This is a genomic window from Pasteurella oralis (assembly GCF_042681465.1).
GTDB lineage: Bacteria > Pseudomonadota > Gammaproteobacteria > Enterobacterales > Pasteurellaceae > Pasteurella > Pasteurella oralis.
The window spans coordinates 54,924-155,270 of sequence record NZ_JBHUFP010000025.1 but is presented as its reverse complement, the minus strand read 5'-3'; the positions used below and the strand labels follow the sequence as shown (position 1 = coordinate 155,270).

The following is a 100,347-nucleotide window of genomic DNA, read 5'->3' as shown; positions in this document are numbered from 1 at the left end:
ATTGCCTATGCAAAAGCAAAAAGTGACTGCCCAGAACAACAATTAATCGATGCAGAAGATAAATTAGCCGTGAATATTGGTTTAGAAATCTTAAAAATTGTACCAGGGCGCATTTCAACTGAAGTGGACGCACGCCTTTCTTATGATACCGACGCCACAATTGAAAAAGCGAAAAAATTAATCGCACTTTATAACGAAGCAGGGATTGCCAATGAGCGTATCCTGATCAAAATCGCCTCCACTTGGCAAGGTATCCGTGCAGCAGAAGCGCTTGAAAAACAAGGAATTAACTGTAACTTAACGCTGTTATTCTCTGAAGCTCAGGCACGTGCTTGTGCTGAAGCGGGAGTGTATTTAATTTCCCCTTTCGTGGGTCGTATTCTAGATTGGTATAAAGCGAACGGTGATAAAAAGGATTATGCGCCAGCGGAAGATCCGGGTGTGATTTCCGTGACGAAAATTTACAATTACTATAAACAACATGGTTATAACACTATTGTGATGGGTGCGAGTTTCCGTAATGTAGGTGAAATTACAGAGTTAGCAGGTTGCGACCGTTTAACTATTGCGCCAGCATTGTTAAAAGAATTACAAGAAAATACCAGTCCATTGGTGCGTAAATTAAGCTACACTGGTGAGGTGAAAGCCAAACCAATGCCATTAACTGAAGCGGAATTCTACTGGCAGCACAATAGTGATGCGATGGCAGTGGAAAAATTGGCTGATGGAATCCGTAAATTTGCTGCTGACCAAGAAAAATTAGAAGCCATGCTGTTAGCAAAATTTTAATTTAAGAGCGGTCTTTTTTGATTAAAACTGAGCTTGTTTAGCTCAGTTTTTTTATTGATGTGGAATACCATCGATTTTCTTCCTGATTTTGAAACTAATAGTTACATTTATTACTAAATTTTACTTAGTATAAATTTATTTCCTGTATACTCTTTTGATTAGAATACAATTATGCTGTTTACACAGTAATTTTTTACTCATCATGAGCCGAAAATGCGCGAAGAAACCCCATTATTATTGTTAAATCATCCTTTTGATCTTGAATTAGTCGCTGGGTTAACCCAAAGTGAAAAAGGTAATTATCTTGATTTTATTGTTGATCGTCCAAATGGTATGAATGGTTATATGTTGCAGTTGACGACTTTTGGTAAAGGTTATGCATTCGATGGCAAACAGCATCTTATCATGCAACCTGGTCAGTTATTGCTTTTTGCGCCTAATGCCATGCAGCATTATTATCGTTATAGTGAGAGCCAATATTGGCATTATAAATGGATTTATTTCTATCCACACCCTAAATGGGGAAAATGGTTAAATTGGGTAAATAGCGAGCAGAATATTGGTCGTATTATGATTAAAGAACATCGCTACTTGCAAGAAATTAGCCAAATCTTTAGTAAAATTGAGCAAGAATTAAAATACGGTAGCTCATTTAAGGAAGATATTGCAACAAGTTTACTAGAATACTTGTTGATTAAGTGTATTAGTGCAGAAAAAATTGCAATTGATCATGCTATGGATAGCCGTATTTTAAAAGTGTGTGATTTCATTTCTGAAGATCTTGCTAAAAATTTAAGTATTGATTTACTGGCTGAACGTGTTTACCTCTCTCCTTCTCGTCTATCTCATTTATTTAAACAATCATTGGGTATCAGTCTTGTACAGTGGCGAGAGCTGCAACGAGTTTCTGAAGCTAAAAAATTACTTTACTTTTCTGATATTCCGATTAGTACGCTTGCTAAATCCTTAGGATATGATGACCCTTTCTATTTCTCTAAAGTTTTTAAGAGACACACTAGATTATCGCCTTCACAATTTCGTGCAATGGAACGAGATAAAACGATCTGTGATCCAGATCGCAATCTGTAGGACGTAGCAGAATTTTCCAGCTTTTCAACAAAAAATTACATACCATTTGTGAGATATAAACTCTAGGATCATGCAACCTTTGGTTAGAGATGAGCGCATTAATACATCATTTCTAGCTGTATAAGCCAAGGTGATTAAACGCTAATTCTTTATGAGGAGCTCACTTATGAAAAAACTAGGATTTAACCGTTTATTGCTTTCTGGATTGCTTGCTTTTGCCTGTTATGGACAAGCGGTTGCTAATGATTTGGTCAATATTGTGAAAATTGATGGAATCCCGTGGTTTAACCGAATGGCAGAAGGGGTCGCAGAAGGAGGTAAAGATAGTGATATCAAGGCGATTCAAGTCGGACCATCAAATACTGATGCACCACAGCAAGTAAAAATGATCGAAGATTTAATTGCGAAAAAAGTACCTGCTATTTCAATTATTCCAAATGATGCAAGTGCGTTAGAACCTGTACTAAAAAAAGCGAAACAGAATGGAATGGTTGTATTAACTCATGAATCTATTGGTCAACCAAGTGCTGACTGGGATATTGAAACTATCGATAACCAACAATTTGCAGCTGATTTGGTAGAGGAAGTAGCAAAATCCCTTGGTGGTAAGGGTGGTTATGTGCTGTATGTGGGTAGCTTGACTGTACCACAACATAATTTATGGGCAGATTTATTTGTTAAATATCAGAAAGAACATTATCCAGATATGTTTGAAGTAACAAGCCGAGTGCCTGTTGCAGAAAACATTAATGATGCGAGACGTACGACTATCGATTTAGTTAAAGCTCATGCAGATTTAAAAGCAGTCGTTTCTCTTGGCTCACAAGGACCAATCGGAGCTGGGCTTGCGGTAAAAGAAAAACGTTTAAAAAATAAACTTAAAGTCTTTGGTTTGATGATTCCATCACAAGCAGCAGCTTTAGTGAAATCAGAACACATTACAATGGGGATTACTTATGATCCTGCTGATGCTGGCTATGTGCTTTCAACAGTAGCAGCGAAAGTACTGAAAGGTGAAAAAATCGAACAAGGTTTTGAAATTCCTAAAATTGGTAAAGCTAAAGTTGATCAAGATAAAAAATTACTTCAATTCCACAAAATTTTACGTGTGACAAAAGATAACGTAGATACGTTATATTAAAAAATCAGCCCCTTCTTTAGCAAATGGGATAGAGGGAGATTTAGCGGAAATAGGTAACAAAGAGAGTCCGATTAAATCGACTGTGGATTGACTGATTTTTGAGGATTATTTTCTTCGTCATTTAAGACTGTCAAATCTTCCTTAACTTGCTTAGCAACTAAAGAAGGCACTACTCAAAGCGGTCATATTTCCGCAAAATTTTGCAAATCGTCGCGTTCACGAGAGTCGATTAAATGTCACCCATCAAAAGGAGAGATTATGACATTTATTTCAATGAAAAATATCAGCAAGACCTTTCATGGCATCAAAGCATTAAATCAAGTCGAATTGTCGCTGAATTACGGCGAAGCACTCTGCCTTGCGGGGCAAAACGGTTGTGGAAAATCGACCTTGATTAAAATTTTATCAGGTGTATATCAACCTGATGCTAATGCTCAAATTCAAATTGGTGCAGAAACTTATACTAAACTCACACCTGAAGAATCTATCAACAGAGGGATTCAGGTGATTTACCAAGATTTAGCATTATTCCCAAATTTAACTGTTGCTGAGAATATTGCGATTAATACTTATCGTCAGTTTGGTTGGGTGAATCAGCAAAAACAACGTGAAATTGCGCAAAAAGCGATTGATAGTATCAATGCCGATATAAATTTAGATACGATATTAGAAAGTTTACCAATTGCTCAGCAGCAGTTGGTAGCAATTTGTCGTGCATTAGCACAAAATGCCAAATTATTGATTATGGATGAACCAACTGCATCACTTACAGCTAAAGAAGTGAATGACTTACTTGATGTTGTATTAAAACTGAAAAGTAAAGGAATTAGCATTATTTTTGTTAGTCATAAACTGAATGAAGTAATGAGCGTATCTGACAGCGTTTTAGTGCTAAAAGATGGCAATATGATTGGTAAATATCCAATTAAAGAAATGACTGAAAAACGGCTTGGTTTCTTGATGACTGGGCTTGAAATTGAGAATAAACGGTTAGAAGCAGTGGATTTTTCGCAGCAACCAACAGTGTTAGAAGTGAAGAATCTTTCTCTAAAAAATCAATATAATAACGTCAATTTTTCACTCAAGCAGGGAGAAATTATCGCATTAACAGGGTTGCTTGGGTCAGGTAGAACCGAGCTATGTTTAAGTCTATTTGGTATTACTCAACCTGACTCAGGTGAAATTTTAGTTGAAAATCAATCCGTGAGTTTTAAAACTAATCGTGATGCAATTGCACATAAAATTGCATATGTGTCAGAAGATCGTATGACGACAGGGTTGATTATGCAAGAGTCGATTCATCACAATATTATCTCAAGTATTTTCAGCAAAATTGCTAATAAATTTAATGTAATTGACCAACAAAAAGCCTATGGTTATAGCAATAAATTAATTGAATCATTAAAAATCAAAGTATCCGATTCTGATTTACCTGTGAATACCTTATCTGGCGGAAATGCTCAGCGAGTTTCTATTGCGAAATGGCTGGTAACAGATCCAAAGATTATTATTTTAGATTCGCCAACTATTGGGGTCGATATTGCCAATAAAGACGGTATTTTCCAAATTGTAAAATCCCTTTCTCAACAAGGTATTTCCGTGATTTTTGTTACCGATGAAATAGAAGAAGCATTTTATAACAGCCATCGAGTATTAATTATGAAAAAAGGCACCATTACGCATGAATTTATGCCAAATCAAACCACAGAAAAAGCGATTGAGGAGGTAATTTATGAAAACGCTCAATAATAAAATTTTATTTGCGACGATTTTAGTTTTATCTCTACTACTTTCATTTTTTACTAATGATTTTGCTACTATTGAAAATCTCTATGATGTAGTTAATAACTATACTATGTTGATGATTTTAGCCTGTGGGTTGTTTATTGTGCTCATTTCGGGAGGAATTGATATTTCTTTTCCTGCAATCACTATTATTTCGCAATATCTCATGATTTCGCTAATTTCAAAATATGATTTTGGTTTTTTAGGAGTATTCATTATTGCAAGTGCGGTCGGCATTTTACTCGGTTTTGTGAATGCGATTATCATTAATAAACTGAATGTACCTTCTATTATTATTACAATTTCTACTTTAAATATCTTTTATGGCGCACTGTTCTATTTAACCAAAGGGGTATGGTTATACGATTACCCAGAATGGTTTCAAGAAGAAATTATCTTCATTAAAGCTGTCACAGCAGATGATTTTGTGTATGGTTTATCTTTCCAAACGGTGATTGCAATTTTTGCTGTGGTTTTGACAGGGATTATTGTCAATAAGCTGAGTATTGGGCGCAAAATTTATGCTTTAGGTGGTAATCAAGATGCTACTTCACGAATTGGTTTTAATATCTTAAAACTGCATCTTTTTGCTTATGGTTATATGGGATTTATGGCTGGATTAGCTGGTGTAGTACAGGCTTATACTGTGCAATCTGTGGCTCCTAACTCGTTGCTTGGCTACGAATTAACTGTACTTGCTGCTGTAGTGTTGGGCGGAGCGAGTCTATCTGGTGGTAAAGGTACGCTAACAGGCACAATAATGGGTGTTGCATTATTAGCGATTATTCAAAATGGCTTGAATTTAATGAATGTATCATCTTACTGGCAAACTATTATTACGGGGATCATTATTATTGTCAGTATTAGTGCAACGGCATTAGGCCAGCGAAAAGGAGCGTAATTATGCGAATGGCAAAAGACAATTCAATTCAGTATTTAGGTATTCTATTTTTAGCCGCCATTATTATTTTTAGTGTGTTGATTCCTGACGTTTTCTGGTCAGTTGCAAATTTTCAATCAATGGCATCGCAAATTTCAGTATTAGGTATTCTTACATTAGCAATGGCTATTCCAATGATTACGGGTGGAATTAATTTATCAATTATTGCTAGTATGAATGCTTGTTCGCTCATAATTGCTTATTATGTCACTCAGCAAGATAGTAGCTTATATTTAATTCTTGGCTTAACTTTAAGTTTACTTTGCGCAGTTATGATTGGCTTATTTAATGGTGTATTGATTGCCTTTATTAAAGTGTCACCGATTTTAGCAACACTCGGTACAATGACGTTAATTAATGGTATCAATATTCTTTTAACCAATGGTTCGACGATTGCCAATTTCCCTGAATCGATTTTAAGTATTAACTCAATAGAAATTTTTTATATTCCATTGCCTGTATTACTATTTATTGTTTTAGCTGTAGTAGTTTGGTTTATTATGGAAAAAACAACTATCGGTAAATCAATCTATTTTATTGGTAATAATGAGAAAGCGACTTTGTATTCTGGGATTAATGTCAATAAATCAATTACTATTGTCTATGTCTTGTCTTCAATTTTATGTGTTTTTGCTGCAGTCATTATGATGTCAAAATTAAATTCTGCAAAAGCGTCTTATGGTGATTCCTATTTATTAATTTCAATTTTAGCTGCTGTATTAGGTGGCATTAACCCAGACGGTGGCAAAGGTAAAATTTTTGGTATTATTATTGCGTTAATTATTTTGCAAATGATTGAAAGCGGTCTAAATATGTTAGGAATTAGCAGCTATATTACAATGATTCTTTGGGGCGTGTTATTAGTTATGTTTATTTTCCTGCAAAAGAGCAAATTTCTTAAACCTTAATTGGGGGCAATTATGCAAAACGAAAAACAGCTCATTGATAATGGTCAAGTTGTTATTGGGATTGAACTTGGTTCAACTCGAGTGAAAGCCGTGTTAATTGATGAATATGGCATGATCTTGGCAACAGGTGGTGCTGATTGGGAAAATCGTCTTGTAGATTCGATTTGGACTTATCATCAAACTGAAATTTGGCAAAAACTACAAGATGCTTACCAAGATCTGCAAAAAACCGTAAAAGAAAAGTACCGCACTTCTGTTAGAACGGCTAAAGCCATAGGGATCAGTGGTATGATGCATGGTTATTTACCATTTGATAAAGCAGGTAATCAATTAGTCCCATTTAGAACGTGGAGAAATAATATTACATTACCAGCGTCAGAAACACTGACTAAATTATTTAATTACCCTATTCCTCAACGTTGGAGCATTGCGCATTTATATCAAGCAATGTTAAATAAAGAGGAACATCTGAATCAAATTAACTACCTTACGACGCTATCAGGTTATATCCATTGGCAATTAACTGGAGAGAAAGTATTGGGTATTGGTGATGCATCAGGCATGTTTCCTATAGATACTAATACTTTTAGTTATGACCGTACTATGCTGTCATTATTTGACCAGAATGTTGTTGAATTCGCGCTACCATGGAAGTTAGAGCATATCTTACCTAAAGTATTAGTTGCAGGTCAGAATGCAGGAAGGCTAACAAAAGAAGGGGCTTTATTACTTGATCCAACAGGTAATTTACAAGCAGGCATCCCGCTCTGCCCACCTGAAGGTGATGCTGGTACAGGAATGATCGCTACAAATTGTATTAAAGAAAAAACGGGTAATATTTCTGCAGGAACTTCTGCATTTGCCATGCTTGTGTTAGAAAAAGCACTTTCTCGAGCCTACTCTGAATTAGATATTGTGACCACACCTGCGGGTAAGTTAGTTGCTATGGCGCATGCAAATAATTGTACTTCCGATATTAATGCTTGGGTTAATTTATTAGGTGAAACCTTACAGGCATTTGGTATCAAAATTTGTACTGAAGAGTTATACCAAACATTATTTTTTGAAGCATTGAAAGGTGATCCAGACTGTGGAGGATTGCTTTCATATGGTTTCCATTCTGGGGAATACAATGTGGGTTTATCTGAAGGTTGCCCAATTTTTATTCACCCGACAAATGCGAAGTTTACTCTAGCAAATTTTATGCGAGTACATCTTTATACCGCTTTTGGTGCAATGAAGTTGGGAATGGATATCTTACGCGAGAAAGAGAAAGTTAATATTGATCATATTCTCGGTCATGGTGGTATTTTTAAAACTGAAAATGTCGCGCAAAAAATTCTGGCTTCTGCGCTTAATATTCCACTAGCCACCATGAATACGGCATCTAATGGTGGAGCATGGGGGATTGCATTGCTAGCGAATTTTTTACATAAAGGAAAGCAATACACATTAGAAGATTATTTGGAGCAAGATATTTTTAGCCAAACTAAAATGACTTTAGTTGAACCAGATGCTGTTATTGCAGAAGGTTATCAAACGTTTATACGCCATTACCAGAAAGGCATTCCTATTGTACAGACAGCACTTGATACAGGGATTACAAATTAAAATTGAGTTTAATGCGTCAATAAGGGTGATATTTTGGAGACTGCGTTTTAGAAGAACGCACGAACATGGATGTTCTCTTAATGAGCTTGTTTTATAACAGATAGACTCTATAGTACACGATACATTATTATTCATATAGTCAACAAAAGAGCGGTCGATTTTTCAGCTATTTTAATCTGATATTGAAATTGTGGTTATCATCCTCTTATTTATAAGCGCAAATGGATACTAGTGCTGCCTTAGGAAAATTATGAAAATATTGATTTTTCTTAATTTTCCTTCTTTATTTGAGCGAATTTATCATTTCACTGTTTTAAGCTTAAGAGTGCAAGTATTTAGCATAATTATTTATACACCATAATTAATGGCAAATAACTACAGACTGATATATTTACTAATTTTTATTTATTCTTCAAATAGTTGTAGAATATTAAGTGAGTAGAAATTGCCTTTCAAATAATCTTTTATTGATTCAATCACTAATGGGCTACGTTCGCATTGCCCTTCTTGTTGGATATAGTCATAAAATTCTGGCAAAGTTAACCAAAGACCACGAATAATGTCAGGATCTTGTGGTTTGATCTCTTGCCATTCATCTAGTTCAAGTGCAAAAGTAAAACGGATGAAATCTGTTTTAGTACGTGGAGCATGCCATTGATATATCTTAATCAAGTTTTGTATCTCAGCATTGATTCCTGTTTCTTCAAAAAGCTCACGTTTTGCTCCTTCTAATAAGGTTTCATTGCTCTCTAGATGACCAGCAGGTTGATTTAAGGTGAGTTTGCCATGTTCAAGTTCTTCTACAAATAAAAATTTGCCTTGACAATGTACGACACAAGCAAGAGTGACACTCGGTTTATACATATTAACTCCTTATTTTTATTGATACGTTATACAACAAGATTACTATTCTTTAACTCAAATTTAGCGTAGCCAGTAAAATTGAAAGTTAGATGAAGTAAAAAATCATTAGTAAAGGGATCGTATATAAGTAGAATTAGTAAGAAATTTGTTAGTAAGAAGTCACTTCGTTGATGTGCTACATACATAAATACTGGTAAGATAGAGAGTTTTCTTTTGTATTTATACTTAGGCGAAAACTCTCATTTTTATATCAAATTAGATATTATTTCATTCGAAAATTGGATTATTTTCTCATATCTAATAATTTATCTGCATTTTCTAATGTCACTTTTGTCCAAGGCACATCATAGCGTTTTGCTTTACCCTCTTGCCAATCCATTTGACCTTTATATTGCTGCCAAATATCAGACATTGGTGTATATTTTTCGCCAAGAACAGCTTTCATAGCAACATCAATTGAACCATGCATTTGACCACGAGCATCTTGTAAAATAGAGGTCATTTTTTGCTCTTTTACTGCATGAATTGCATCAGTAACACCATCAACACCTGCAATAGCAAAATTTTTCACATCTAGCCCTGCACCTTGAATTGCTTCAATAGCGCCTAATGCCATTTCGTCATTTTGCGCAATAACACCGTTAATTTTACCACGGTGTTTTTGTAACCAGTTTTCCATTAATGGCATAGCTTCTGCACGAGACCAGTTAGCGGTTTTACGCTCTAAAATTTTAATATTGCCTTCACCACATTCTGCGATTGCTTTTTCATTTCCTTGACCACGTTGAATTTCACCAGATCCCCCTTTTGGTCCTTCGATAATGACAACATTTCCTTTACAACCCATTTTTTCTAATACAGCTTTTGCTTCTAAGTAGCCGCCTTCGACATCGTCTGAGACAACTTCACTTGTCATTTTATCTGTATTTAAACGCGCATTAGTGACAATAACAGGAATATTAGCTTGATTTGCCATTGTAACAACATCAATGTTGGCTTCATAATCCATTGGGTTAATAATAATGGCATCAGTTTTCGTTTGAATTGCTGTTTCGGCCTGGTTATTTTGGACTAATGGATCATAACGCCCATCATAAATGGTTAATTTCGCCAGCCCTTGTTGAACAGCAGGATGCTCTTTAGCGGCCTTTTCCATTAATTGTACAAATTCCGCTTTCATTCCATACATCAAAATGGAGATTTTAACGGGTTGCTGTTCTTGCGCAGCGACACCCGAAGCAACCGCTAATGCCAATGTGGAGAGGAATAATTTTTTCATAAGGATACTCCTTTTTTGTTGGGTTTAGTTATTTAGAGTTTACTTTGTATAGATTGATAAAGTCTTTAGTATTACTATCGACGTTGTTTTCTTGATGGGTCAAGCATTACGGCGACGACAATTAAGATACCTTTAATAAGCTGTTGATAGTAGGATTGCACACCCAGTAGATCTAGACCGTTATTGAGTACACCAATAATTAAAATACCGAAGAATGTACCCATTAAAGTTCCTACTCCACCAATCATACTTGTACCACCGATAACAACGGCAGCAATTGCATCAAGTTCATAGGCTGTCCCTGCGTTAGTCTGCGCTGAACCTGTTCGTGCTGTTAAGACTAAACCTGCAATTGCGGCTAAGATGCCACATAGGGTATAAACTGTGACTTTAATTTTGAAAACATTAATTCCAGATGTTCTAGTACTTTTTTCATTCCCTCCTACCGCATAGACATAACGTCCAAATGGCATTTTGTTGAGAATAATCCAAGAAAAGATGAAAATGAGGAAGAAAATGACAACTGGCACAGGAATTGCATCAAAAAGATAGCCATTACCTAACCAACGAAAATTGCTATTCAGTTGTGAAACTGGGTTACCATCTGTTGAAAGTAAAGTTAAACCACGAGCAACAGAAAGCATTCCCATAGTAACGATGAAAGGTTGGAGATTATATTTTGAGATAATCGTACCATTAATAAATCCGCAAAGCGCCCCGATTCCAACTGCAATCAAAATAGGTAGCCATATTGCAGATGTGGTATCACCTATAGCAAGGCTACCTGTAGTAGCAAATCGTGCAGCAATAATGCCAGCTAATGCAAGTACTGCGCCGACAGAAAGATCGACCCCAGCTGTGATAATGACGAAAGTCATCCCTATTGCTAGAATACCATTGATAGACACTTGACGCAGAATGATCATGGCATTGTCTTTAGTCAGGAAATAATTATCTGTCCAGTAGCCTTGGGAAACGGCAATTTGTCCTGCAATTGCGATAATGATACAAAGTGCGATAAATGCAATAATAATGCCGTATTGGTTGAGTGATTTTAAATTATTTGTCATAGATTACTCCTTGTGCTTCCGTCCTACACCGCTAAATTCATCAATTTTTGTTGTGTTAATTCATGATGTTCTAAAACACCTGAAATTTTTCCATTTCTTAATACGATAACTCGGTCGCACATGTTGATAATTTCAGCCAATTCAGATGAAACCATGATGATTCCTTTACCAGTAGAAACAAAGTCAGACATAAAATGATAAATCTCTCGTTTAGCACCTACGTCAATTCCGCGAGTAGGTTCATCAAGTAGCATAATTTCAGGTTCTAGTAATGCCCAACGACCTAAAATCACTTTTTGTTGGTTGCCTCCACTTAAATTAATCACTTTTTGGTGCTGGTGTGGGGTTTTTACATTAAATTTTTGAATCATTTCTTCCACTCGTTTACGCCCTTGCTTTTCTTGGATAAAACCAAATTGACATATATCAGAATAAGAAGAAATATTGATATTTTCATTAATTGAGCGGCAGAGAATGAGTCCCGTATCACGACGATCCTCAGTACAGTATGCAATCCCCATATTGATAGCATTTTGTGGTGAATGTTTTGTTAATTTCTGTAATTTTAGTGATATTTGACCACTTGTTGGTTGTTGTAATCCAAAGATTAAATCAAGAATTTCACTGCGCCCCGAACCAACTAGACCATAAATACCGAGAATTTCACCTTTTCTTAATTGAAGATTGATATTTGTTAATTTATCTCTCCAATTTATGTTATTCATCGATAATAGGATTTCTTCTTCGGGCACATTATTTTTTATAAATTCCTTGCCTAGCTCAGTGCCTACAATGTGTTCAATTAATTTTTCCCTAGAAATTTCATTGATTGCACCTTCACAAATATAAGTACCATCACGAAAAACGGTATAAGTATCCGCAATTTGGAAAATTTCAGATAAACGGTGGCTGACATAGATAATTCCTTTGCCTTGTTCTGCCAATGTTTTGAGAGAAGAGAACAGTTTTCGTGCATCTTCTTCACCAATTGCTGAGGTTGGTTCATCCATGATTATAATGTTGGCATTGGCGTGAGAAAGTGCTTTAGCTATTTCGACTAATTGTTGTTCCGCAACACTTAAATCGCGAACTTTTTTGGTAGCGAGTATCGTGTTAAATCCCAAAGAGTCGAGGTGAGTCTGTGCTTGCTTATTCAGTGTTGGAAAATCAACAAAACCTAGTTTTTTCGGTTCACTGCCTAAATAGATGTTTTCTGCTACTGTAAGATCAGGAATTGAGCTTAATTCCTGTTGTACAATTGCGATACCCGCATCTAACGCTTGTCTCGGGTGAGTAAAATTTACTTTTTTTCCATTAACAAAGATTTCACCCGCATCATGTTGAATAAACCCCATCAGAATACTTAAAAAGGTTGATTTTCCTGCGCCATTACCCCCACAAAGTGCATGAATTGATCCTTTTTTGAGTAAGAATTCAACATTTTTTAGGGCTACAACTTCACCGAATGCTTTTTTGACGCCAGATACTTCAAGGAGATTTTCATCGCAAGAATGAATAGATGAAAAAGTCATACTTATTTCTCCAAATAGTATTTATTTAGTAATGAAAGATAATTGATATAAATTGTTTGATATTGTTTAACGTTTTCTGTTTTTGGTATTGTTAATGTTTGCTCATCAAGTGTGACAAATTGGTCACAAAGTTGAACAAGTTGAGTTTGTTTTTCATGTTCATTGAGCGATTTATTTTGGATTCCTATTACCCAAGCGGCTTGGATTGCAGCCCCTAGGGCAGCTGCTTCAGCATAACTTAAACAGATGATTGGACAATTCATTACATCTGCAACAATCTGGCGCCAGACCGCACTTTTCGCTCCTCCGCCAATCAAGCGAATTTGTGTTGGCGTTATGTTGGCTTGAGAGAATAAATCCAAACCATAGCGTAATGAAAAAGTTGCTCCTTCCAATACGGCTCTTATCAGATTATTTGGCGTGAAATTCGTTGCATCCAATCCTGCAATAATTGCTTTAGCATTTGGTAGATTTGGTACACGTTCTCCATTAAAGAAAGGAAGCACTGTTACCCCTTCAGCACCAATTGGTGCACTTTCAATTGCTTGGTTGAATTGAGTAAGATCTTGTTCAAACAGATTTTGTACAAGACTTGTTGCAGATGTGATATTCATCGTACAGATTAAAGGTAACCAACCATGAGTCGATGCACAGAAATTAGCAATCAATTCTGAAGCAGGAGAAATAGGTTGATTAGCAAAACCAAACAAGGTACCAGACGTTCCAAGGCTCATTGTGATGATTCCCTGTTGGACATTACCTGTACCTATTGCCCCCATCATGTTATCGCCACCGCCTGCTGCAACAAGAGTGGACGGAGATATACCTAGAATTTCAGCCACTTCAGACTGAACGGTTCCGATGATTTGATCATATTTCACCAGTTGCGGCAGTGCTTGACGTAAATGATCACTTGTATCAATAGTATTGATTGCACGTTCACTCCAACAGCATTTGCGTACATCGAATAACCCTGTGCCTGAAGCATCGCCATTTTCCATTACTTTCCGACCAGTTAGCCAGAAGTTCAGATAATCATGTGGGAGTAAAATACAATCTAATTTTTGCCAAGCTTCGGGGTGATATTTTTTTAGCCAAAGAATTTTAGAGGCGGTATAACCTGTGGAAATGACTAACCCTAATTCCGAAAGAGAAGCGGATTTTCTACCTAATTTCTCTAGAATCTCTTCATTTTCTAAGCTAGTTTCAGTATCACACCATAATTTTGCGGGTATTAGTACATCACCATGTTTATCTAATGCAACAAGTCCATGTTGCTGCCCTGAAACTGCAATGCCAGAGATCAATTTAGGATTGATTTGAGCATTTTGTGTTGCCTTGTGGAAAGCTGATATTAATGCATCGATCCACCATTGTGGTTCTTGTTCTCGCTTACCATTAGCCTCACTAATCAAATGATGTTTAGCTTGTCCTTCGCCAATAATTTTCTTTGATACAGTGTCAATTAAGATAACTTTAGTGCTTTGTGTACCACAATCAATACCCGCATAAATACTCATAGTACTACTCCATTTCAATAATAATTTTTACATCATTTGGATTACCAGCGGCAGCACGATCAAATGCCTCAATAGCATCTTTAAATTTATACACTTTAGAAATGAGTGGTTTTAAATTTAGTTTTCCTGAGGCAATTAAGCGGATAGTACGTGGGTACATGTTGACGTAGCGGAAGATAGTTTTAAACGTAATTTCTTTCGCTTGAGCGGATACAATATCGACTTTGGCTGGCTCAATTGGCATGCCAACTAATACGGCAGTTGAACCAGGTGCCATGTATTGTGTCATGTTAACAATGACAGGTTTTGCACCGCTGCATTCAAATAGAATGTCAACTCCCATACCATCAGTCATTTCATGAACTTTGGCGAGCAGATCCGTTGTTTTGCTATTAACAGCGTGAATTCCTTGGTATTGTCCTGCAATTTGTAATTTTGTATCTGCGATATCAGCAATGATCACTTCCGCGCAGCCACCAGCAAGCGCGGATAGTGCGGTGAGAATACCGATAGGACCTGAACCAATAACTAATGCGATATCACCAGGTTTAATTCCTGCTTTAGTGGCGGCTTGCATACCAATAGCTAGGGGCTCTACCATTGCGCCTTCGGCAAAGCTGAGATGATCTGGAATTTTAAAAGTAAAGGCTGCTGGGTGGATAACGCGCTCTTTTAAGCAACCATCAATAGGCGGCGTTGCCCAAAAACGTACTTCGGGATCAAGGTTATAAAAGCCAGAGCGAGATTGAATTGATGAAAGATTTGGGATACCAGGTTCCATACAGACGCGATCACCAACTTTCAAATGTGTTACGTTTTTGCCTACTTTTGTCACGATACCTGAAGCTTCATGACCTAGAATCATTGGTTTTTCAACAATAAATGGTCCAATACGTCCATGTTGGTAATAATGCACATCACTGCCACAGATACCGACAGTGTGGATCTTGATTTCCACATCGTTATCAGTGAGAACTGCGGTTTCTTCAACATCGCGGATGTATAGTTTACCTGAATCAAGAACTAACGATTGCATATAAATGCTCCTTTTTTATCATTAAAAAGATTTAATTAACATTTTTTGACAAGATATCATCTTTTTAAAAGAAAAAACGTGATTTACTTCACAACATCAATACTTCAGTTGTGTTAGGACAATAATTGCGCAAAAATTTATTTTCTTACCGCTAAAATATACTTAAAATTTAATAAGTTAAGAAAATATATCCTGCCCTTTAATTCTGTGATTAAGTAAGAGTAGAGATTAGAAAAGCGTTAGCGGTGTTTTTAAGAGAGGATAAAACAGATTGAGAGTGGTGCTTTTTTAAACAGTTAACTGAAATCAAATATTGAATTCAAATAATATTTATGACTGATGAATATTGTCGTATCCAATAAGGAATACGCCCTATTTCTTTCACTAATTTATATGCCTACTATTGAGGGTTGATTAGTAAAATGATGTAATAACTTTTACTTTTTGAAAGTATAGGCAATTAAGTAAAATAAATTAGTGACGTAATTAAACCTTAAAATAATTAGAGTATAGTATGGAAAATGTGCGTTTAAACAAGGTGACTTTAGAACATATCGCATTAGCAGCAGGTGTGAGTAAGATTACAGTATCTAGAGCGCTGTCTTTTTCAGATAAAGTGAAAGAAGACACTCGGGATAAAATTTTACAAATAGCAGAAGGATTAGGTTATTTCCCTTCTCGTATTCGCCAAAATACTATAAAGAAAAATTTAATTGGAATTATTAATCCAAATATGAGTAATCCTTTTTTTGGTGAGTTAGCTAAAATAATGACAAAAATATCATTAGATTTAAATCATGATATTTTAATGTTTGATTCTTATGAATCTCAAGAAATAGAAGAACATTCTGTTAGACGCTTAATTGAATATAATGCAAAAGCGATCATTTTGTCCGCTATTTCTACTGATAAAGATTATAAGCCAAGTTATATTGAACAATTAGAAAAACTTAATATTCCGGTAATTTTACTCGACAGGGAACTAGGCGAAGGGAGATATAGCGGTATTTATATAGATAATATAAATTGTGGAGAAGTTGCAGCAAATTATATTAATAAAAATCAATATGATGAGATTGTTGTTGTGGCAGGACCTAAAAATTCAAATGTTTCAATGGAACGGCTGAATGGCTTTTTAGGTTCAGTAAAACATAAGAATAAAGTAAATGTGATACATGCTGATTTTTTTATTGATGAAGCATATTTTGCCGTAAAGAAAATACTCGCTAATAATACAAAATATTACGGATTTGTTGGCTTGAATAATCAAATTTCTTTAGGCATATTAAAGGCTTGTTTAGAGCAACATTTAGTTTACAAACAACATTTTGATTTGTTTAGTATTGATCATTTACCTTATTCTGAAAATTATGGTTTTAATATCTCTTGTGTTAACCATAATTTATATGAAATGGCTTATCAGGCGATTAATATGGCAATTCGTGCAATTACCAAAGAGAATAGCAACTTATCGAAAATAATTGTGAGAAGTAATGTCGTTGAATATTAATAATGAATCGAGTAAATAAGTTAATAACATCATCAACTTAGGTGGATTTTGAGTTAAAGAAAAGGTAGATTTTTTTGTTTCTTATTTCAGTAATCTTGGTATTAATCATACAATACATTGGTTTTATCATGTACAAAATAAGCAAACTTAGTATTTTAAGCGCAGATGTTATACTGTTATTTTCTTAGTTTTAGTCGTTGATAAAGTGCGGTCAGTTCTTGTTCAGAAATAACACGATATTCACCCTGTGCTAAATGAGTTAAGTCAAATAGTGCGATTTGATAACGAATTAAACGTAAGGTTGGGAAACCAATATGTGCAGTCATTCGGCGTACTTGACGATTACGTCCTTCACAAATTTTGATTTCCAGCCAGCTAGTTGGACTATTTTTGCGTTCACGAATTGGGGGATGGCGCGCCCATAACCAATTTGGCTGCGAAACTAACTGCACTTTAGCAGGCTGGGTTTGACCATCATTGAGTGCTATGCCTTGGCGTAATTTGTCTAAATCTGTCTCTTGTGGAATACCTTCTACTTGTACCCAATAAGTTTTTTCTGTTTTGAATTTGGGGTCAGCAAGGCGATGCTGAATTTCCCCGTTATTAGTCAGCAAAACTAAGCCTTCACTGTCGCGATCTAAACGTCCCGCTGGGTAAATATGTTGGATGGGAATAAAGTTTTTTAATGTCGTACGTCCATTTCCATCACTAAATTGAGTTAGGACATCATAAGGTTTATTAAACAATACCACTTGTGTTTCAGCAAAACTGACCGCTTTTTTTTCACGTGGACGTACAATGTTTTTGTTTGCTCGAGGGGCTTTTTTTACGTTTACATGGAGAAGTGATGTGGTTTTGTGTTTTGAAGTATGATGTTGGCTTTTTGCTGTAAATTTTATTGGCATAGAAAAAAATGTATTTAAGTTTGAAAATGGGATCTAGATCGAAAAACGAAGAAATTTTTTAACAATTTTTTAATAAGTGCTTGCGAACTTTGTTTAGTTCCAATAGCTTTGTAAAGATAATCTCGTTCGATCGAGTGTTTATACTATCATAGGCAACAGAATAAGGAAGAAATGATATGCAATCAAAAGTCGTTATCCCACAAGGTGAAAAAATTCAACTTGATGCCAAAGGTGCATTAGTGGTGCCAAATCACCCAATTATTCCATTTATTGAAGGTGATGGGATTGGCGTTGATGTTACACCTGCAATGCAAACGGTCATTGATGCAGCTGTAGAAAAAGCCTATGGTGGTGATCGTAAAATTGCATGGATGGAAATCTATGCAGGTGGTAAAGCTAATGCGGTGTACGGGGAAAATACGTGGTTGCCTGATGAAACGATGGCATTTATTCGTGATTATCATGTCGCAATTAAAGGACCTTTAATGACACCAGTCGGTGGGGGGATTCGCTCATTAAATGTGGCAATGCGTCAAGGTTTAGATTTATATAATTGCTTACGTCCGATTCGTTATTATGAAGGGACACCAAGCCCAGTAAAACATCCAGAATTAGTCGATATGGTGATTTTCCGTGAAAATTCAGAAGATATTTACGCAGGTGTGGAATGGGTAGCGGGTTCGCCTGAGGCGAATAAAGTGATCGAATTTTTACAAAACGAAATGGGGGTGAAGAAAATTCGTTTTACAGAAGATTGTGGCATTGGAATCAAACCTGTTTCTAAACAAGGTACTCAACGTCTAGTGCGTGCTGCCTTACAATATGTGATTGATAATGACCGTGAGTCTTTAACGCTTGTACATAAAGGTAACATTATGAAATTTACTGAAGGGGCATTTAAAGAATGGGGTTATGAAGTCGCGAAAGAATTTGGTGCCGAATTGTTAGAGGGCGGTCCGTGGATGAAGCTCACTAATCCAAAAACAGGCAGAGAAATCATTATCAAAGACAGTATTGCAGATGCATTTTTACAAGAAATTCTACTTCACCCAACGGATTATGATGTTATCGCAACTTTAAACTTAAATGGTGATTATATTTCTGATGCTTTAGCTGCACAGGTCGGTGGAATTGGTATTTCTCCTGGTGCGAATATTGGTGCAGAGGCAGCAATTTTTGAAGCGACTCATGGTACGGCACCGAAAATTGCAGGACAGGATAAAGGCAATCCAGGCTCATTAATTTTAAGTGGTGAAATGATGTTACGTCATTTAGGCTGGATTGAAGCGGCAGATTTAGTTGTAAAAGCAGTATCAAAAACTATTGCGGATAAAACCGTCACTTTCGATTTTGCTGAAATGTTAGAGGGGGCAAAATTGCGCACAACTTCTGAATTTGCGCGAGATATTGTGGCGAATATGTAATCTATCTTTTGTGCAATACAAGCCCCATTATTCTATTGAGTAATGGGGTTTTGTTATCCATGTTTGTTAAAATTTAGCGTAATTTGTGGGAGAAAATGCGGTATTTTTTCTAATTTCGCGGTAAACTATCTACTTTGTTATTAACTGGCTGAGAATCTATGCGTTTATTTATTTTTTTATTAGTCGCTGTGTTATTGCTATTCCAATATGATTTCTGGTTTGGCAAAAATGGCTATGTGGATTACAAACAAACTGCACAGCAAATAGCCCAGCATAAACAAGAAAATGAGCAACTTTCACAGCGTAACCAAGTAATTGCGGCAGAAATTAAAGATTTAAAACAAGGCGTGGAAGCCATTGAAGAACGGGCGAGATTTCAGCACGACATGGTCAAATCTGATGAAATTTTTTATCATATTGTGAAAGAGCATAAATAATGAGCCAAGTTATCCCGCGTAAAATTGTTGCTGTTGTGCCCGCCGCTGGTGTTGGTAGTCGTATGCAAACGACAAAACCTAAGCAATATCTTGAAATTCAAGGTAAAACCATTTTAGAACATACGCTGTCCGTCTTATTAAGTTATCCACAGATTGAACTCGTCATTTTAGCTATTGCGCCGAATGATCCCTATATTTCTACGCTGTCTTTTTTAAATCACCCTAAAATTCAAGTGATTGAGGGGGGCGAAAATCGGGCAGATTCTGTACTAAATGGGTTACGCGCAGTTTCTTATCAGCAACAAAGTGCATCGCAACGTTCAGCAGATTTATGGGTTATGGTGCATGACGCTGCTCGTCCTTGTTTGACGCATCAAGACTTAGATAAGTTAATGCAAATTGAAGATCAACATGGCGCAATTTTAGCGATTCCAGCTACGGATACAATTAAGCGTGCATTGCCAAATCAACAAATTAAACAGACGGAAGATCGGAGTGAACTTTGGCTGGCGCAAACACCACAGTTCTTCCCATTAGATGTGTTAATGCAGGCATTAGAACAAGCATTTGTACAGGGTAAACAAGTGACAGATGAGGCTTCAGCAATGGAATTTGCTGGATATCGACCGCACTTAGTGGCAGGGCGTAGTGATAATATTAAGGTGACACGTCCCGAAGATTTAGCTTTAGCAGAATTTTATTTAACCAGAAAAGCACAGTAAGAGAAGATAAAATGAATATTCGAATTGGTCATGGCTTTGATGTTCACGCTTTTGGTGGTGAAGGTCCAATTATTATTGGCGGAGTGGCAGTACCTTATGAAAAAGGGTTGTTGGCTCATTCTGATGGTGATGTGGCATTGCATGCTTTAACCGATGCACTGCTTGGGGCGGTCGCATTAGGGGATATTGGTAAACTGTTCCCAGATACTGATATGCAATATAAAGGGGCAGATAGCCGTGGTCTATTGCGTGAGGCTTATCGCCAAGTGCAAGAACAAGGTTATCAAGTTGGTAACGTTGATGTCACGATTATTGCGCAAGCGCCTAAAATGCGTCCATATATTGATGCAATGCGTGCTGCTATTGCACAAGATTTGGCTTGTGATATTGAGCAAGTGAATGTCAAAGCAACAACGAGCGAAAAATTAGGCTTTACAGGACGTGGTGAGGGAATTGCTTGTGAAGCGGTGGCTTTAGTGATTAAAGCCTAATTTTTTAACCGTCTGGCGGTTAACCGCTGTTTTAATGATGAAATAAAAAGGTAAGGGCGAACAAGTAGGTTCGCCTTTACTTATACAACATGAATTAAGGAACACATGGAACTTGCTTATTTACAGCACCTGCAAGGAGAAATTGCAGAAAAACAGACCGCACTTTTGAAAGCAGAATGTGCTGATTTTATTGTAAAAGAACATTTGGGTTATGAAATGACAGGTGAGGGTGAATTTGTTGTAGTCAAAATACGTAAAACGGATTGCAATACCTTATTTGTTGGCGAGAAATTGGCACAATTTGTTGGCATTTCTGCTCGCTATATGGGGTATGCAGGCTTAAAAGATCGTAAAGCTGTTACCGAACAATGGTTTTGTTTACACATGCCCGGTCAACCAACACCAGATTTTAGCCAGTTTCAAGTAGAAGGTGTGGAAATTTTAGCTGTGACTCGTCACAACCGGAAGATTCGTACGGGCAGTCTTGATGGTAATTATTTTGAAATCTTGTTGCGTGGTGTTCAAGCGACTGACGCACTTAAAGTGCGGTTAGAAAATGTGAAAAAATGGGGTTTTCCAAATTATTTCACCGAGCAACGTTTTGGGCGTGATGGACATAATCTTACACAGGCGTTACGCTGGACGAAAGGGGAAATTAAAGTGAAAGAACGTAAGAAACGTAGCTTTTATCTTTCTGCCGCACGTAGCGAAGTGTTTAATTTAGTGGTATCAGAACGTATTAAATTACAGTTTGTTCAACAAGTGTTGCCTGGTGATATTTTACAACTACAAGGCTCACATAGTTGGTTTCAAGCCAATGAAAATGAAGATTTTGCTGCGCTACAAGTGCGCTTAGAAAATCAAGATATTTTATTAACTGCGCCTTTAATTGGTGAACAAAACTTGCCTGCGACAGTGCTTGAAAATCAATTGGTTGAACAACATCAAGTCTTGTTAAAGTTGATGGCACAAGAACACATTAAAGCAGCTCGTCGCCCAATCTTAATGCAGCCACAGGATTTGTGGTGGGAATTTGTCGAGCAAGGTTTGAAACTGTACTTTTATTTACCAGCAGGGAGCTATGCTACGGCATTAGTTAGAGAGTTAGTCAATGTAAAAGAAGCGTAATATTACGGTATATTGGTCTGTCAAATAAACAGGAATTGAGAGAAAAAGGATAAAACATAATGAGAATTTTACTTAGCAATGACGATGGTATTCATGCCGAAGGGATTCAGATACTTGCGCGTGAATTACGTAAATTTGCCGATGTTACCGTAGTGGCACCCGATCGTAACCGCAGTGCTGCATCCAGTTCACTGACTTTAGTTGAGCCATTACGTCCATTGCATTTACCCAATGGTGATTATTGTTTAAATGGTACGCCTGCTGACTGTGTTTATTTAGCATTAAATGGCTTTTTATCAGGGCAAGTCGATTTAGTCGTTTCTGGTATTAATGCAGGTGCGAATTTAGGTGATGATGTGCTTTATTCAGGTACAGTTGCCGCCGCGTTAGAAGGGCGTTATTTAGGGTTGCCTGCCATTGCTGTTTCTTTAAATGGTCGTCAACATTATGAAACTGCTGCACGTGTTGTATGTGAATTAATTCCAAAGTTACACGGGCGGATTTTAAAGAGTCGTGAAATCATGAATATTAATGTGCCAGATGTTCCTTATGAGCAATTGAAAGGAATTAAAGTATGCCATTTAGGTTATCGTGCTTCGGCGGCAGAAGTCGTGAAACAACGTGATCCGCGTGGTGAAGCGATTTATTGGGTTGGTCCAGCAGGCTTGGCTGAAAATGAACAAGAAGGGACCGATTTTTATGCCGTCAAAAATGGTTATGTTTCGTTAACACCAATTCAAGCAGATATGACGGCTTATCATTCGTTGCAATCTTTACAAGTTTGGTTAGAAAGTGAATAATGATACGTTTTTGATTATTTTTTAGGAAGGTGTAGGTTGAAAATTTTCGGTGCAATGTATGATAAAACGATGGCATGGTCACAGCACCGTTATGCGACGTTTTTTCTTTCTTTTACGAGCTTTATTGAAGCTATCTTTTTTCCTATTCCGCCAGATGTGATGTTGATTCCGATGTCAATGTCAAAGCCCCAAAGTGCACTCAAATTTGCGATCTATACGGCATTAGCTTCGGTACTTGGTGGTGCAATTGGTTATGGGTTAGGCTATTATGCATTAGATTTTGTACAGCATTATGTGCAGCAGTTTGATTATCAACAGCATTGGGATACCGCAATTTCTTGGTTTGAAAAATGGGGAATATTAGTAGTATTTGTCGCTGGCTTTTCACCTATTCCCTACAAAGTTTTTACTATTTGTGCTGGTGTGATGCAAATGGCATTCTTGCCATTTTTGCTTACTGCATTTATTTCAAGGGCTGCGCGTTTTATATTAGTTGCAAAACTTGCTGCTTGGGGTGGTGAGAAATTTGCTGACAAATTACGTCGTTCAATTGAGCTTATCGGTTGGTCAGTAGTTGTTTTAGCAGTGCTGGCTTATGTTATTTTGAGATAATTTAAGGTTAAAAATGAATAAATTACTTTTATTGTTGTCTATGATTTTAGTGCTGGGCGCCTGTACAATAAATGTCCAAGATGAAAATGCGTTAACTCCTGGCATGATGGAGCCTGTTTCAGGTACGGGTGCTGTAGAAGGCGGTAGTTGGCTACCAGAAATTACAAAACATTAATTAAAAAATTTAAAATAAGAAAGAGGAAACTAGCAAATGAAAAAGTCGTTTTTACTTTTGCCTATCAGTATTGCGGTGTTGGCAGCTTGTAGTTCAAATGCACCAGCACCTGTAGAAAGTGTTGATGGCACATTAACACCAGGTATTATGCAGCCCGTTGACCCAGCTAATGGGGGAGCTTGGGAACCTCAAATTCAGCAACAAAATACGATGCCAACGGGAATGGGACAACCAACCTATCAACCAACTTCACCAGCCAGCCAGCCTATAACGACTTCATCGCATTTTGATATTCCTCGTGATCCTGTGACCAATCAACCTGATTATAGTAAGATCGTACGTGGTTCTTATAAAGGGGATGCTTATACTGTACGTAAAGGCGACAGTATGTACTTAATTTCTTATATTTCAGGTCTTAGTGTTAAAGAAATTGCGGCATTAAATAATATGTCTGAGCCTTATACTTTGAGTACAGGTCAAGTGTTAAAAGTATCAAATAGTAATAATACCTACCAACCGAGTTCTGTTACACCGACCGCTGCGGGGGCAGCAACACCAAGTGTAAAGCCAGTAAGCCAGGACTTTAAGATCCCGCGTAACCCAAACGATAATCGTCCAGACTATAGCAAAATAGATAAAGGTTTTTATAAAGGCGAGACTTATACGGTACGTAAAGGCGATACCATGTATTTGATCGCCTATATTTCAGGGTTAGATGTAAAAGAGCTTGCTGCACTGAATAATATGTCTGAACCATACCGTCTAAGTGTTGGACAAACTTTACGTGTATCTAATGGCAAAACGGTAACGCCACAACCTGTGACGCAGCCTGTTGTGCCACCAGTGACGCAATCAAAAACAACAGAGGTAACATATACACCAGGTCCACATGGTACACAATATGGATCTGATGGCACTATTATTGGACCAATTAAATCTGGTGTTAGCACAGGTACTACAGCCACTCCACAACCTAAACCTGTTACTCAACCTGTTGTTGACTCACCAGTTTCTGTACCAGTACCAACAGGGGCTAAACAAGTAGTGTCTAATATTGCATGGCAATGGCCAACTAAAGGGAATATTGTGCAAGGTTTCTCTACTGCTGATGGGGGAAATAAAGGCATTGATATCGCTGGTTCTCGTGGTCAAGCGGTTAATGCCGCAGCAGCCGGTCGTGTTGTGTATGCTGGAAATGCCCTGCGTGGTTATGGTAATTTAATTATTATTAAACATAATGATGATTATTTAAGTGCTTATGCACATAATGAAAGCATTTTAGTGAAGGATCAGCAAGAAGTTCGTGCTGGACAACAAATTGCTAAAATGGGGAGCTCTGGTACAAATAGTGTGAAATTGCACTTCGAAATTCGTTATAAGGGTAAATCTGTTGATCCGGCTCGTTATTTACCAAAACGTTAATCAAGCATATTTAAATATCACTGCACCTGGTTTAAGGTGCAGTTTTTTTATTGTCGACTAAAAACGATATTCTCTAGAAGTAGGTTTTTACACGGTTAACCAAAAAGTGACTGGTCCATCATTGGTTAAACTCACTTGCATATCCGCAGCAAATTGCCCTGTTGCTGTATTGATTTTTTCTGCACATTTTTGGGCAAAGTACTGATATAACTCATTGGCAAGCGTAGGAGGTGCACCGTTTGAAAAGCTTGGCCTTAAACCTTTGTGGGTATCTGCAGCTAACGTAAATTGAGAAACGACTAAAATTTCACCATTAATTTGTTGGACATTTAAATTCATTTTGCCTTCATTATCACTGAAAACCCGATAGTTAAGCACTTTTTCTACTAAGCGTTCTGCTTTGGCTTTATCGTCTTGTTTTTCTACGCCAAGTAATACTAATAAGCCTTGTCCTATTTCTCCGATAGTTTGTGTCTCAACTACGACTTTTGCCTGTGTGACACGCTGAATTAATGCGATCATTGTTCTTCCTTCATTTGTGCGATTTTGTGTTGGCTATCTTTTATGGCTGTCATTTCCGTTAACACAGCAGACAGTTGTGCACCCAGTAAAACAACAACCCAACTTAATTGAATCCATAACAACATGATAGGTAAAGTCGCCATTGCTCCATAGATTAATTGATATGAGGGGAAGGTCGTGATGTACCAAGTAAAGGCTTGCTTACCTAGTGTAAAAAAGAAAGCGGCAACTAATGCACCTGCCGCAGAATGGCTCATTTTGACTTTCTTATTAGGCACAACCGCATAAATTAGTGTGAAAATGAGCCAAGTGAGTAAGAATGGCACAAAGCTGAGTATTTTTAAACCAAAGGGCAGTGTTAAATCAGAATCAATAAATTCTGTCACATAGGTACTAACATAAGTACTCACCCCAATACTGGCACCAATTAATAAAGGACCAAAGGTCAAAATTAGCCAATAAATAGCAATCGAAAAGACTAAGGGACGCGTGCTGCTATCATGCCAAATCGAATTCAGCGTACGATCAATGGAATTGATTAACATCAGTGCGACGGCAACTAAACTGATGACACCTATTGCACTCATTTGTTTGGAGTTAGTCACAAATTCATCAATATATTGCCCGACTGTATCACTGGCTGAGGGGGCAAAGTTATTAAAGATAAAGGTTTTGAGTTCGTCTGTGACTTCATTAAACACCGGAAATGCAGAGAATACCGAGAAGACCACCATGATTAATGGCACAATGGCCAACATCGTACTATAAGTTAAATAACCTGCTGCTTGCGTTAACTTATTTTGTTGGAAGCGACAAAAGAACGTTTTAAAAAATAAGATAATACTTTTAAATGGGTTTTTCACAGTAAACCTCCGCAACAATGTTTAAATTTTTTGCCTGAGCCACAAAGACAAGGTTGTTTCATCGTAGGTAAATTGACAGTTGGATCAACAAAATACCAGCGGGTTGCAATGTTGACGAAAAGAGAATGCTCATAATGTGCTTGTTTTCCTTCAGCAGTCACAAAAAAAGCATTAAATTCAACCTTACTATGTTGTTTGGAAAGAGATTGATGTTTGATCACCTCTAGTCCTAGCCATTGAGTTGTTTGCGCCCATTGTCGTAAAACAGAGAGATCTAACAACGCCTGTTGGCTAGGGACAGTGGTTGCAGCAATATACTCGATGTTGTTTAATGTATAGGCACTATAGCGCGAACGCATTAGTTGCTCTGCGTTATGTGGAAACTGTTGATATAAATGAAAAGGCTCACAGCAACCTTGATAGGTTTGCCCTGATTGACAGGGACAAAGTGCGGTCGATTTTTCAGTCATTTTAATACATTACTGTCATTTAAAGTTACACGAATTGTAACAAAGCGCTGCTGGATTGAGAAATGATTTGTCCCGATTAGCGGTTTCTCTCTTAAAGTGCGGTCAGTTTTGACAAAATTTTACAACATCGCTAGCGCATATTGCATCAAACTGATCGCAATCCCCCACATCACAAAGCCAATGACGATATCCAAGATGCGCCATGTTACAGGACGTTGAAATAATGGAATGAATAATCTGGCACTATAACCTAGGCTAAAGAACCAAAGCCCAGATACGCTTAGCGCGCCAAGCAGAAAGAAGCCTTTTTGTTCTAAAGTTAAGGTTCCTGCGATGCCACCAATAATCACGACCGTATCTAAATAAACATGTGGATTGAGTAAAGTAATCATTAGAGTCGTGAATATCGCTTTTAGTACAGACTGTGTTTGTGCATTGCGCTGTTCAAGTTGTACAACGGAATTCCCTTGATAAGCTGAACGGAATGCATTTGCGCCATAGATAAATAAAAATAATGCGCCGACAACGGCTAAGGCAACAGTCGCTGTTGGACTTTGGCTAATGAGAGAGCCTAATCCTAATACGCCAATGGAAATGAGGATAATATCACAAATAAAGCAAGTCAAAATCACAGGCAAGATATGCTGTTTTAATAAACCTTGTTTTAATACAAAGGCATTTTGTGCACCTATTGCAATAATCAAACCTGCGGTCACAAAAAATCCATGTAACATGCTCTCCATCTTAGCTCCTGAAGTGAGAATTTCCTTAAAAATTGGCTAATAACGTAGTACACTAACCGCATTATTTTCTCTTTGCAAGTGGTTACTTAACACCTTGTTAACAAGTGAGGTCGATCATGAAATCCTATTTAATTGCGCCTTCGATTTTATCTGCTGATTTGGCACGTTTGGGTGAAGATGTCGCAACAGTTATAAATAGTGGTGCTGATGTTATTCATTTTGATGTGATGGATAATCACTATGTCCCTAATTTAACTTTTGGTCCGGCAGTATGTCAGGCATTACGTGATTATGGCATTACTGCACCAATTGATGTGCATTTAATGGTAAAACCAGTGGATCGCCTTGTTCCCGATTTTGCCAAAGCAGGTGCGGATTATATTACTTTTCATCCAGAGGCAACAGAACATATTGACCGTACTTTACAGCTTATTCGTGATTGTGGTTGTAAATCAGGTTTAGTATTTAACCCTGCTACGCCATTGAGTTATTTGGATTATGTGATGGATAAAGTGGATGTGATTTTATTGATGTCAGTCAATCCGGGTTTTGGTGGACAGTCATTCATTCCAAGTACGTTGAATAAATTACGCCAAGTACGCCAACGCATTGATCAAAGTGGTTTTGATATTCGTTTAGAAGTTGATGGTGGTGTGAAGGTCAATAATATAGCTGATATTGCCAGAGCTGGTGCTGATATGTTTGTCGCAGGTTCAGCGATTTTTGATCAGCCAGACTATAAGAAAGTTATTGATGAAATGCGCCAACAATTGGCAACAGTTTAACGAGATTAACAAGTGCGGTATAAAAATGACACAATTTAAATTGATTGGTTTTGACCTTGATGGGACGTTAGTAAATAGCTTGCCAGATTTGGCGCTCTCAGTGAACTCTGCTTTAGCTGAATTTGATTTACCCCAAGCGCCAGAAGCATTGGTCCTGACTTGGATTGGTAATGGGGCAGATGTTTTAATTGCGCGGGCATTAACGTGGACGACAGAACAGGGCGGCAAAGTACTCACTGACGAGCAAATTCGTGAATTAAAACGTCGCTTTGGTTTTTATTATGGCGAAAATTTATGTAATTTAAGTCGCCTCTATCCCAATGTAAAAGCCACTTTAGAGCAACTTAAAGCACGGGGCTATACTTTGGCAGTGGTGACAAATAAACCGACGAGACATGTACAGCCTGTATTAGCTGCATTTGGGATAGATCATTTATTTAGTGAGCTTTTGGGTGGTCAATCTTTACCAGCGATTAAACCACACCCTGCCCCATTGTATTATTTATGTGGTAAGTTTGGGTTATATCCAAAGCAAGTTTTATTTGTTGGTGATTCGCAAAATGATATTTTAGCAGCACATGCAGCAGGTTGTCCCGTTGTCGGTTTAACTTATGGTTACAACTATAACATCCCAATTGAACAAGCCAATCCAGATTGGGTATTTGATGATTTTGCCGATATTTTGACGATTTTAAAATAAGGAATAACAATGACAAAACCAGTAGTATTAAGTGGCGTACAGCCTTCAGGTGAATTAACAATCGGTAACTATCTTGGTGCATTACGTCAATGGGTAAAAATGCAAGATGATTATGAATGTTTATTTTGTATTGTTGATTTACATGCGATTACCGTACGTCAAGACCCCGCTGCATTACGTAAAGCCACATTAGATGTGTTAGCGCTTTATTTAGCTTGTGGCATTGATCCAGAAAAAAGTACGATCTTTATTCAATCGCATGTGCCAGAACATACCCAATTAGCTTGGGTCTTAAATTGTTATACTTATTTTGGTGAAATGGGACGGATGACCCAATTCAAAGATAAATCAGCACGTCATGCTGAAAATATTAATGTTGGTTTATTTACTTACCCAGTGTTAATGGCCGCCGATATTTTGTTATATCAAGCGAACCAAGTACCTGTAGGCGAAGATCAAAAACAACATTTAGAAATTACGCGTGATATCGCTAATCGTTTTAATGCGTTGTACGGTGATTTATTTGCGGTACCAGAGCCATTTATTCCAACAGCGGGTGCACGCGTGATGTCACTGTTAGAACCTGAAAAGAAAATGTCAAAATCAGATGAAAATCGTAATAACGTAATTGGTTTATTAGAAGATCCAAAAGCTGTAGCGAAAAAGATTAAACGTGCAGTGACAGATTCCGATGAGCCGCCAGTAGTACGCTATGATCTACAAAATAAGGCGGGTGTTTCTAACTTATTAGATATTTTGTCTGGCGTGACAGGCAAATCGATTGCAGTGTTAGAAGCAGAGTTTGAAGGCAAAATGTATGGGCATTTAAAAGGTGCTGTGGCAGAAGAAGTGTCGGCAATGTTGACTACGCTTCAGGCTCGTTTTCATCATTTCCGTAGTAACGAAGCATTACTGAATAAAATTGCGCATGAAGGCGCGCAGAAAGCCCGTGAACGTGCTAAGCAAACCCTTGAGGCAGTGTATGACGCAGTGGGTTTTGTGGCGTAATTGATGATTTAGACATTTTTCTATTTTAAACCGTACTTTTTAATGAAAAGTACGGTTTTTTTATTTTTAACTTATGAAAATATATTTTTACGGCAGATCTTTGAATTTCTTCAAAAATATGATAAAAATGAAAATGAGACTTATTATCATTTTGTTGTAATGTGAAAGGAGAGAGTATGCAACAGAAAGAACAGGTTAGTTTGCTTAGTTTAAGTTTGTGTATTGCTTTAGGGATGATACCACAGGTTGCTTTTACAAAGTCAAATACGGATAAACCAACAAGCAGTAATTTAGAAACTATTATTGTGAATGAAAATGATGAAAAAAATGACTATGACGAGAGTTTACTCAAAACATATCTTTCTGTGGGTTCTTATTCTTATTTAACTCAATCTGATATTACTCGTTTCCGAGGAAGCTCTGTTGGTGATTTTTTATCTGGTGTACCTAGTGTAATTGTAGGAAACAAACGTAATAGTGGTGCGCTTTCACTAAATATTAGAGGTATTGCGAATGAGAATAGGGTACCTGTTTGGGTGGATAATGGGCTTCAATCTGTACCATCTTGGCAAGGCTATGCTGGTTCATCAACGCGTACTTATTTAGATCCTGATTTAATTAGCCAAGTTGAGATTGAAAAGGGACCCTCTTTAGCAAATGATGCAACGGGGGCTGTTGGTGGTGTTGTGCGTATGAATACGATTAGTTGGCAAGATATTATTACAGAAGGCAAAACATGGGGGATACGCTTAAAATTAGGCACGATGACGAATACAGTTGCTCCTCCTGCAAATTATACAAGAGGAGGTTATCAAACAAGGTATATCCATCGATGTATTACAAATAATACTGGATTATGTCAAACACAAACCTATGCACCAAATGCACGTTATTCGACTCATGGTTTGGATTTCAATGCCTATAATTATAGTATTGCTTTGGCTAAAAAATGGGAACATGCAGATGTTGTGCTTGCATATGCTAAACGTAAACAAGGCAATTATTTCGTAGGGCGACATGGACAAACACCACAGATTGAGGGTATTGAATTTGAAAAAGATAGTGTTGAAGTTCAAGAGCCTCGTAGGCACGAAGAAGTAGAAATAGGCAAACTTCGATTCAAAGAAAATCATAGTACGCTTTATCGCCCCGGTGAAGAAGCGTTAAATACATCGCAAAATAACCATTCTTATTTGGCAAAGGTTAATTTTTATAATGATAAGCATCGCTTGGGATTGGCTTACCGATACTATGGTAGTCATTTTGGTGAAATTATGAGTTCTCTTTTAAATTTTAGAGCTTATGGTGCGTTACAAGGTGAGGGAACAGAAGTTAAAGTGAGTAATTACAATATTAATTACCAATATAATCCTGCTACACCTTATGTGAATTTAAGTATAAATGCTTATTATACCGACAGTGATTCTTCTAATTTTACACCACTGATTGAAGAATATGGCTATTCACTTTCGAGTCGTCATGCTCACTTTTTAATCTCAAAACAAAAAGGATTAAGCATTGATAACACGAGTATCTTCCAACTTAATAAACAACCTTTGACTCTAAAATATGGTATTGCACATAATTATGAGCGTATTTATCCACCTCGTGATGCACTGCAAAGAGTGAGAGCAAAAGGTTATCCTGATAATGCCATTGGACCATTATATGTTCGTGATGGTAAACGAAAAGAAATCAGCGCATTTGTTGCAGCCAATTATCCATTTAACTCATGGTTAAAAGCGGATCTTGGGCTACGTTATATGCAATCGACTATTCATGATTATGTTGTACGTGAAGAGAAAGTGCATATTGGTGATAAACCTGTCCCTCGTCCTGATGGCGGATTTGATTTTATACCGCAGTACAAATATGTTGTGCATAAACAAAAGCCCATTAAAAACAAAGGGTTATCACCTATTGTTATGTTAAGTTCAGAGATCGCAAATGGTACAATTATTTATGTAAAATATGCTCAGGCATTACGCTCCCCAAGTTTATTCCAAGCAACTAAAGGCTGGAGTATGCAGTCAACAGGAGATAATTTGGAACAATTAAAGCCTGAAAGAGCAAAAAATTGGGAGTTTGGTATTAGTGGGTTTTACGAAAATGTAGGACGCATAGATAATGTGGTTGGCTTTAAATTTGCGTATTTTCTCAATAAGATTGATGATTATTTAACTCGGAGTTTTGATCGCAAAAGTGGTTTAACTCAAACATTGAATATTCAGAGTGCGCAATTTACTGGCTTTGAAGCTTCAACATATTATGATATGAGAAAAGTTTACGCGAAATTATCAGGGACGTATTATACCAAAACTCAATTTTGTTTGACACCTGAACAGGCAGGAAAAGGCGAGCAATGTAATTCTGGTTATGTGTATCGTAGTAACTTAAATAATGCTGTACCTCCACGCTTAAATTTGCATATTATACTAGGCTCACGTTGGCTAAATGAGAAGTTAGATATTGGTGCTCGTTATAGTTATTACAGTAAACGTTTTGTACCAGTGCTATCATCGCAGCGTTTTGTAAATACTTCAAGTATCGAGTGGGCGCCTTATTCTTTGGTTGATTTATATGCAAATTATAATGTATCTGAGCAGCTTAAATTGACGATGACAATGGATAATGTATTAAATCGCTATTATTTAGATACAAATAATATGGGGTTGAATACTGCGCCGGGTAGAACATTGCATCTTGGGGTAGAATATCGTTTCTAAATAGATAATGTTATGTGTAAAAACCGTACTTTCAATCAAAAGTGCGGTTTTTTATATTTTGGTGAGAAGTGATCAGCGTTTACTTTACTATATGATAAATAGCTTTTGTTATCAATGAGGGCAGGAATTATTTAAACAAGCTTGTTGTCAAAGCTAATACCAGTTACATTATTTGTTCATTTATCTAAATGAATAGATTGCATAGAGAGGAAAGTGCGGTGAGATTTTTAAAAATTTTATTTTGTTCGGCGTTATGCTATGTATCGAATGTGTGGGCAAATGCAGATTTTAATATTAAGTATAGCTCTAACTATTTAATGCCAGCTTATGTGCATTTCAAAGCGGATGGTAGTCAATATTCGGTTGATGCTAAAATTAATGTGCCTTTGTATAACATTCAATTCTTGTCCAAGGGTAAGCAAGGTAGTAAGCAGTTTGAGATGGTCGATTATAACGATATTCGTAATGGCAATCCTTATGCAACGGCGAAAATTCAAGCCAGTACAATTGAATATGGCAAAGTGAAAAATGGCTTAACGACAAAAGAATTAACATTACCTACTTTTGATTTGTTTACCATGACATTTCAATTGAGCTATTACGATAAATTGCCGATTAATTTTCAAATTACTAATGGGAAAAAATTGTATCCAATGCATAATGTTTTCGTGAAAAAAAGCGAAGATGTAGTGAAATATAATAAGCAAGACGTGACACAAATTACTTACCAATTTAAAACAGGTGATAAAGATATTATAGTGAAAAAATTTGCAGGGGAACAATTCCCCCGTTTTATCTCCTACAATCGTGACGGCGATAATTACGAGCTGACATTTAGTAACTTTGTAAAGTAAGTGCTCTGAATATCAGTAAAAAGTGCGGTGAAGATTGATCAGAACACCGCACTTTTTTATTGGATTAGACTAAGAAATAGCGATAAGCTGGGCTTTCAGTGACATCTTGATACACGTAACCTAGTTTTTCTAAATGTTGATTGAAAGCATCAAGAGCTTGATCATTTAATTGGAAACCTGCAAGTACATTGCCATAATCAGCACCATGTGCACGATAGTGGAATACTGAAATATTCCAATGTGTTTGTCCTAAAGTTTCGAGGAATTTTAATAATGCGCCTTTTTGCTCTGGGAATTCAAAGCTATATAAGCGCTCTTTGAGTTGGCTATTTGAACGCCCACCAATCATATATCGTACATGGGTTTTGGCAATATCATCATTTGATAAGTCGATTAAATCGTAACCATTGCGTTGTAATTGATTGATAATATTATTTTTTTCTTCTTCGCCACTGATACGTACCCCTACAAAAATGCAAGCTTGCGCATCATCAGCGTAGCGATATTTAAATTCTGTGACGGGTACTGCACCGAGAATATGACAGAATTTTAAGAAACTGCCCGGTTTTTCTGGAATGGTCACAGCTAGCAATGCTTCTTGCTGCTCACCAATTTCACAACGTTCTGAAACATAACGTAACGTATGGAAATTTAAATTAGCACCAGAAAGCACGTTAATTAAGGTTTCACCTTGAAGGTTATGTTCTTTCACATATTTCTTTAAGCCCGCTAACGATAGTGCACCAGAAGGTTCAGCAATGGCTCGCACATTTTCGAAAATGTCTTTCACTGCGGCACAAATTTCATCGCTATCCACTAGCACTACATCGTCAATATATTGTTGACAAACTCGGAACGTTTCATCACCAATGCGTTTCACCGCAACGCCATCCGCAAATAAACCAACACGATCTAAGTCAATGGGTCTGCCGACTTTTAAGGCTTTATATAAACAAGCAGAATCTTTTGATTCCACGCCAATCACTTTGATTTCTGGCATTAATTGCTTAATTAATACCGCAATACCAGCGGCTAAACCACCGCCGCCAACAGGGACAAAAATGCGATCAATTTGGGTATTTTGTTGTAACAATTCCATTGCCAAAGAGCCTTGTCCAGCGATCACAGCAGGGTGATCAAATGGAGGAATAAAAGTCATGTTTTTAGTTTGGGAAAGTTCGATAGCTTTGGCTTTGGCTTCATCAAAATTCGCCCCATATAATAATACTTCGCCGCCAAACCCACGCACTGCATCGACTTTAATACTTGGTGTGTTTTGTGGCATCACGATTAATGCGCGTAAACCAAGTTGTTTAGCAGAAAGTGCCACACCTTGTGCATGGTTTCCTGCTGAGGCTGCGATTACACCAGCACGTTTTTGTTCTTCATTTAAGCCTGCAATCATGGCATAGGCACCACGTAATTTGAAACTGTGGACGGGTTGGCGATCTTCGCGTTTGATAAAAACTTTATTGCCTAAACGTTCTGAAAGTTTTGGCATTTCTTGTAGCGGGGTAATTTGGGCTACTTCGTAAACTTTTGAGCTGAGCACAGCTTTTAGGTATTCTGAGCCAGTCGGTTGGTTGGAGGTTAAGTTGTTGACCATAAATTATATCCATTGTTTTATCTGGTTTATGACCTGCTTTCTTTTGCTTGTGAAAAAGAAAGTTGGCAAAGAAAACACGCCCCGATAAGTTGTTTTATACTCATGACAAAGCAATTTTTTCATGAAAAATAAGTTGATTTCATTTTGTTACGCAACTTTATTTTTCTAAAAATTGCTTTTCTATTCGGGCAACTTATATGAGGTCCCCGCTTTAATTCGAAGATAATTAAAAAGTGCGGTGTGTTTTTAAAAATTTTTAATATCTACGTCTTTCTCCCCCTCATTTCATAAAAAAAGGGGAAGAGCCTTTAAATTTTGCTTTTATCTCTCACGGCACCTTTGTCTGCTGAAGTGGCAAAATGCCCATAAATTTTTAAGGCAAATGACACTTCACGTTGGCGGTTAGTTGGCTGCCAGCCGAGCTTATCTTGCTCAATGCGGCGTTGGTTTAGCTCCTCTTCAGCGACACATAATTGGATTGAACGATTTGGAATATCGATTTCAATTGTATCCCCATTTTTGACTAGGCCTATCATTCCGCCTGCGGCTGCTTCTGGTGAAACGTGACCAATAGACAAACCCGAGGTACCACCAGAGAAACGTCCATCCGTTAATAATGCACAGGCTTTACCTAAGCCCATTGATTTTAAATAACTGGTTGGATACAGCATTTCTTGCATGCCAGGACCGCCTTTTGGACCTTCGTAGCGAATGACGACCACATGACCTGCTTGCACTTTACCGCCTAAAATGCCTGTAACCGCCTCTTCTTGGCTTTCAAACACAATTGCGTAGCCTGTAAATTTTAAGATTGATTCATCAACGCCAGCGGTTTTGACAATACAACCGTCTTGGGCGAGATTGCCTGAAAGCATTGCTAATCCCCCATCTTGACTATAAGCAAATGCTTTGCTGCGGATACAACCATTTTCACGATCATCATCTAGACTATCCCAACGGCAATCTTGTGAGAACGCTTCTGTAGTACGGATACCTGCAGGACCCGCACGGAAGAAGGTATGTACCTTTTCATCTTGTGTCAACTTGATATCATAGCGCGCAAGCTGTTCTGCTAGGCTTAAACCTAATACGGTACGAGTATCATTGTGCAATAAATTTGCACGATCCAATTCACCTAAAATCGCCATAATGCCACCTGCACGGTGTACGTCTTCCATATGGTATTTCTGTGTATTTGGGGCGACTTTACTTAAGCAAGGGACTTGGCGGGACAAGCGATCAATATCTGCCATACTGAAGTCTACTTCGGCTTCTTGTGCCGCAGCAAGTAGGTGTAATACGGTATTAGTCGAACCGCCCATTGCAATATCAAGACTCATGGCATTTTCAAAGGCGGCTTTGGTGGCGATATGACGTGGTAAAATGCGAGCATCATCTTGTTCATAATAGCGTTTGCAAAGTTCAACAATTTGCTTTCCTGCTGCTAAAAATAATTGTTTACGGTCGGCGTGAGTGGCTAAACAGGAACCATTGCCTGGCAAGCTTAAGCCTAATGCTTCAGTTAAGCAGTTCATCGAATTGGCGGTGAACATGCCAGAGCAAGAACCACAGGTTGGGCAAGCAGAGCGCTCAATTTTATCGCTGTCTTCATCTGATACATTGGGATTTGCCCCTTGAATCATGGCATCGACTAAATCCAGTTTAATAATTTGATCTGACAATTTGGTTTTACCCGCTTCCATTGGTCCGCCTGACACAAAGATGGTTGGAATATTGAGGCGCAATGCTGCCATTAACATACCTGGTGTGATTTTGTCACAATTGGAAATACACACCATTGCATCAGCACAATGTGCGTTAACCATATATTCCACAGAATCTGCAATTAAATCGCGCGAAGGCAAGGAGTAGAGCATCCCACCATGTCCCATCGCAATACCATCATCCACCGCGATGGTATTAAATTCTTTGGCGACACCACCGGCTTTTTCAATTTCGCGGGCGACTAATTGACCAATATCTTTTAAATGGACGTGACCAGGAACAAATTGAGTAAAAGAATTGACCACTGCAATGATGGGTTTTCCAAAATCCTTATCGGTCATTCCTGTTGCACGCCACAAGGCTCTTGCTCCCGCCATATTGCGACCTTGTGTGCTGGTTGCTGAACGTAATTTTGGCATAATCTCTCCAAGTATAATGTTGTGTTTCGCTGACTCGCTGTTGTGTAATAAGTGTGAGTCAGCACGATTAAATTGTCCTTCCTAGTATTTAGGTGGCTTAGTTGGTCGTAATGACCCTAAATAAATGGCTAACATGGTTAGCAGTGCCCCGCACCATTGTAACCCATTGATCATTTTATTGAGCAATAAGTAATCGATTACTAACGCAGCAACAGGCTCTGAAAGCAGTAACAGCCCTGTGACGCTAAGGGATAACAACGGAATGGAGTAGGCGATCATGCCCCAAGCTAAACATTGCATGACCGCGCCATAAATCAGTATTAACCCCAATTGTTCCCACGTTGTTGGGTAAAGCTGAGTAGTGTTAAGCCATAATGCAGGCACAAACAGAATTAACATTCCGCCTACACTGACGCGGAACATTAATGGGAAAATGGGGGTCACTGCAGCTTGTTGTGTTTTACGAATATAGACCATAGATAAGGCGAGCATTAGTCCTGACACAATACCCGAAACAAATCCCCACAGTGCATTGTCATTTTGTTTAAACTCAGGACTGCCAATTAATGCCACACCGAATACGGCAAGGCAGAGACTGAATAACTGTAAAGTACTTTGCCGTTCACGAAACCAGAAAAAACCAATTGCAGAGAGCCAAAAAATTTGCAGGCTGTTTAACAAAGTCGAAATGCCTGGACCTACAGCATAAATACTCTCATGCCATAAGGCTAAGTCTAAGCCTAAAAATGCACCAGAAATGAGCGCGTAATGTTTTGCTTTACTTGAAATCGGAGCATGTTGTTTAAAGCACTTGGCTAACGTATAAAAAATCATGGCTGCGACCAATAAACGCCAAAAAGCAATGGCATAGGCTCCAACGGGTACATAAGCCACAATTAAACTACCAAGACCAAAAATAATGCAACCCACCACTAAGCCAATCATGGCGGTTTTTTCTGTAGGAGCGAAATGTGCCATATTTTTCCTTTAATCAGCGCTTATTCAGTCAGAATAAATTCAGCGGCTTTTTGTGCGTGTAATATGCTGGTATCAAAAAATGGCAGTGTTGCATCTTGCTGATTAATTAATAAGCCAATCTCAGTACAACCTAAAATCACACCCTGTGCGCCTTGTTTTTCTAACTCTGCAATGACGTCAAGATAAAATTGCTTAGATTCAGATTTGATTTTGCCGATACAAAGTTCAGTAAAAATAATACGATGAATTTCTTGTTGTTGTTCATTGTTTGGTACGATCGGAGTGATGCCACGTGCAAGTAAGAGATCACGATAGAAGTGATCTTGCATGGTAAATTGCGTACCTAATAAAGCGATTTGGTTAATTTGTTTGGCGTTAATGGCTTTTGCTGTGGCATCAATAATATGCAGAAAAGGGACATCAATGGCTTGAATAATTTGTGGTGCAACTTTATGCATTGTATTCGTGGCTAACAGCACGCCATCCACCCCGATTTGTGTTAATTTTTGCGCAGCAGCTGCTAAGATTTCACCCGCACAGTACCATTCACCTTGTTTTTGTAAGCGTACAATTTGTTCAAATTCAACATTGACAATGACTAATGGTGCACTATGATTTCCACCTTTTGCTTGATTCACTAACTGGTTGATTAGGTTGTAATAAGTGATTGTGCTTTCAGGTGACATGCCACCAATAATACCGAGTGTTTTCATGAACGTTTTCCTTACCTGTTTTATGCTTGTACTAGATTAATGGCTGATACATCGTACATTTTACTTAATTGATTAACCAGTAAACTTAAAGTACGTTCACTTTTTACAGTAAAATCACAATGTGCTATGTTATTTTCTGTTTGGACTTGCAGTGCAACAACATAAAAACCACGATGGCGAATAACACGTAAAATACGTTCAAGGGTTTCTGGACGTTGGTTTGCTTTTAATGTGAATTGATAAGTTTGCATATAAAAATTTCCTCAAAATCGACCGCACTTTACATGTTTTCTAACATATCCATATTGCAGGCATTTGGTGGGACTAATGGCCAGACATTCTCATTACTTGAGATACAAACATGTAAAAAATAGGCTTCTTTACTTGCTAGTAAACGATCTAATGCCGCATCGACTTCTTCCCCTTTGGTAATACGTTCACCTTGAATACCAAAGGCAGCGGCTAACATGACAAAGTCAGGGTTATCATCTAAGATCGTGCTACTAAAGCGAGCATTAAAGAACAGCTCTTGCCATTGACGTACCATCCCTAAGCGTTGGTTATCTAATAACACAATTTTTACTGGTGTTTTACCACGTTTAATTGAACCTAATTCTTGAATGTTCATCATGATAGAACCATCACCTGAAATCACGATGACATCATCTTCTGGACGCGCTTTTTTTGCACCAATAGCGGCAGGTAAGCCAAAACCCATAGTGCCATACCCAGCAGAAGTAATGTAATTAGTTGGTGCAAAATGTTGCATATGTTGTGCAGACCACATTTGATGTTGACCCACGTCAGTAGTGATAACAGCACGCTGTGGCTTTTTGTTAGAGAGAGTATGTAATAACCAGAGCGGGTTAATAAAGCGATCACCTTGATTTTCACCATAGCAAAAATCATGTTGCTGCTTCAGTTGTTGTACTCGATTTTGCCATGCGGTGAGTGTTAAAGGGACAGTAAGCGCTTTAAAGGCTTGTACAATGTCGCCACACAATGCGACATCTGGACGGCGTAACTTACCGATTTCAGCAATATCAATATCCGCATGAATCACTTTAGCATGAGGTGCAAAAGTGTCTAATTTCCCCGTTACCCGATCGTCAAAACGGGCGCCAAAGGCGAGTAATAAATCACATTCTTGGACAGCATAGTTAGCTGCTTTAGTACCGTGCATGCCAATCATACCCATATAGTAAGGGTGATCAGGATTGATTGTACCAAGTCCTTTTAAAGTTGAAACACTTGGCATTTGGGTTACGGCTAAGAATTGGCGTAATTCAGCAACAGCATTTGCCATACCGACACCGCCTCCAACATACATGACAGGGCGTTTAGCCGCTTTCAATAAAGCTAAAGCTTGGGTTAAATTTTCATCAGATAAGGCGGTAGGTTTTTCCTGTGCAAAAACAACAGGATTCAGTTCAGTGGGAGCAACTTGAACATCTTTTGGAATATCGATCAAGACAGGACCAGGTCTACCGCTGGCAGCAATTTGAAAGGCTTTGGCGATAATTTCAGGTAATTCATTGATATGTTGGACTAAGAAACTGTGTTTAGTACAAGCAAGTGACATGCCTAATACATCGGCTTCTTGGAAGGCATCAGTACCAATAAGCGGCGAGGCAACTTGCCCCGTAATTGCCACAACGGGGATAGAATCCATTAAGGCATCACCTAAGCCCGTGATTAAATTAGCAGCACCAGGTCCAGACGTAGCAATACAGACACCGACTTTACCACTCGCTCTAGCATATCCAATTGCTGCCATCGCGGCACCTTGCTCATTACGGCAGAGTAAATGTTCAATCCCTGCATCATATAATGCGTCATACACTGGCATAATCGCGCCGCCTGGATAGCCAAATACGCTCGTAACACCATGCGCTTTCAAACTTTCTGTTACTAATCTTGCCCCATTCATGCTAATCACCCTTACTTATTTCTTATGTATAAAAAAACCCTCGTCGATTATCAGACGAGGGTTATATTTGATCTCTTTGTGTACTGCTAATCAAACATTAACGCACTCGCCCCGCAGTGATAATAATCACCACGAGGTTAATAATAATGTTGATCACAGGGCGTAATGCCATCATTTTATGTCCAAATAGTTAGTATGCTGTTGTGTGTTTTATATTCATATCATATTTTTTTTTCAGCGCAAACAATTTTTTTACAATTTTATAAAAAAGAGGAAAACGTTTTCGTTTATTGTCTTATTGTGCAATGTATTTCCATTTTATTCATTTTTTCGCGGCACTCACTGGGTTGTGTTATCATAAACAGAATTTTTCGACAGTAGGATAGAGATAGACTATGCAAAAATGTCCTTTCCGTGCCATTGTCTCTGACTTAGATGGTACTTTGCTCAATGCAAATCATGTGATTGGTGATTTCACCATTGAAACGCTACAAAAACTCGCTGCTAAAGGCATCGATATTATGTTGGCAACAGGGCGTAATCATACTGATTTAATGCCAATCTTAAAAAAAGTGAATATTGAAAACGCGGTGATGATCACCTCAAATGGTGCAAGAGCGCAAGATCTACAAGGTAATCTATTAGTACGTAATTATTTGCCTGAACGGATTGCACTTGAAATCATGAATTTACCTTTTGATCGCACACGTGTGTGTGTCAATTCATATCAGGGGGATGATTGGTTTATTAATATTGAAGTACCCCAGTTACGTAAATATCATCAGGATTCTGGTTTTATGTATGAAGTTGTCGATTTTGCGCAACATCATGGGCGTGCGACAGAAAAAGTATTCTTTATTGGACGCGAACCACAGGATCTGGTGGAGATAGAGGCGCATTTGAAAAAGACTTATGGTGATGTGACAAGCATTACTTATTCAACACCGCAGTGTTTAGAAGTTATGAATCGCAATGTTTCTAAAGCGAGTGCGCTTGCACAAGTACTCGCAGAACGTGATTATGATATGCAGCAATGCCTTGCTTTTGGTGATGGTATGAATGATGTACAAATGTTAACCCAAGTTGGCAAAGGTTGCGTAATGGGCAATGCGGATCCGCGCTTAAAAGCAGCTTGTCCAGATTTGGAAGTAATTGGCTTCAATGCACAAGAATCTGTGGCAAATTATATTCGCACCATATTTGACATTGTATAAGTGATTCAATCCAGTTTATTGCTTACGATATGAATCTGTTGAATTTGCTCTTAATTAGCGGTGGCGCTGCTCTTGGCGCGATGTTGCGTTATGGATTGATACTATTACTCAATCCATTTTTTGCTTTTTTATCCTTTGGGACATTAGTGGCTAATTATATAGGCTGTTTAATCATGGGCGTTATGTTAGCCATATTGTGGCAATTTCCTGTGTTTTCGGTTGAATGGCGTTTGTTTTTCGTGACAGGCTTTTTAGGCAGTTTAACTACCTTTTCATCATTCAGTGCAGAAGTGATTGAGCATTTTGTTCAGCATAAGTGGTTGGAAGGCATGGCTATTGTTTCATTGCATTTAGTTGGCTGTCTGTTTTTTACTACGCTAGGTGTCGTTATTTGGCGTTATTTTCAGTAAAAAATTGCTTAATTCTCGCTAATGCCAAATTACGAATTGGATCGCGCTCAAATAGAATCTCATGCTTACTGTGCTCAATCTGGATGAGCTGACCTTGTGGTAAAAGTGCGGTCAGTTTTTGCAGATTTTTGTTATCCACAATCTTTTCTTTTTCGGACTGTAAAATCAGCACTGGAATTTCAATGCGTGGTAAAATCGTTGGTAATTTTTTAATTGCATTAAAGCATAAATGTACCCAACGGAAAGTGGGACCGCCTAAATGAATATGTGGATGACGACGATTAATGCGATTCATCCATTTCATTCTTGTGCGGCAACAACTGAGATCGTTTTTGTCTAAATCTGCGGGTTTATATTTCCCTCTACCGAATACATAGCGTGCACCTTGCCCAAATAGCACCATCAAATTAATAATCAATTCATCGCGCAATGAATGTTGCAGTGGAATACCATAAAATGGCGCAGAAAAGACCGCACTTTGTACTTGATGATCATAATTAGCGAGGTAGTAAGTGCTGATTAATGCCCCCAGAGAATGTGCCAAAATATGTTGGCTTTGATAGTGATACAGCGAGGTGATTTTTTCTAGCAACAAAGCAATATCATCAGCATAAAAACGAAATTCATCAATATAACCTTTATCATGATCTTTTAATAAACGCTGTGAATAGCCTTGTCCGCGATGATCAAACACTAATACATCATAACCTTGTTGATAAAAATCATAAGCAAGTTCAGTCCATTTCAACAAGTTTTCAGCGCGCCCATTAACTAAAATCACTAATCTACGTTCAACGGGATGGTCTTGGACAAAATGGCGGTAAGTAATACGCACACCTTGTTTGCCCGTGAGATCTTGTAATGGAAACTGGGCTGCAAAAGGATGTAATTCTGCTAAAGCAAAGTGAGTGAAGTGGGGTTCGCGTTGAATCATAGCCTACTCTAAATCAAAACTAAAAACGGGTTAATCATAGCATATTTCGTTACAGCACTGGCTGAAAATCACCGTGTAAGACTAACGTGGGTATTGATAAGTTATGTTAGAGAGAAAAAAGTGCGGTCAATGATAAAAATAAGCTAAAACTGACCGCACTTTTAAGGTGGAGAATGATTTCGTGTTACGCGACAAGTTGTTTTAAAATGCGGCGTAGTGGCTCTGCAGCACCCCATAATAATTGATCACCTACTGAGAAAGCGGCGACATATTCAGGTCCCATTTTCAGTTTACGTAAGCGACCGACTGGAATTTCTAATGTACCCGTCACTTTAGTTGGAGTTAAGTCGCGTAAAGTTGCTTCTTTTTCATTTGGAACCACTTTTACCCATTCGTTATGGCTTGCAAGAATTTGCTCGATTTCCTCTAATGGTAAATCTTTTTTCATTTTGATAGTAAAAGCTTGACTGTGGCAGCGTAATGCACCGATACGTACGCATAAACCATCTACAGGAATTGGACTATCGTCTAAGCCTAGAATTTTGTTTGTTTCAGCATAACCTTTCCATTCCTCTTTGGTTTGACCGCCTTCCCACAGTTTATCGATCCAAGGAATTAAGCTACCTGCTAATGGTGCACCAAAATTATCGATAGGTAAGTCGCCACGCATTTTGGCAGTAACTTGACGTTCGATTTCTAAAATTGAAGACGCAGGATTGTCGAGATCCGCTTTCACACTGTCTTCTAATTGTCCCATTTGGACTAACAATTCACGCATATTTTTAGCGCCTGCGCCGCTTGCCGCTTGATAAGTTGTCACTGAAACCCATTCAACTAAATCACGTTCAAATAAGCCACCTAGCGCCATTAACATCAAACTGACAGTACAGTTACCACCAACGTAAGTTTTAATACCGTTTTTTAAGCCTGCACTAATCACGTTTTGGTTCACTGGATCCAGTACAATAATGGCATCTTTTTCCATACGTAGTGCAGAAGCTGCATCAATCCAATAACCGTTCCAGCCAGCGGCACGTAGTTTTGGATAGACATCATTAGTATAATCACCACCTTGACAGGTGACGATAATATCCAGTTTTTGTAGTTCGGTGATATCAAAAGCATTTTTTAATTCACCTGCGTCTTTGCCACTAAATACGGGGGCTTTTTGACCTGCTTGCGAGGTAGTAAAAAACACTGGATTGATGTTTGCAAAATCATTTTCTTGTTGCATACGATCCATTAATACGGATCCCACCATCCCACGCCAACCGATAAAACCAACGTTTTGCATAAAATTTTCCTTATATTAAAAGTGAATGATATTGTGTTTGATTGAAGTTAATTAATTACAAGATAGCTTAGATAAAAGCAAGCGTTTTTGTTTAAAAAGCAACAAAAGTTAATGGGTTATTGTATTTGAGTAATAGATTATCTAAATTTTTGAATTGGATTAAAGTTGATAGTGTGACGTAATGCAATAAAAGTACGGTCAGTTTTGAGCAAGTTTAGGTAACTTGGGTATGGTTCATCCTGATAAAAAATAACGAGATGCGCTAGACTAATTAGTAAATGAGTGGAGCATCAAGAGTTATACAGGGCAATAAATAAGGGCAGCTGATGAAGACTGCCCAATATGATATAGATTTTGAGTGATTATAAAATCTCTTTTGCTTTCGCTACAACGTTTTCAACAGTGAAACCAAAGAGTTTAAATAATTGGTCTGCTGGCGCTGATTCACCGAAGCTATTCATGCCGATAACACGGCCTTCAAAGCCTACATATTTATACCAGAAATCTGCAATTCCTGCTTCAATTGCGACACGTTTAGTGACTTTGCTTGGTAATACGCTTTCACGGTAGGCTGCATCTTGTTTATCAAATACATTGGTGCTTGGCATTGAAACAACGCGGACTTTTTTACCTTCTGCGTCTAATATTTCAGCGGCTTTCATCGCAAGCTCTACTTCAGAACCTGTCGCGATGAAAATAAGATCAGGACAATCACCTTTTTCACAGCAATCACGCAAGATATAACCGCCACGTGCAACATTAGCAAGCTGTTCTGAAGTGCGGTCCATTTGTGTAAGATTTTGGCGCGTAAAGATAAGTGCACTTGGACCTGCTTTACGTTCAACTGCCGCTTTCCACGCTACCGCAGATTCCACTTGGTCACATGGACGCCATGTTTCAAGATTCGGAATTAAACGTAATGTGGTGGTTTGTTCAACAGGTTGGTGGGTTGGACCATCTTCACCTAAACCAATAGAGTCATGCGTATACACAAATAATGAACGTTGTTTCATTAATGCTGCCATACGCACGGCATTATGAGCATACTCCATGAACATTAAGAATGTTGCACCATAAGGGATGAAACCTCCATGTAAGGCAATACCATTCATAATGGCTGACATACCAAATTCGCGTACGCCATAGTTGATGTAGTTACCATCCGCATTTTCTACTGCACGAATTGGTTTTGAGCCAGACCATAAGGTTAAGTTAGAGCTTGCTAAGTCAGCCGAACCGCCTAAGAATTCAGGTAGTAATTTTGCGTAAGCTTCAATCGCATTTTGTGATGCTTTACGGCTTGCAATACTTGCTGGGTTAGCTTGCAGTTTTTCAATGAATGCTTGTGATTCTGTTGCCCAGTTAGCCGGTAACTCTGCATTAACACGGCGAGTAAATTCAGCGGCTAATTCAGGATGCGCTTTGGCATAAGCAGCAAATTTTTCCTCCCAATTTTTTTCAGCAACACCACCTTTTCCTTTAGCATCCCACTGTGCATAGATATCGGCAGGAATTTCAAATGGTGCGTGTTGCCAATTTAATGCTTTACGTGTTAAAGCAATTTCTTCATCGCCTAATGGTGCACCATGACTGTCGTGGGAGTTTGCTTTGTTTGGCGAACCAAAACCAATAATGGTTTTACAGATGATTAAAGTTGGTTTGTCTTTTTCGGCTTGGGCTTTTTTTACTGCATCAATGATTTGTTCTGAGTTATGTCCATCAATAGCAGGAATCACATGCCAGCCATAAGCTTCAAAACGTTTTTGCGTATCATCAGTGAACCAACCATCCACATGACCATCAATTGAGATATTGTTATCATCATAGAAGGCAATTAATTTACCTAAACCTAATGTACCTGCTAATGAACAAGCTTCATGCGAGATACCTTCCATCAAACAACCATCACCTAAGAACACGTAAGTATAATGGTCAACAATCTCATGACCTGGACGGTTAAATTGATGGGCTAATGTTTTTTCTGCAATTGCAAAACCGACTGCGTTGGTAATCCCTTGTCCTAACGGACCTGTAGTGGTTTCGACACCTGGCGCATAACCGTATTCTGGGTGACCTGGGGTTTTAGAATGGAGTTGACGGAACTGCTTTAAGTCATCAATGGATAAGTCATAGCCGCTCAAATGTAACAAACTATAAATCAACATTGAACCATGACCATTAGACAGAATGAAACGGTCACGATCGACCCAGTGTGGATTAGTCGGGTTATGTTTTAAGAAGTCACGCCATAATACTTCTGCAATATCTGCCATGCCCATTGGTGCGCCCGGGTGACCTGATTTTGCTTTTTGTACTGCGTCCATGCTTAAAAAACGGATTGCATTGGCAAGTTCTTTACGTGTTGTCATTATGATTTACTCCTAAGTGAATTAAGACTTAAATTTGTACAGTATTTTACTCTATTTTACCTACAAAGGATAATGAATTTGTTTGGTATGACGAGGGAGCAAGATTCGTTCCTTTTTTTGGCTAAACACTCTATACTGTGCTGAATAAATAATATTCAACACAGGAAAAAAAGATGAAATATCAAGTCATTGCTTTTGACCTTGATGGTACGTTATTAAATAGCCAAGGACAAATTTTAGTTTCGAGTAAAAGCGCGATTCAAAATTGTATTAATAAAGGTTTAAAAGTCATTTTAGTTACAGGACGACATCATACAGCCGCCTATCCTTATTATCATGAATTAAATTTAACGACACCGATGATTTGTTGTAATGGTACTTATATGTATCAACCGCAAACAGATACAGTGCTTGCAGCAAATCCATTATCGTTGAATCAAGCACGACAAGTGATTCAGCTTGCGGAAAAGTATAGTTTACACTTATTAATGTATTCGCGTGATGCAATGAATTATTCCATACTGAACGAACATATGCGCAAGTTTTCACAATGGGTACAAAGTTGTCCTCTCAATGTGCGTCCGAAATTATGTCAAGTTTCTGATTTTCATGCGTTGTTAAACGAACAGGAAACGATTTGGAAATTTGTGATTAGTCATCCTGATCGCGTGTTGATGCAAACTGCTGTCAATCAGTTATCGCCTGCTGAATTTAGCTGTGAATGGTCATGGATTGATCGTGTTGATATTGCAAATGGCGGTAATACAAAAGGCGCAAGATTACTTGAACTGTTAAGTTCATGGCAGATTGATCCCCAATTTGTTATCGCTTTTGGTGATAATCATAATGACATTTCAATGCTCAATTCAGTGGGGTTAGGCGTTGCAATGGGCAATGCAGAAACTGAAGTTAAACAACAAGCCCATTTAGTGACTTTAAGTCATGATGAGGAGGGGATTTCATCCGTCCTCGCTTCTCTCATTGATTAAGTCTTATTTACCATCAGTGCTAAAACAATTTGCTTTAGCACTGATATGATTATTATTGCCCATAATAAGCATTCTTACCATGTTTCCGTAAGTAGTGCTTATCGAGTAATTCTTGTTGCATTGAGGATAAATTAGGACGAAGTTGGCGGCTGAATAAATTCATGTAACCGATTTCTTCTAAGACGACAGCATTGTGTACGGCATTATCTGGATCCGTTCCCCAAGCAAAAGGTCCATGAGAATGGACTAATACAGCAGGTACATCTTTGGGGTCAATTCCGCGAACACGGAATGTTTCTACGATCACTTTGCCTGTCTCAAGTTCATAGTCACCTTGAATTTCAGCAGGCGTCATTTTGCGCGTACAAGGGATTGAACCATAGAAATAATCTGCATGGGTTGTACCTGCGGCAATTAAGTCTTCGCCTGCTTGTGCCCAGATCGTCGCGTGGCGAGAGTGAGTATGGACAATACCACCAAGAGTTGGAAATTGGCGATAAAGTTCTAAGTGAGTTGCCGTATCAGAGGAAGGTTTTTTACTCCCTTCAACAACCTGACCTGTGAATAAGTCTACCACGACCATATCCTCTGCGGTCATGACATCGTATTCCACACCAGAGGGCTTAATCACCACCAGATTTTTTTCTCGATCGATACCGCTCACATTGCCCCAAGTAAAGGTAACTAAATGGTATTTTGGTAAGGCTAAATTCGCCTCAAACACTTTTTGTTTTAATTGTTCTAACATGGAAAACCACCTTCTTTCATTTTTTGTTCAATCCAACGACGAGCTTGAATAATTTCCATAATTGGTTCTTCTGCTTTTTCTGTCCACATTTCGATTAAAAATGCACCACGATAATTCAATTTTGCTAAAGTACGAAAACACTGTACAAAGTCGACACAGCCTTCACCAAACGGCACATCACGGAATTGTCCTTGGTAAGTAGCGGTGACTTTATAAGTGTCCTTCAAGTGAATTGCAGAGATTTTGTCGATACCTAATTTAAGTTCTTCACTCACATTGTCATTCCAAGCAGAGAGATTGCCTAGATCTGGATAAACCGTAAACCATGGCGAACGAATAATATCGTCCCATTTCTTCCAACGACTAATAGAGCTGATAAATTGGGTATCCATAATTTCAACGGCAAGCGTCACTTGACGGCTTGCCGCAAGGGCGACTGCCCATTCTAGTCCTTGCTGGAAGCGTTGAATTGTGCCTTCATCTTGTTGTTCATAATACACATCATAACCTGCAAGTTGAATAGTCCGAATACCAAGGTCAACGGCAAGTTGAATTGCTTTTTCCATGACGTCATAGGCTTTTTGGCGCGTTGCTTCATCTCGGCTACCAAATGGAAAACGGCGATGACCCGATAAGCACATGGATGGAATAGTGATGCCAGTTGAAATAATGGCTGTGACTAATTCAATGCGCTCAGCTTTTGTCCAATCTAAACGTGCTAAACGTTCATCAGTTTCATCAATTGAGATTTCGACAAAATCGAAACCACAGGCTTTCGCAGTGGATAAGCGATCCTGCCAACTGAGGTTTTTAGGCAATGCTTTCTCATAAATGCCGATTTTATGTTTTCTCACAATATACTCCTTGTTCGCCTCTGCAATATTAGGACCAATATTTATCAATTTCTGACCGCACTTTTTCTGCAGTGAGTTTGCCTTTTTCGCCAGTAAATGCACGTCCTGCAATAAAGGCTTTGGCATTGATATCTTTAAATAAATGAATATCTTCAGGCACAATGCCACCAGTAATTGATAGCGCTAACCCCAGTTCTGACAATTTTTTCATCGTGGATAAATCTTCTTCTGTCCAGCCTTTACCTGCGGCTTCGGCATCGCGTGCACGGTGATAAATCGCTTGGTTAATACCTAACGCAACCCAAGCTTTGGCATCTTCAAATGTCCAATTGCCATAGATTTCAATTTGAATTTCTTTGTGGTAGCGATCAGCAATTTTTTTGCAGCTCTCAATTGTTGCAATATGCGCAGCAGCAGAGACCGTTAACCAATCAGCCCCCGCCTTGAATGCCATTTCGGCTAAAATTGCGCCAGCATCGGTTGTTTTCATATCGCAGACTAAGATATGCTCCGGATGTAGGGCACGTAGTGTACGCACTGCTCGCATACCTTCTGCAAAAGCAAGAATAGTGCCAACTTCAATAATATCGACTGAGTCTGCAGCATGTTTTGCTGTGACAAGTGCGCTATCTAAATCGACTGCATCTAGCGCAAGTTGAATAAGTGGTTTTGCCATTTTTTTCCTCATCAAGTAATCATTAAATCATTGCCTGTAGTGCTTTAGTGAACTGCTGGTAACGTTGATATTTCTGCTGATAAGCAGTGAAGTAAGCAGGATTAGGTTCAACACTAAACATGGTTTGTGTTTGGAAGACATTGTTTGCCTCGCCAACCCCTTGCATTGCCATTAATGCGGCACCAAGACAACCCGTTTCCTCAATTTGAGGGATTTCTAATTTCATTCCTGTGAAATCAGCGAGCATTTGTAACCAGATATTGGATTTTGTTGGTCCACCAGTTACACGCAGTAATGTGGCTTGTGGGAAACGTTGTAGCATACGATTGAGGTGATGCATTAAACTGAACAATACCCCTTCGTAAATCGCTTGTAATAAATGGGCTTGGCTGTGATGCGCTTGGATACCATAAAATCCAGCTTGCATCCCTAAACCTGCATTGGAACCATATAAAAAAGGAATAAATAAAACCGAACTGGCAGCAGGTTCAAGCTCACTGACAAGTTGGTTAATTTGTTGATAATCGAGCTGCCATTGCTTAACAAACCATTCTAAATTCCCCGCAGAGGTTGGACTGGCTTCGTGAATAATAAATTTTTCGGCTTGTGCATAGCGTCCATATACAAAAGGCAGCGTTTGGCTATCGTCGATATGAGTCGTGATGCCACTGACCACAGACCAAGTACCTAGTACAGCATTAAGTTTTGTTTCATCATCTAGATCCGCGCAAAGTGCGGTTGAAACTACATCAAATAAGCCACCAACAACAGGCGTGCCAACGCACAATCCCGTTAATTCTGCCGCTTCAGGTGTGACATAACCTGCAATCTCATTGGCTGCGATGATCGGTGGGAGTTTGCTGGTAATGCCTGTTAAACCTAATAATTCGGCAAGTGCGGGATCATATTCACCAGTGTGCATATTGTATAAATTAGATTCAGAAATATTAGTTTCTTCGCAAAATAGTTCGCCAGTTAAACAAAAACGTAAATAGTCATGTGACATTAATACCGCACCAATTTGTTGATAGCGTGTGGGTTCATGCTGTTTGACCCAACGCAAAATTGAAACAGGGTGCCCTGTCCACAAGGTCTGTCGAGTCATCGGATAAAGTTTGTCGGGAATACCGGCACTTTGCCATTGTTTCACAATGTCTAAAGCTCGTTGATCAGAAGATAAAATCGCATGTCCAAGAGGCTTGTTTTGTTGATCTAACAAAAAAGCGCCTTTGCCTTGTGCAGAGATACCAATACCTTTGATGTTACTAGCTGCAATTTGACTATGCTCAATCGTTTTTCGGATGACTGTTGCACAAACTTGCCATAATTCGTGCATATCACGTTCGGCATAGCCCGCTTGTTCGCTAATCACTTGGACGTTTTCACGCACACAACCAAACATTTTGCCAGAAGTATCAAAGAGCGCTGCCTTAATAAAAGTTCCGCCACAGTCTATGCCTAAGTAATAATTCATAGTCTATCCTTAGTTAAAGGTTAAACGATACAGACTATTGGTTGCTGTAATAAACAAGGTTTTTTGATCAGGACCAAAGGTACAGTTAGAGGTGGTTTTATCAAGTATAATCCGCCCTAAAAATGTCCCATCGATTAATAAAATCAGTAATCCTGTTTCACAGCTACAATAAATCACATTGTTTTGGTCAATACAGAAGCCATCAGGAATACCCGGCGAAATCTCCGCAATAGTTGTACGATTATGTAGTTGTTTTCCCTCGACATCAAAAACCACAAGGTGGTGTAAACCTGTCTTGGCAAACTCGACTGCAGACATATCCGCCACAACTAATTTTGTTTCATCTGCGGAGAAAGCCAAACCATTTGGTCGCATTACATGAAAAGTGGCGATATTGATGTCGTCAGTTTGTGGATCATAACAATACACATAACAACCGATGATTTCACTTGGTGATTTTTTACCCTCTGCATCGCTTAAAATACCATAAGGTGGATCAGTAAACCAAATAGTCCCATCAGATTTCACAACAACATCATTGGGCGAATTGAGTTGTTTGCCATCCAGTTTATTGACTAATAGACGGATATTGCCAGTTTGATCTGTTAAGCTTATTGCACGACGACCATGTTCGCATGTGATGAGATTTCCCTCAGCATCGACCGCATTACCATTGGCAAATTGCGATGGTTGACGAAATATCTCAGTACCTTGTTGGGCACTCCAGCGATACATGGTGTTACCTTTGACATCACTGAAAACCACAGCTTGTTGTTTGGCTAACCAAATAGGACCTTCTGCCCAAATCGCTTTATCAAACAACTCTTCTAATTTGGCTTCTGTACCAACTAATTGGTAAAAACGTTGGTCATAGACTTCAATTTTGGCTGATAACATATGCTCTCCTCATTAGGAAAGTGCGGTCGTTTCTCTAAAAGTTTTGACGACCGCAATGATTAACTATTTCACATCCCAAATCGCTTTATATGCTTCTTTGTAACCATTTTGTGGGTCATAAAGGTTGTTAGCACCCCCATCAAATGCCACATTGTCTTTGATTACTAAATGCGCTGGCGTGATATAGCCAGAAGGTTTTTCGCTAGCAAAGGCACGATTGAGTTCATCTACTAATTGCCAACCGTGTAAATTCAGTGGTTCTGGTACAGTGGCAAATTGATGATTGTTAGTACGAATGCGTTGATAGGCGGTGACAGAACCATCGCCTGCGGAAATGTTGTATGGCATTTCCCCTTTATTTGCCGAGCGCAAGGACGGTGCCATAAAGTCAAAATAGAGGTCATTGATGGCTAAAGTGTATTGCAAGTCATCACCATATTTTTGTAATAAACTAAAAGTTAAGCTCGGCATGCGGCTTGAGGTGTCTGCTAGTGGGGTATCAATAAATTCTAACACTTGGCATTCTTTACATTGCTCAATGACCTCTTTCATTACATTGGCTTTGCGTAAGGCTATTTCATATAAAGAGTCAGTGAGAATCACCACTTTTGCTTTTCCATCTGAGTTTGCGACCGCAAGTTGAGCGGAGAGTTTAGCAATTTGGTCAGAGTCAGACGTCACATTATAGAAAATGTTGTATTTATCGATTGGACCAGGTTCTGGTGTAGCATGCCATGCGACGAGCGTAATCCCGTTTTTATTAGCTTTACTGAGTGGAATTTTTGCCACATTGGGGTTCCAACCGCCAATCACAATGGCATCAGGCTTACGTGCAATCGCTTGGTTTAAGGCGGCTAATTGGTTATTCACAGAACCTGCACCATCAAGGACATCCAGTTTCCAACCTGTAACAGAGGTGGCTTCTTTCATGCCATCAATGACACCTAACACACCACCATTTTTCATATCAGAAGCAATGAAAATAATGTTCTTTCCTTGTTGTAATTTAGGACCTGTTGTTGGACCATCCCAAGTGGTTTGTTGAGCTGTTGCTGCGGCAACTTGTTGTTTTGCTTCAGCAACAAATGGATCGTTTGCGATAGCATGGCTTGTAAAAGCGAGTGTGACTAAAGCTGCTAGCGTGCTTAAATTGCGATGAAAAGCGTGTTTCATAAGGTTCTCCTTACAATAGATCAATTAACACAACAACGGATTATTTTGTTGCTGCTTTCTTTTGTACTGCTTTTTGATTTAATAAACGTTTGCGCTGGGCATAACCCGCAATTGTGATAGATAATAATAAAGTGGCACCATTAAATAATGGTTCGACCCAGAAGGCACCGCCAAATTGCTGGATACCTGAGATGCCGATAGCGAGGATAGCAATTCCCACAACTGTACCCCAAACATTGATACGCCCTGGCTTAATAGTGGTACTCCCTAAGAATGCCCCCACTAATGCTGGCAAGAGATAGTCCATACCCACACTGGCTTGACCTACACCTTGTTGTGCGGCGATTAAGACACCAGTAAAACCGGTGATTAAGCTGGAAACAATAAATGGTACAATCGTATATTTCTTAATTGAAATACCATTCAGATGGGCGGCGGCAGGATTTCCTCCTACCGCATACATACAACGTCCCGTTGGGGTATGTTCAGTCACAAGCCACATTACAATCGCAATGATTAATACGTAAAAGGCGGAGATCGGAATACCAATGATTTCAGTACTGTTAATTGCAATAAAACCATCAGGTAAGTCACCAACAATTTGGCGACCGCCTGAGTGCCATAGGGCGATGGCATATAGTACTGTACCAGAACCTAATGTCGCGACGAAGCTATCAATATCAGCAAGGGCAACTAAAATGCCATTGAGTAAACCGTAAATAGCAGCCACGATTAGGACTGTAATAGTCGCCATTTGCCATGAAAAGCCAAATTGAACTTGTAAAGTAATGGCTAAAATATGCCAAAGGACAATACCGAAACCAACGTTTAAGTCGATTTTGCCGACGATCATGGTGGTGGTCGCGGCGAGTGCAAGTAACGCAATTTTTGATTTACTTTCTAAAATTGCATTTAGCGTTAACATTGAGGCGAAAGAATCTGTCGTCACAGAGAAAAGAATGACGAGTAAGAAACATAGCCATAATAAACCATACCGAGTGAGCATTTGGGAAAACCACGCCGCAAAGCCATCACGCGCAATAGATACGGGCTGTTCTAATGCAGTTGATTTGATATTTGTTTGAGCCATGATGCTCTCCTATTTGTTTAAGTGCGGTCTAAAATATGAAAATTAATTTATGCTGGCTGTTGAATCAGAGGCTAACGCCAGTAAATTAGCAAACGTGACTTGTTCATTGAATAATTCACCTGCAATATCGCCACGATTAAATATCAACGCGCGGTTGCAAAGATGGGCGATTTCCTCAAAATCATTTGATATCACAATGATAGCAATACCTTTTTTCAATGCTTGATTTAATAAGTCATAAATTTCTGCACGTGCACCAACATCCACACCCGCAGTAGGATCTTCTAAAATTAATACTGGCGTATTGAGATGCATCCAACGTGCAAGCACAATTTTTTGTTGATTACCACCAGAGAGTGCGCTGACATCAATGAATAAATTTTTCGGTCGAATATCAAAGAGCTGGAATTTATACCAACTTTCCGCCCATTCTTCTTTGCGGGCATAATTTTTTAACGGTGAATGACCACTTAATACTGGGTTGATAAACAGGTTTTCTGTGGTTGTCATTGACATCACTAAACTTTCTCGGATACGGTCACCAGCAACTAGTGCAACGCCCTTATGAATCGCATCACGAGGCGAATCTGCATGATATGTGCTACCGTTTAAACGGATATGTCCACTCTCCAACTCACGTAGCCCGAATAATAAACGCCCAATTTCTTCTTGCCCTGCACCACGTAATCCTGCGAGTGCAATCATTTCGCCTTGCCGTAGGCTGAAGGAAACAGGACCTGTATCGCCAACCACAACATCGTTGAGTTGTAAAACCTCTGGTGTATTTTTAGGTAATGGCTCGCGTTGTTTACCTCTTGTTTCTTCACCCACAATGGCTTTTACTAATGACTTCACGTCATAGTCTTTAGTGGAACCTTCTGCGACAGGATGACCATCGCGCATCACTAAAATACGATCGGAAAGCGTAATCACTTCATCTAAACGATGAGTGACATAAATCATGCCAACGCCCTGTGCACGTAGACGATTGAGAACAATGAATAAGTGTTCAACATCGCTTGCGGGCAGCGAGGCGGTTGGCTCATCTAATACTAAGATTTCAGCATTCACTGCAATGGCGCGTGCAATGGCTAATAATGCTTTTTCTGTACGGCTTAAATCAAAGATGCGCGTTTGTGCAGAAAGATGGATGCCGACAAAATCAAGCGCATCTTGTGCTTGTTGATTGATTTTTTTCCAATCAATTAAACCAAAACGACGTGGAAAACCCATCACGAATGCCATATTCTCGGCAATAGTCATCCATTCAATTAACCCTAAATCCTGATGAATAAAGGCGATAGGCTGTTTGTTTGTATGAGAAAGTGATTGCGCAGATTGAATTTTATGTTGATGAAAGCGAATTTCACCTTCGTCGCGTGGATAAATTCCAGCAAGAATTTTGATTAAGGTTGATTTACCTGCACCATTCTCGCCAAGTAATGCGACAATTTCGCCTCGATGAATATCAAGACTGACGTCATTTACTGCGGTATGGCTACCAAATCGTTTCACGATATGTTGTAGCTGAAGGATTGGAGACTGTTCAGTGGTCACCATAGGTTCCTCCTGTTTCATGAGGAATGAGTAAAAGTGCGGTCGATTTTGCAAAAGTTTTGCACTCGACCGCTGAACGGGTTTATTTTGCTAATGCGTCAATTTGTTTGACCAGATCATCACCATTTTTCTCAATGAATGCTTTGCGTACCTCGCTTTCAATGGCTGCTTTAAATGGTTTTGTATCGACACTATCAATCACTTCAATGCCCGCTTTTTGCATTTTTGCAATAATGCCTTTTTCATTTTCAAGGTTAAGTTGGCGTTGATAAGCACCCGCTTCTTGTGCGGCTTCGATTAGCGCTGTTTGGAGTGCTGGTGAAAGTGCATCGAACTTAGCTTTATTCATCACGACAATGAGTGGTGTATAGCCATGATTAGTTAAGCTTAAATGTTTTTGTACTTCATATAATTTGGCTGACCAAACAATACCGACTGGGTGCTCTTGTGCATCAACGGCACGTGTTTCAAGCGCTGTATAAAGCTCTGATAATGGCATTGGTACAGGGTTTGCCCCTAAAATTGAAAATGCTTGGATATACATTGGGTTTTGATTCGTACGTACTTTTAACCCTTTAATATCATCAGGCGTTTTTACTGGGTGCTTTGAGTTGGTAAAAGAACGGAAACCCACTTCCCAAAATGCGAGACCTTTTAAGTCTTGTGCTTCTAATTCTTTTAATAAGCCTTGACCAATTTCACCGTCTAATACCGCATAAGCATGCTCACGATTTTGGAAAATAAACGGAATATCAATCACGTTTAATTTCGGTACTAGCCCAGAAAAGTTCGGTGAGCCTGACATTTCTAAGTCAATTGTACCGCCTCGTACAGCACTGATCATAGTTTGCGCATTACCTAAGGTACTATCTGGGAAAAGGCTAAGTTTGATTTCCCCTTTTGTTTTTTCTTTTAGAAGATCATTGAATTTCTTTGCGGCGTCATGTTGAGTATCACTACGCGGTGCTTCATAACCAAAACGTAATGTGGTTGCGGCACTTGTACTGCCAGCAAATACAGCCATACCTGCCATTAACACTGCGAGAGTTTTGAGATTGAATAGTTTCATAATGTTCTCCTGTGACGATTTAAGGTTGTAGCCAGCTAAGTGGCGTTAAAATTAAGGCTGGGAAGAAAATGAAAGCAAAGAGCAATGCAATCATCATCAATAAGTATGGCAATATGCCTTTTGCAGCTTGATCAAAAGGTAATTTAGAAACGCCAGTAATGACATTAAGGACATTACCTACTGGTGGTGTGATGAGTCCAATTGAGGTATTAAGAATGAACAGCACACCGAAGTAGACAGGATCAATTCCCGCTTCTTCAACTAATGGCATGAGTACTGGAGTAAGAATTAATACTGTCGGCGTTAAATCCATGACCATACCAATGACAAAAACAGACAGCATAATGACAATCAGTAATAAAGTCGGGGTATCAATCAAGGGTTCTAACAATTCTGTCATCATGTGTGGCAATTCTGCAATGGTGATTAACCAACCTGTGACTTGTGCGGCGGCAACCAGAAACATGACGACCGCGGTCGTTTTTGCTGCTGCTAAAATCACGTTGTACAATTGTTTTATTTTTAATTCCTTATAAACGAACAGCGAAACAATCAATGCATAGAACGCTGCTACAGCACCTGCTTCTGTTGGGGTAAAAATACCAGAACGAAAGCCTCCAATAATAATGACAGGGAGGAGTAATGCCCAAATACTGTTTTTAAAGGAAATACAGAGTTCTTCCTTACTGGCTTTAGAGAATGTCATGAGATTAAGACGTTTTGCTTGCCACCACCATAAGCCACCTAAACAAATTCCCATTAGGATACCCGGCGCAATACCCGCTAAAAACAGTTTAGTAATAGATACACCACTGGCGACACCAAAGATAATAAATGGAATAGAAGGTGGGATAATTGGCGCAATAATGCCCGCAGTACCAATTAAACCAGCAGAGCGATCTAATGGATAGCCTGTGGTTTTCATCATAGGTAATAACATTGCGGCGACTGCAGCGGTATCGGCGACTGCAGAACCTGATAAGCTTGCCATGATCATTGCCGCAAGAATTGCAACAAAACCTAAACCACCACGTTTATGACCAACTAATTTCATTGGTAGATCGATAATGCGTTTTGATAAGCCACCTTCATTCATAATTTCACCTGCTAAGATGAAAAATGGAATTGCCATTAATGAGAAGCTATCTGCACCACTGATAATTTGTTGTGCCAGAATTTGTGCATCGAATAAGTCTAAGTGCAACATCAACGCGACGCCACACAATAATAAGGAAAAAGCGACAGGGATACCCAATAAAATGGCACCTAACAGCGCGGAAAGAAAGATGATAACTGTCATTTACTTTCTCCTTTAATTAGGTGGTTAGCATTGGCAAAGAGCCGAATGATAAGCAGTATGGCAATGGCTGAACCAGCAATGAAACTGGCTAAATAGGTTATGCCAGTTGGTATCCCTGAGATGGGGGCCATATTGTTTAAATTAAGTTTAAATTGTACCCAACTGCCAGTAATCAAAAGATAGCAACAAAACAGCATCAGGCTATCGGTAAATAAATGTAAGATCTTTTGTTTATGTGGTGATAAGCGAGAAGTAAACATGGTGACATTGACATGGCGATTTTCGTTAAATGCGAGAATTGCACCGAGAAAAGCCAGCCAGACAAATAAGTAACGCGACACTTCTTCAGTAATATTGATACTGCTATTGAAGCCATAACGTAACACGACATTAAGAAACACTAAACAAGACATAGTCGTTAAAATAATGACGACTAATGCCTCTAAGAGTTTAGTGATCGCTGAATTAAGTGATTTCATGGCAGCACCTCTAATTCACTTACTGCAATTTTTACCACCACTTTACGGATTGTGGTTGATTGCTGATCAAGGCAGGCTGGTCGATGTATGTCTTGAGGAAAAAATACAGCAAAATTACCTGGGCGCATAATGAGTTCGATTTCATTTTCTACCTTTTGGTAGAAGACGATATCACGTTCATTATCATAATCTTGCGCAATAGAATTATTGCCTACATCAATGCTCACACCAATACGTTCAAAGCCTCGATGTAGGTATTGCACATCAATATAGCGACGATGTGCTTCAGGTTGAATCACTGCTTTATCTTGGGTTTCAAGATCTAACACTTGCGCATAGATACGTTCACCAATAATCGGATAACGACCGACAGCGAGTTGATCAAAATTGGTACTAGCAAGATAATCCAGCGCAATCTGAATTGCGGCTGGATAGTGTTTTTTATCAACTTGAGAGAGATGACCGAAAAACATAGCGTTTCCTTATAGGGACTTAATTTTTTCCCAAACAGATTCATCAACTGGGATGCCATTGGCTTTATTTTCGGCACGAATTGTAGTGAATTCATGACCAGGTAAGCGAATTGCAACTTCAGGATCTGCCCGTTGTGCCGTTTTGACGTAGTCCATAATCTTGTTGAGTTTTTCGTCTTTCGTTTTGCCATCAATTAAACGATCTACTTCAATGGCAATAAAGATTTGTGAAACACAGTATTCGTCATCTTTTTCTTCTGTCACTTCCGCCACAGATAAACCATTAGAAAGCAGTGTGGCGATCATGTCTAATACAATAGATAAGCCTGATCCTTTCCAGAAGCCCATTGGCAGTAAGCGACGATTTTTTTCTACTGTTCCGGGATCACGGGTGAGATTACCTTCATCATCAAAACCTGCGTCCACAAAGGTTTGGCGACCAGCTAAACGATGTACTTCTAACATACCGTAAGAATACATTGAGCAGGACATATCGACCATGGTAATCGGATTGGTTGGTACAGCAATAATCAATGGATTTGTACCTATACGGCATTCTTTCGCTCCCCAAGGTGGCATAACAGCAATGGAGTTTGTCCAACAGATCCCAATATAGCCTTTTTCCGCAGCTTGCCAGCCATAACCGCCACCACGCATCCAGTGATTCGCATTTTTGAGTGCGACTACACCAATACCAAATTGATCGGCAATTTCCATTGCGCGGCCCATCATTTTTTTGGCGGTCAGGTTACCAATTGCTTGATGCGCGTCCCATTGTTCAATTGCGCCTAAAGAAAGTACTTTTGTGGGGATTGCATCAGGAACAATATCGCCTTTTTCGAGCTGTGAGATAAAACGTGGAAAGCGATTGACACCATGGGAATAAACACCAGATTCGGTGGTGTCTGCAAACATCGTTGCACATTCTTCAGCGATATCTTCACGGACATTTCTTGCGAGTAATACACGTTTAAATTCTTGCTTGAGTGTTTCGTAGCTGACCTTCATATTGCCCTCACTATGTTAATCTGTTTCATATATTGAAATGACGTTTTAAAAAAAATTATAATCTGAATAAAATTTGTACGCAAATGAAAAGCATAAATAAAAAATCTTATAAATCAGACAGATAGAATTTTTTTCATTTTTTGTGATCAGGATCTCATTTTTATTTTGGCAATATCTCATTAGAATAAACCTACGCAAAATAGGCTATTTAGGAATGAAAAGGATGAAAGAAACGGATCAAAATAAAAGAGCTGGCAGTAACCAAAGTTTAATCAAAGGCTTGTTACTGATTGATATTTTAAGTAATTTTCCCAATGGCTGCCCATTAGCCAAGCTTTCTGAATTATCAAATCTCAATAAAAGTACAACACATCGTATGTTACAAACATTGCAAGCCTGTGGTTATGTGAAACCGGCAAATACCGTTGGGGCATATCGTTTGACGATGAAATGTTTAATGATTGGGCAAAAAACCTTAAGTTCTTTGAATATTTTGAATATTACCGCGCCTTATTTAGAGCAACTTAACTTAGATACAGGCGAAACAGTCAACTTATCGATGCGCGACCATCATCATGCTGTGATGATTTATAAACTTGAACCTACTACAGGTATGATGCGTACTCGGGCATATATTGGCCAGCGTTTAGAACTCTATTGCTCAGCCATGGGAAAAATCTTTATGGCTTATGAAAAAGGGCATGCTTTAGAGGATTATTGGGACAAGAATCAAGCGAATATAACACAATTAACTGCCAATACTATTGTGACCCCAGCTGCCATGGCGTTAGAGCTAAATAAGATTCGAGAATTAGGTTACGCAATGGATAATGAAGAAAATGAAACGGGGGTAACCTGTTTAGCTTGCCCGATATTTGATATTAATGGTCATGTCGCTTATTCGGTGTCAATTTCTTTATCTACCGCCCGATTAAATCAGATTGGTAAAGAAGTATTGTTAACCCATTTAAAGCAAGCAACTCACGCAATTTCTAAAGAGTTAGGCGCATAAATTTGCTCATGATTAAAAAAAGACCTTCAATCTGTGTTTGCAGGTTGAAGGTCTTGTTGTTTCAAATGTTTCAAACTTATTTTGATTCTCTGTTTAATGTCCTTTATGACTCGTGCTGTAAAGGATTTTATCAGTATATGCCATGGCAACTGCAGAAACTAAAAAGCCTAAGTGAAGGAATAATTGCCACATCATGGTTTTTTCATCCATATTGGCGGCATTTACAAAAGTCTGTAATAAGTGAATGGATGAAATACTGATAATCGACATTGAAAGTTTGACTTTAAGTACTGAAGCATTCACATGACTGAGCCATTCTGGTTCGTCAGGATGATCTTTAGTACGTAATTTGGAGACAAAAATTTCGTAGCCACCCACAATCACCATAACCAGTAAGTTAGCAATCATCACAACGTCAATGAGATTGAGTACCGCTAGCATGATCATATTGGCATCCATACTTTGTAAATTAGTCATTAACTCCCATAATGATTTCATGAATTTATAAGCATATACCCCTTGTACTATGATCAAACCTAAATAAATAGGTAATTGCAGCCAACGGCTGGCAAAGATGACTTGGCTAATGATATTAGGGGCATGATGCTGACGTGGTTTATAACGTTGTGATTTTACTTTTATGGGTTGTTGCTGAGATTGTTGTTCCATGTTGAGTTAATTTTAGTGAATTAAATGAGTCGTGAAACTTACCTGTTTTTAGCGGAAAATTCAATGGGTTTTTCTGTAGGCTAGAAGTGCGGTTAGATTTGAACAAATTTCGCCGCACTGTTGTTGATAAGTTAGATTGCTTGCAAATCGATTTGCTTAGTTTCTTTGATGTAGCTTAGGGCAATTAACGAAATTAGCGCATTTAGGGCTAAATAAATCCCAACGCCATTTAAACCAAAATAAGCATTGATTTTTATTGCGACCATTGTTGCAACACTTGCACCAAGAATGCCAGCGACATTATAGGCTAATGAAGCGCCGGAATAGCGTACTTCTGTTGGAAAAAGCTCGGGCAATAATACCGCCATAGGGCCAAAAGACATGCCCATAATCACAAAGCCAATTGCTAAGAAAGCAAAAACACTGCTTGGTGTGCCGTTATTTAAAAACAGTGGTAAGCAAAGTCCGAAAATGATTGTTGCCACACTGACATATTGCATTAAACGACAGCGTCCAATTCTGTCTGCACAGATCCCTGAAAAAGCGATCGCAATGGCGAAAATCACAGATGTGATTAATAAAAAAGCAGTAAAAGTACTTGCCGGCATGCCCAACCCCATTGAATGACCCGCAGGTGAAAGATCTGTTGGGCTTTTTGCATAAATTTGTGTAAACGCTGCCAAAATATAGAATAAAACATAACCTGCAACAGCAAGTAATACACCAGTAATAAAGGGGCTAAGATGTTGAGTAAACACGGCTTTAACGGGGAAAGTATGGGTTTTTCGCTGCGTTTTTGCCTCAAAAAAGACCGCACTTTCGTGGATTTTAGTCCGTACATACCAACCAACAACCACTAATAACACAGAGGCAATAAAAGGAATCCGCCAAGCCCATTCAATTAAGGCAGCCTGCCCGAAAAATTGACCTACAGCGAAAAAGGCGCCATTAGCAAGTAATAAGCCAATTGGCGCACCAAGTTGTGGAAAAATACCATACCATGCTCGCTTTTGTGCTGGTGCATTTTCGATGGCAACTAATGCGGCACCGCCCCATTCACCGCCAAGTCCGATACCTTGTCCTATACGACATACACAAAGTAAAATTGTCGCCCAAATCCCGATATCTGCGTAGTTAGGCAATAGCCCAATCGCGACAGTGGAGGCGCCCATTAATAGCAGTGAAGCAATGAGGGATTTTTTACGCCCAATTTTGTCACCAAAGTGACCAAATAATATGGCACCAAAAGGGCGAGCAAAAAAAGCAAGCGCTAAAGTCGAAAGCGAAGCAAGTTGATTACTAATTGGATCGGCACTATGGAAAAATTGATGATTAAACACCAATACGGCTGCCATAGCATAAATATAATTATCAAAATACTCAATTGCAGTACCCACCATAGTAGCAAGTGCAACTTGACGAGGATTATTATGCATTACCCAGCAACTCCTGTACTGTTTGTTTAATATTGTGAGATTGGGTAATTGCTGAAATAACTGCAACACCGTTGGCACCTTTTTGGCGTAGTAAATCCGCAGTTTGTACAGTAATACCACCAATAGCGACGATAGGTTTATCAATACCATTTTGACGAATGGTCGACACAAAATCGACACCAACAACAGGTTTAGGATCTTCTTTCGATTGGGTTGGAAAAATTGGGCCTGCACCAAAATAATCAATTAATGGATTAGCTTGAGCGGCAAGCCCCTGTTGCAGTGTATTAACTGAGGTACCAATGAAACATTTGCTATGACAAAGTGCTGCTACATCAGCTACAGCCATATCAGTTTGTCCAACATGAATACCATCGGCACCAATTTCAATAGCTAATTGCACATCATCATTCACTACAAACGGTACATGATATTGGTGACAAAGATCGCGGCATTTTATAGCAAGTGCTTTGATTTTTTGTCGATCTTGTAAAGCGTTTTTGCCTTTTTCACGGAATTGATAGCAAGTAATACCTGCTTGTAAGGCTTGCTCTAAAATACTCAGTAAATTTTCTGTTGCTTTACCCTCTACATGCAAACAGTCTTGTGTCCCTGCAATGAAATATAAACGCATGAATGCCTGTACATTTTGCATAGTTCCTCCTTAATGTACTTATTTATTAAGCTGAGAATATGCCCAATGGTTTGTTGGACCATTACCATGACCAATGTTGAGTGGATGACTAATGGCAGCGGTAATAAATGCTTTTGCTGTTTTTACTGCCGCGACAACATCATGTCCTTTTGCGAGTTCAGCAGCGATACAAGCCGAGAAAGTACAACCTGTACCATGAGTATGTCTGGTGTAGAAACGTGGACTGTCTAAATGTAAAGTTTCTGTTGGTGTAAATAACCAGTCACGACAGACTTCACTTTGTGAATTTTGAGTATGCCCACCTTTAATCACAATGTTTTTTGCTCCCATTTGTTGTAAAAGTTTGGCAGCTTGTATCGCGGTTTCATCATCGACAATGTGGATACCCGTTAATGCTTCTGCTTCAGGTAAGTTAGGTGTAATGACTTCAGCCATTGGTACTAAATGGCATCTTAATGCTTCTACTGCACTTGGCTGTAATAAAGGATCACCATTTTTAGCATACATCACGGGATCTAACACCATCTTGCCAAAATCATATTTTTTTAAGGCATTAGCGATACATTCAATTGTTTCTGTATTATTCAACATACCAATTTTAAACGCAGAAATATGATAATCATCGGCGATAGCTTTGAGTTGCCCTTCAATGATATCAAGCGGTATGGCATGGATTGCATATACGCCCATACTGTTTTGGACGGGAATTGCTGTAATAGTGGTCATACCAAATACATGCTGCATTTGGAAAGTTTTTAAGTCGGCTTGAAAACCTGCACCACCGCAGTTATCAGAACCAGCAATTGTTAATGCTTGTGCAATGCTCATAGGGAAATCCTCTTATATTGTAAAATTTGTTGTGGAGTAATACTGGCTAATTGATCTAATAAGTGAATGTAGAATTGACCATGTTGATTTGGGTTTAAACCTTGTGCTGCGAGTTCTCCTGCAATAGCATAAGTTGTTGCAGCTTCTAACATGGCATGAAAATAGTCTTCTGGTTGAGCCACAGATAAAAACGCACCACAAATAGCACTTAATAAACAGCCTGAAGCAGTAATTTTAGGTAATAAAGGGGTACCATTATGAATTTGTGCTTGGCGTTGTCCATCGCTTAAATAATCTGTTGCGCCACTGATCATTGCGACACAACGGTATTTCTGTGCAACAACTTGTGCGATTTTGGCTAAATCAGCATCGCCTGCTCCAGCGTCCACCCCTTTAGCTTGCCAGTGAACATCCGCGATTGTCGCAATCTCGCCTGCATTACCACGAATTGCCGCAAAGTTGACTTCTTTCAGAAGTGTTGCCACTGTTTGTTTACGAAAAGTAGTGGCACCAACACCCACAGGATCTAATACGACAGGAATCCCTACTTCATTTGCAGTTTTCCCCGCCAATACCATCGCTGCTACTTCTTTGCCCATTAAGGTACCGATGTTGATCACTAAAGCTTGGCTAATACGAGGTACTTCGTCCATTTCTTCTATTGCTGCTGACATTAATGGCGAGGCTCCAATAGCGAGTAATCCGTTGGCAGAGAAATTTGCTGCTACCACGTTGGTAATATTGTGAATAAGGGGATTTTGGGTTTTGATTTTGGTTAGGTAATTTTTCATGTTTAATTTGTTGTTTATGTCGATATCTCGTAAAAAATTATTTAATTTCTACTGCATAATCACTTAATGGTTTAACGACCTTTGTCAACCCATTATCTTTCAAGAATACAGCCATACGTTCATAGCGATGCCCATCTAACGCGCGAGGACGTAATGTCAAGCGAGGTAAAGTATCTTGCCAAGCCAAGCGATTGATCTCATTATCTAACTCTTTTGGTTTATAGGTCACATAGGCTTGCCATGCATCGTCAGGATGGTTTAATGTGTAAATTGTCGCTTGTTCAAGTGCGGTCAGAAATTTACTAATTTTTTCTTTTGCCATGTTATGTTTATTAGCGACCAAAATAAGTTCATCATAAATCGGTACACCATGTTCTTCGGGGTAAAACGCACGACCAGGGTGTTTCTCGACCTTCATTTGGTTAAGCTCTACATTACGGAACCCTCCGATCACTGCATCAACCTGACCACTAATAACAGAAGGAGAAAGCGACCAATTCACATTGATCATTTCTACATCTTTATTAGTTAATCCTGCCGATTTAAGCATTGCAGTTAACAAAGAATCTTCAAAACCGCTCACGGAATAACCAATTTTTTTGCCTTTTAAATCAGCTAAACTGTTGATATTACTTTTTTCTAATACAATCAAGCTATTAAGTGGTGTTGAAACCAGTGTACCAACGCGTGTTAATGGCAAATCCTCGGCAACTTGAATTTGCAGTTGTGGTTGATAATCAACGGCTAAATCTGCTTTACCAGCGGCAACCAGTTTAGGGGGAAGAGAAGGGTCGGCAGGTTCAATAATTTCAACCTCTAAGTCATTTTGTGCAAAATAGCCTTTTTGTTGCGCCACAATAATGGCTGCGTGATCTGGATTGACGAACCAATCGAGTAATAACGTCAATTTTTCTTTTGCCGATACGGAAAAACTGACTCCCATTGCGAGTGCCAGAGTGAGTGTATTTTTAACTAATTTTTGCATCATCTTTCTCCTACTTTGTTTAACTTAAATCTAAGCCCATTTGCCAGAATGCAGATTCCATTCGGGTGGCAGTATTAAAAATATGTTGTAATTTCTTTATCTGTGTATCAGTTAAATTTGCGCACAGTGTGTCTAATAGGTTAGTAGTATTTTGTGCAGCTGTTTGAAATTCTTCACCTGAATAAGCATCAATCCATGCTTGATATGGATTATTTTTAGGACTAATATCACTTTCCACGATATGTTTGGCTATCACCGCATAACCAATGGCGCAAGGCGCAATAGCTGTGTAAAGTTCTGCTAAACCGTTTGTCATGCCTATGTCTAACACATAGCGTGTATATGCCACACAAGCAGCAGATTCTTTAGTGCTCAATAAAGTTTTTTCATCAATTCCCCAGCTTTCACAAAATTGAATATGCAGCTGAATTTCGTGCAACAATGCGCCAATTGCATCATGTGCGTTTTTCATTTGGACAAAATTTTCTGCTTTATAAATCCCCAGTGACAATGCTCGGTTGTATTGAAACAGAAATAAATAATCTTGTTTGAGATAGTGTTGAAAGCAGATTTTCGGCAATGTGCCGTTGGCAAGTTGTTGTACAAAGGGATGGTGAATATATGTTTGCCAATATTGGTTTGCGTTGTTGATGAGTTGTTGTGTTGTAGACATGTTGTTTCCTATCATTTTTAACGTAAGGTTTCATCTTTACTTTCTTTTACTTGTGCAAAAGAAAGGTATACCCCGACTAAGTAGCTTATCCTTGATTAAAAAGGAATTTTTTAACAATAAATAAGTTACTTTCACTTCGTTACGTAATGTTATTTCCTTAAAAATGCCTTTTCCAAGCAGGCAGCTTACACAAAGGCTTCATTGAGTTAGCTGGTTATAAAAGTGCGGTGAGATTTTAAAATTTTTAAAAAAATGACCGCACTTTAAAAGCACTTTATTCTGTTTCTTGTTTTGCTACTTCTGTAGCGTTGAATTTTCCATTAGGTCAATACTATGAAATAAAGACCCTCAATCTATGCAATTTTTATTTGCTTCGTTTACCCAGTGAGCTGTTGTTAAAATGCTATTCAAAAGCGCTTATTTACCTTTTGCTGATCTATCTTTGCCCAAACAAAGAAAAGTGAAATCACTTCAAATATCTTATCCATGGGATCCATCTATTCAGTAAATAATCCACACTGAAATACAGTGTTAAACTTATCAGCATCAAGATAAATAGTGCTGAAAACATTAAATCGACTTGCATGCGTGCATTTGCATGTAACATTAAATAACCCAATCCCTGCGAAGAACCGACCCACTCGCCTACAATTGCGCCAATAGGGGCGACAGAAACTGCGATACGTAATCCAGAGGCAAAAGAGGGAAGGGCTGCGGGGAGGCGGACTTTAAATAGCATTGCAATGGGTGAAGTTTTCATGGTTTTAGCTAATTCGAGCCATTGCATTGGTGTATTGCGTAGTCCGTCGTAACAGGCTGCGGTGACAGGGAAGTAAATAATCAAGATAGTCATAGCAATTTTGGAGGCAAGACCGTAGCCAAACCAAAGCACCAATAAGGGTGCAATAGCGAATACTGGAATAGCTTGTGAAATAACGAGTAATGGCAATAACAATGCGGATAAATGGGGAGATAGGCTGAGTAATAGCGCGGAGATTAAGCCTAATATAACACCCAAACTCAATCCTAAACCGATTTCTAACATGGTGACTTGTGCATGCTGCCAGAGTAAATCATAGCGACTGGTCAGTTGCGTTAAGATGTCTGTTGGTGGCGGCAACATATAATGTGGAATAGCAAAAAAACTGACCGCACTTTGCCAACAAATGAGTAAAAATAAAGCTAAAAAAGCGACTTTAATTAGGGAGATCACCTTCATCAAATTGCACCCTGCATCAGTTGGTTAAGTAGATATTGTTGTAATTGCCATAAATCGTGTTGCACGAGTTCTCGTGGTGTATCGCCTATAGGTGAAATTTTAGTGGATAACGTGGCAGGATAATGTTGCAAAATATAAATCTCATCGCTTAAACGAATAGCTTCTTGTGGATCATGTGTAATAAATAATACGGTTTTATCTTTCAATAAGGTATGAGCGAGATTTTGTAATTGTAAGCGAGAGATGGCGTCCAATGCCGAGAAAGGTTCATCCATTAAAATGATTTCTGCTTCCTGCATTAACGTACGAGCAAGTGCAATGCGTTGACGTTGCCCGCCAGACAGGTAATAACAGGCTTTATGTTGGTGGTTGTCCATGTTTACTGCAGTCAGCAATTGTTTAGCTCTAGCGATTGTCGCTGCATTTTTTGTGTTGTTCAAATGATGAATGAGTTGGACATTATCTAAAACAGATAGCCATGGGTAGAGCGCATCTTGTTGCGCCATGTAGCTGACTTTTCCCCCTTGTGGGAAATGAATTTCGCCTTGCGTTTTAGCAGTGTTTTCTAATCCTGCAATCGCACGTAATAACGTTGATTTTCCCACACCAGATGCACCGAGTAAGCTTATCCATTTTCCTTTGGGCAAGCAAAAAGAAAAATCAGCAAATAATGGCGCTTGATTATAACGCAAAGTTAAATTACGAATTTCAACGGCATTCATGGTTTAAACCATTCATTCAGCGTTGCAAGAAAAATAATTGAAAAATAGAAAATGATAAAAGAAAAGGGGGAAGTATTGGCATAATTAGTTTCCTACGTCAGTACGAGCTGTATCAGGTTCACGGGTATCATCTCAGCTTTACTTATTTTGTAAAGCACCCCGACTAAAGTGCAATAAGGCTACCTAAGTTAGTTAAAAAGAGAAGTAATTTATTAAAGAATTGTGATCAATATCACATTATTTAATTTAGTTGTGATGATTTCTTCAGCAGAGTATTCTATTTTAGTGAATGATTAAGGATAGTTTATGCTACAAACTTTGGGTTTATTTATTTTAACTGCATTAGCTGAAATTATTGGCTGTTGGTTACCTTATTTATGGCTACGTCAAGAAAAAAGCGCGTGGCTACTGATTCCAGCTGCGCTTAGCCTAACATTATTTGTTTATTTGTTGACCTTACATCCTACCGCAAGTGGGCGAATTTATGCAGCTTATGGTGGCGTGTATATTAGCGTAGCACTGATTTGGCTGTGGTTAGTTGATGGTCAACCTTTACGCTGGCAGGATTGGTTAGGCGTTGCTTTTTGTTTAATAGGTATGGCAGTAATTATGTTTACCGAGAAATCGGGTTAAAGAGAGTCATTTTATGAAATAAAATTGCATATGATAAAAAGCGACTATTATTTTTCGCGAGCTTTTTTAATTGGATGTCTCTCGTTCCTATCGACTGGGTGTTGGCGAGTGAGCGATTTAAGGACATTATTCGTCAGCAGTATGTGGAATTACAAATCAAATAAAGTTAAAAAACAGCAGCAACAAGTTAATATTTACTGCTGTTTTTTTATTGAGTAGATTAACTCGTTTGGCTTTCGGTTTGATTTTCTTCTGCTTTTACCATTTGTAACCGTTCGTTCTCGATATCATTATGTAATAATTCTACGGTAGGCATATTTTTATTGGCTTTTGCAGAAAGTGCTTTAAAACGTTCAACTTTTCCAACTAAGCCTTGCTGTCCAATAAGCGCGGTTACTGTGCTGTTGTAATGTGTACTGGCTGTAGAAATGCTGTTACCAAGCTTATTCAAACGTTCTGCAATTAAACAAATTTGATTATAAATGTCACCTGCTCGAGCACTAATTTCTTTAGCTTCACTATTCCCTCGCTCGATTCGCCATAAGTTTGCAACTGTGCGTAAAATAGGCATTAAAGTAGTGTGCGAAACGACAATAACATTTTTCTCGTAACCATAATTAAATAAGTTTGGCTCCATTTTCATTGCTTCGATATAAGCAGGTTCAAGGGCAATAAACATCAGAACAAAATTTGGGCTGCGCATGCCAATTAAGTTGCTATAATCTTTACGTGATAAGTCATCGATATGATTTTTTATCGCTTTAATATGTTCACGTAATTTACTGTGACGAGTTATTTCATCTTCCGTATTCACTGCATTTTCATAAGCAACTAATGACATTTTACTATCAATGATTAAATGCTTATTGTCAGGCAAATTTAACACAAAATCGGGGTAATTATGTTTACCTTCATTATCTTTAAAATGTGCTTGTGCAGTGTAATGTTGTCCTTCTATTAAGCCTGCCAATTGTAACGCTCGTTCCAGCTGTACTTCACCCCAATTACCTAGCGTTTTCTTTTCACCCTTTAAAGCAGAAGTCAGATTATCGGCTTGTTGCGACATAGTGAGCCCGATTTGCAATACTTTTTTTATTTCTGCCTCTAAACCGGCATTACCTTTTACTGATTCTGAATGGATTTCATTCACACGTTTTTGAAAACCTTCAATTTGCTCACGGAAGGGTTTAAGTAGGCTATCTAACGCGGTCTGATTGCTTTGACTAAAATGACGACTTTTTTCTTCTAAAATACGATTGGCTAGATTTTGAAATTCTATGCTAAGTTGTTGCTTACTTTGCTCAATATTTTGTTGCTGTTCAGCAAAATTTTTCTCTTTTTCTATTAGTGTAGTTTTGAGTTCAGTGAGTTCTTGTGAAAGTGCGGTCAGTTTGGCGATTAATTCACGATTTTCTTGTTCTTTGTGACTAAACTGAGCTTGACTATGCTCGAGTTGTTTTTGCAAACTTTCTGCTTGAGCAGTGGCGATACCAAAACGCTCTTTAAGTGCGGTGATTTTTTCTGAAATTTGAGCGTGACGTACTTGTTGTTCATCAAGCTCTTGTTGTAAATAGTTTAATTTTTCATCACGTTCAATTAAGCGTATTTGTAAACCTTCCGCAGTTGTTTGATATTTGACAACAGCTTGTTCTAATTGATTTTTTAGTTGCTGGGATGTTTCAAATTTGGTTAATAGTTGATTGAAATCTTCAATTGTTTTATTGAGATCCTGTTGTAGTTCCTGACTATCACGTTTTCGACGAGTGCTGATAAATAATAGTATGACACAACAAATCACGAGACCAGCAATAATCAGCAGAAATTGTGATGAAGTCAATTCAGATAGCATATTAACCCTTTCCGATAAAATTAACTAAGGATTAAAGTATAAAGGAAACTGGCGGATTTATCCTAACGGGTTATAATCTTTTTTTATTTTCTCGGTATTCTAATGTGTTATGGCAATCTGTTATTCTGAGGAAAATTTGACAACTTTGATAACAACCTATTTGGAGTCGCTTGTTTGAGAGTCAGCGGCAAATTAAAGCAATATGGGTAAACAGCACCACAATGGAAAAGAAATTGATAGTGATTTACTTGCAGAGATGGAACATATTGCAGTTATAATCTAGATAACTTACGAATGAAAAATATGATGATTAATCCTCAATTTTACCTTGCTTCTAGCAGCCCTCGTCGCGCACAACTTTTACAAAACTTAGGTTTCCAATTTGAGATTTTTAGTTGTGAAATTGATGAAACGCCACGACTAAATGAAGAAGGCAAAGATTATGTGTTGCGTATGGCAGTTGAGAAAAACCAAGTCGCGCGACAGAAATGGCAGCAAGACAATCTTTCACAAGATGCGTCGTACTTACCTTTTCTGTCGGCAGATACTTCAGTGATTTTAGATGGCAACATTTTAGGCAAACCACAAGATAAGGTAGACGCTGCACAAATGTTACGCGCTTTATCTGGACGTTCACACCAAGTCATTACAGTGATTTGTCTTGCAGATCAGCAGCAAATAAAAACGGTGGTCCAAATCACACAAGTCTATTTTAAAACTTTAACGGACGATGAAATTCAAGGTTATATTGCGACAGGTGAACCGATGGATAAAGCGGGAGCTTATGGAATTCAGCAACTTGGCGGGGCATTTGTAGAACGTATTGAAGGAAGTTTTAGTGGTGTTATGGGCTTGCCAGTATTTGAAACAGTTGAATTGTTAAAAGAGTTTGGGGTTGACTTATTTTAATTGTAGAGAGCTGATAAATTGACTAAAACAAAAAAGTTGCAATCTTCTCTTTAGGGGTTATTATAACCCTATTGGTTAACAGGGAGGTTTAATCAATGGATAGTAAAAGTCTAATTAGACAAATTGAAAAAGACGGTTGGTATCTTGTCGCAGTCAGAGGAAGTCATTATCAATTTAAACATCGCATTAAAACAGGACGTGTGACGATTCCTCATCCCAAAAAAGACTTAGATATTAGAACAGTAAAATCAATTTTAAAACAAGCAGGGCTGTGATCCCGCTTTCATATCAAAGAGGAAAAAATATGTTATATCCAATTGCTATTGAAATGGGCGATGACCAGCATGCTTATGGTGTTATTGTGCCAGATCTACCGGGGTGTTTTTCAGCTGGAGATACCTTAGAAGACGCTTTTTTGAATGCTAAAGAGGCAATCGCTTTTCATATTGAAGGTATGTTAGAGGATGGTGACAATATTCCTCAACCAAGTGCAATTCAAAATCATCAGAATAATCCTGAATTTGCTGGTTTTATTTTTGCTTTAGTTGAGGTTGATTTGACCCATTTAATGGGAAAAACAGAAAAAATTAATGTCACTTTGCCGAGTTTATTAATTAAACGTATTGATGAATTTGTGGCTCAAAATCCTGAATATAAAAATCGTAGCCATTTTTTAGCGCAAGTAGCAAGCAATAAAGTATTAAGTAATTGCCGTACTTGACCAATATATTAGGCAGGACAATGACAGAACATCTTTTCCAATATAAAAAAAATGCAGAATATTGCCCCGTGTGTCATGCATTATTGCAATTAAAACAGGGGAAGAAAGGGTTGTTTTTAGGTTGTTCTGCTTATCCTCAATGCGATTATCTCAAACCATTGCATTCGTATTCTGAAAGCAAAGTGCTTAAAGTGTTGGCGGAACAATGCCCTGAATGCGGGTATCATTTGGTGTTAAAGCAAGGGCACTTTGGCATGTTTATTGGCTGCAGTAATTATCCAGTGTGTCACTTTGTAGTGCATGATGAGCCTGAAGAACAGGCGCAAGAAAACATTCCTTGTCCTGAATGTCAAAAAGGTGAGTTAGTCGCTCGCCGTGGGCGTCAAGGCAAGGTGTTTTATGGTTGTAATCAATATCCCCAGTGTAAATTTACTTTACCCAGTAAGCCCTATTTAGTGGCTTGTCCTGCGTGCGGTAGTCCAGTTTGTAGTGTGAAAAACGAAACTAAACATCAATGTACATTTCAATGTGCAAATAAACGCTGCCGTCATATTTTTGACTCGGAAATTTAATTTTAATGAATATTCAACAAATCGTAGAGCGGCTTAAACAGAATGATGTAGTTGCTTACCCGACGGAAGCCGTTTTTGGTTTAGGCTGTAACCCTAACAGTGAAAGTGCAGTACAAAAATTACTAGTTTTGAAGCAACGTCCAATCGAGAAAGGACTGATTTTAGTTGCTCCAAACTTAAACTATTTATTGCCATTTATTGACACTTCAAGCTTTGAAGAAGCGCATTGGCAACGGTTACAAGCGCAATATGATCGCCCAACTACTTGGGTAGTACCTGCTAAAAGTACGACACCTAAGTTTCTAACAGGGCAATTTAATCGTATTGCAGTCCGTTTATGTCAACATGAAGCTGTGAGGCAGCTGTGTGAATTAGCTGGCTTTGCGCTAACTTCGACCAGTGCGAATTTAACTACATTACCACCATGTCGTAACGCACAAGAGGTTATGGCTCAATTTGGTGACGATTTTCCTGTATTGGATTTGCCAGTAGGAAAGGCGATGAATCCTTCCGAAATTCGCGATCTTTTTACCAATCAATTGTTTAGACAAGGATAAATGATGGATAAATATGCGGTATGGGGTAATCCCATTGCCCAAAGTCAATCGCCACAAATTCACAAAATTTTTGCTGACCAAACTCAACAACAGATGGAATATGTGGCAATGTTAGGTGACGAACAGGACTTTGAACAACAAATACGAGCTTTTTTTGCCCAAGGTGCTTTAGGTTGTAATATTACGGCGCCTTTTAAAGCACGTGCTTTTCAGTTAGCAAATGTTTACAGCGAACGTTGTTTAACAGCGGAAGCCTGTAATACTTTAAAAAAATTAGAAGATGGGCGTTTGTACGCAGATAACACGGATGGTGCAGGTTTAGTCAGTGATTTACAACGTTTAGGTTGGCTTCAACCAGAACAGAATCTGTTGATTTTAGGGGCAGGTGGTGCCACTAAAGGAGTACTACTGCCGTTATTACAAGCTAAACAAAACATTATGTTAGCCAATCGTACGTTGAGTAAAGCAGAGGAGTTAGCACGAAAATTTGCCCAATATGGTCAAATTCATGCTGTGGAACTTAGCGATATTCCTGTGCAACCATTCGATTTGGTTATTAATGCGACTTCATCAGGATTACACGGGCAAACCGTGCACATCAACTCTGAAATTTTGCGAAAAGCGACCGCACTTTATGATATGCAGTATGCGAAAGAGAGTGATACTCCTTTTATGGTTTTATGCAAACAGCTTGGTAAACAAAACGTCAGTGATGGTTTTGGGATGTTAGTCGGTCAGGCAGCTCATGCATTTGAATTATGGCGTGGGGTCATGCCTGAATTTGAGACTTTGTTGGATAAAGCCCTTGTTTAAAATAGGGATAAAAAATACCGCACTTGGAGGCGGTATTTGGGTTTTTGCTGGTTAGTTTTATAAACCTGGGGCTTTCCATAAAGAGGTTGTCAGCCCACTGTCAACAAGTTGTAACTGTTTAGCATACACATCTGCCCATTTAGCTTTATGCGCTTGGTATAACTGATGATTTGTTAGATTAGGTTGATGTTGGCGTTCAAATTTGACCAATTTTTTGCCTGCTTCAGCCAAGGATGGATAAAGACCTACACCAACACCTGCAGCAATTGCACAACCGAGTGCCGTCGCTTCTTTAACAACAGGGATATTGACTACAAGCCCTGTTACGTCGGATAAAATTTGGCTCCAAAGTTTGCCCTTTGCGCCACCACCAGCAAAGACAATTGAGGTCAGTTTGACCCCAGAGAATTTTTCTACTTGATCAAGATTGCAAGAAGAAACAATCGCGGCGTTTTCCTCTAATGCGCGAAATAGTACGGGTTTATTACATTTTTCTGGATCAATGGATAGGTTGATAAAAGAGGGAGCCGCATGATACCAAGATTTAAAATGCATCGCATCAGAGAAAATTGGTATGACATCATTTGCACCGACAGGCACACGCTCAGCCATTTGTTCTAATAAAGTATAAGCATCAGTGCCTAAGCGTTCGGCTAATAATTTTTCTTCTTCACAAAATGCATCTCTAAACCAGCGCATCGTTAGACCTGTAAAGAAACTGATTGATTCTGCTTGGACTAATGGGGCGATAACATGTGGATTGATGCGTACATTCATTTCAGGATCGGTTACTGCTTCAGGCAAATTCACTACCTGTTGCCAGAAGGTACCACCAATGACTGCAGCTTGTGAGGGTTCAGTGATACCTAAGCCAATGCAGCCTAGTTGTACATCACCACCACCGACAACGACAGGTGTGCCTGCTTTCAAACCAGTTTGCTGCGCAACAGGTGCGGTCACTTTTCCTAAAATTTCCCCCGTTTCTTTTACTGGTGTGAGGATATCGGAATTCAACCCAGCCATATCTAATAATTCAGGTGACCATTGACGCGTTTTTAAATTAAGCATACCTGTGGTACCCGCATTAGAGGGTTCAACGGCAAGTTCGCCACTGAGCATAAAACCGAGCCAGTCGCTAATCATCGTTATCGCTTTAGTTTGACGATAAATATCGCTGCGATGATGAGCTAACCAAAGTAGACGAGGTACTGCACTTAAGGCAAGAGTTTGTCCTGAAATCGCATAAAGTTGTTGTTCAAAAGTAGAGTTATAAAGCGTTTTTAATTCATTAACTTCTTCTGTCGCACGTGCATCCACATTACCACAAGCCCAAATTGCTTCTTTATTTTCGTTATATAACACAATGCCTTCACGCATAGAACAAGTCGAAATAGCAGCAATGTATTCTGCTGGAATTTGAGATTTTTGTAACGCTTGTTGGATACAAGCACAAGCCAATTGCCAGTTATTTTTTAAGTCAAATTCCATAGATCCGGGGATATTCGGATCGGACAGATGAGTCCATTCGCGTTGGGCTGCGACGATTTGATTTCCGTCAAGATCGAAAATAACAGCGCGTACACTGCCTGTGCCCGCATCAAGTGCCATAAGATATTGATTGCTCATTGTATTCTCCTCTAAATGAAGGAAGGAAAATGAACTCTTACAGCATTAAAATTAGACTAACGCTGCTAACATCATCCGAGCTGTTTTTTCTTCCGTTACTAATGAATTAATATGTTGTCCATATAATGCACTTAAGATGGCTTCCACTTTATCTTCCCCACCCGCAATACCGATGACATGAGGGATTTTTTTCAAATTATCGAGTGAAACACTGATCAGTTCTTCATGTAAGGGCATATCGGGTTGGAGCTGCCCATCTTTTTGCATAAAATAGCCGAGAATATCGCCGACGGCGCCTTGTTCACGAATTAAACGTTGTTTTTCTTCTGTAATGTAACCTGTGCGCAATAAAGTAGCCTGTCCTTTTTGACGAGTAGCCCCAATACCAACGATAGCAGCATCTGCATGACAAGCCGTGAGCATAATATCTCTGACACAAGCCTCACGTTTGAACAGTTTTGCGGCTTCAATTGAAGACGCACGCAATGGAGCTGGAATAATACTGACTGAGCAAGAACCATCAAGTTGCCCGATCCCTTTCATATAGGCACCTACTCCACCAGATAAAGTAATCAGTTTGATATTGTTATTGGTAATAAACTCATTACTGTGTTTGATGGTTTGCATAATGGTTTCACCAAAACCAATAGCGAGTAGCTGATTAGGTTTCAGCATGGATATCAACATTTGTGCTGCGCCAACTCCTAATCGTTGGTTAATTTCATTTTTCTCTAATGCAGGCAAAATACGAATATGTTTGAGTTGGAAACGCTCTTTTAAGGCTTCTTCTAACTCAAGACATCCCGTAAAACGAGAGTTAATTTGTACTTTTATAATGCCTTGTTGGCGACCTTTTTCTAATAAACGTGATACTTTTAAGCGTGGCAAACCTAATTTTTCACCAATTTCACCTTGTGTTAGGTTATCGTGATAATAGAACCAAGCGATACGTGCCAATAGTTCTTCTTCTGTCATCACTTGGATAACATCATTATTGTCAAATTTATTATCATTCATAATTGTTCTCTAAATTGTCTAACGCATTATTCATTTGTTTAATTTTATTATCAACTGTTCATTTTATTTTTTTGTTTAATTGTGAACAAGATCACTTTTTTACAATAAATGAACTCTTTTTATTTATTTTAGCATAAATTTTAATCTATTTTTGTGATCTGGATCGCGGAAATATTGGTAGGGAATGATTAAGATAATTAACAAATGATAAGTTTAAAAATCATTTGTTCAATTTGTGAAGAAGAGATTAATTATGCAATCTGCCAATTTAGATCACACATGTTTATTAGATGCACGTAATATCAGCAAATCTTTCTCTGGGGTTGAAGTCTTAAAAGCAATCGATTTCTCATTATATGCAGGCGAAGTCCATGCTCTTTTGGGAGGGAATGGTGCAGGTAAATCGACATTGATGAAAATCATTGCCGGCATTCAACCTCAAGACAGTGGTGAATTGATAATCAAAGGTAAGCGTCAAACGGATCTTTCGCCAAATAAGGCTCACCAACTGGGTATTTATCTTGTCCCTCAAGAGCCTTTGTTATTTCCGAATTTGACAGTAAAGGAAAATATTTTATTTGGTTTACCGCAAGATGTTGAAAATGAGAAAAAACTGACCGCACTTTTGACTGACCTTAATTCTCATTTAAGGCTTGATATGCAAGCGGGTTTACTTGAAGTCGCTGATCAACAGATTGTAGAAATTATGCGTGGTTTGATGCGTAATGCGGATATTTTAATTTTAGATGAACCTACGGCATCGTTAACACCTGCGGAAACAGACAATTTTTTCAAGAAAATTCATTCCTTACAAATGAAAGGAGTTGGTATTGTCTTTATTTCTCATAAGCTGCCTGAAGTGTGGCAGATTTCACAGCGCATTAGTGTTATGCGCGATGGTTATATTGCATTAGCAGGCAAAACGGAAACCCTTAATCGTGATGAGGTCATTAGTGCCATTACACCAAAAGCAAAATCAACCAGTTTAACTGAATCACAAAAACTGTGGTTAGAACTACCGGGTCATAATCGAATTAAGTCGAAAGATAAACCAATTTTAACTATCAAAGGGTTAACAGGGGAAGGGTTTAAAGATGTATCTTTAGAAATCTATCCAGGTGAAATTTTAGGACTAGCTGGCGTGGTAGGTGCTGGACGTACTGAGTTAGCAGAAACCATATATGGGTTACGCCAAAAGAAATGTGGCGAGATTTTGTTTGATGGTCAAGAAATTAGTCAGTTGAACATTAAAGCACGTTTACAACAAGGTATTGTGTATTTACCTGAAGATAGACAAGCATCAGGTTTATATTTAGATGCACCATTGACTTGGAATGCGTGTGGGTTGACCTATAACAATATGGGCTTTTGGATTAATACCGCAAAAGAAAGTGCGATTTTAGAGCGTTATCACCGTGCCATTGGGATCAAGTTTAATGATGAGCAACAAGCAGCAAGAACTTTATCAGGCGGTAATCAACAAAAAGTCTTAATTGCAAAATGTTTGGAGGCAAATCCAGCGTTACTGATTGTGGATGAACCGACTCGTGGTGTTGATGTAGGGGCGCGGGCGGATATTTATCAATTAATCCAGAGTGTGGCGAAACAAAATGTGGCAGTGTTGTTTATTTCCTCTGATTTAGAAGAAATCGAGAAAATGTCCCAGCGTGTGTTAGTGATGCATGATGGACATGTTAGTGAGTCGCTTGTTGGTGAGGCGATTAATACAAATAACATTATGAACATGGCATTTGGCGGCGCAAGCGCATAAGGAGAGCAAGGCATGTGGAAATTTATACAAAATAACCGTGAATTAACCATCGTCTTTGCGATTGTTTTGCTCTTTTTGTTGTTGGGATTTGGTGGAAATGGCTTTCATTTACAGACATTAGCCATGATTTTTAATTCTGCACAAATTGTGATTTTGCTAGCAATTGGGGCGACCTTTGTCATTCTGACGCGTAATATCGATGTTTCTGTTGGTTCAACAATGGGATTATGCGCCGTCATTGCGGGCAGCTTATTAAATGCAAGTTTCGGGGCAAGTGCTTTTGTTATTACTTTGTGTTGCGGATTCTTCGCAGGTTTATTTAATGGTGTGTTAGTGACCTTATTGCGTATTCCTGCCATTGTTGCGACTTTAGGTACCTTAGGATTGTATAAAGGGATTATGTTGTTAATTACAGGTGGGAAATGGATTGAAGGCTTACCACAAGATCTTAAAACCCTTTCTGCACCTGCATTTTTAGGTATTTCACCGATTGGTTGGGTATTACTAGCTTTGATTGGTCTGACCTATTTTTTCTTAACTAAAATGAAGTTAGGACGTGATTTTTATGCAGTAGGAGATAACTTACAAGGTGCATTGCAACTTGGCGTGCGAGTAGATCAAGTGCGTATAGCCGCATTTGCCATTAATGGTACGATGGCGGCATTGGCTGGCATCGTGTTCGCCTCACAAATTGGTTTTGTACCAAATTCAACAGGTAATGGCTTAGAAATGAAAGCGATTGCGGCTTGTGTATTAGGTGGAATTAGTTTACTTGGCGGGGCAGGGAATATTATCGGCGCAGTACTTGGCGCCTATTTTCTGATTCAAATCGATTCTATTTTGGTCTTGTTAAAAGTCCCTGCTTATTGGAATAACTTTGTCGCAGGTTTGGTATTGCTAGTGGTATTAGTCTTTGATGGGCGGATACGTGTGATGATTAGTAAAAACATTAAACTACAACGTTACGCACGTTTCTTGAAAGATGATGCAAATACAACGAAATAAGGAGAAGGAACGATGTTTAATTTAAAAAAATACAGTTGGGAAATTGCCTTATTTTGTTTAGTCATCATTGAAATTTTGGGTTTTGGTCTATTTAACCCGCGTATGCTGGATGTGAATGTCTTACTCTATAGTACCAGTGATTTTATTTATATCGGTATGCTAGCGCTTCCTTTAACAATGATTATTGTTTCTGGAGGGATGGATATTTCCTTTGGTTCGACAGTTGGACTTTGCGCAATTTTATTAGGGGTGCTATTTAAAGCCGATGTACCGTTAGTATTGGCAATTCCACTTACTTTTGTGACTGGTATGTTATGCGGTGTGATTAATGCAAGTTTAATTCTTTATACCAAAGTCAATCCGTTAGTTATTACGCTAGGGACAATGTATCTGTTTGGTGGTGGTGCGTTATTACTGTCAGGCTTTGCTGGTGCTACGGGTTATGAAGGTATTGGCGGATTTCCAGATAGCTTATTAGAATTTGCGAACCAAACTTTATTTGGCATTCCAACACCCATTATTTACTTTTTAATCATGACACTGTTGTTTTGGTTATTAATGCATAAAACAACTATAGGTCGTAGTATTTTCTTAATTGGTCAAAGTGAGCGGACTTCACGTTATAGTGCGGTCCCTATTCAGCGTACACTTTATATCATTTATTCCGCGCTCGGTATTATCGCTGCTTTTGTCGCGATTCTATTAGTGTCTTATTTTGGTTCGGCACGTTCTGATCTCGGGAGTTCTTTATTAATGCCTGTCTTGACGGCAGTTGTACTGGGCGGCGCCAATATTTATGGTGGCTCAGGTTCTATTGTTGGCACAGCAATTGCTGCACTTCTGATTGGATATTTGCAACAAGGTCTGTAAATGGTCGGTGTTTCAAATGAAATATCCAGTGCATTATCAGGTGCGTTACTCATTATCGTTTTAATCGGCAAATCGATCAGTTTGCACTACGGTGCCATTGTGCAATGGATTTATCGAAAAACGAAAAGCGAGTCAAATCATTAATGTTCAGATCCAAAACGAAGGAGAATTAACTATGAAAAATCAATTAAAAGCGACCGCACTTGCTATTGCTGTTGGGTTATCGACTTTAGCAACAGCACAAGCAGCTGATCGTATTGCTTTCATCCCGAAATTAGTAGGTGTTGGATTTTTCACCAGTGGTGGACAAGGTGCAACAGAAATGGGTAAAACACTGGGCGTAGACGTCACTTATGATGGTCCAACAGAACCAAGTGTGTCTAACCAAGTGCAATTAATTAATAACTTTGTTAACCAAGGTTATAACGCGATTGTTGTTTCTGCAGTATCGCCAGATGGTTTATGTTCTACTTTACAACGTGCGATGAAACGTGGTGTAAAAGTGTTGACTTGGGACTCTGATACTAAGCCTGAATGTCGCAGTCATTACATCAATCAAGGTACACCAGAGCAATTAGGTTCGATGTTAGTGGAAATGGCATCCAGTCAAATTAGCAAAGCAAAAGCGAAAGTCGCCTTTTTCTATTCAAGTCCAACTGTGACTGACCAAAACCAATGGGTAAAAGAAGCCAAAGCTAAAATTGCGAAAGATCATCCTGAATGGGAAATTGTGACTACTCAATTTGGGTATAACGATGCGATTAAATCGTTACAAACGGCAGAAGGGATTTTAAAAGCATACCCAGATCTTGATGCCATTATTGCACCAGATGCCAATGCATTACCTGCTGCGGCACAAGCGGCGGAAAACTTAAAAGTGAATAATGTTGTCATTGTTGGTTTCAGTACACCAAATGTGATGCGCCCATACGTAAAACGTGGCACAGTGAAACAGTTCGGTCTGTGGGATGTAGTACAACAAGGTAAAATTTCAATTGCAGTAGCAAATGATTTATTAAAAGGCAAAGCCTTAAACGTAGGTGATAAAGTAGAAGTTCAAGGTATTGGTACTGTTGAAGTATCGCCAAACAAAGTTCAAGGTTATGAATATGAAGCGAAAGGTAACGGGATTATTCTTTTACCAGAACGCGTCGTATTCACCAAAGAGAATATTGATAACTACAATTTCTAATTGAGGAGAAGTAAATGGCAGATTTAGATGATATCAAAGATGGTAAAGACTTTGGTTTAGATCGACCACAACGACATAACGCCTTTTATTTAAAAGGATCAGGTGCATTGGATTGGGGAATGCAATCTCGTTTGGCAGATATTTTTAATCCAAAAACCGGTAAAACAATCATGTTAGCTTTTGACCATGGGTATTTCCAAGGACCAACCACAGGTTTAGAGCGAATTGATTTACATATTGCTCCATTGTTTGAATATACGGATGTATTAATGTGTACACGCGGTATTTTACGTAGCGTTGTACCGCCTGATACGCGTAAGCCAGTCGTATTACGTGCTTCAGGTGCGAACTCCATTTTAACTGAACTTTCTAATGAAGCAGTGGCTGTTTCGGTAGAAGATGCACTACGTTTAAATGTATCAGCAATGGCAGCACAAGTTTATATTGGATCGGAATATGAGCACCAATCGATTAAGAATATTATTCAATTAGTCGATCAAGGTACAAGATATGGCATGCCAACAATGGCAGTGACGGGCGTAGGTAAAGATATGGCGCGTGACCAGCGTTATTTCTCGCTAGCAACGCGTATTGCAGCAGAAATGGGCGCACACATCATTAAAACTTATTACGTTGATCAAGGCTTTGAACGTATTACGGCAGGTTGTCCAGTGCCAATCGTGATTGCAGGTGGTAAGAAATTACCAGAACGTGATGCGTTAGAAATGTGCTATCAAGCGATTGATCAAGGTGCGTTGGGAGTGGATATGGGACGTAATATTTTCCAATCTGAAGCACCAATTGCCATGTTGAAGGCGGTTCATGCTGTGGTGCATGGTGGTGAAACCGCAGAAAAAGCTTATCAGCTTTATCTTGATGAGAAAAATCACTAGTTAACAAGCCAAAAAGAGCGGTTGAAATTTGGAAAAAACAGACCGCTCTTTTCAACTCATTTTCCTTCGTTTAGGGAGTCAACTATGTTTGCAATGTTAGTGGAAATTAATATTAAAGAAGGTAAAGAGCAAGAGTTTCTAGAAGTTTTTGCACGAAACCATATTGGGACCAGACAGGAACCGGGTAATTTGCGTTTTGATGTATTACGTGATCCCGAAGTAAAAACACGTTTTTATGCTTATGAGGTTTATGTTAATGAACAAGCCTTAGAAGCACATCGTAAGACTGCGCATTATCATCGTTGTGTTGCAGAGTTGGAACCGATCATGACCGGTGCAAGAAGTAAAAAGATTTTTGATTGGGTCATGCCTGAGAATTTAACGAATGAATGTAAATAAATCACAATTAATTCAGCGCTTAAAAACACAATCAATAAGTATTGGAATTTTAGCATCTGATTGGTTGAAGCTGCCTGATACACTGGCGACGTTATCAGCGCAGCAACATTATTTATTACATTTTGATATTGGAGATGGGCAGTTTTCACCTTTTTTTACTGTAGGTGCTATCGCAGTAAAACAATTTCCCTCACCTTTTATCAAAGATGTACATTTAATGGTAAAAGATCCTTTTAATGTTGCAAAAGATTGTGCAAAAGCAGGCGCTGATATTATTACTTTGCAAATTGAACAGAGCGAAACATTAGCCACTACTATAGATTATCTTGCTACACATTACCCAGAATGCTTAATTGGACTGACGCTATGTCCTGAAACAGAGTTGGTGTCATTAATTCCTTATTTAAACAAAATTGATCTTATTCAGGTCCTCACACTGGATCCAAGAACGGGTATAAAAGCGGAGCAACAATATATCGTTGAGCGGATTGGTGTGCTAATAGAAATGTTAAAGGAAATACGCGCTGAAAAACTCATTGCTGTTGATGGTTCCATGAACTTGACTCTTGCTGCACAGCTCTATCCACTTGGCATTGATTGGGTTGTTTCTGGTAGCGCTTTGTTTAGTCATGATGACTTGCAACAAACGCTTTTACAGTGGAAAACAGCTTTCATTCACAATTGATGTGATAAAAAATACCGCATGTTATAGCGGTATTTTTTTATTTCTATTTATATCGTCGTTTCAACCGAATAAGCCCTTCGCTCATAAATAATAGCATCGAAATAATTAAGCAAATAAAGAGCGGATAAGTAGCGCTATCCAGCTGTTCACCAATTAAGAATGAAACAAATAGCATCATAATAGGTTCTGCGTAACCTAATAAACCCAGTACATTGATTGGTAACAAGCTACTTGCAAGGATATAAGTGTTCAGTGCGACACCACTAATTAGCCCAAGCAATACCAGCAAGATGAAAATATTTGGATTGGCTTGCCGAACAGTATTGAGATCGACCTGTGTAGCAAAATAAATGCAAATGGGTAATAAAAGCGTCATTTCGATGCAAAAACCAGCAAGATCATTAATTTTGAGTATTTTTCGTGTAGCAAAATAGGTGCTGTAGCCGATACTCACTAAGAGTGCTTCCCAAGAAAGCCCACCTTTTAGCACAATATTGGAAAATACACCAATTGCTGCTACGGCAACCGCAAGAAATTTTACTCTCGAAATATGTTCTTTGAAAATAATGCGCCCAACTAAAACCATGACTAAAGGTAAAAGTAAGTAGCCAAAAGACACGCTTAGTGCACTGCCATTATTGGGTGCCCATAAGAATAACCAAATTTGAATTCCCATCATGGCAGAATTAAATAAGAAGCCTAAAATCAGTAAGGGTTGTTGTTTGATTCGTTCAATATAACCAAGCACAGCAGCTTTTTGTTTAAATAGAAAAACAGCAGCGATGACGAAAGGGAGAGTAAAAATGATTCGAAATCCGAAAATATCTTCGCCATTTAATGGCAATAGCAAAGTGGAAAAATAGTATAAATAACCAAATAGTACAGAAGCTGACAACGATAACATTATCCCTTTTAACATAAGCTTACTCTCAACACGTTTCAAAGTCCTAGCGCACTTTCGCCACTTTACGCTAGCGCTTGCCAAAATGCACGTACTAATGGTTGTACCAAACATTTTTTCTGTACACAGATACCGAGCTCAAAAGGTTCTACAGGCGTGTTTAAATGCAATATTGAGATTTGGCTATTCATTGGGCTATTTTTAATTACCACATCAGGTAGCATTGCTACTCCACAGCCGAGTGCAACCATTGGCATAATAGCTTCATGACCTGCGACAGTGGCATAAATTTTGGGATGTTTAATTTTTTGTTGCTTAAACCACTGATCAATGCGCTGACGTGCAGGTCCCTCTACAGGCAAAATAAACGGAATTTGCTGCCAGTCAATAGGTGTTTTTTGTAACAATTGCGTCGCTTGGCAGGCAATACGAGGAGCAATGAGCGAAAGGCTAATGTCGTCGATATAATGAAATGCCACACTGCTTGGCAAATTTTTAGGTCGTCCTGCCAGCGCAAGATCCACTTGTTGAGTTTGTACTTGTTGTAATGCCGCTGCTGGATCGCCAGTAGTGAGCTGAATCTCGACTTTAGGATAACGCACACGAAATTTTTCTAATATATTGGGTAAATGGCTATAAGCTGCGGTGACTGAACAGAAAATCTTGAGTTCACCACTGAGCGCTTGAGTCGGATTGTAGCGTAGTTGTTGTTTTATTTGTTGCCATTCTGCCCAACTTTGTTGTGCGAAAGGAAGGAATTGTTCACCAGCATCAGTGAGTACTACTTGACGATTATCGCGAAGGAATAACGCCTGCCCTAACTCCTCTTCCATACGCTGAATTTGGCGCGATAGCGTAGAAGGCGACATATGGTTTTGCAACGCCGTTTTAGCGAAGTTTCTAGTTTCATACAAGTGAAGAAAAAGTTTGAGATCAGTGAAGTTCAATTTGTAAGGTTTCCAACATATCGTATCAAGTAGCTTTTATATTGCATTAATTGCAACATAAGATACCAATAATATCAATTTACGCAATCATAAAAATCACTATAATCAAAGTAAAGTACAAATAATATGCAAACATAACATCATATCAACACACAACATTAAATTTAAGGACACAACAATGGCTAACTATTTCAACACATTAAATTTACGCCAACAATTAGATCAATTGGGGCGTTGTCGTTTCATGGATCGTAATGAATTTGCAAATGAAGCAAATTATTTAAAAGGTAAGAAAATTGTTATCGTCGGCTGTGGCGCGCAAGGGCTTAATCAAGGGTTAAATATGCGCGATTCGGGTTTAGATATTAGCTATGCATTACGTGCAGAGGCAATTGCGGAAAAACGTGCCTCATTCCAACGTGCGACAGAAAATGGTTTTAAAGTTGGCACTTATCAAGAACTCATTCCAAGTGCAGATTTAGTGGTTAACTTAACGCCAGATAAACAACACTCAAAAGTCGTTGTAGATGTGATGCCATTAATGAAACAAGGCGCAGCTTTAGGTTATTCACATGGTTTAAATATTGTGGAGGTAGGCGAACAAATCCGTAACGATATCACTGTTGTTATGGTCGCACCAAAATGTCCGGGTACAGAAGTACGCGAAGAATATAAACGTGGCTTTGGTGTACCGACTTTGATTGCGGTTCACCCTGAAAATGACCCAAATGGTGATGGATTAGAAATTGCCAAAGCTTGGGCTGCAGCTACGGGTGGTCATCGTGCTGGTGTACTTGAATCTTCATTTGTGGCAGAAGTGAAATCTGACTTAATGGGTGAGCAAACCATTCTGTGCGGTATGTTACAAGCAGGTTCGATAGTGTGTTATGACAAACTTGTTGCAGATGGCAAAGATCCCGCTTATGCAGGTAAATTAATCCAATACGGTTGGGAAACGATTACTGAAGCATTAAAACAAGGTGGTATCACTTTGATGATGGATCGTTTATCCAATTCAGCCAAATTACGTGCGTTTGAGCTTTCAGAGCAAATTAAAGAAAAATTGGCGTTTTTATTTGAAAAACATATGGATGATATTATTAGTGGTGAGTTTTCAGCGACGATGATGGCAGATTGGGCAAATGGCGATGCCAATCTTCTTAAATGGCGTGAAGAAACGGGTAAAACGGCTTTTGAGAATGCGCCAAAATATGAAGGCAAAATCAGTGAACAAGAGTATTTTGATCATGGTGTATTAATGGTTGCGCTAGTGAAAGCCGGTGTGGAACTCGCCTTTGATACTATGGTCGCTAGTGGTATTTATGAAGAATCTGCCTACTATGAATCACTACATGAGTTACCATTAATTGCGAATACAATTGCACGTAAGCGTTTATATGAAATGAATGTGGTGATTTCAGATACTGCTGAGTATGGTAATTACTTATTTGCCAATGTTGCAACGCCAATTTTGGCTAAAGAAATCATGCCAATATTGGAGCGTGGTGATATCGGTGAGCCGACGCCAGCAGTAGAAATTGATAATATTACTTTACGTGATGTGAATGAGGCCATTCGCAATCATCCGATTGAATTAGTTGGTCAAGAATTACGTGGCTATATGACAGATATGAAGCGTATTTCATCAAATTAATAAATGTCTGTGCAAAGCAAACCAGCCATAACAATGGCTGGTTTTTTGTATCAAAATTTTTCAAAAATAGACCGCACTTTAACTCATGCTTAACTTGCTTTTTCTTCTTGTTTGACTTCATCCCAAAGTAAATCCATTTCCATTAATGAGCTTTGTGCAAAGGTTTTATTATGCTTTTTAAGTTTGTTTTCAACTGCGCGGAAACGTTGCTCAAATTTATGATTAGCTTTGCGTAAGCTTTCTTCTGGTTGACACTGCAAATGGCGGCTGAGATTCACTACGGCAAATAATAAATCACCAATTTCTTCTTCAATTTTAGTTTGTTGTTGATTTTTTTGATTGATTTCCTGTTGTACTTCGTCAAGTTCTTCTTTAATTTTTTCAATCACTTGATTGATGTCATTCCAATCAAAGCCCACTTTTGAGCAACGTTTTTGGAGTTTTTCTGCTCGCATTAGTGCTGGAAAAGCATGAGGAATATTATCTAAAATTGAAGTTTGCCCTTTCTCTTTATTTTCTTGAGCTTTGATTTCATTCCAATTTTGTAAGGCATCTTGTGCATTATTCGCATTTTTATTGCCGAAAACATGGGGATGGCGGCGAATAATTTTACTAGAAATTGCATTCACTACATCATCGAAGGTAAAATACTCCTCTTCTGTGGCTAGCTGGCTAAAGAAGACCACTTGTAATAAAAGATCACCGAGTTCTTCTTTTAGGTCTTGCATATTATTTTGTTGGATGGCTTCGATGACTTCATAGGTTTCTTCAGTTAAGCAAGGAATCATAGTTTGATAATTTTGTTTGAGATCCCAAGGGCATCCTCCATTTGGATTGCGTAGTTGGGCAATCAATTTTACAAAATCTTGAATTGAATGTGTCATTGTTGTGAGACCTTTTAAAAAAACATTGAGATTTATCATAGTATAACTTTTTAGGGCAGAAGTGGAATTTTAGATTAACAGGAAAACTTCTTTAAAACGTGATCTAGTGCATACTTTTTTTTATGGAGCGGTGTTATGATAGCTTTGATTCATGACTAACCCCCTCGATCAGATAAGGAGTTTATTATGTATAAACACGTATTAGTAGCGGTAGATCTTTCTGATGAAAGTCAATTTTTATTGGAAAAAGCAGCTGGCGTAGCAAGACGGAATGAGGCGAAATTATCAATTATTCACGTTGATGTGAACTTTTCTGATCTTTATACGGGATTGATTGATGTCAATATGGCATCAATGCAAGATCGTATTTCTACTGAAACGCAGCAAACATTGGTACATTTAGCTGAAAATGCAAGTTACCCAGTGACTGAAAAACTTAGTGGTAGTGGCGATTTAGGTCAAGTATTAGCCGATGCTATCGAAAAATACGATGTTGACTTGCTTGTTACTGGTCATCATCAAGACTTTTGGAGTAAACTAATGTCTTCGACACGTCAAGTAATGAATAGCATTTCGGTAGATATGTTAGTCGTGCCATTACGTGATGAATAGGGTCGTCTTATTGATAATTAAACTTTTGTAAAAAGTTTGTAAAAATTTAACCGCACTTTGATTAGATCATTGAAGTGCGGTTGGTTTTTTTGTAGGCTTTAAGAGGTAAAAAAATCTTTATTTTTAATAGAAAAAGCCTTTTTATAAATGCCAAAAATATGCAAGAATAAGTAGACTAACTTTTAATCGTATTGTTATTAGTTATTTAAAATAATATGAAAAGCAAGGCTTATATATAAATGAAAACAACAGCAGAAATTAGACAATCTTTTCTTGATTTTTTCCATACTAAAGGACATCAGATTGTAGCAAGTAGCTCACTTGTTCCTGACAATGATCCAACTTTATTATTTACAAACGCAGGAATGAACCAATTTAAAGACGTTTTTTTAGGTATGGATAAACGTTCTTATTCACGAGCAACAACAGCGCAGCGTTGTGTTCGTGCTGGTGGTAAACATAATGATTTAGAAAATGTCGGTTATACCGCACGCCATAATACTTTTTTTGAGATGCTCGGCAATTTCAGTTTTGGTGATTATTTTAAAAAAGATGCCATCCACTTTGGTTGGGAATTTTTGACTTCGCCACGTTGGTTAGCCTTACCGAAAGAAAAATTGTGGGTAACCGTTTATGCAACTGACGATGAAGCCTATGATATTTGGAATAAAGAAGTGGGTGTTCCAGCGGAGCGCATTGTTCGTATTGGTGATAATAAAGGGGCGCCGTACGCCTCTGATAACTTTTGGGCTATGGGTGATACTGGACCTTGTGGACCTTGTACGGAAATCTTTTATGACCATGGCGAACATATTTGGGGGGGACCTCCGGGATCGCCTGAGGAAGATGGTGATCGTTATATCGAAATTTGGAATATCGTTTTTATGCAGTTTAATCGTCATTCTGATGGTACAATGGAACCGTTACCAAAACCTTCCGTTGACACAGGTATGGGATTAGAACGCATTAGTGCAGTATTACAACATGTTAATTCAAACTATGAAATTGATATTTTCCAAAAATTAATTGCTAAAGTTTCTGAGTTAACAGGTGAAAAAGATCTCAATAATAAATCATTACGTGTAATTGCTGACCATATTCGTTCATGTGCGTATTTAATCGCTGATGGTGTCATTCCATCAAATGAAGGTCGTGGTTATGTATTGCGTCGTATCATTCGTCGTGCTGTACGTCATGGTAATTTATTAGGTGCTAAGGAAGCATTTTTCTATAAATTAGTGCCAACCTTAATTGATGTCATGGCAGAAGCGGGGGTTGAAGTAAAAGAAAAGCAGGCTAATGTTGAAAAGTTATTACGTTTAGAAGAGGAGCAGTTTGCTCGTACTTTGGAGCGTGGTTTGGCATTGTTAGATGATGCATTAGCTAATGTGCAAAATGGTGTGCTTTCTGGTGAAGTGGCGTTTAAGTTATATGACACTTATGGTTTCCCATTAGATCTTACGGCAGATGTGTGTCGTGAACGTCATATTACAATTGATGAGGCTGGTTTTGAGCGTGAAATGGAAGCGCAACGTTTGCGTGCACAATCAGCGAGCCAATTTGGTATGGATTACAATAATGTGATCCGCGTTGAAGGTACGACAACCTTTGAAGGTTATACTGAGTCTGAATCTTTAGCAAAAGTGACCGCACTTTTTGCAGAAGGCAAGCCAGTAGAACGTATCGAGGCTGGTCAAAGTGCGGTGGTTATTTTAGAAAATACGCCGTTCTATGCTGAATCTGGCGGACAAATTGGTGATAGTGGTCGACTAGCTGGTCAAGGTTTCTCATTTGATGTGAAAGATACGCAAAAATATGGTCAAGTTTTTGGGCATATTGGTGAGCTAGTGAGTGGTAGTTTGGCAGTTGGGCAATCTGTCAATGCAGTAGTTGATGTGGCATGTCGTAATCAGACTTCACTAAACCATTCAGCGACCCATTTATTACATGCTGCATTACGTCAGGTGCTAGGTACACATGTTGTTCAAAAAGGTTCGTTAGTTTCAGATGTTGCATTACGTTTTGATTTTGCGCATCCAGAAGCGATTAGTAAAGAACAATTGTTTGAAATTGAACGTATTGTCAATCAGCAAATTCGTGCTAACCATCCTATTCAAACTGAGCTGATGGAGCTTGAAGCTGCAAAAGCAAAAGGTGCGATGGCATTATTTGGTGAGAAATATGCCGATCAAGTACGTGTTTTGACAATGGGTGATTTTTCTATTGAACTTTGTGGCGGTATCCATGCCAAACGTACCGGTGATATTGGTTTATTTAAAATCACCACAGAAACTGCTATTGCAGCAGGGATTCGTCGTATTGAAGCTATTACTGGTGAAAATGCGATTTGTTGGTTACATCAGCAACAAGCATTGCTAACGCAAAGTGCCGATTTATTGAAATCGGATGTCAATTCAGTTGTAGAGAAAATTCAGCAGTTACAAGATAAGTCGAAAAAAGCTGAAAAAGAGTTACAAATTTTGAAAGAAAAAGCTGCGATGCAGGTAGGGTCTGATTTAGCGAAAAGTGCAGTTAAAATTAATGATGTTTCTGTCATTATTCAGAAACTTGATGGTGTTGAGGCCAAATCGCTACGTGTTATGGTTGACGATTTGAAAAATCAACTTGGTTCAGCAGTCATTGTGTTTGCCTCTGTGGTCGATGGCAAGGTCAATTTAATTGCAGGTGTGACAAATGATTTAACTAGCAAAGTGAAAGCAGGCGAGTTAGTCAATGTGTTAGCACAACAAGTTGGTGGTAAAGGTGGTGGTCGTCCAGATATGGCGATGGCTGGTGGTACGCAAGTTGATAATGTGGATCAAGCATTATCTGTTGGCGCAGAATGGCTAAAAGCAAACTTGTAGTATAACACTTTCACTTCAGAATTGTTTTATACGCTAAGCGCAAAACAGCGAAGTGAGTAGTTTCGATATGTAAGATAGGGATGTTGTAAGCAAACAGGAATTTTGCATAAACTATAAAAAGGTGAGGAGTTCATATGCTAATCTTAACCCGTAAAGTTGGCGAAAGCTTACTCATCGGCGATGATATTTCTATCACGATTCTAAATATACGAGGAAATCAAGTAAAAATTGGAATCAAGGCCCCTAAAGATGTTTCTGTTCATAGAGAAGAGATTTACCAACGTATTAAACAGGCATTAGATGAGCCGCAGCAACCTGAATGAACGGATATTTAATAACAAGATTAATTTAAATATTCTTAGTTGGGTGAGGTTGAGTTGAAATGTAAATGATATCGTATAGGGCGGACGTTATGGTAATGCTAAAGCCTAAGGTAATCATTGTTAGTGGGGCATTTATTTAAGTGATTATATTGAGCATTTGTTGCTTTGTACGAATTATAGCTCAGAGCCGATGAAAAAACATATATATAGTAATCATAGCAATGATTTTTTAAGCGTTTAAAATTGTTTCTATATTGCTATTAACAAAAGGAAAAAGAATGAAAGCGATTATCCCCGTTGCAGGTTTAGGGACTCGTATGCTACCTGCTACAAAAGCAATTCCAAAAGAAATGCTAACGTTGGTGGATAAGCCATTGATTCAATATGTTGTTAATGAATGTGTTGCAGCAGGTATGAAAGAAATTGTCTTGGTCACACATTCTTCAAAAAATGCGATTGAAAATCATTTTGATACATCATTTGAATTGGAAACCATGCTTGAGAAACGTGTGAAACGTCAACTTTTAGATGAAGTTCGTTCAATTTGTCCGAAAGATGTGACGATTATGCATGTACGTCAAGGTAATGCAAAAGGATTAGGGCATGCAGTATTATGCGGGCGTCCTGTTGTGGGAAATGAACCTTTTGCAGTGATTTTGCCAGATGTCTTATTGGCTGATTTTTCGGCAGATCAAAAACGCGAGAATTTAGCTGCGATGGTAAAACGCTTTAAAGAAACGCAAATCAGTCAAATCATGGTAGCACCAGTTGCAGAGAAGGATGTGAGTAGCTATGGTATTGTTGATTGTGGCAGCGCTACTTTAACTAATGGTGATAGTGCTAAAATTAATAATATTATAGAAAAGCCAAGCCTCGATAAGGCACCATCTAATTTAGCAGTAGTGGGACGTTATGTCTTCTCTGCTGCAATTTGGGATTTACTTGAAAAAACTCCAATTGGTGTTGGTGATGAAATTCAATTAACTGATGCGATTGATATGTTAATTGAAAAAGAAACTGTTGAAGCCTTTCACATGACAGGTAAAACTTTTGATTGTGGCGATAAAATTGGTTATATGCAGGCATTTGTTGAATATGGTTTGCAGCATGAAAAATTAGGTCAACCATTTAAAGCATATTTAAAACAGTTAGTAAAATCGCTTTAATATCAGCTTATTCTTTTCTTTTTAGGCATCCTTTGTGGTGCCTTTTCTTTTAGACAGATATCTAGCTATCTTAACGGCTAGATTGTCATTCTTGTTGTTTTTCATTAAAATACCACATGATTATTAAGCATATTTATAGGGTAACAGAATGGCAAATTGGAATGGTAAATATATTAGTCCTTATGCAGAGCATGGGAAGAAGAGTGAACAGGTTAAAAAAATCACTGTATCAATACCAATTAAAGTACTAGAGATTCTGACGAATGAACGTACGCGCCGTCAAATTCGTAATTTACGCCATGCGACTAATAGTGAGTTACTTTGCGAAGCATTTTTGCACGCATTTACTGGACAGCCATTACCGACTGATGAAGATCTATTAAAAGAACGTCATGATGAGATTCCTGACGAGGCAAAGAAAGTGATGCGTGAACTTGGGATTGATCCTGAAAGTTGGGAATATTAAGTCGAAGATCAAAGTGCGGTCAAAATTTTTAAAATTTCAACCGCACTTGTATTCACTCAAGATGATAAATTAAGCTTGATCACCAATTAATACAGATTCTAACGCAATTTCAATCATATCATTGAAAGTTAATTGACGCTCTTCTGCGGTGGTTTGTTCATGAGTACGGATATGATCTGAAACAGTACAAATTGTTAATGCTTTTGCACCAAACTCTGCTGCTACGCCATAGATACCCGCTGCTTCCATTTCAACACCTAAAATACCGTATTTTTCCATAACATCAAACATTTCTACATCTGGTGTATAGAAGAGATCAGCGGAGAACAAGTTACCAACACGGACATTAACGCCTTTTGCTTTTGCTGCTTGTACTGCGGCCATTGTCATGTCAAAGTCTGCAATTGCTGCAAAGTCATGATTTTTAAAGCGGATACGGTTAACTTTTGAATCGGTACATGCGCCAACACCAATGACAACATCACGTAATTGCACATCCATACGTACTGCACCACAAGAACCTACACGAATAATTTTTTTTACACCATATTCTGTAATTAATTCTTTCGCATAGATTGAACAAGATGGGATACCCATACCATGCCCCATGACAGAAATTTTACGACCTTTATAAGTCCCTGTGTAGCCTAACATATTACGTACGTTAGTCACTTCTTTTACATCTTGTAAGAATGTTTCTGCAATGTATTTTGCGCGTAGTGGATCGCCTGGCATTAGAACAACGTCTGCAAATGCGCCTGCTGGAGCGTTAATATGTGGAGTCATGTTGAATTCCTCTTTGTTAATAATGAAGGGAAAATGATGATATAAGTGCTAAAGTCTTATATCAGACCTTGGTTTATACGTGTAATAACGTATATTGTAACTTTAATTTCAATGGATATTGATTAACGATAAAGTTACTCATTAATTTTGTGGGCAAGTCATGCTTGAATCATGAATATTCTTTTTAAGCAAACGTTTACTTAGCCCCTATATGACAACACCACGAACAAGTCGTGGTGTTGTGCTTTAGTTTAGTACATTAATAATATCGTATTTCTTATGATAATGCGACACCACCTAAACCGATAAACAAGCCCGCAATTGTTGCGCTCATTAAGTTTGCTAGTGAGCCTGCGATAACTGCTTTAATTCCTAAGCGTGCGATGTCACCACGACGGCTTGGCGCTAATGCACCTAAGCCACCTATTAAGATTGCGATTGAGCTGAAGTTAGCAAAGCCACAAAGCGCGAACGTGATGATAGCTTGTGTTTTGTCAGTTAGCTGGACCATATTTGCATTTTCAGCTGCGCTTTTTAAGTAGGCTGTAAAGTCTAAGTAACCCACGAATTCATTTACCGCTAATTTAGTACCAATCATACGACCGGCAATTTCAGCTTCGTTCCAATCTACACCGATAACCCAAGCCAGTGGTTTAAAGATCCAACCTAAAATTAAACCAAGTGATAATTCTGGCATATTGAACCAACCACCGATTCCACCAAGGATACCGTTGATTAATGCGATTAATGCAACAAAAGCAATTAACATTGCACCTACATTAAGGGCTAAGTTCATACCTGATGATGCACCACCTGCGGCTGCATCAAGGATATTAGCTGGTTTTTCTAAATCCACTTTTTCTAAATCATCATTAAATTTTTCAGTTTGCGGATAAAGAATTTTTGCAAATAATAAACCCGCTGGCGCAGCCATAAATGACGCTGCGATTAAGTATGGTAATGGTACGCCCATGCCAGCATAACCTGCCATAACAGAACCCGCAATTGATGCTAAACCACCACACATAATTGCGAATAATTCAGATTCAGTCATTTTGCTGATGTAAGGTTTAACCACTAATGGTGCTTCAGTTTGACCAACAAAAATGTTTGCAGCCGCAGACATAGACTCTGATCTTGAAGTGCCTAACAAGGTTTGTAAACCACCGCCGATAATTTTAATGATCCATTGCATTATACCGATGTAGTACAAAACGGAGATTAAAGCTGAGAAGAACACGATGATTGGTAACACGCGTAAAGCGAAAACAAAGCCGCCGCCGCCAAATACTTCAAACATTTTATCGCTGACTAAGCCACCGAATAAGAAGCTAATACCCTCGTTACCGTAAGAGATGACTTTACTGATACCATCAGAAAGCCAAAGTAATGCGTCACGACCAACTGGTACATATAAAATTAATGCACCAATTGCAATTTGAATACCTAATGCACCAAATACAGTGCGTAAATTGATGGCTTTGCGATTATTAGAAAGCAAGAAAGCAATCGCTAATAATACAACAATACCGAGAATACTGATTAATGTACTCATAATTGTAAAGTCCTTTACTAAGTTAGAATAAAAAAATAATGGTCAATAATTTTACTGTGTTTTGGATTAAAAATCTTGCTTTATTGGAGCATAAATAATCAAAAACACTTAAATTTTCATCAAAATGTGATATGGCTCTCAATTTAGAGTGGAATAAGATATGCCTGAATATTATTGGGATAATTTTCTTTTTCCATTATCATAAAGATGATTATTGATTGGCTAATTTTATTTTTTATGCAAAAAAAGTTTCATGTGTTGCCGCAAACACCTTGGATGGCTTCTTCATTTTGGGGATTGGAGCTTAAACCTTTTGTTGTACTTGTTCTGTCATTAGCTATTTTTGGTATTGGAGAGGGATTGATTCTTCTTTCTGATCTTGGTTCAGCGCCTTGGACGGTATTATCACAGGGGATTTCGTTACAAATTGGCTTTAGTGTTGGTTGGGCGTCTTTTATAGTCAGCTGTATTGTGATGCTGTTATGGTTGCCGCTTAAACTTCGTATGGGGTTAGGGACTCTTTTGAATGTTATTGTGATTGCATTGTTTTTAGGTTTAACAGCAGAATTTATGCCAAAACCGACCGCACTTTTTATACGCTTTGGTTATATTATTCTTGGTATTTGGTTAATTGGGATTGGTTCTGCTTTTTATTTGACTTGCCATCAAGGTGCGGGACCAAGAGATGGCTTAATGGTTGGATTGTGCCAACGTTTCCATTTAAAAGTCAGTGTAGTACGAACATTGATGGAAATTACCGTTTGTACGTTAGGGTTTATATTAGGTGGGACCCTTGGTGTTGGCACAATTTTATTTGCTATTTCAATTGGCTGGGTTATTCAATTTATCCTTTCTCATTTACTTGGCTTGCCAAATTTGTCTGACAAAAGGAATAACTTGAGTTAATACAGCTTGTATTGAAATTAAGCTTAAATCCATTTGGCTGACTTTATCTTGTGTTTGCGGTGAGAATGCTAAGTGCTTTTCTGGCGCATTGATAGGTTGCCAACGCAATGGTGTTGCAGAACGACGACTTGGATAGAAACCAATCGTGGCAATATTGAGTGCGGCACTTAAATGTAAAGGACCAGTTGAGCCTGCAATAAAGAGATCGGCGCAGGCTAATGAATGAGCAAAATCAACTAACCCATTATTTTTATCATAAATTACGATACGTTTATCATTGGTTAGTTTGGCTAATTCATGTGCTTTTTCACTTTCATTAGGACCAGCTGTTAAAACAATATTGCAATCCAATTGTTGTAATAGCCCCGTGATTAATTCAGCATATTGTGTGAGAGATAAATTGGTTGCAGACCCTCCAGAGCCACTATGTACAAAAATCCATTTTCGGTTCAGATCTAAACCTAACTGCTGTGCGAGCATGTCTTTTTGCTGATGTATTTTGCTTTGCTCAAAAGTTAAATAAGGTGGAATTGGTTCAATAATAGGTTGTCCTGTTTTTTGTAAAAAAGCACGAGCCAGATCTAAATTATATTCAAATTCTGGTTTTAAGGATTTTGAGCGTCGTTGGGTGATCCGATGATTATATAAGAATTGAATTAGTTTAGTCGCTGGTGCTAAACGGAACGGGATTTTAGCTTTCCAAACCAGTAATGCATTATATTTGTCAGAAAAAAAATTAATTGCCGCGTCAAACTTTTCTTCTTTGATTGTCTGTAACGTAATCAGTTGGGCTGGTTTCTCAGCATGTTTGCCCGAGTCGATAATCACATCATCTAAATAAGGGCAAATACGTGCTAGATCAGCTGTATATTGAGGAACAAGTGCGGTGAGTTTTAAGGTAGGATTTGATTGTTTCAACATAGCAAAAGCTGGCCAAGCCAACATAAAATCCCCAAGTTTATCGTTACGTACTACTAACACTTTTTGCATTTTTTCTTCTCAACTTTTGTTCAATTTGATAGCTGAATATTTTAACTTGTTTAATTGCAAAATTTAATTAAAAAATTGAGTGTACTTTACTGTACTGAATAAGCCGATTAAAACGCTTATTTCTTGCATTTTGCTAAAAAAAGAGTATGATCCACAGGCTTTTTGTCTATATATACAGAGAAAAAAGTAAGTTTAACTCTCAAGATAACTTCGATGATTGAGAGTTTTCTTTTTGTAATCAAACATTTAGAGGAAGGTTATGGTAACCATTCGTTTATCTCGTGGCGGAGCTAAAAAACGCCCATTCTATCAAATCGTTGTCGCTGATAGCCGTTCACCACGTGACGGTCGCTTTATTGAGCGCGTAGGCTTTTTCAACCCATTAGCAACAGGTAAGGCTGAGCGTTTACGCTTAGATTTAGAGCGTGTTAATGCGTGGTTAGAAAAAGGTGCATCTTTATCAGATCGCGTTTCTGCTTTAGTGAAAGAAGCTAAAAAAGCAGCGTAATTTGTTCTAATTTATTAGTAACAGTAGAACGAGATAGGTGATG

At 38.5% G+C, this 100,347-nt stretch carries 98 protein-coding genes, 1 pseudogene and 1 riboswitch; of the genes and pseudogenes, 48 read left to right on the top strand and 51 right to left on the bottom strand.

The genetic code is table 11. The annotated features are described in order from the left end of the window. From tal to ACFSAV_RS10120, 7 genes are all read left to right on the top strand, one after another. The coding region (gene tal / locus ACFSAV_RS10150; protein WP_379099244.1) for a transaldolase at positions 1-789 on the top strand (789 nt) is incomplete at its 5' end. Between the two features lie 213 nt (positions 790-1,002). Next, positions 1,003-1,878 (top strand): arabinose operon transcriptional regulator AraC, encoded by an 876-nt coding sequence (araC, locus tag ACFSAV_RS10145; RefSeq protein ID WP_379099241.1) that lies wholly within the window; start codon positions 1,003-1,005, stop codon positions 1,876-1,878. Between the two features lie 166 nt (positions 1,879-2,044). Then, positions 2,045-3,019 (top strand): substrate-binding domain-containing protein, encoded by a 975-nt coding sequence (locus tag ACFSAV_RS10140; protein WP_379099238.1) that lies wholly within the window; start codon positions 2,045-2,047, stop codon positions 3,017-3,019. A gap of 258 nt (positions 3,020-3,277) precedes the next feature. Next, entirely contained in the window at positions 3,278-4,768 is a 1,491-nt protein-coding gene (locus ACFSAV_RS10135) for a sugar ABC transporter ATP-binding protein (protein ID WP_379099235.1), read from the top strand. Continuing rightward, entirely contained in the window at positions 4,752-5,705 is a 954-nt protein-coding gene (locus ACFSAV_RS10130) for an ABC transporter permease (RefSeq protein ID WP_379099232.1), read from the top strand. The genes ACFSAV_RS10135 and ACFSAV_RS10130 overlap by 17 nt, the downstream gene beginning before the upstream one ends. Before the next feature lie 2 nt (positions 5,706-5,707). Beyond that, positions 5,708-6,652, top strand: a complete 945-nt coding sequence (locus ACFSAV_RS10125; RefSeq protein ID WP_379099229.1) for an ABC transporter permease — start codon at positions 5,708-5,710, stop codon at positions 6,650-6,652. Between the two features lie 12 nt (positions 6,653-6,664). Next, positions 6,665-8,263, top strand: coding sequence for a xylulokinase (locus tag ACFSAV_RS10120; RefSeq protein ID WP_379099226.1), 1,599 nt, complete (start codon positions 6,665-6,667; stop codon positions 8,261-8,263). 405 nt (positions 8,264-8,668) lie between these two features. Here ACFSAV_RS10120 and ACFSAV_RS10115 read toward each other — a convergent pair whose 3' ends face one another. The 6 genes from ACFSAV_RS10115 to ACFSAV_RS10090 form a co-directional block, all read right to left on the bottom strand. Then, entirely contained in the window at positions 8,669-9,127 is a 459-nt protein-coding gene (locus ACFSAV_RS10115; RefSeq protein ID WP_379099223.1) for an NUDIX hydrolase, read from the bottom strand. A gap of 283 nt (positions 9,128-9,410) precedes the next feature. Further along, on the bottom strand, positions 9,411-10,406 hold the full coding sequence (locus ACFSAV_RS10110; protein WP_379099220.1) for a substrate-binding domain-containing protein: 996 nt from the start codon (positions 10,404-10,406) through the stop codon (positions 9,411-9,413). A 74-nt stretch (positions 10,407-10,480) separates the two neighbouring features. After that, complete coding sequence (locus ACFSAV_RS10105) at positions 10,481-11,476, bottom strand: ABC transporter permease (protein ID WP_379099217.1); 996 nt, start codon at positions 11,474-11,476, stop codon at positions 10,481-10,483. A gap of 23 nt (positions 11,477-11,499) precedes the next feature. Continuing rightward, a complete protein-coding gene (locus ACFSAV_RS10100) occupies positions 11,500-13,008 on the bottom strand; it encodes a sugar ABC transporter ATP-binding protein (RefSeq protein ID WP_379099214.1) in 1,509 nt (502 codons plus the stop codon). A gap of 2 nt (positions 13,009-13,010) precedes the next feature. Next, positions 13,011-14,522: a xylulokinase gene (gene xylB, locus ACFSAV_RS10095; protein WP_379099711.1), complete on the bottom strand. Its 1,512-nt coding sequence runs from the start codon at positions 14,520-14,522 to the stop codon at positions 13,011-13,013. Positions 14,523-14,532: 10 nt separating this feature from the next. After that, positions 14,533-15,564 carry an NAD(P)-dependent alcohol dehydrogenase gene (locus ACFSAV_RS10090; protein ID WP_379099211.1) on the bottom strand — a complete coding sequence of 344 codons (1,032 nt, stop codon included), beginning with the start codon at positions 15,562-15,564 and terminating at the stop codon, positions 14,533-14,535. Between the two features lie 514 nt (positions 15,565-16,078). Here ACFSAV_RS10090 and ACFSAV_RS10085 point away from each other — a divergent pair. Next, positions 16,079-17,074 (top strand): LacI family DNA-binding transcriptional regulator, encoded by a 996-nt coding sequence (locus tag ACFSAV_RS10085; RefSeq protein ID WP_379099208.1) that lies wholly within the window; start codon positions 16,079-16,081, stop codon positions 17,072-17,074. A 176-nt stretch (positions 17,075-17,250) separates the two neighbouring features. Here ACFSAV_RS10085 and ACFSAV_RS10080 read toward each other — a convergent pair whose 3' ends face one another. Further along, a complete protein-coding gene (locus ACFSAV_RS10080) occupies positions 17,251-17,979 on the bottom strand; it encodes a pseudouridine synthase (protein ID WP_379099205.1) in 729 nt (242 codons plus the stop codon). A 176-nt stretch (positions 17,980-18,155) separates the two neighbouring features. On the opposite strand from ACFSAV_RS10080, the gene icd reads away from it, so the two are divergent. The 9 genes from icd to nlpD all read left to right on the top strand — a co-directional run bounded on the left by icd (position 18,156) and on the right by nlpD (position 25,190). Next, positions 18,156-19,403, top strand: coding sequence for an NADP-dependent isocitrate dehydrogenase (icd, locus tag ACFSAV_RS10075; RefSeq protein ID WP_379099204.1), 1,248 nt, complete (start codon positions 18,156-18,158; stop codon positions 19,401-19,403). Between the two features lie 158 nt (positions 19,404-19,561). Further along, positions 19,562-19,840 carry a cell division protein FtsB gene (gene ftsB, locus ACFSAV_RS10070; RefSeq protein ID WP_379099202.1) on the top strand — a complete coding sequence of 93 codons (279 nt, stop codon included), beginning with the start codon at positions 19,562-19,564 and terminating at the stop codon, positions 19,838-19,840. Further along, positions 19,840-20,562: a 2-C-methyl-D-erythritol 4-phosphate cytidylyltransferase gene (ispD, locus tag ACFSAV_RS10065; RefSeq protein ID WP_379099200.1), complete on the top strand. Its 723-nt coding sequence runs from the start codon at positions 19,840-19,842 to the stop codon at positions 20,560-20,562. The genes ftsB and ispD overlap by 1 nt, the downstream gene beginning before the upstream one ends. Before the next feature lie 11 nt (positions 20,563-20,573). Then, on the top strand, positions 20,574-21,053 hold the full coding sequence (gene ispF / locus ACFSAV_RS10060; protein WP_379099197.1) for a 2-C-methyl-D-erythritol 2,4-cyclodiphosphate synthase: 480 nt from the start codon (positions 20,574-20,576) through the stop codon (positions 21,051-21,053). A gap of 105 nt (positions 21,054-21,158) precedes the next feature. Beyond that, positions 21,159-22,181: a tRNA pseudouridine(13) synthase TruD gene (truD, locus tag ACFSAV_RS10055; RefSeq protein WP_379099195.1), complete on the top strand. Its 1,023-nt coding sequence runs from the start codon at positions 21,159-21,161 to the stop codon at positions 22,179-22,181. Positions 22,182-22,240: 59 nt separating this feature from the next. Continuing rightward, complete coding sequence (gene surE / locus ACFSAV_RS10050) at positions 22,241-22,981, top strand: 5'/3'-nucleotidase SurE (protein WP_379099192.1); 741 nt, start codon at positions 22,241-22,243, stop codon at positions 22,979-22,981. Positions 22,982-23,017: 36 nt separating this feature from the next. Continuing rightward, positions 23,018-23,593: a YqaA family protein gene (locus ACFSAV_RS10045; protein ID WP_379099189.1), complete on the top strand. Its 576-nt coding sequence runs from the start codon at positions 23,018-23,020 to the stop codon at positions 23,591-23,593. A 13-nt stretch (positions 23,594-23,606) separates the two neighbouring features. After that, on the top strand, positions 23,607-23,768 hold the full coding sequence (locus ACFSAV_RS10040) for a hypothetical protein (RefSeq protein ID WP_379099186.1): 162 nt from the start codon (positions 23,607-23,609) through the stop codon (positions 23,766-23,768). A gap of 36 nt (positions 23,769-23,804) precedes the next feature. After that, positions 23,805-25,190 carry a murein hydrolase activator NlpD gene (gene nlpD, locus ACFSAV_RS10035; protein ID WP_379099183.1) on the top strand — a complete coding sequence of 462 codons (1,386 nt, stop codon included), beginning with the start codon at positions 23,805-23,807 and terminating at the stop codon, positions 25,188-25,190. A gap of 87 nt (positions 25,191-25,277) precedes the next feature. Here the strand turns inward: nlpD and dtd are convergent, their stop codons facing one another. The 4 genes from dtd to ACFSAV_RS10015 form a co-directional block, all read right to left on the bottom strand. Further along, on the bottom strand, positions 25,278-25,712 hold the full coding sequence (gene dtd, locus ACFSAV_RS10030; protein WP_379099180.1) for a D-aminoacyl-tRNA deacylase: 435 nt from the start codon (positions 25,710-25,712) through the stop codon (positions 25,278-25,280). After that, positions 25,709-26,575 carry a virulence factor BrkB family protein gene (locus ACFSAV_RS10025; RefSeq protein ID WP_101775587.1) on the bottom strand — a complete coding sequence of 289 codons (867 nt, stop codon included), beginning with the start codon at positions 26,573-26,575 and terminating at the stop codon, positions 25,709-25,711. The genes dtd and ACFSAV_RS10025 overlap by 4 nt, the downstream gene beginning before the upstream one ends. Continuing rightward, entirely contained in the window at positions 26,572-27,045 is a 474-nt protein-coding gene (locus tag ACFSAV_RS10020; RefSeq protein ID WP_101775586.1) for a YchJ family protein, read from the bottom strand. The genes ACFSAV_RS10025 and ACFSAV_RS10020 overlap by 4 nt, the downstream gene beginning before the upstream one ends. Before the next feature lie 119 nt (positions 27,046-27,164). Next, positions 27,165-27,788, bottom strand: a complete 624-nt coding sequence (locus tag ACFSAV_RS10015) for a LysE/ArgO family amino acid transporter (RefSeq protein ID WP_379099175.1) — start codon at positions 27,786-27,788, stop codon at positions 27,165-27,167. Positions 27,789-27,904: 116 nt separating this feature from the next. Here ACFSAV_RS10015 and rpe point away from each other — a divergent pair, with 116 nt between their 5' ends. From rpe to ACFSAV_RS09990, 5 genes are all read left to right on the top strand, one after another. After that, positions 27,905-28,573, top strand: coding sequence for a ribulose-phosphate 3-epimerase (gene rpe / locus ACFSAV_RS10010; protein WP_101775584.1), 669 nt, complete (start codon positions 27,905-27,907; stop codon positions 28,571-28,573). A gap of 25 nt (positions 28,574-28,598) precedes the next feature. Further along, positions 28,599-29,273, top strand: coding sequence for a phosphoglycolate phosphatase (locus ACFSAV_RS10005; protein ID WP_101775583.1), 675 nt, complete (start codon positions 28,599-28,601; stop codon positions 29,271-29,273). A 9-nt stretch (positions 29,274-29,282) separates the two neighbouring features. Beyond that, the gene (gene trpS, locus ACFSAV_RS10000; RefSeq protein ID WP_101775582.1) at positions 29,283-30,281 is read left to right on the top strand and encodes a tryptophan--tRNA ligase; all 999 of its coding nucleotides are present in this window, start codon (positions 29,283-29,285) and stop codon (positions 30,279-30,281) included. A gap of 176 nt (positions 30,282-30,457) precedes the next feature. Next, the gene (locus ACFSAV_RS09995; protein WP_379099170.1) at positions 30,458-33,007 is read left to right on the top strand and encodes a TonB-dependent receptor domain-containing protein; all 2,550 of its coding nucleotides are present in this window, start codon (positions 30,458-30,460) and stop codon (positions 33,005-33,007) included. Between the two features lie 218 nt (positions 33,008-33,225). After that, a complete protein-coding gene (locus ACFSAV_RS09990; RefSeq protein ID WP_379099167.1) occupies positions 33,226-33,861 on the top strand; it encodes a hypothetical protein in 636 nt (211 codons plus the stop codon). A gap of 64 nt (positions 33,862-33,925) precedes the next feature. Here ACFSAV_RS09990 and ilvA read toward each other — a convergent pair whose 3' ends face one another. From ilvA to ilvG, 6 genes are all read right to left on the bottom strand, one after another. Continuing rightward, positions 33,926-35,467 (bottom strand): threonine ammonia-lyase, biosynthetic, encoded by a 1,542-nt coding sequence (gene ilvA / locus ACFSAV_RS09985; protein ID WP_379099164.1) that lies wholly within the window; start codon positions 35,465-35,467, stop codon positions 33,926-33,928. A 308-nt stretch (positions 35,468-35,775) separates the two neighbouring features. Then, entirely contained in the window at positions 35,776-37,611 is a 1,836-nt protein-coding gene (ilvD, locus tag ACFSAV_RS09980; protein WP_379099161.1) for a dihydroxy-acid dehydratase, read from the bottom strand. Between the two features lie 81 nt (positions 37,612-37,692). Continuing rightward, positions 37,693-38,589, bottom strand: coding sequence for a DMT family transporter (locus tag ACFSAV_RS09975; protein WP_379099158.1), 897 nt, complete (start codon positions 38,587-38,589; stop codon positions 37,693-37,695). Between the two features lie 20 nt (positions 38,590-38,609). Continuing rightward, a complete protein-coding gene (locus ACFSAV_RS09970; RefSeq protein ID WP_101775577.1) occupies positions 38,610-39,302 on the bottom strand; it encodes an aspartate/glutamate racemase family protein in 693 nt (230 codons plus the stop codon). Positions 39,303-39,322: 20 nt separating this feature from the next. Beyond that, positions 39,323-39,553 (bottom strand): acetolactate synthase 2 small subunit, encoded by a 231-nt coding sequence (gene ilvM, locus ACFSAV_RS09965; RefSeq protein WP_101775576.1) that lies wholly within the window; start codon positions 39,551-39,553, stop codon positions 39,323-39,325. A 29-nt stretch (positions 39,554-39,582) separates the two neighbouring features. Then, positions 39,583-41,232 (bottom strand): acetolactate synthase 2 catalytic subunit, encoded by a 1,650-nt coding sequence (ilvG, locus tag ACFSAV_RS09960; RefSeq protein ID WP_379099154.1) that lies wholly within the window; start codon positions 41,230-41,232, stop codon positions 39,583-39,585. A gap of 395 nt (positions 41,233-41,627) precedes the next feature. Between ilvG and ACFSAV_RS09955 the strand changes: the two genes are divergently transcribed. Next, entirely contained in the window at positions 41,628-42,446 is an 819-nt protein-coding gene (locus ACFSAV_RS09955; RefSeq protein WP_379099151.1) for a Cof-type HAD-IIB family hydrolase, read from the top strand. 29 nt (positions 42,447-42,475) lie between these two features. Beyond that, entirely contained in the window at positions 42,476-42,856 is a 381-nt protein-coding gene (gene crcB / locus ACFSAV_RS09950; protein WP_379099148.1) for a fluoride efflux transporter CrcB, read from the top strand. Here crcB and ACFSAV_RS09945 read toward each other — a convergent pair. From ACFSAV_RS09945 to tkt, 3 genes are all read right to left on the bottom strand, one after another. Further along, positions 42,834-43,787 carry an alpha/beta fold hydrolase gene (locus ACFSAV_RS09945; protein WP_174674047.1) on the bottom strand — a complete coding sequence of 318 codons (954 nt, stop codon included), beginning with the start codon at positions 43,785-43,787 and terminating at the stop codon, positions 42,834-42,836. The genes crcB and ACFSAV_RS09945 overlap by 23 nt on opposite strands. Before the next feature lie 187 nt (positions 43,788-43,974). Beyond that, positions 43,975-45,084, bottom strand: a complete 1,110-nt coding sequence (gene asd, locus ACFSAV_RS09940) for an aspartate-semialdehyde dehydrogenase (RefSeq protein ID WP_379099145.1) — start codon at positions 45,082-45,084, stop codon at positions 43,975-43,977. 362 nt (positions 45,085-45,446) lie between these two features. Beyond that, positions 45,447-47,453, bottom strand: a complete 2,007-nt coding sequence (gene tkt / locus ACFSAV_RS09935; protein WP_379099142.1) for a transketolase — start codon at positions 47,451-47,453, stop codon at positions 45,447-45,449. Positions 47,454-47,626: 173 nt separating this feature from the next. Between tkt and ACFSAV_RS09930 the strand changes: the two genes are divergently transcribed. After that, the gene (locus ACFSAV_RS09930) at positions 47,627-48,442 is read left to right on the top strand and encodes a pyridoxal phosphatase (RefSeq protein WP_379099139.1); all 816 of its coding nucleotides are present in this window, start codon (positions 47,627-47,629) and stop codon (positions 48,440-48,442) included. A 52-nt stretch (positions 48,443-48,494) separates the two neighbouring features. Here ACFSAV_RS09930 and araD read toward each other — a convergent pair whose 3' ends face one another. The 13 genes from araD to yiaK all read right to left on the bottom strand — a co-directional run bounded on the left by araD (position 48,495) and on the right by yiaK (position 61,240). Continuing rightward, positions 48,495-49,190 carry an L-ribulose-5-phosphate 4-epimerase gene (araD, locus tag ACFSAV_RS09925; RefSeq protein WP_379099136.1) on the bottom strand — a complete coding sequence of 232 codons (696 nt, stop codon included), beginning with the start codon at positions 49,188-49,190 and terminating at the stop codon, positions 48,495-48,497. Continuing rightward, entirely contained in the window at positions 49,184-50,044 is an 861-nt protein-coding gene (locus ACFSAV_RS09920) for an L-ribulose-5-phosphate 3-epimerase (RefSeq protein WP_379099133.1), read from the bottom strand. Before ACFSAV_RS09920 ends, araD begins: the two co-directional genes overlap by 7 nt. Before the next feature lie 28 nt (positions 50,045-50,072). Further along, a complete protein-coding gene (locus ACFSAV_RS09915) occupies positions 50,073-50,720 on the bottom strand; it encodes a 3-keto-L-gulonate-6-phosphate decarboxylase UlaD (RefSeq protein WP_379099130.1) in 648 nt (215 codons plus the stop codon). A 22-nt stretch (positions 50,721-50,742) separates the two neighbouring features. Further along, positions 50,743-52,194, bottom strand: a complete 1,452-nt coding sequence (locus tag ACFSAV_RS09910) for an FGGY-family carbohydrate kinase (protein ID WP_379099127.1) — start codon at positions 52,192-52,194, stop codon at positions 50,743-50,745. Positions 52,195-52,203: 9 nt separating this feature from the next. Further along, positions 52,204-53,091, bottom strand: coding sequence for an SMP-30/gluconolactonase/LRE family protein (locus tag ACFSAV_RS09905; RefSeq protein ID WP_379099124.1), 888 nt, complete (start codon positions 53,089-53,091; stop codon positions 52,204-52,206). 63 nt (positions 53,092-53,154) lie between these two features. Continuing rightward, a complete protein-coding gene (locus ACFSAV_RS09900) occupies positions 53,155-54,264 on the bottom strand; it encodes an ABC transporter substrate-binding protein (protein ID WP_379099121.1) in 1,110 nt (369 codons plus the stop codon). Between the two features lie 40 nt (positions 54,265-54,304). Further along, entirely contained in the window at positions 54,305-55,354 is a 1,050-nt protein-coding gene (locus ACFSAV_RS09895) for an ABC transporter permease (protein WP_101775562.1), read from the bottom strand. Between the two features lie 42 nt (positions 55,355-55,396). After that, entirely contained in the window at positions 55,397-56,914 is a 1,518-nt protein-coding gene (locus ACFSAV_RS09890) for a sugar ABC transporter ATP-binding protein (protein WP_379099117.1), read from the bottom strand. Between the two features lie 79 nt (positions 56,915-56,993). Beyond that, on the bottom strand, positions 56,994-57,980 hold the full coding sequence (locus ACFSAV_RS09885) for a TRAP transporter substrate-binding protein (protein WP_379099114.1): 987 nt from the start codon (positions 57,978-57,980) through the stop codon (positions 56,994-56,996). 19 nt (positions 57,981-57,999) lie between these two features. Continuing rightward, complete coding sequence (locus ACFSAV_RS09880; protein WP_379099111.1) at positions 58,000-59,280, bottom strand: TRAP transporter large permease subunit; 1,281 nt, start codon at positions 59,278-59,280, stop codon at positions 58,000-58,002. After that, complete coding sequence (locus ACFSAV_RS09875; RefSeq protein ID WP_379099108.1) at positions 59,277-59,759, bottom strand: TRAP transporter small permease; 483 nt, start codon at positions 59,757-59,759, stop codon at positions 59,277-59,279. The genes ACFSAV_RS09880 and ACFSAV_RS09875 overlap by 4 nt, the downstream gene beginning before the upstream one ends. After that, entirely contained in the window at positions 59,756-60,232 is a 477-nt protein-coding gene (locus tag ACFSAV_RS09870; RefSeq protein WP_379099106.1) for a NanQ anomerase/TabA/YiaL family protein, read from the bottom strand. The genes ACFSAV_RS09875 and ACFSAV_RS09870 overlap by 4 nt, the downstream gene beginning before the upstream one ends. Before the next feature lie 9 nt (positions 60,233-60,241). Further along, the gene (yiaK, locus tag ACFSAV_RS09865) at positions 60,242-61,240 is read right to left on the bottom strand and encodes a 3-dehydro-L-gulonate 2-dehydrogenase (protein WP_379099103.1); all 999 of its coding nucleotides are present in this window, start codon (positions 61,238-61,240) and stop codon (positions 60,242-60,244) included. 214 nt (positions 61,241-61,454) lie between these two features. Between yiaK and ACFSAV_RS09860 the strand changes: the two genes are divergently transcribed. After that, a complete protein-coding gene (locus tag ACFSAV_RS09860) occupies positions 61,455-62,252 on the top strand; it encodes an IclR family transcriptional regulator (RefSeq protein WP_379099100.1) in 798 nt (265 codons plus the stop codon). Positions 62,253-62,345: 93 nt separating this feature from the next. On the opposite strand, the gene ACFSAV_RS09855 is transcribed toward ACFSAV_RS09860, so the two are convergent. The 9 genes from ACFSAV_RS09855 to ACFSAV_RS09815 all read right to left on the bottom strand — a co-directional run bounded on the left by ACFSAV_RS09855 (position 62,346) and on the right by ACFSAV_RS09815 (position 70,230). Then, complete coding sequence (locus tag ACFSAV_RS09855) at positions 62,346-62,921, bottom strand: TIGR00645 family protein (RefSeq protein ID WP_379099097.1); 576 nt, start codon at positions 62,919-62,921, stop codon at positions 62,346-62,348. Between the two features lie 131 nt (positions 62,922-63,052). Next, positions 63,053-64,357 (bottom strand): MFS transporter, encoded by a 1,305-nt coding sequence (locus tag ACFSAV_RS09850; protein ID WP_379099094.1) that lies wholly within the window; start codon positions 64,355-64,357, stop codon positions 63,053-63,055. Further along, positions 64,350-65,012 carry a thiamine phosphate synthase gene (gene thiE, locus ACFSAV_RS09845; RefSeq protein ID WP_379099091.1) on the bottom strand — a complete coding sequence of 221 codons (663 nt, stop codon included), beginning with the start codon at positions 65,010-65,012 and terminating at the stop codon, positions 64,350-64,352. Before thiE ends, ACFSAV_RS09850 begins: the two co-directional genes overlap by 8 nt. A gap of 18 nt (positions 65,013-65,030) precedes the next feature. After that, complete coding sequence (gene thiD / locus ACFSAV_RS09840; protein WP_379099088.1) at positions 65,031-65,840, bottom strand: bifunctional hydroxymethylpyrimidine kinase/phosphomethylpyrimidine kinase; 810 nt, start codon at positions 65,838-65,840, stop codon at positions 65,031-65,033. Beyond that, positions 65,837-66,631 carry a hydroxyethylthiazole kinase gene (gene thiM, locus ACFSAV_RS09835; RefSeq protein WP_379099085.1) on the bottom strand — a complete coding sequence of 265 codons (795 nt, stop codon included), beginning with the start codon at positions 66,629-66,631 and terminating at the stop codon, positions 65,837-65,839. The genes thiD and thiM overlap by 4 nt, the downstream gene beginning before the upstream one ends. 37 nt (positions 66,632-66,668) lie before the next feature. Continuing rightward, entirely contained in the window at positions 66,669-67,616 is a 948-nt protein-coding gene (locus tag ACFSAV_RS09830) for an ABC transporter substrate-binding protein (RefSeq protein ID WP_379099082.1), read from the bottom strand. A gap of 19 nt (positions 67,617-67,635) precedes the next feature. Then, positions 67,636-68,289 (bottom strand): thiaminase II, encoded by a 654-nt coding sequence (gene tenA / locus ACFSAV_RS09825; RefSeq protein WP_379099079.1) that lies wholly within the window; start codon positions 68,287-68,289, stop codon positions 67,636-67,638. Between the two features lie 466 nt (positions 68,290-68,755). Then, on the bottom strand, positions 68,756-69,508 hold the full coding sequence (locus ACFSAV_RS09820) for an ABC transporter permease (protein ID WP_379099076.1): 753 nt from the start codon (positions 69,506-69,508) through the stop codon (positions 68,756-68,758). Then, the gene (locus ACFSAV_RS09815) at positions 69,508-70,230 is read right to left on the bottom strand and encodes an ABC transporter ATP-binding protein (protein WP_101775546.1); all 723 of its coding nucleotides are present in this window, start codon (positions 70,228-70,230) and stop codon (positions 69,508-69,510) included. Before ACFSAV_RS09815 ends, ACFSAV_RS09820 begins: the two co-directional genes overlap by 1 nt. Positions 70,231-70,302: 72 nt before the next feature. Next, a riboswitch (TPP riboswitch) is annotated at positions 70,303-70,402 on the bottom strand. A gap of 134 nt (positions 70,403-70,536) precedes the next feature. Here ACFSAV_RS09815 and ACFSAV_RS09810 point away from each other — a divergent pair. Continuing rightward, positions 70,537-70,863, top strand: coding sequence for a YnfA family protein (locus tag ACFSAV_RS09810; RefSeq protein WP_101775545.1), 327 nt, complete (start codon positions 70,537-70,539; stop codon positions 70,861-70,863). Between the two features lie 220 nt (positions 70,864-71,083). Here the strand turns inward: ACFSAV_RS09810 and ACFSAV_RS09805 are convergent, their stop codons facing one another. Next, positions 71,084-72,712 (bottom strand): DNA recombination protein RmuC, encoded by a 1,629-nt coding sequence (locus tag ACFSAV_RS09805; protein WP_379099072.1) that lies wholly within the window; start codon positions 72,710-72,712, stop codon positions 71,084-71,086. A 306-nt stretch (positions 72,713-73,018) separates the two neighbouring features. Here ACFSAV_RS09805 and ACFSAV_RS09800 point away from each other — a divergent pair, with 306 nt between their 5' ends. The 6 genes from ACFSAV_RS09800 (at position 73,019) to aroE (ending at position 76,284) form a co-directional block, all read left to right on the top strand. Next, positions 73,019-73,621, top strand: coding sequence for a Maf family protein (locus tag ACFSAV_RS09800; protein WP_379099707.1), 603 nt, complete (start codon positions 73,019-73,021; stop codon positions 73,619-73,621). 95 nt (positions 73,622-73,716) lie between these two features. Then, on the top strand, positions 73,717-73,896 hold the full coding sequence (locus ACFSAV_RS09795; protein ID WP_101775543.1) for a type II toxin-antitoxin system HicA family toxin: 180 nt from the start codon (positions 73,717-73,719) through the stop codon (positions 73,894-73,896). A 29-nt stretch (positions 73,897-73,925) separates the two neighbouring features. After that, positions 73,926-74,342 carry a type II toxin-antitoxin system HicB family antitoxin gene (locus tag ACFSAV_RS09790; RefSeq protein ID WP_101775542.1) on the top strand — a complete coding sequence of 139 codons (417 nt, stop codon included), beginning with the start codon at positions 73,926-73,928 and terminating at the stop codon, positions 74,340-74,342. A 20-nt stretch (positions 74,343-74,362) separates the two neighbouring features. Next, entirely contained in the window at positions 74,363-74,914 is a 552-nt protein-coding gene (locus tag ACFSAV_RS09785; RefSeq protein ID WP_379099068.1) for a DNA topoisomerase family protein, read from the top strand. 5 nt (positions 74,915-74,919) lie between these two features. Then, on the top strand, positions 74,920-75,471 hold the full coding sequence (gene tsaC, locus ACFSAV_RS09780) for an L-threonylcarbamoyladenylate synthase type 1 TsaC (RefSeq protein WP_379099065.1): 552 nt from the start codon (positions 74,920-74,922) through the stop codon (positions 75,469-75,471). Between the two features lie 3 nt (positions 75,472-75,474). Then, entirely contained in the window at positions 75,475-76,284 is an 810-nt protein-coding gene (aroE, locus tag ACFSAV_RS09775) for a shikimate dehydrogenase (protein ID WP_379099062.1), read from the top strand. A 57-nt stretch (positions 76,285-76,341) separates the two neighbouring features. Here the strand turns inward: aroE and lsrK are convergent, their stop codons facing one another. Together lsrK and lsrR are read right to left on the bottom strand one after the other, a co-directional pair. Then, on the bottom strand, positions 76,342-77,910 hold the full coding sequence (lsrK, locus tag ACFSAV_RS09770) for an autoinducer-2 kinase (protein ID WP_379099059.1): 1,569 nt from the start codon (positions 77,908-77,910) through the stop codon (positions 76,342-76,344). A 51-nt stretch (positions 77,911-77,961) separates the two neighbouring features. Continuing rightward, on the bottom strand, positions 77,962-78,927 hold the full coding sequence (gene lsrR / locus ACFSAV_RS09765; protein ID WP_379099056.1) for a transcriptional regulator LsrR: 966 nt from the start codon (positions 78,925-78,927) through the stop codon (positions 77,962-77,964). A 253-nt stretch (positions 78,928-79,180) separates the two neighbouring features. Here lsrR and lsrA point away from each other — a divergent pair, with 253 nt between their 5' ends. From lsrA to ACFSAV_RS09730, 7 genes and pseudogenes are all read left to right on the top strand, one after another. After that, entirely contained in the window at positions 79,181-80,698 is a 1,518-nt protein-coding gene (lsrA, locus tag ACFSAV_RS09760; RefSeq protein ID WP_379099053.1) for an autoinducer 2 ABC transporter ATP-binding protein LsrA, read from the top strand. 12 nt (positions 80,699-80,710) lie between these two features. Continuing rightward, positions 80,711-81,703 carry an autoinducer 2 ABC transporter permease LsrC gene (gene lsrC, locus ACFSAV_RS09755; RefSeq protein ID WP_379099050.1) on the top strand — a complete coding sequence of 331 codons (993 nt, stop codon included), beginning with the start codon at positions 80,711-80,713 and terminating at the stop codon, positions 81,701-81,703. A gap of 12 nt (positions 81,704-81,715) precedes the next feature. After that, positions 81,716-82,717 (top strand): annotated as a pseudogene (gene lsrD / locus ACFSAV_RS09750) (autoinducer 2 ABC transporter permease LsrD). A gap of 31 nt (positions 82,718-82,748) precedes the next feature. After that, positions 82,749-83,765 (top strand): autoinducer 2 ABC transporter substrate-binding protein LsrB, encoded by a 1,017-nt coding sequence (lsrB, locus tag ACFSAV_RS09745; RefSeq protein ID WP_101775535.1) that lies wholly within the window; start codon positions 82,749-82,751, stop codon positions 83,763-83,765. Positions 83,766-83,779: 14 nt separating this feature from the next. Next, complete coding sequence (gene lsrF, locus ACFSAV_RS09740) at positions 83,780-84,658, top strand: 3-hydroxy-5-phosphonooxypentane-2,4-dione thiolase (RefSeq protein WP_101775534.1); 879 nt, start codon at positions 83,780-83,782, stop codon at positions 84,656-84,658. Between the two features lie 84 nt (positions 84,659-84,742). Next, complete coding sequence (gene lsrG / locus ACFSAV_RS09735; RefSeq protein WP_101775533.1) at positions 84,743-85,057, top strand: (4S)-4-hydroxy-5-phosphonooxypentane-2,3-dione isomerase; 315 nt, start codon at positions 84,743-84,745, stop codon at positions 85,055-85,057. Continuing rightward, positions 85,044-85,742 (top strand): beta/alpha barrel domain-containing protein, encoded by a 699-nt coding sequence (locus ACFSAV_RS09730; RefSeq protein ID WP_379099045.1) that lies wholly within the window; start codon positions 85,044-85,046, stop codon positions 85,740-85,742. The genes lsrG and ACFSAV_RS09730 overlap by 14 nt, the downstream gene beginning before the upstream one ends. A gap of 43 nt (positions 85,743-85,785) precedes the next feature. Here ACFSAV_RS09730 and rarD read toward each other — a convergent pair whose 3' ends face one another. Together rarD and ilvY are read right to left on the bottom strand one after the other, a co-directional pair. After that, positions 85,786-86,661, bottom strand: a complete 876-nt coding sequence (gene rarD, locus ACFSAV_RS09725; RefSeq protein ID WP_379099042.1) for an EamA family transporter RarD — start codon at positions 86,659-86,661, stop codon at positions 85,786-85,788. 47 nt (positions 86,662-86,708) lie between these two features. After that, entirely contained in the window at positions 86,709-87,590 is an 882-nt protein-coding gene (gene ilvY, locus ACFSAV_RS09720; RefSeq protein ID WP_379099039.1) for an HTH-type transcriptional activator IlvY, read from the bottom strand. A gap of 178 nt (positions 87,591-87,768) precedes the next feature. Here ilvY and ilvC point away from each other — a divergent pair, with 178 nt between their 5' ends. Beyond that, positions 87,769-89,244: a ketol-acid reductoisomerase gene (gene ilvC / locus ACFSAV_RS09715; protein WP_379099036.1), complete on the top strand. Its 1,476-nt coding sequence runs from the start codon at positions 87,769-87,771 to the stop codon at positions 89,242-89,244. Positions 89,245-89,333: 89 nt separating this feature from the next. Here the strand turns inward: ilvC and mazG are convergent, their stop codons facing one another. Next, the gene (gene mazG / locus ACFSAV_RS09710) at positions 89,334-90,128 is read right to left on the bottom strand and encodes a nucleoside triphosphate pyrophosphohydrolase (RefSeq protein WP_379099033.1); all 795 of its coding nucleotides are present in this window, start codon (positions 90,126-90,128) and stop codon (positions 89,334-89,336) included. Between the two features lie 186 nt (positions 90,129-90,314). Here mazG and uspA point away from each other — a divergent pair, with 186 nt between their 5' ends. From uspA to metJ, 5 genes are all read left to right on the top strand, one after another. Further along, the gene (uspA, locus tag ACFSAV_RS09705) at positions 90,315-90,740 is read left to right on the top strand and encodes a universal stress protein UspA (RefSeq protein WP_101775527.1); all 426 of its coding nucleotides are present in this window, start codon (positions 90,315-90,317) and stop codon (positions 90,738-90,740) included. Positions 90,741-90,979: 239 nt separating this feature from the next. Continuing rightward, positions 90,980-93,604, top strand: a complete 2,625-nt coding sequence (alaS, locus tag ACFSAV_RS09700) for an alanine--tRNA ligase (protein WP_379099029.1) — start codon at positions 90,980-90,982, stop codon at positions 93,602-93,604. Positions 93,605-93,738: 134 nt separating this feature from the next. Further along, complete coding sequence (csrA, locus tag ACFSAV_RS09695) at positions 93,739-93,927, top strand: carbon storage regulator CsrA (RefSeq protein WP_049214812.1); 189 nt, start codon at positions 93,739-93,741, stop codon at positions 93,925-93,927. Positions 93,928-94,205: 278 nt separating this feature from the next. After that, positions 94,206-95,093, top strand: coding sequence for a UTP--glucose-1-phosphate uridylyltransferase GalU (galU, locus tag ACFSAV_RS09690; protein WP_101775525.1), 888 nt, complete (start codon positions 94,206-94,208; stop codon positions 95,091-95,093). A 148-nt stretch (positions 95,094-95,241) separates the two neighbouring features. Beyond that, complete coding sequence (gene metJ, locus ACFSAV_RS09685) at positions 95,242-95,559, top strand: met regulon transcriptional regulator MetJ (RefSeq protein WP_101775524.1); 318 nt, start codon at positions 95,242-95,244, stop codon at positions 95,557-95,559. A 69-nt stretch (positions 95,560-95,628) separates the two neighbouring features. Here metJ and deoD read toward each other — a convergent pair whose 3' ends face one another. After that, positions 95,629-96,345, bottom strand: a complete 717-nt coding sequence (deoD, locus tag ACFSAV_RS09680; protein WP_101775523.1) for a purine-nucleoside phosphorylase — start codon at positions 96,343-96,345, stop codon at positions 95,629-95,631. 277 nt (positions 96,346-96,622) lie between these two features. Next, on the bottom strand, positions 96,623-97,900 hold the full coding sequence (locus ACFSAV_RS09675) for a NupC/NupG family nucleoside CNT transporter (RefSeq protein ID WP_101775522.1): 1,278 nt from the start codon (positions 97,898-97,900) through the stop codon (positions 96,623-96,625). Positions 97,901-98,137: 237 nt separating this feature from the next. Between ACFSAV_RS09675 and yczE the strand changes: the two genes are divergently transcribed. Continuing rightward, complete coding sequence (yczE, locus tag ACFSAV_RS09670; protein ID WP_101775734.1) at positions 98,138-98,806, top strand: membrane protein YczE; 669 nt, start codon at positions 98,138-98,140, stop codon at positions 98,804-98,806. Here the strand turns inward: yczE and ACFSAV_RS09665 are convergent. Next, positions 98,759-99,796 (bottom strand): glycosyltransferase family 9 protein, encoded by a 1,038-nt coding sequence (locus ACFSAV_RS09665; protein WP_379099022.1) that lies wholly within the window; start codon positions 99,794-99,796, stop codon positions 98,759-98,761. The genes yczE and ACFSAV_RS09665 overlap by 48 nt on opposite strands. 259 nt (positions 99,797-100,055) lie before the next feature. On the opposite strand from ACFSAV_RS09665, the gene rpsP reads away from it, so the two are divergent. Further along, positions 100,056-100,304 (top strand): 30S ribosomal protein S16, encoded by a 249-nt coding sequence (gene rpsP, locus ACFSAV_RS09660; RefSeq protein WP_101775520.1) that lies wholly within the window; start codon positions 100,056-100,058, stop codon positions 100,302-100,304. Positions 100,305-100,347 lie beyond the last annotated feature (43 nt).

Bases quoted from the DNA above. Each gene is read 5' to 3' on its own strand.
- araC (WP_379099241.1), top strand. From the start codon at position 1,003: ATGCGCGAAGAAACCCCATTATTATTGTTAAATCATCCTTTTGATCTT.
- ACFSAV_RS10140 (WP_379099238.1), top strand. From the start codon at position 2,045: ATGAAAAAACTAGGATTTAACCGTTTATTGCTTTCTGGATTGCTTGCT.
- ACFSAV_RS10135 (WP_379099235.1), top strand. From the start codon at position 3,278: ATGACATTTATTTCAATGAAAAATATCAGCAAGACCTTTCATGGCATC.
- ACFSAV_RS10130 (WP_379099232.1), top strand. From the start codon at position 4,752: ATGAAAACGCTCAATAATAAAATTTTATTTGCGACGATTTTAGTTTTA.
- ACFSAV_RS10125 (WP_379099229.1), top strand. From the start codon at position 5,708: ATGCGAATGGCAAAAGACAATTCAATTCAGTATTTAGGTATTCTATTT.
- ACFSAV_RS10120 (WP_379099226.1), top strand. From the start codon at position 6,665: ATGCAAAACGAAAAACAGCTCATTGATAATGGTCAAGTTGTTATTGGG.
- ACFSAV_RS10115 (WP_379099223.1), bottom strand. From the start codon at position 9,127: ATGTATAAACCGAGTGTCACTCTTGCTTGTGTCGTACATTGTCAAGGC.
- ACFSAV_RS10110 (WP_379099220.1), bottom strand. From the start codon at position 10,406: ATGAAAAAATTATTCCTCTCCACATTGGCATTAGCGGTTGCTTCGGGT.
- ACFSAV_RS10105 (WP_379099217.1), bottom strand. From the start codon at position 11,476: ATGACAAATAATTTAAAATCACTCAACCAATACGGCATTATTATTGCA.
- ACFSAV_RS10100 (WP_379099214.1), bottom strand. From the start codon at position 13,008: ATGACTTTTTCATCTATTCATTCTTGCGATGAAAATCTCCTTGAAGTA.
- ACFSAV_RS10090 (WP_379099211.1), bottom strand. From the start codon at position 15,564: ATGCAATCGTTAGTTCTTGATTCAGGTAAACTATACATCCGCGATGTT.
- ACFSAV_RS10085 (WP_379099208.1), top strand. From the start codon at position 16,079: ATGGAAAATGTGCGTTTAAACAAGGTGACTTTAGAACATATCGCATTA.
- ACFSAV_RS10080 (WP_379099205.1), bottom strand. From the start codon at position 17,979: ATGCCAATAAAATTTACAGCAAAAAGCCAACATCATACTTCAAAACAC.
- icd (WP_379099204.1), top strand. From the start codon at position 18,156: ATGCAATCAAAAGTCGTTATCCCACAAGGTGAAAAAATTCAACTTGAT.
- ftsB (WP_379099202.1), top strand. From the start codon at position 19,562: ATGCGTTTATTTATTTTTTTATTAGTCGCTGTGTTATTGCTATTCCAA.
- ispD (WP_379099200.1), top strand. From the start codon at position 19,840: ATGAGCCAAGTTATCCCGCGTAAAATTGTTGCTGTTGTGCCCGCCGCT.
- ispF (WP_379099197.1), top strand. From the start codon at position 20,574: ATGAATATTCGAATTGGTCATGGCTTTGATGTTCACGCTTTTGGTGGT.
- truD (WP_379099195.1), top strand. From the start codon at position 21,159: ATGGAACTTGCTTATTTACAGCACCTGCAAGGAGAAATTGCAGAAAAA.
- surE (WP_379099192.1), top strand. From the start codon at position 22,241: ATGAGAATTTTACTTAGCAATGACGATGGTATTCATGCCGAAGGGATT.
- ACFSAV_RS10040 (WP_379099186.1), top strand. From the start codon at position 23,607: ATGAATAAATTACTTTTATTGTTGTCTATGATTTTAGTGCTGGGCGCC.
- nlpD (WP_379099183.1), top strand. From the start codon at position 23,805: ATGAAAAAGTCGTTTTTACTTTTGCCTATCAGTATTGCGGTGTTGGCA.
- dtd (WP_379099180.1), bottom strand. From the start codon at position 25,712: ATGATCGCATTAATTCAGCGTGTCACACAGGCAAAAGTCGTAGTTGAG.
- ACFSAV_RS10020 (WP_101775586.1), bottom strand. From the start codon at position 27,045: ATGACTGAAAAATCGACCGCACTTTGTCCCTGTCAATCAGGGCAAACC.
- ACFSAV_RS10015 (WP_379099175.1), bottom strand. From the start codon at position 27,788: ATGGAGAGCATGTTACATGGATTTTTTGTGACCGCAGGTTTGATTATT.
- rpe (WP_101775584.1), top strand. From the start codon at position 27,905: ATGAAATCCTATTTAATTGCGCCTTCGATTTTATCTGCTGATTTGGCA.
- ACFSAV_RS10005 (WP_101775583.1), top strand. From the start codon at position 28,599: ATGACACAATTTAAATTGATTGGTTTTGACCTTGATGGGACGTTAGTA.
- trpS (WP_101775582.1), top strand. From the start codon at position 29,283: ATGACAAAACCAGTAGTATTAAGTGGCGTACAGCCTTCAGGTGAATTA.
- ACFSAV_RS09995 (WP_379099170.1), top strand. From the start codon at position 30,458: ATGCAACAGAAAGAACAGGTTAGTTTGCTTAGTTTAAGTTTGTGTATT.
- ilvA (WP_379099164.1), bottom strand. From the start codon at position 35,467: ATGGTCAACAACTTAACCTCCAACCAACCGACTGGCTCAGAATACCTA.
- ilvD (WP_379099161.1), bottom strand. From the start codon at position 37,611: ATGCCAAAATTACGTTCAGCAACCAGCACACAAGGTCGCAATATGGCG.
- ACFSAV_RS09975 (WP_379099158.1), bottom strand. From the start codon at position 38,589: ATGGCACATTTCGCTCCTACAGAAAAAACCGCCATGATTGGCTTAGTG.
- ACFSAV_RS09970 (WP_101775577.1), bottom strand. From the start codon at position 39,302: ATGAAAACACTCGGTATTATTGGTGGCATGTCACCTGAAAGCACAATC.
- ilvM (WP_101775576.1), bottom strand. From the start codon at position 39,553: ATGCAAACTTATCAATTCACATTAAAAGCAAACCAACGTCCAGAAACC.
- ilvG (WP_379099154.1), bottom strand. From the start codon at position 41,232: ATGAATGGGGCAAGATTAGTAACAGAAAGTTTGAAAGCGCATGGTGTT.
- ACFSAV_RS09955 (WP_379099151.1), top strand. From the start codon at position 41,628: ATGCAAAAATGTCCTTTCCGTGCCATTGTCTCTGACTTAGATGGTACT.
- crcB (WP_379099148.1), top strand. From the start codon at position 42,476: ATGAATCTGTTGAATTTGCTCTTAATTAGCGGTGGCGCTGCTCTTGGC.
- asd (WP_379099145.1), bottom strand. From the start codon at position 45,084: ATGCAAAACGTTGGTTTTATCGGTTGGCGTGGGATGGTGGGATCCGTA.
- tkt (WP_379099142.1), bottom strand. From the start codon at position 47,453: ATGACAACACGTAAAGAACTTGCCAATGCAATCCGTTTTTTAAGCATG.
- ACFSAV_RS09930 (WP_379099139.1), top strand. From the start codon at position 47,627: ATGAAATATCAAGTCATTGCTTTTGACCTTGATGGTACGTTATTAAAT.
- araD (WP_379099136.1), bottom strand. From the start codon at position 49,190: ATGTTAGAACAATTAAAACAAAAAGTGTTTGAGGCGAATTTAGCCTTA.
- ACFSAV_RS09915 (WP_379099130.1), bottom strand. From the start codon at position 50,720: ATGGCAAAACCACTTATTCAACTTGCGCTAGATGCAGTCGATTTAGAT.
- ACFSAV_RS09910 (WP_379099127.1), bottom strand. From the start codon at position 52,194: ATGAATTATTACTTAGGCATAGACTGTGGCGGAACTTTTATTAAGGCA.
- ACFSAV_RS09905 (WP_379099124.1), bottom strand. From the start codon at position 53,091: ATGTTATCAGCCAAAATTGAAGTCTATGACCAACGTTTTTACCAATTA.
- ACFSAV_RS09900 (WP_379099121.1), bottom strand. From the start codon at position 54,264: ATGAAACACGCTTTTCATCGCAATTTAAGCACGCTAGCAGCTTTAGTC.
- ACFSAV_RS09895 (WP_101775562.1), bottom strand. From the start codon at position 55,354: ATGGCTCAAACAAATATCAAATCAACTGCATTAGAACAGCCCGTATCT.
- ACFSAV_RS09890 (WP_379099117.1), bottom strand. From the start codon at position 56,914: ATGGTGACCACTGAACAGTCTCCAATCCTTCAGCTACAACATATCGTG.
- ACFSAV_RS09885 (WP_379099114.1), bottom strand. From the start codon at position 57,980: ATGAAACTATTCAATCTCAAAACTCTCGCAGTGTTAATGGCAGGTATG.
- ACFSAV_RS09880 (WP_379099111.1), bottom strand. From the start codon at position 59,280: ATGACAGTTATCATCTTTCTTTCCGCGCTGTTAGGTGCCATTTTATTG.
- ACFSAV_RS09875 (WP_379099108.1), bottom strand. From the start codon at position 59,759: ATGAAATCACTTAATTCAGCGATCACTAAACTCTTAGAGGCATTAGTC.
- ACFSAV_RS09870 (WP_379099106.1), bottom strand. From the start codon at position 60,232: ATGTTTTTCGGTCATCTCTCTCAAGTTGATAAAAAACACTATCCAGCC.
- yiaK (WP_379099103.1), bottom strand. From the start codon at position 61,240: ATGAAGGTCAGCTACGAAACACTCAAGCAAGAATTTAAACGTGTATTA.
- ACFSAV_RS09860 (WP_379099100.1), top strand. From the start codon at position 61,455: ATGAAAAGGATGAAAGAAACGGATCAAAATAAAAGAGCTGGCAGTAAC.
- ACFSAV_RS09855 (WP_379099097.1), bottom strand. From the start codon at position 62,921: ATGGAACAACAATCTCAGCAACAACCCATAAAAGTAAAATCACAACGT.
- ACFSAV_RS09850 (WP_379099094.1), bottom strand. From the start codon at position 64,357: ATGCATAATAATCCTCGTCAAGTTGCACTTGCTACTATGGTGGGTACT.
- thiE (WP_379099091.1), bottom strand. From the start codon at position 65,012: ATGCAAAATGTACAGGCATTCATGCGTTTATATTTCATTGCAGGGACA.
- thiD (WP_379099088.1), bottom strand. From the start codon at position 65,840: ATGAGCATTGCACAAGCATTAACAATTGCTGGTTCTGATAACTGCGGT.
- thiM (WP_379099085.1), bottom strand. From the start codon at position 66,631: ATGAAAAATTACCTAACCAAAATCAAAACCCAAAATCCCCTTATTCAC.
- ACFSAV_RS09830 (WP_379099082.1), bottom strand. From the start codon at position 67,616: ATGCAAAAATTAGTTAAAAATACACTCACTCTGGCACTCGCAATGGGA.
- tenA (WP_379099079.1), bottom strand. From the start codon at position 68,289: ATGTCTACAACACAACAACTCATCAACAACGCAAACCAATATTGGCAA.
- ACFSAV_RS09820 (WP_379099076.1), bottom strand. From the start codon at position 69,508: ATGAAGGTGATCTCCCTAATTAAAGTCGCTTTTTTAGCTTTATTTTTA.
- ACFSAV_RS09815 (WP_101775546.1), bottom strand. From the start codon at position 70,230: ATGAATGCCGTTGAAATTCGTAATTTAACTTTGCGTTATAATCAAGCG.
- ACFSAV_RS09810 (WP_101775545.1), top strand. From the start codon at position 70,537: ATGCTACAAACTTTGGGTTTATTTATTTTAACTGCATTAGCTGAAATT.
- ACFSAV_RS09805 (WP_379099072.1), bottom strand. From the start codon at position 72,712: ATGCTATCTGAATTGACTTCATCACAATTTCTGCTGATTATTGCTGGT.
- ACFSAV_RS09800 (WP_379099707.1), top strand. From the start codon at position 73,019: ATGATTAATCCTCAATTTTACCTTGCTTCTAGCAGCCCTCGTCGCGCA.
- ACFSAV_RS09795 (WP_101775543.1), top strand. From the start codon at position 73,717: ATGGATAGTAAAAGTCTAATTAGACAAATTGAAAAAGACGGTTGGTAT.
- ACFSAV_RS09790 (WP_101775542.1), top strand. From the start codon at position 73,926: ATGTTATATCCAATTGCTATTGAAATGGGCGATGACCAGCATGCTTAT.
- ACFSAV_RS09785 (WP_379099068.1), top strand. From the start codon at position 74,363: ATGACAGAACATCTTTTCCAATATAAAAAAAATGCAGAATATTGCCCC.
- tsaC (WP_379099065.1), top strand. From the start codon at position 74,920: ATGAATATTCAACAAATCGTAGAGCGGCTTAAACAGAATGATGTAGTT.
- aroE (WP_379099062.1), top strand. From the start codon at position 75,475: ATGGATAAATATGCGGTATGGGGTAATCCCATTGCCCAAAGTCAATCG.
- lsrK (WP_379099059.1), bottom strand. From the start codon at position 77,910: ATGAGCAATCAATATCTTATGGCACTTGATGCGGGCACAGGCAGTGTA.
- lsrR (WP_379099056.1), bottom strand. From the start codon at position 78,927: ATGAATGATAATAAATTTGACAATAATGATGTTATCCAAGTGATGACA.
- lsrA (WP_379099053.1), top strand. From the start codon at position 79,181: ATGCAATCTGCCAATTTAGATCACACATGTTTATTAGATGCACGTAAT.
- lsrC (WP_379099050.1), top strand. From the start codon at position 80,711: ATGTGGAAATTTATACAAAATAACCGTGAATTAACCATCGTCTTTGCG.
- lsrB (WP_101775535.1), top strand. From the start codon at position 82,749: ATGAAAAATCAATTAAAAGCGACCGCACTTGCTATTGCTGTTGGGTTA.
- lsrF (WP_101775534.1), top strand. From the start codon at position 83,780: ATGGCAGATTTAGATGATATCAAAGATGGTAAAGACTTTGGTTTAGAT.
- lsrG (WP_101775533.1), top strand. From the start codon at position 84,743: ATGTTTGCAATGTTAGTGGAAATTAATATTAAAGAAGGTAAAGAGCAA.
- ACFSAV_RS09730 (WP_379099045.1), top strand. From the start codon at position 85,044: ATGAATGTAAATAAATCACAATTAATTCAGCGCTTAAAAACACAATCA.
- rarD (WP_379099042.1), bottom strand. From the start codon at position 86,661: ATGTTAAAAGGGATAATGTTATCGTTGTCAGCTTCTGTACTATTTGGT.
- ilvC (WP_379099036.1), top strand. From the start codon at position 87,769: ATGGCTAACTATTTCAACACATTAAATTTACGCCAACAATTAGATCAA.
- mazG (WP_379099033.1), bottom strand. From the start codon at position 90,128: ATGACACATTCAATTCAAGATTTTGTAAAATTGATTGCCCAACTACGC.
- uspA (WP_101775527.1), top strand. From the start codon at position 90,315: ATGTATAAACACGTATTAGTAGCGGTAGATCTTTCTGATGAAAGTCAA.
- alaS (WP_379099029.1), top strand. From the start codon at position 90,980: ATGAAAACAACAGCAGAAATTAGACAATCTTTTCTTGATTTTTTCCAT.
- csrA (WP_049214812.1), top strand. From the start codon at position 93,739: ATGCTAATCTTAACCCGTAAAGTTGGCGAAAGCTTACTCATCGGCGAT.
- galU (WP_101775525.1), top strand. From the start codon at position 94,206: ATGAAAGCGATTATCCCCGTTGCAGGTTTAGGGACTCGTATGCTACCT.
- metJ (WP_101775524.1), top strand. From the start codon at position 95,242: ATGGCAAATTGGAATGGTAAATATATTAGTCCTTATGCAGAGCATGGG.
- deoD (WP_101775523.1), bottom strand. From the start codon at position 96,345: ATGACTCCACATATTAACGCTCCAGCAGGCGCATTTGCAGACGTTGTT.
- ACFSAV_RS09675 (WP_101775522.1), bottom strand. From the start codon at position 97,900: ATGAGTACATTAATCAGTATTCTCGGTATTGTTGTATTATTAGCGATT.
- yczE (WP_101775734.1), top strand. From the start codon at position 98,138: ATGCAAAAAAAGTTTCATGTGTTGCCGCAAACACCTTGGATGGCTTCT.
- ACFSAV_RS09665 (WP_379099022.1), bottom strand. From the start codon at position 99,796: ATGCAAAAAGTGTTAGTAGTACGTAACGATAAACTTGGGGATTTTATG.
- rpsP (WP_101775520.1), top strand. From the start codon at position 100,056: ATGGTAACCATTCGTTTATCTCGTGGCGGAGCTAAAAAACGCCCATTC.